Here is a 115343-nt window from a genome sequence, read left to right on the forward strand (position 1 = left end):
CGTACCGGCACGCGTGGCTCCGCCCTCGCCGGTGTCCGCTGCCGTACCGGCACGCGTGGCTCCGCCCTCGCCGGTGTCCGCTGCCGTACCGGCACGCGTGGCTCCGCCCCCGCCGGTGTCCGCTGCCGTACCGGCACGCGTGGCTCCGCCCTCGCCGGTGTCCGCTGCCGTACCGGCACGCGTGGCTCCGCCCTCGCCGGTGTCCGCTGCCGTACCGGCACGTATGGCTCCGCCCTCGCCGGTGTCCGCTGCCGTACCGGTGGCGGACTCGGCGTCCGCTCCGGCCGGTCCGGCGGCGCAGGGGCCGGTGCAGCAGCCCGGGCCGGCGCCCGAGGCCCTGACCTCTGCTGCGCCGGAGCCGGGTTCCGCCGTTCCGCAGGGATCGGCCGCCGGCCCCTGGCAGCGCTACGACCCCTGGGCCGCTCCCGCCGCCGGGCAGCAGCCCCTCGTCCCCGGGCCGCTGCAGCAGAACGGTGCCGCGGTGCCCACGGAGCAGCAGCGGCGCAGGCGGGGCAGGCGGATGCTCCTGGTCTGGACTCTGCTGGTCGCCGTCGTCGCCGGCGGCATCGGCGGGCTCGCCGGTGCCTACGTCGAGCGCGAGGGCGTCGGGGACGTACAGCTGCCACAGGCCGGTAGCGGGCCCGCCGGACGGGCGCCGGACAGTGTCGCCGGGATCGCGGCCCGGGCGCTGCCCAGCGTCGTCACGCTGCACGTACGCGGGGCCGACGAGGCGGGTACCGGCACCGGCTTCGTGCTCGACGCCCGCGGGCACATCCTCACCAACAACCACGTCGTCCAGCCCGCCTCGTCCGGCGGCGAGATATCCGTGACGTTCAGCAGCGGCGACACCGCCAAGGCGAAGGTCGTCGGCCGCGACAGCGGGTACGACCTGGCTGTCATCCAGGTGAGCGGCGTCCACGGGCTCACCCCGCTGCCCCTCGGCAACTCCGACGACGTCCAGGTCGGTGACCCCGTCGTCGCCATCGGCGCCCCGTTCGACCTGGCCAACACCGTCACCGCCGGCATCATCAGCGCCAAGGAACGGCCCATCACGGCGGGCGGGGAGAAGGGCGACGGGAGCGATGTGTCGTACGTCGACGCATTGCAGACCGACGCCCCCATCAACCCCGGCAACTCCGGCGGCCCCCTCCTCGACTCCCGGGCCCGGGTCATCGGCATCAACTCCGCCATCCGCTCGGCCGACAGCGGCTCCGACGCCGAGAGCGGACAGGCCGGCTCCATCGGCCTCGGCTTCGCCATCCCCGTCAACCAGGCCAGGCGGGTCGCCGAGGAACTGATCAACAAGGGGCACGCCACCCACCCCGTCATCGGCGTCACCCTCGACATGGGCTACACCGGCGACGGCGCCCGCATCGACAGCAGGGCCCGGGACGGCGGTCCGGCCGTCACCAAGGGCGGACCCGGCGACCGGGCCGGCCTCAGGGCGGGCGACGTCATCACCGGGGTCGACGGACAGCGTGTCCACTCGGGCGAGGAACTCATCGTCAGGATCCGCGCCCACGAGCCGGGCGACCGGCTGCGTCTGACGGTCGAACACGGCGGCGAGCGGGAGGTCTCACTCGTGCTGGGCGCTTCGGAGCAGAACTGACGGAAGTCTCACCACGGGACGGTACCGGTCCGCCAGACGGGCCGGGTACCGTTGAGCGACCGAGGACACACAAGGAGCGTCAGGTGTTCAATGACATAGGGCCACTGGAGCTGGTGACGATCATCGTGCTCGCCGTGCTCGTCTTCGGTCCGGACAAGCTCCCGAAGGTCATCCAGGACGCGATGCGCACGATCCGGAAGATCCGTGAGTTCTCGGAGAGCGCCAAGCAGGACATCCGCAGCGAGCTCGGGCCCGAGTTCAAGGACTTCGAGTTCGAGGACCTCAACCCCAAGACGTTCATCCGCAAGCAGCTGGACAACGACGACCTGGGGCTGAAGGAGATCCGCAACGGCTTCGACCTGAAGAAGGAGATGGCCGAGGTCACGGACGCGGTCAACAGCCGCGACAGCGACGCCTCGTCGTCTTCGTCCTCGTCCCCCTCGTCCGTCGGGCGCCTCGACATGACCAAGAAGCCGGAGGACACCGGCAAGGACGACCGCCCGCCCTTCGACGCGGACGCCACCTGACCGGCTCCGACACGCGGGGTCGGCGGCGTACGTGACGCGTTTCATAGCGCGCACCCGCCGCACCCCGCCGAACCCGCCGCACACGGCGCGAACAGGCCGCCTGCGCGACCCACGCGCCCGGCGGTTTCCCTGCTGCTCTCAGCGGTGTGGATATGCTGCCGAGTTGTTGTGCGGACCGGAGGAGTACGCCCGAAGGGGGGCGGGCCGCCCCGGTCCGACGAGAGCGAGGAGGCGTCCGGGCAGATGGAGACGACGAGTCGGGTGGGCGCACAGGCGCCGGCCGCGGAGGGCGAACAGCAGTTCCCCTCCGGCCGGCGTACGGTCGACGGCTACCTGCAGGCGCCCTTCCCGTGGTACGGCCTCGACGAGGCCTTCACCGGACCGCGCTGGCTGATGCAGGTCGGCACGGCGGCCGACGGTACCGTCGAGCACGGGTCGATCGGGCACGGTGACGAGCCCTCCGTGCGCAACGAGCACGTGGCCGCGTCCGCGGCGGACGAGCCCAGGGAGAAGTTCGCGGTCGTGGTCACGGTGGCCGCGAATCCGTCCCGCAGCAGCGCCGACGGTACGGGGCTGCTGGAGGCGACGTCGGTCTCCTCGGCGGCGTGGCTGGCCGGTGTGGGGCTGCTGTCCTTCACCTGGCCCGGCCAGATGGACCACAGCCTCCGCGACGACTGGCTGGAGCAGCAGACGGAGACGGCGTGGGCCTTGGCCGACGACCTCGAGGGCCCGGAGTGGTCCAGACTCTCCCTCCCGGTGGACGGCGTGACCGCCCCGTTCCATTACCGCGAGTCGGAGTTCGGCTGGGTGCTGGCCGGCACCACCGGGGCGGGAGTCCACGTGGGGGCTTACGGACGGGGGATGAGCGCGTACGGCCTCGGATTCGCAGTGATCAAGGACATCGCTGCCTACGCATGAGAAAAGGGGCGCCGGTGGTTCTGGCGCCCCTTTGCCCTGGAGTTCGCGGCCGCGGGCGACCGCAGGTGTTCCCAGCTGCCCTGTGCTGAAAAGCCCTCAGAACTTGTTCCTCGGGGTGATCCCCAGCGACAGCCCCGAAAGGCCCCGCTGGCGGCCGCCCAGCTTGCCCGCGATCGCCCTCAGCGCTGAGCCCGCCGGAGAGTCGGGGTCCGTCAGGACGACCGGCTTGCCCTCGTCGCCGCCCTCGCGCAGGCGGACGTCGATGGGGATGCTGCCGAGGACCGGGACCGTCGTGCCCGTGGTGCGGGTGAGGCCGTCGGCGACCATCTGGCCGCCGCCCGTGCCGAAGACGTCGACCATCTCGCCGCAGTGCGGGCAGGGCAGGCCGGACATGTTCTCGACCACGCCGACGATCTTCTGGTGGGTCTGGACGGCGATGGAGCCGGCCCGCTCGGCCACCTCGGCGGCGGCCTGCTGAGGCGTGGTCACGACCAGGATCTCGGCGTTCGGGACGAGCTGGGCGACGGAGATCGCGATGTCGCCGGTGCCGGGCGGGAGGTCCAGCAGGAGGACGTCGAGGTCGCCCCAGTAGACGTCCGCGAGGAACTGCTGCAGCGCGCGGTGGAGCATCGGGCCGCGCCAGACGACGGGAGCGTTGCCCGGGGTGAACATGCCGATCGAGATGACCTTCACACCGTTCGCGGACGGCGGCATGATCATGTTCTCGACCTGGGTCGGACGGCCGTCCGCGCCCAGCATGCGCGGCACCGAGTGGCCGTAGATGTCGGCGTCGACGACACCGACCTTCAGACCGTCGGCCGCCATCGCCGCCGCCAGGTTCACCGTCACCGAGGACTTGCCGACGCCGCCCTTGCCGGAGGCGACCGCGTAGACCCGGGTGAGGTTGCCCGGCTTGGCGAAGGGGACCTCGCGCTCGGCCTGGCCGCCGCGCAGGGCGTTGGCCAGCTCCTTGCGCTGCTCGTCGCTCATCACGTCGAGGGTGACGTCGACCCGGGTGACGCCTTCGACCCGGGAGACCGCCTCGGTCACCCGCTGGGTGATCGTCTCGCGCATGGGGCAGCCGGAGACGGTCAGGTACACGGTCACCGCGACCGTTCCGTCCGCGCCGATCTCCACCGATTTGACCATCCCCAGTTCGGTGATGGGTCGGTTGATCTCGGGGTCGTTCACCGTCGCCAGTGCCTCGCGCACCGCGTCTTCCGTAGCCATAAGGACGATGGTACGGCGCGCCGAGGGGCCTGCGGGTAGCCCCTCAGCGGTCGTCTGCGTCACGTCCGTGGGACCGTTCCGCCCGCTCTGCCGGGAATACGACATGCCCGTCGTGACGCCTTCGCTCCTCCAGCTCCTTGACCAGGTCCTGCAGCTCGGAGCGGATCCAGTCGCGGGTGGCCACCTCGCCCAGGCCCGTGCGCAGCGCGGCGACCTCCCGGGTCAGGTACTCGGTGTCGGCGATGGACCGTTCGTTCTGCTTGCGGTCCTGCTCGAGGTTGACCCGGTCGCGGTCGTCCTGCCTGTTCTGCGCGAGCAGGATCAGCGGGGCCGCGTAGGAGGCCTGCAGGGACAGCATCAGGGTCAGGAAGATGAACGGGTACTGGTCGAAGCGCAGGGCCACGGGGGCGGCGACGTTCCAGACCACCCAGAGGATGATGACGACCGTCATCCAGACGATGAAGCGTCCCGTGCCCAGGAAGCGCGCGATCCGCTCCGACAGCCGGCCGAAGGCCTCCGGGTCCCACTCGGGCACGATCCGCCGCCGGGGCGGCCGTGGCTGGTCCAGGCGGGGCGCACGGGGCCGGGGGGCGGCCGTGGCGCCGGCCAGGGTGCGCTCGCGGGTGCTGTCGCGCTCAGGAGCCATGGGTACTCGCCCCCTTGTCCGCCCCGTTCTCCTCCTCGAGGTGGAACTCCGTCTCCCGCCAGTCGTCGGGCAGCATGTGGTCGAGTACGTCGTCCACGGTGACCGCGCCGAGCAGCGACCCGGACTCGTCCACCACGGGCGCGGCGACCATGTCGTACGTGGCGAAGAACCCGGCGATGACGGGCAGCGTGGCGTCGGGCTCCAGGGGCTGCAGGTCGTCGTCGACCAGTGAGCTGACCAGGGTGTACGGGGGGTCGCGCAGCAGGCGCTGGAAGTGGACGGTGCCCAGGTACTTGCCGGTCGGGGTCTCGTCGGGCGGCCGGCAGACGTAGACCTGGGCGGCCAGGGCGGGGGAGAGGTCCTGGTTGCGGACCCGGGCGAGCGCGTCGGCGACGGTGGCGTCCGGGCGCAGCACGATCGGCTCTGTGGTCATCAGACCGCCCGCGGTGTGCTCCTCGTACGACATCAGGCGCCGCATCTCGGCCGCGTCGGCGGGCTGCATCAGGCTCAGCAGCCGCTCCTTGTCCGCCTCCGGCAGCTCGGCCAGCAGGTCGGCCGCGTCGTCGGGGTCCATGGCCTCCAGGACGTCGGCCGCGCGCTCCTCCTTCAGCTTGCCGAGGATCTCGATCTGGTCGTCCTCCGGCAGCTCCTCCAGGACGTCGGCGAGGCGGTTGTCGTCCAGGGCGGCGGCGACCTCGGCGCGGCGTTTGGCGGAGAGGTGGTGCAGGACGTTGGCGAGGTCGGCGGGGCGCAGCTGCTCGAAGGTGGCGAGCAGGCTCTCGGCGCCCTGTCCGTGCTCCTCCAGGGAGAAGCCGGTGACGGCGGACCACTCCACGGTCAGCGTCTCGCCCTTGGCCCGCCGGAAGGCGCCGCCCTTCCTGCCCTTGCGGACGAAGACCCGGTCGACCTCCCAGTCCCGGCGGGCCGGCAACTGCTGCACGGACACGTCGAGGACGGTGACCTCCTCGCCGGTCTCCACCAGTTTCACCCGTCGGTCCAGCAGCTCCCCGAAGACCAGCCGCTCGGTGGGCCGCTGCTCGAAGCGGCGCACGTTGACCACACCGGTGGTGATGACCTGCCCGGACTCGATGCCGGTCACCCGGGTCATGGGCAGGAAGATGCGGCGCCGGGTGGAGAGTTCGACGACCAGCCCGAGGACGCGCGGTGGGCGTCGCCCGACGCGCAGCATGACGACCAGATCGCGTACGCGACCCACCTGGTCGCCGGTCGGATCGAAGACGGGGACCCCGGCGAGGTGCGAGACGAAGATCCGGGGGGCGCCGGCTGCCATGGCTGTGCTTCCTTTGCTCGCATTGCGTGGGATTTGCTGTTCTCTGCCCGCTCGCGTGCGCTTCAGGCTAGCCCGTACCGATCGGATACGCCCTGGTGGGCGGTCCGGACGGACTGGCTCCGCGGGGCGGGCGGGGCCCCGGTACGCTGCCGTACGCCGCTCAGGACCCGTCAGAAAGGCAGCCCCACCTGTGACTGCGATTCCCCAGGGCCGTACCCGCCGGGCCGCGTTGGTCACCGCTGCATGCGCGCTGGCCGTCACGGGAGCGATGGTGCTGTCGGGGTGCGGCGGTGAGGATCCGGACGCGGGGACCAACGGGGTCGGCAAGCTGCCCGCCGCCCGGATCCAGGCGAAGACCCGGACCGCGGCGCAGGCGGCGCCCACGGTACGGCTGTCCGGGACCGTGGTCACCAGTGGCCGTACGTACAGGCTGGACATGCGGCTGAAGTCCGACGGCGGCACCGGCACGGTCACGTCCCGGGGCGCGACGTTCGGGCTGCTGAGGGTCGGCAAGCAGCTGTATCTGAAGGCCGACGCGGGCTTCTGGAACCACGCGGACGGCAGTGACGGTGCGGCCGGCAAGCTCGACGGCAAGTACGTCAAGGTGCCGCAGGGGGACCCTTCGTACAGGAAGTTCAGCGGCTTCACGGACAAGGACGTCCTCCTCGACGGTCTGCTCACGCTGCACGGCAAGCTGGCGACGGACGGCCACCACGAGCAGGCGGGTACCCCCACGATCCGCATCACCGGCGACGACGGCTCCGGTGGCACCCTCGACGTCTCCCTTCAGGGCGAGCCGTATCCGCTCCGCCTGGTGCGGGCCGGCTCCGCGGGCACGCTCAGCTTCTCGGACTGGGGCAAGGACTTCGCCGTGACCGAGCCCGCGAAGGGCGAGACGGTGGACTACGGCAGGCAGCTGCCGGCGTCGTAGGGCCCGCAGGACTCTCCGGTCACCCGAGTCCGCTGCGACGGCGCTTTGCCACCGCGCTGCCGACAGCGGTGCCGGATCCCGCTCGGCCTTCGCCCTACTTGCCCTTCCTGCGCCTGGCCAGCAGCCGCGGCAGGCCCGCCGGGATCGGCTGACGCGTGGTCGCCGGGGACGGCAGCGGACGTTCCGCCAGGTCGTCGGAGGGCAACGGTGCGGAAGACCCCGCCGGCACCAGGCGGAGCACTCGGCACTCACGGCCCCAGCGCCGGGGCATCTCCTCACCGTCGGGGGCGTTCAGCCGCTTCCCCTTCAGCTCGGCCACCGCCGCCTCCCACTCCGGTGAGCCGGGGGCCAGCTCGGACACGGTCGCCGGCCAGGCCACCAGCCGGCCTCCCTTGTCCTTGCTGCGGACGGTCACCTCGGCAAAGCCGCCGTCGGTCAGCCCGGGCAGCGGCTGCTCCCCGGGCCCGTCGCCGACCAGGCACACCGCACCCTCGTGCCACACGTGCCACAGCGCACGCGCCGCCGGGGCCCCGGCACCCCTGACCCAGATGAGGCCGGACTTCTTGGTGGCCTCCTCGATCAGGGCCTGGTCGAGCAGCTCGCTTGTCATGCGCCCAGCCTATCCGGGGCCGCTCACAGCCAGCCGTTGCGCTTCAGCGTGCGGTGGATGCCGAGACACAGCGCGACCGTGATGCCCATGATCACCGGGTAGCCGTACTTCCAGTGCAGTTCGGGCATGTACCTGAAGTTCATGCCGTACACCCCGCACACCATCGTCGGTACGGCGATGATCGCCGCCCAGGCGGTGATCTTGCGCATGTCCTCGTTCTGCGCGACGGACGCCTGCGCGAGGTTGGCCTGGAGGATGGAGTTCAGCAGTTCGTCGAAGCCGAGGACCTGCTCCTGGACGCGGGCGAGATGGTCGGCCACGTCCCGGAAGTACTTCTGGATGTCCGGGTCGACCAGCCGCATGGGCCGCTCGCTCAGCAGCTGCATGGGCCGCAGCAGCGGAGCCACCGCACGCTTGAACTCCAGCACCTCACGCTTGAGTTGGTAGATCCGCGCCGAGTCCACACCGCGGGAGACCCCGCCTCTGCGGCCCGGCGAGAAGACCTCGGTCTCCACCTCGTCGATGTCGTCCTGCACCGCGTCGGCGACCGCGATGTAGCCGTCCACGACGTGGTCCGCGATCGCGTGCAGCACGGCCGAGGGACCCTTGGCGAGCAGCTCGGGGTCGTCCTGCAGCCGGTGCCGCAGCGCCCGCAGCGACCCCTGCCCGCCGTGCCGGACGGTGATGAAGAAGTCCCGTCCGGTGAAGCACATGACCTCGCCGGTCTCGACCACCTCGCTGTTGGCGGTGAGCCGGTCGTGCTCGACGTAGTGGATGGTCTTGAAGACGGTGAAGAGCGAGTCGTCGTACCGCTCCAGCTTGGGCCGCTGGTGGGCCTGGACCGCGTCCTCGACGGCCAGCGGGTGCAGCCCGAACTCGCTCGCGATACCGGCGAATTCCGACTCGGTCGGCTCGTGCAGCCCGATCCACACGAACCCGCCGTCGCGGCGCACCAGCCGCATCGCCTCCTGCGGGGTCAGTGGCCGCGGGCTCTGCACGCGGGCGCCGTCCCGGTAGACGGCGCAGTCGACGACGGCCGAGGGCGTCGCGGGGTCGCGCGTGGTGTCGTACGAGGCGCTCGTCTCCTTGCGCAGCGGGACACGGGACGACGGGCGGACCACAGCGCGCAGGTCGCGGATCATCGACATGGGCAGGCTCCTTCGCAGGCGGGCAGCGAATGCGCGCGGCGCGACGGGTGGAACTACCCGGAATGGGGACGTCCTGGGGAGGCTCCCGCCCTTCGGGCAGGGGAAGGATGTTTGGCACGTCCACAAAGCGGGGAGCACCGCACCGTCGCGGTGGCGACTTCGCTACCGATGCAGAACTGATTCAGGTCAGACAGATCAGGCAAAGCGAGACGAAGTGCTCTTCCGAACGACGAAGCGAGCGGGAAGGCGGCAGCCGGCCAGGAACTACATCAGCAGCCGGAAGAGCGAGTGGTACTACCAGGTCGACTTCGATCCATGACAGCCCCACCTCCTCCGGCCGGTCCCTCGTAAGGGAGTCTCATCGGCGTCGGGACTCGATAGCGACGCTTCTGCGTGCTGCCCCGAACCACCGGCTCAGCGTAGCAGCAGCCCACAGTGTCAAGGCGCAGCTTTGCCCGCTACTGACGAGTTCTATGCTCACCGCATGGTTGATGTTCTTCCTCTGGTCGAGGCACGGTTGCACACCGCGCTGGGCGAACCGGACGCGCGCGCCGCGGTCACCTTCCTCGGTACGGACCGCATCGAGGTGCTCCGTTTCCAGGAGGGGGACGTGGTCCGTTACGCCACCCTCGGCATGTCCGCCCACCCCATGGCGGACCCCACGGCGATGCTCGCCGACCCCGTCAAGGGCCCCCGCGCCGAACTGGTGCTGTCGGTCCGCGCGGGCCTCGTGGGGACCGACAGGGTGCTGCGGCCGCTCGCCGTACTCGCCGCGTCCCCGCAGGTGGAGGGCGTCGTGGTGGCCCCTGGGGCCTCGCTGGACGTGGGCGAGCCGCTGTGGCCCGGTGCCCCCTTCACCTCGGTCCTGGTGGGCGAACCCGGCGGCCTCGTCGAGGATCTGGAGCTGGACGATCCGCTGGATCCCGTACGGTTCCTGCCGCTGCTGCCGATGACCCCGAACGAGGCGGCGTGGAAGCGGGTGCACGGTGCCCAGGCCCTCCAGGAGCGCTGGCTCGCGAACGGGACGGACCTGCGGGATCCCGCCCGCAGGTCCGTCCCGCTGGATGTCGAGCCCGGGTGAGCAAGCTCACCAAAGCCCGTTCGGCAAGGGTCAGTTGGCGAAGACGGTGACGGCGTCCTCGGTGGCGTGCCGCGGTTTCATCTCCTCGGCTTCGTGCGTGAGTGCCTTGCGCCGTACGGCGACCACCAGCGCGCCCAGCACCGCCGTGACCGCCGCGACCACGAACGGGATGTGGAGGTCGGTCCACTCCTCGATCTTGGGCGCGAAGTACGGTGCCGCGGCGGCCGCGAACCAGCGGACGAAGTTGTAGCCCGCGCTCGCGACCGGGCGCTGGGGGTACCCCCGGACGGAGTCTGGGGGAGCGTCCGACACGCCAAGGGCCAGCTCGGTGTAGACGGTGTTGTTCACGCCGATGAAGGCGCCGGACAGGATCGTGCAGACGACGGCCGCGGTGTGGTCGCCGTAGCCGAGCACGAGCACGTCGAGGGCGAGCAGCACCAGCGAGCCGCCGAGCACCCTCAGCGAGCCGAACCGCTCCTGCATGCGGGGGGCCACGATCACCGAGAAGACGGCGAGCAGCACACCCCAGGCGAAGAACACCGCGCCCGAGCGGTAGGGGGTCATGTTCAGCACGAACGGCGTGAAGGCCAGCACGGTGAAGAACGTGTAGTTGTAGAAGAACGCCGAGACCGCCGCCGAGGCCAGGCCGCCGTGACCGAGTGCCTTGATCGGGTCCAGGACCGAGGTCTTCCGGGCGGGCTTCGGCTGCTCCTTCAGGAACGCCGTGATGCCCAGGAAGCCGATCGCCATCAGCGTGGCGGTGCCGAAGAAGGGGTAGCGCCAGCTCATGTTGCCGAGGACGGCGCCGAGCAGCGGGCCGCAGGCCATGCCGAGGCCGAGCGCGGACTCGTAGAGAAGGATCGCCGCCGCGCTGCCGCCGGCCGCCGCGCCCACGATGACCGCGAGGGCGGTCGAGACGAACAGCGCGTTGCCGAGACCCCAGCCGGCCCGGAAGCCGACGAGCTGGCCGACCGAGTCCGAGGTGCCCGCGAGACCCGCGAAGACCACCACGAACGCGAGGCCGAGGAGCAGCGTCCTGCGGCCGCCGATGCGGCTGGAGACGAAGCCGGTCAGCAGCATCGCCACAGCGGTGATCAGGAAGTACGAGGTGAAGAGCAGAGACACCTGGCCGCGGGTGGCGTCGAGGCCCCGCGCGATGGACGGCAGGATCGGGTCGACGAGGCCGATGCCCATGAAGGCGACCACGGAGGCGCCGGCCGTGGCCCAGACCGCCTTGGGCTGTCGCAGGATGCCTCCGGCTCCCGCGTCGAAGGGGTCCATGCACTTCTCCCATCCCGACAAGAAGATAGTTGGTTTATGCATATAGTAAGTTAGCGAAGCTAACTAATGCAAGATGCACCCACTTTCTCGTGGTGGGCGGGCCACGCCCGTTCCGTCCGGACGGGTGATCGTCCTTGACGTCGGCGTGCAGGGGTAGGACCGTGGAGCCCTATGAGGGGCGAACCCAGTTGCCCGAAGTGTGGTGGCCGGGTCCGGGCTCCCGGCCTCTTCGCCGACTCCTGGCAGTGCGATGAGCACGGGGCGGTGTATCCGCTGCAGCCCGTGATCCCGCCCAGTGTCGAGGCGCTCACGGTCGTGGTGCGCCGCACGCAGGTCCCGGTGTGGATGCCGTGGCCCTTGCCGGTGGGGTGGCTTTTCACGGGTGTGGGCTACGCGGGGGACGACCGCAGTGGCGGCCGCGCCACCGCCGTGGTCTGCTCCGGCCCCGGCCCGCTCGGCGGCATGGGGGAGCTGATCCTGGTCGCCGAGGAACTCGGTGTCGGGCTCGGGGCGCGGTACGCCGGCATCGACAGCCCCGACCCGGGCCCGTACATGAACGTCGAGAAGCCGCCCCAGGCCAAGGTCCTGGCCGCCGGCCGCCCGACCCCGCTCTGGCACGTCTCCGGCGCCCCCGACGACCGCGCCGTCTTCGCCGGCGAGGCCCTGGGTCTGTGGCTGTGGGCGGTGGTGTGGCCCGAGCAGTCCGGCCTGCTCATGTACGACGAGCTGGTGCTGACGGATCTGCGGGACGCGGGCGCCGAGATAGACCTGGTGCCCTGCGGGGCGCTGTCGCCGCGGCTGCTGCATCCCTGAAACGGCGACTGTAGGGGGTGCCGAGCGGGTGCGGGTGTGACAGGGCATGCCGTTTCTGCGGCTATCCTTAGGTGTCCCCTTCCGTCCCGTCGTCCCGCCTGGAGTCGCTGTGCGCATCGACCTGCACTGTCACTCCACGGCCTCCGACGGCACGGACACCCCGGCCGAGCTGGTGCTGGGCGCCGCCGCGGCCGGTCTGGACGTCGTCGCGCTGACCGACCACGACACCACCCGCGGGTACGCCGAGGCGATCGCCGCGCTGCCCGAGGGGCTCACCCTGGTCACCGGCGCCGAGCTGTCCTGCCGCATCGACGGCACCTCCCTGCACCTGCTGGCCTACCTCTTCGACCCCGAGGAGCCCGCCCTGCTCGCCGAGCGCGAGCTGGTCCGGGACGACCGGGTGCCGCGGGCCCAGGGCATGGTCGCCAAGCTGAACGCGTTGGGCGTGCCGGTCACCTGGGAGCAGGTCGAGCGGATCGCCGCCGGCGGTTCCGTGGGGCGTCCGCATGTGGCCACCGCGCTCGTCGAACTGGGCGTGGTGCCCTCGGTGAGCGACGCGTTCACCGAGGAGTGGCTGGCCGACGGCGGCCGGGCCTTCGTGGAGAAGCACGAGACCGACCCCTTCGAGGCGATCCGGCTGGTCAAGGGCGCGGGTGGCGTGGCCGTCTTCGCTCACCCGGCCGCCGCCAAGCGCGGTCGCACGGTGCCGGAGTCCGCGATCGCCGAGATGGCCGCGGCCGGCCTGGACGGCCTCGAGGTCGACCACATGGACCACGACGCCGACTCCCGGGCCCGCCTGCGGGGCCTCGCGAAGGAGCTGGGGCTGCTGGTCACGGGGTCCTCGGACTACCACGGCAGCCGCAAGACCGTGTCGCTGGGCGAGTACACGACGGACCCCGAGGTGTACGGGGAGATCACCCGACGGGCGACCGGGGCGTTCCCGGTGCCCGGCACCGGCGGAGCCTGAAGTCCGGTCCCGGACCCGCCGACACCCGCCCGTACTCACTCCTCCCGCAAGGCCTGTACTTCCCGCATGTTCGACATCGCCGTCTTCGGCTCTCTGTTCCTGACCCTTTTTGTCATCATGGATCCCCCCGGGATCACCCCGATCTTCCTCGCCCTGACCGCAGGGCGGCCGGCCAAGACGCAGAAGCGGATGGCCTTCCAGGCCGTCTGCGTGGCGGGCGGGGTCATCGCCGTCTTCGGCGTCCTGGGCCACCAGATCCTGAACTACCTGCACGTCTCCGTCCCCGCGCTGATGATCGCGGGCGGTCTGCTGCTCCTGCTGATCGCGCTCGACCTGCTCACCGGCAAGACCGACGAGCCGAAGCAGACCAAGGACGTCAACGTCGCCCTCGTGCCGCTGGGCATGCCACTGCTGGCGGGGCCCGGTGCCATCGTGTCCGTGATCCTGGCCGTGCAGAAGGCCGACAGTGTGGCCACGCAGGTCTCGGTGTGGTCCGCGATCCTCGCGATCCATGTCGTGCTGTGGCTGGTGATGCGTTACTCGCTGCTGATCATCCGGGTCATCAAGGACGGCGGCGTGGTCCTCGTGACCCGGCTCGCGGGCATGATGCTCTCCGCGATCGCGGTGCAGCAGATCATCAACGGGGTCACTCAGGTGATCCGGGGGAGCTGAGAGGTGGGCTCGGCTCCCCCGGAAAGCTTGAGTGGCGGTCCCTGTTACGAGGCCGCGGTCTCGGCCGGGCGGATCCACAGGCGCTGTCCGATGGCGGCGGCCTGCTGAACGATCCGGTTGACGGAGGCGGCGTCCACGACGGTGCTGTCCACGGTGGTGCCGTTGACCTCGTCGAGTCGCATGATTTCGAAGCGCATGGCTTCTCCCTTCGTCTGGTCATCCTCCTGCGGAGAACTACTGGTGTGACGCGTTGTCGTAGTAAGTCAACGGGCTGCGTGTTACAAACATTCCCTACGCTAAAGAAATTTTTCGAACGACTAATTACTGAGCGGTAAGCGGAGTCCGTGGGACGGCCCGGGATCGGTTGTGTTCGCAGCGTGACCGCCGGGCCGGGGATCGGTTGTGTTCGCAGCGTGACCGCCGGGACAATGGAAGCGATGAACGACGACCTGGCGGTCCTCAGCGCCCGCATCGACCACACGAACGAGCTGCTGCAGCGCATGCTCGCCGAGGTGGCGAAGACGCCCTCGACGCACGCGATCTTCGTCGATGCGGGCTACCTCTACGCGGCCGCGGGCCGGCTGGTCGCCGGGACGGAGGACCGGCGGGCCTTCGATCTCGACGCCGAGGGCCTGATCGACGCGCTCATCGACAAGACCCGCACCATCTTCGCGGACAGCCGGCTGCTGCGCGTGTACTGGTACGACGGTGCCCGGCGCCGGATCCACACCGCCGAGCAGCAGTCCATCGCCGAACTGCCCGACGTCAAGGTCCGTCTGGGCAACCTCAACGCCAACAACCAGCAGAAGGGCGTCGATTCACTCATCCGCTCCGACCTGGAGTCCCTCGCCCGCCACCGCGCGATCAGCGACGCGGCCCTGCTCGGCGGCGACGAGGACCTGGTGTCGGCGGTGGAGGCGGCCCAGGGCTACGGCGCCCGCGTCCACCTGTGGGGCATCGAGGCGCCCGAGGGCCGCAACCAGGCCGAGCCGCTGCTCTGGGAGGTCGACAGCCAGCGCACCTTCGACCTGGAGTTCTTCAAGCCGTACGTCTCGCGCCGCACGGCCGCCGCCTACGAGGCCACCAACGGGACCCGGCCCACCCGTGACGACGTCCGCTTCGTCGGCGCCCAGATCGCCGCCAAGTGGCTGTCCGCACGGGGCCGCGAGGCCCTGGTCGAACTGCTGCCCGGCCACCCCTACCTGCCCGGCTCCGTCGACCAGGATCTGCTGGTCGAGGCCGAGGGCCTGCTCCAGTACTCCCTGCGCGGCCAGGCTGACCTGCGCCGCGCCCTCAGGGACGGCTTCTGGGAGCACCTGCAGACGCTGTACTAGGGCTGGTGCGAAGGTCCGTCGTCCGTCCGAAGGGCGGGCCCTGCGGCGTCCGGTGCGGCGAGAGGGCGTGCCGGGCGTCGCGGGGCAGGCGGGACTTTCGCAGCAGGCCCTAACCCCGGCCCGGGTGTGTCTGCCAGAAGTCGGCGATCGCGCGGGCCGTGGCGAGCGGCTGATCGGTGTTGGGCGAGTGCTCGGCACCCTCGATGACCGTCCGCCGCGCCTTCAGCCGCGCCGCCATGTCGTCGAGCAGCGCCAGCGGCCAGGTGTCGTCCAGCGCGCCCGACAGCACGTGGAACGGCAGCGGCACGGCGGCCAGTTCGGCGACGCGGTCCGGTTCGGTGCACAACTGGCGGCCGGTGGCGAGCAGTTGGGCCGGCTTGTTGGCCAGCCAGCGGCGTCGCAGGTCGTCCCGGTCGTTCAGGCCGCCGTCCAGCTTGCCCGTGTCGGTCTCCTCGGGCGCCTCCATCGCCTGCATGGCGTCCCACACCTGCGCCATCGTCATCACGGAGAGCGCGTCCCGCAGCAGCTTCACACGCTGCTGCTGGGAGACCGAGATCTGCGCCGGACCCGACGCCATCAGGGTGAGCGAGAGGAACGGGGAGTGGTCGATCAGCACGGCCGCACGCGAGATCTGGCCGCCGAGCGAGTGACCCAGCAGATGCACGGGCGTTCCGATCGCCTCCACCTGCGCCAGCACGTCCCGTGCCAACTCCTCCCGGGCGTAGGCGGATTGGTCCTCCTCGGGCCCGTCCGACTCGTACTGCCCGCGCCCGTCCACGGCCACGGTCCGGTACCCCCGCTCGGCCAGCGGCACATGCAGCGGATTGAAGTCCTCCTTGCTCCCGGTGAACCCCGGCAGCAGCAGTGCGACGCCCCTGGGCTCGACCCCGTCGGCCACGGGCGCGTCGACGACGGCGAACTCACCGCGCGCGGTCCGCAGGGAGTACGCCCGGGCGCCGGGGGGCGGGACGAAGGTGGCAGGCATGCTCATGGGGAGAGGTTATCGGGCACGGGAAGGGAGCGCGGAGGAAAGGGGGACCGGTGTGCGGTGCGGGCCGGGGGAGTGCCGGAAACGCCGACGGCCCGGCCCACAGACAGTGGACCGGGCCATCGTTGACGGGGTGCCGGATCAGCCGTCGGCCTCCACGGACGCCGTGGCCTTGCGGGTACGGCGACGCGGCTTGACCTCCGGCTCCTCGGTGGCCTGCGCCGGAATCTCCGGAGCGGCTGCCTCGGCGACGGCCTTGCGGGTCCGCCGTGCCTTGGGCGCGGGCGCCTCGGCGGCACCGTCAACTTCGGTGGTGACAGCGGTCTTCCGGACGCGGCGCGGCTTGGCCTCGGTGGCCGTCTCGACGGTCTCCGGGGCGGTGGCGGCGGTCTTGCGGGTGCGGCGCGGCTTGGCCTCGGTGCCTTCGGCCGTGTCGGCGGCGGCTTCGGCGGCGGCAGCGGCCTTGCGGGTCCGGCGCGGCTTGGCCTCGGTGGCCGTCTCGACGGTCTCCGGGGCGGTGGCGGCCGTCTTGCGGGTGCGGCGCGGCTTGGCCTCGGTGCCTTCGGCCGTGTCGGCGGCAGCGGCCTTGCGGGTCCGGCGCGGCTTGGCCTCGGTGGCCGTCTCGACGGTCTCCGGGGCGGTGGCGGCGGTCTTGCGAGTGCGGCGCGGCTTGGCCTCGGTCACCGTCTCCGCGCCCTCGGTCACCGTCTCCACCGCTGCGGGGGCGGTGGCTGCGGCCTTGCGGGTGCGGCGCGGCTTGGTCGCGGGGGCGGCCTCGTCCGTGCTCTCGGCCGTCGTGACGGCTGCCTCGGCGGCCGGTTCGGCCGTCTTGCGGGTGCGGCGGCGCGGCTTGGCCTCGGCGGCCTCGGCCGTGTCGACGGCAGCCTCGGCGGCGGCAGCGGTCTTGCGCGTACGGCGGCGCGGCTTGGCTTCCGCGGCCTCGGCCGTGTCGACGGCAGCCTCGGCGGCGGCCTCCGGCGCGGCAGGCGCGGGCGCGGCCTCGGTCACCGGCGTCTCGGTCACCTGGGTCTCGGCTGCCTCCGCCGACTTCCGGGTGCGGCGGCGACGCGGCTTCTCCGGGGTCTCCAGCGTGGCGGGCCCCTCCACGGTGTCCACAGCGGCCTCGGCGACCTCAGTGGTCGCGGCAGCGGCCGTCACGGGCTCCGCCATGGCGCCGCCGCGGGTGCGGCGACGGCGGCGCGGGGTGCGGGACGCCGTCGGCTCCTCCACGGTCCCGGCCTCGGCGGCCGGCGCCGCGGCGGACGCGTCCAGCGGAGTCCCGCCGCGCGTGCGGTGGCGAGGACGCGGGGTGCGCGCCGGGCGCTCACGCTCGGTCGAGGCGGACTCGGCACGAACACTCCGGCCACCATGGCCACCGCGCGCACCACGGCCACCGGTCTCGCCCAGGTCCTCCAGCTCCTCCGCGGCGAGCCCGGCGCGGGTGCGCTCCGAGCGCGGCAGGGTGCCCTTGGTGCCCTTGGGGATGCCGAGGTCCGAGAACAGGTGCGGAGAGCTCGAGTACGTCTCCACCGGGTCGTTGAAGTCCAGCTCCAGCGCCTTGTTGATCAGCTGCCAGCGCGGGATGTCGTCCCAGTCGACGAACGTGATGGCCGTGCCCTTGGCGCCCGCGCGGCCGGTGCGGCCGACGCGGTGCAGGTACGTCTTCTCGTCCTCGGGGGACTGGTAGTTGATGACGTGGGTCACGCCCTCGACGTCGATGCCGCGCGCGGCGACGTCGGTGCAGACGAGGACGTCGACCTTGCCGTTGCGGAAGGCCCGCAGGGCCTGCTCGCGGGCGCCCTGGCCGAGGTCGCCGTGGACCGCGCCGGAGGCGAAGCCGCGGTGCTGGAGCTGCTCGGCGATGTCGGCGGCCGTCCGCTTGGTGCGGCAGAAGATCATCGCCAGACCGCGGCCGTCGGCCTGCAGGATGCGGGCGATCATCTCCGGCTTGTCCATGGAGTGCGCGCGGTAGACGAACTGCTTGATGTTCGCGACCGTCACGCCCGCGTCGTCCGGCGCGGTGGCGCGGATGTGCGTGGGCTGCGACATGTAGCGGCGCGCGAGGCCGATGACCGCACCCGGCATGGTCGCGGAGAACAGCATGGTCTGGCGCCGGGGCGGCAGCAGGTTGATGATCTTCTCGACATCGGGCAGGAAGCCCAGGTCGAGCATCTCGTCGGCCTCGTCGAGGACCAGGCTCTTGATGTGGCTCAGGTTCAGCTTCTTCTGGCCCGCGAGGTCGAGCAGCCGGCCCGGGGTGCCGACGATCACGTCGACGCCCTTCTTCAGGGCCTCGACCTGGGGCTCGTAGGCCCGGCCGCCGTAAATGGCCAGCACGCGCACGTTGCGCACCTTGCCCGCGGTCAGCAGGTCGTTCGTCACCTGGGTGCACAGCTCGCGCGTGGGGACGACGACGAGTGCCTGCGGGGCGTCGGTGAGGGCCTCGGGGGCGGCGCGTCCGGCCTCCACGTCAGCGGGGACGGTGACGCGCTCGAGGAGCGGGAGGCCGAAGCCCAGCGTCTTGCCGGTGCCGGTCTTGGCCTGGCCGATGACATCCGTGCCGGAAAGGGCGACGGGGAGCGTCATCTCCTGGATGGGGAAGGGGGTGATGATGCCGATGGCCTCCAGGGCCTCGGCGGTCTCAGGAAGGATTCCGAGTTCACGAAACGTCGTAGTCAGGGTGCTGCCTCTTCTGTGTGGTGCGGTGCGAGGCGAGCGCGGGGGTCATGACGGACCGTGCCGGGGACGTCGGCTGCCATACGGAAAGCCGCTCGGGCAAGCCGTAAGACACGGGACCACTGCCAACGCTCTAGCGCTCGTACCGCTGAGGGTGTCCCTCCGGTCGTCGTACGTACTGAGCCGTACGGCCAGGGAGGGCTGTCGGGTCGGAGCCGATCGGGCCACCGACCGGGCATCCTCATGCGTGCGGCCTGTCGGGACACGTCACATAGCGTCGACGCACTCAGCAGGCGCATTACCACCATACCTCGGATTCGCGCACATGCGATGGCCGATTTGGTCACGTAGTCGTGGTCACAGGGGATGACCAAGGACTTGAGAGGTGCGCCAAGCGGGCTATTGTGCGCCTCATGACTAGCTCTGACAAGCCTGAGAACGCGTCCGCCGCACCCGCCGGACCCACCGGTGTCGCCGCCCAGGACTGGGCGCAGGCCTCTGCGGACCCGCACTACCGTGCCGCGGTCGTGGACCTGCTCGGCGCGCTCGCGTACGGGGAGCTTGCGGCGTTCGAGCGGCTCGCGGAGGACGCCAAGCTGGCGCCGACGCTCGCGGACAAGGCGGAGCTGGCGAAGATGGCCTCGGCCGAGTTCCACCACTTCGAGCGGCTGCGGGACCGGCTGACCGAGATCGGCGAGGAGCCGACCGCGGCGATGGAGCCCTTCGTGGCGGCCCTGGACGGCTTCCACAAGCAGACGGCGCCCTCGGACTGGCTGGAGGGCCTGGTCAAGGCATACGTCGGCGACTCGATCGCGAGCGACTTCTACCGGGAGGTCGCGGCCCGCCTCGACTCCGACACGCGGGAGCTGGTCCTCGCCGTTCTCGACGACACCGGGCACGCAGGTTTCGCGGTGGAGAAGGTGCGTGCGGCGATCGACGCCGATCCGCGCGTGGGCGGCCGGCTGGCGCTGTGGGCGCGGCGGCTGATGGGCGAGGCGCTGTCGCAGTCGCAGCGGGTCGTCGCCGACCGGGACGCGCTGTCCACGATGCTGGTGGGCGGGGTCGCCGACGGGTTCGACCTCGCCGAGGTCGGCAGGATGTTCTCGCGGATCACCGAAGCGCACACCAAGCGGATGGCCGCGCTGGGCCTGGCCGCGTAACGCCTCGCCGGGGGGCTTTCGGCCAGTCGCGCGGCCGCGGGTGCGTGCCGGCCGCACGCGCCCGCGGCTGAGCCGCACATCAGACCCGGGCGCTGAGCCGCACAGCAAACCCCGTGCGGCGGAGCCGCTCACCCACGCAGCCCCTGCGTGCGCCCCTGACGCCCGCGTCGGCCGAGGCTACGCCGTCGCTGATCGTCGGCGCAGGCGCCCCGCCGGGCGCAGCAGCAGCGACAGGGACGCGGCCGAGACGATCGCGGCACCCAGGAGACTGAGCAGGACGCTGCCCGGCTCCAGGGCGCTGTGGGTGACGAAGTCGCCGAACAGGGCTCCGGCAACGCCCGTCGAGAACACCAGTGGGCGGGCAGGCAGGCGGTGCGAGAGCCGGTGGGTCGCCGCCCAGGCGAGGAGTAGACCGAGCAAGGCGGATCCGAGTGCTTCCAGGATCATGTCGGGGGTCCCTCCCACGGCCGGCCTGTGCTTGACGGTCGTAGCCCGTCATACCCGTGACCTGCGGATTGCAATCCTCCGCTGTGGACGACTTGTGCGCCGTCCGTGCGCGCGCCACAAGGAGAGGGGCCCGGCGGCACAGTGCCGCCGGGCCCCTTCCCGATCTGTCTGCAAGGCTGTGACCTACAGTGCGCCGAAGCCCACCTTGCGGATGGTCGGCTCGCCTATCTCCACGTACGCCAGGCGGTCCGTCGGGACCAGGACCTTGCGGCCCTTCTCGTCCTCGAGGCTCAGCAGCTGCGTCTTTCCGGCCAGCGCATCCGACACCACGCACTCGACCTCCTCGACGCTCAGACCGCTCTCCAGAACGATCTCGCGGGGCGCGTGCTGCACGCCGATCTTGACCTCCACGGCTATGTCCCTCCGACGGTCAGTGATGTGCGCGACCTTCCGCGCCGTACGCTGCACACATTAGCCCGGTGAGGGGACGTACATGCTGCGGGCCGGAACGCCAGCAGCGAACACCCCACGGGAACAGACGTCCGTCAGTGGTGCTCGCTGCCGTGCAGCGGGAAGCCGGCGATGCCCCGCCAGGCCAGCGAGGTCAGCAGCTGCACCGCCTGATCGCGCGGCACGCTGCGGTCGCTGTGCAGCCAGGAGCGCGCGACCACCTGGGCGAGGCCGCCGAGGCCCGAGGCGAGCAGCATCGACTCCGCGCGGGAGAGGCCCGTGTCCTCGGCGATGACGTCGCAGATCGCCTCGGCGCACTCGTTGGAGACCTTGTCGACCCGTTCGCGCACCGCGGGCTCGTTCGTCAGGTCCGACTCGAAGACCAGGCGGAAGGCGCCGCCGTCGTCCTCGACGTACGCGAAGTAGGCGTCCATGGTCGCCCGCACGCGCTGCTTGTTGTCGGTCGTCGAAGCGAGTGCGCCGCGCACTGCCTGGATCAGCGACTCGCAGTGCTGGTCCAGCAGGGCGAGGTAGAGGTCGAGCTTGCCGGGGAAGTGCTGGTAGAGCACCGGCTTGCTGACGCCGGCCCGCTCGGCGATGTCGTCCATCGCCGCCGCGTGGTAGCCCTGCGCGACGAAGACCTCCTGGGCGGCGCCCAGCAGCTGGTTCCGTCGAGCGCGGCGCGGCAGACGGGTGCCACGCGGGCGGGCCGCCTCAGTTTGCTCGATGGCTGTCACGCCGCCTCCCAAAGTCGTCCACATGCGGTGTGTGCCGCGCGGCCATCGTACTTTTCGGTAACCGTGATGTGCGCGGTGCGAGCGCAGAATTTCACGTACCGGACGGCGATGAAAGCCGCGAAGCCTGCCTTGCGCGGTCGGGCGGCCCCCGCTGGGTCCTGCGAGGTCAGCGGTAGTCGTCCTCGTCGAGTGCGACCACGCGTGCCTGTTCGATGAGATCGGCCTCGCTGCCCGCGTCCGGATTCACGTCCGTCAGGGGGTCGTCGCGGTCCGGCGCGATGTCCGCGTGCTGCTCGGCGGCGTCCGCCTCGGGGGCCTCGACCTCGATCTCGGGGGTGTCGTCGATCTCCAGATCCTCGGTCACGTCGGGCTCGATGGGGTCCTCGACGGAGTCATAGGCCATGATGGGCTCCCTTCCTACGAACGTCCCTGGAAGCACAGCAGGGGCTACATGCGGGTGCCCTGTGTCGAGCCTAGGAGACACCCGTTCCGGACGCCATGCCATCGGTGCCCGTTCGCCGTGCGGTTCCGCGGTCCTGTGTCCGCCACGTCAGGGCCCAACCTGTGATGGCGAACACATGAGCCACAGCGTGATCGTCTCGTAACATTGCCGCATGTCTTCGACCGAGTTGCCGTCCGTACCGGCCGCCAGCGTCCTTCCGAGGGTGGCACCCGTCCGGGTCGGTGAGGGCGAGCGGCTGAGGACGGTGGGGCTGCCGGGCGTCACCCTGTCGGTCCGTTCGCGGCGCCCCGCGCGCGAGGGCCTGCCGCCCGCGCTGTACGTCCACGGGCTCGGCGGTTCCTCGCAGAACTGGTCCGCCTTGATGAAGGAGCTGGACGACGTCGTCGACGGCGAGGCGGTCGACCTGCCCGGCTTCGGCGACTCCCCGCCCCCGGACGACGGCGACTACTCCGTCACCGGGCACGCGCGCGCGGTCATCCGTTATCTCGACGCCACCGGCCGCGGGCCGGTCCACCTGTTCGGCAACTCCCTCGGCGGAGCGGTGGCCACGCGCGTCGCCGCCGTACGTCCCGATCTCGTGCGCACCCTCACGCTGGTCTCGCCCGCCCTGCCGGAGCTGCGCGTGCAGCGCACCGCAGTGCCGACCGGGCTGCTGGCCGTGCCCGGTGTGGCCCTGCTGTTCACCCGGCTCACCAGGCAGTGGACGGCCGAGCAGCGGGTGCGTGGCGTGATGGCCCTGTGCTACGGCGATCCCGGACGGGTGTCGGCCGAGGCGTTCCGGCACGCCGTGGACGAGCTGGAGCGGCGGCTGCTCCTGCCGTACTTCTGGGACGCGATGGCGCGCTCGGCGCGCGGGATCGTCAACGCCTACACCCTGGGCGGTCAGCACGGGCTGTGGCGCCAGGCCGAGCGCGTGCTCGCCCCGACCCTCCTGATCTACGGCGGCCGCGACCAGCTGGTCGGCTTCCGCATGGCCCGCAAGGCCGCCCGCACCTTCCGCGACTCCCGCCTGCTGTCCCTGCCGGAGGCGGGGCACGTGGCGATGATGGAGTACCCGGAGGTGGTGTCGGGAGCGTTCCGGGACCTCCTCGCGGCAGCCGGGGAGCCAGCGAGCGCGCGACAGTCCGGTGACCCCGGTGGGTCCGGGGACGCGGCACAGTCCGGTGAGCCCGGTGGGTCCGGGGGCGCGGCACGGTCCGGCGACCGCAGTGGGTCCGGGGGTTCGGACCAGTGCGGTGAGCCCGGTGGGTCCGGGGACGCGAGAGAGTCCGGTGACCCCGGAGGGTCTGAGGGACAATCCGGTGACCCCAGAGGGTCTGAGGGCGCGCAGACCACGGCGCCGGGCACCGGTGCCGCCACGGGCGCGGGGAGCTGAGGGCAGAAGTGGGACGCCACAGCCGCCGCGGGCCGGCCCCCAAGGACGACTCCGGGGACATAGCCGCACAGCGAGAGGGACGGGGCCCGGCCTCCGGTACTCCCCGAGAAGCCCGACAGCCCGGCCTGCCCGGCCAGCGGCAGGCACCGCAGGGCAGTCCCACCGCCCACGGCGCACCGCCCACCGCGCCGAGCACACCCGGGTTCCCACCGGTGGCGCCCGCGCGGGAGGTGCCGCGTCCACCTGACGGCACGCCGGTTCGTGGAGTGCCCCGCTTTCCCGACGGCACGCCTGCTCACGGGATGCCGCGGCTTCCCGAGGGCACTCCCGCTCGGACTGTTCCCCGCGTCCCGGGTGGGGCGGGGGCGCAAGGTGGCCGGCGTGCGCCCGAGGGCACCGCGGCGGACGCAACTCCGCGACTGCCGGACGGCACGCCCGCCCAAGGGATGGCCGGTTTTCCCGACGGCACGCCCGCCCGTGGCGTGCCCCGGCTGCCGGACGGCACCCCTGCCCACGGTGTGTCGCGTTTCGGAGGCGGTGGTTCGCAGGCGCGGGGCGCGCACCCCGAGCAGCGTGAAGCCGGCGGCGGCTGGGGCGGGTTCGCGGGGGCGGCCGGTGCCGGTGCCGGGGTCGCTCCCGGAGTACGGCAGGGCCCGGCAGGGCCCGGTGTGGCCTTGCCGCGGCAGCGGCAGGGCGGCGCGGGGCGGTCCGGTGGTGGGCCTCGGAAGGAGTACCTCGCCGCCTTCGAGGAGGACGTCGACGTCTTCGGTCCCCGACCCGACGGCGGTGGGTCCGGCCGTGCCGCGTCCGGTCAGGCGCAGGAGTCGTACGGCCCCGGCGAGTCGGCGGCGGCCGGCGCCGGTGACGGGGACGAGGCGCCGCCGGCCGCCGTGCCCGCGCAGCGCGGCGGCAAGGGGCGGGCCTTCACCGGCATCGCGGCCGCAGCCGTGACCACCGTGCTCGCGGTCGTCGTCGCCGGGCAGGTCGCCGACGGCCATGACGGTGGCGGCGTACGCTCGCAGTCCGCCACTGACCAGGGGAGTGGCGCCCGTGCTCCCGGGCAGGGCACCCCGGCTGCCTCGCCGAGCGTGGCGACGCTGACGTACGAGCAGAACATGGGCCGGAAGTACCCGCTCGGCGCCACGCTGAAGGGCTCCGGGAAGTTCGAGGCGGTCCCCGGCTTCGCCAAGGCGCCGGGCAAGGGGCAGAAATACACCTACCGCGTGGACGTCGAGCAGGGACTCGGCCTGGACGGCGCGCTGTTCGCCGAGGCCGTGCAGAAGACGCTGAACGACCAGCGCAGTTGGGCCCACGGCGGTGCCCGCACCTTCGAGCGCATCTCCTCCGGCAAGCCCGACTTCGTCATCACGCTCGCCAGCCCCGGCACCACCGCCAAGTGGTGCGCCAAGTCCGGCCTGGACACCACGGAGGACAATGTCTCCTGTGACTCGGCGGCCACCGAACGCGTGATGATCAACGCCTACCGGTGGGCGCAGGGCAGCAAGACATACGGGGACAAAATCTATGCATACCGGCAGATGCTCATCAATCACGAGGTCGGTCATCGTCTCGGGCACGGCCATGTGACGTGCCAGAAGGACGGCGAACTCGCCCCGGTCATGCAGCAGCAGACCAAGTTCCTCGACCACGACGGGATCCACTGTCTGCCCAACCCGTGGCCTTATCCCGGGAGTTGACGGGCGCCGCTTGCGTCACATCGACATGAGCCGCAGGTGCGTTCATATTTTTGCGCATGTGGTCCCGTCATGCCGTCTCCAGTAGCGCCGCCATCGAGCTGGTGCTGACCGGTGTTCGTGGCCGACGTCCACTGTCGCTGACGCCGCCTCCCTGGCGTTGCCGTCGCGACTTTCTCTCCTTGTCCCGCCGTGACCCCGTCACGGCTTCTTCGACGACCCGGCGCCGGGGCCGACGTCTCCCTGATCGACTCCGCGCGCGGGGCGTGCCCATCGGCTCGTTCGGCGGCCTCGGTGGCGGCCACTGGCTGGGCGTCGAGCCAGTGGGCGTGGAACCTGCTGCTGCCGTGGCTCTCCCTCGCCCTCGTCGAGGCGGCGGCGTTCGCGCGCCTGACCCGGGCGGCCATGCTGGAGACCCTCGCGGAGGACCACATACGGACCTTCCGCGCCTACGGCGTCGCCGAGCGCGCGGTGGTCGGGCGGCACGCCCTGCGGGGGGCACTCGCGCCGGTCATCGCGCTGAACGCCAACGGCTTCGGCGGGGCCGTCGGGGGCGCCGTCCTCACCGAGACGCTCTTCGGACTGCCCGGCGTCGGCCAGGAGCTGGTGCACGCGGTGAAGGTCGTCGACCTGCCGGTGGTCGTCGGCATGGTCCTGGTCATCGGATTCTTCGTGGTCGTGGCGAACGCCGTCGCGGACGTGCTCCACGCGGTGGCCGACCGACGGGTGGTACTCGCATGAGCCTCGTGGAAGTCACGGATCCGACGGTCGAGTTCGGCTCCCTGCGGGCCGTGGACGGGCTCTCCTTCCGGCTGGCGGAGGGCGCCGCCGTCGCCCTCGTCGGCGAGTCCGGGTCCGGGTCCGGGTCCGGCAAGTCCACGGTCGCCGGCGCCCTGCTGGGCCTGCACCGGGGCGCCGGAGCGCGGGTCGGCGGCGCGGTCCACGTCGCCGGCCCTGACGTGCGGCACGCCTCGGACGAGGAACTGCGGCGGCTGCAGGGCGCGAAGGCCGCCATGGTCTTCCAGGACCCGCTGTCCTCGCTCGACCCGTACTACGCGATCGGCGACCAGATCGCCGAGGTCCATCGCGTGCACGCGCGCGTGTCGCGCCGCGCCGCACACGCGGGTGCCGTAGAGGTGCTGGACCGCGTGGGCATTCCGGACGCACGGCGCCGGTCCCGTTCCCGCCCGCACGAGTTCAGCGGCGGCATGCGTCAGCGCGCCCTCGTCGCCATGGCGCTCGCCTGCTCACCCGAGCTGCTGATCGCCGACGAGCCCACGACGGCCCTCGACGTCACCGTCCAGGCCCGGATCCTCGACCTGCTGCCCACGCTGCGCGAGGAGACCGGCATGGGCCTGCTGCTCGTCACCCACGACGTGGGCGTCGCCGCCGAGAGCGTCGACGAGGTCCTGGTCATGCGGCACGGCCGGGCCGTCGAACAGGGTCCGGTGGGCACGGTCCTCGGGGCGCCCGCGCAGGCGTACACCCGCGAACTCCTCGACGCCGTCCCGCGCGTGGACGCGCCGCGTGCCGCCTCCCGGGCATCGGACGAAACGCGACGAGCGGCGCATCCGAGGCCGGGTGATCGAACTGCTGGAGCGCGTGGGGCTCGAAGCGGCGCACTACGACCGCTACCCGCACGAGTTCAGCGGCGGACTGCGCCGGCGCGTGGGCATCGCCCGGGCGCTCGCCGCCGACCCGCGTGTCATCGTCTGCGACGAACCCGTCTCCGCGCTCGACGTGACGACGCAGGCCCAAGTCGTCGAACTGCTCGGCGAGCTGCAGAGGGAACTCGGACTCGCGCTCGTGTTCATCGCGCACGACCTCGCCGTCGTCCGCCAGGTCAGCGACAGGGTCGCGGTGATGCGCCGCGGCCGGGTCGTCGAGTCCGGACCCGTCGACGAGGTGCACGACGCCCCGCGCGAGCCGGTACACCAGGCAGCTCCTGGCCGCCGTACCCGCCCTCGATCCGAACTGGCGGCCCAACGGCGGACGGCCCGGCGGGAGCTGACCGTGGCGTAACGTTTCGTGCCCGAATGATCACCGTCTGAACTCATAGCGCGCCAGAACGCCGCCCGCACGCGAAAGTTACGACCGTTCACCCCTTTTGGTGGCGCGATGGACAACCGTCCGTCGCGCCACCGCCTTGTCCGCATACGTTCGTCCCGCTGCGAGCCGCGACCAGGGCGGCTCCCACCCAGCGGGAGATCGGGGGTGCACACGTGCGCATCGGGCTACTTACGGAGGGTGGCTATCCGTTTGCGAGCGGTGACGCCGGGCTCTGGTGCGACCGGCTCGTGCGCGGGCTCGCACAGCACGAGTTCGACATCTACGCGCTCAGCCGCAGCCGCGGGCAGGAGGACTCGGGCTGGGTTCCGCTTCCCGAACAGGTCGGCCGGGTGCGTACGGCACCGCTGTGGACGGCCGAGGACGACGGGCTCGCCTACGGCAGGCGCGCGCGCCGACGCTTCACCGAGTGCTACGGGGACCTGGTCGGGGCGGTCTGCGCGGGGCCCGACGCGGCGTCCGATGCCGAGTCCGCTCACCTGGCGGACCGTTTCGGCAACGCGCTGTACGGACTCGCCGAACTCGCCCGCGACGAGGGCGGACTGGTCGGCGCGCTCCGCTCCGACACCGCCGTACGCACCCTGGAGCGCGCCTGCCGCGCCCCCGGAGCGCTGCGCACGGCACGACAAGCGCGCGTACCCGACCTGCTCGCCGTCGCCGCACACCTCGAACGCGCCCTGCGCCCCTTCTCCCTCGACTGGTACGGCGACGAAGGCCTCGGCGCGGCCGACCTCTGCCACGCCACCACCGGCGGCCCGGCCGCCCTGCCCGGACTGCTCGCCCGGCACTTCTCCGACGTCCCACTGCTGGTCACCGAGTACGGCGTACAACTGCGTTCGCACTACCTGGCACTCGGCCCCGACGCCGCCGCCCCCGCCGTACGCGCCCTGCTCGCCGCCTTCCACGGCCGGCTGGCCGCCGAGATCTACCGGCGCGCGACGATCCTCACGCCCGGCAACGCACACGCCCGCCGCTGGCAGGAACGGTGCGGCGCCGACCGCACGCGGATCCGCACCGTCCATCCGGGCATGGAGGCCGCACGCTTCGCGGAGGTCGGCGAGGCCCCGGACCGTGCCGACGCGGAGACCCTCGTCTGGGTCGGGCGCGTCGAACCCGCCAAGGACCTCGTCTCCCTGCTGCACGCCTTCGCCGAGGTCCGCAAGGAGCGGCCGAAGGCCCGCCTGCGGATCATCGGCGCGCCCGTGGGCCGCGAGGGCGAGGCCTACCTGGGCCACTGTCAGGTCCTCGCCGCCCAGCTCTTCCCCGACGAGGCGGAGGGCGTGCACGCGGTCGGCGACAACCCGGTCTCCTTCGAGGAGATCGGCGGCCCCGAGGCCCCGACCCTGCCCGACGCGTACGCCGCCGGCGCCGTCGTCGTCCTCTCCAGCGTCGTCGAGGGCTTCCCGATCACCCTGGTCGAAGCCATGTTCTGCGGCCGCGCCACCGTGTCGACCGATGTCGGCGCGGTGGTGGAGGCCATCGGCGGCACGGGCCTCGTCGTACCCCCGCGCAATCCGCGGGCGCTCGCCGAGGCGTGCCTGGCGCTGCTGCGCGACCCGGAGCGCCGTGAGCGCCTAGGCGCCGCCGCACGCGCCCGCGCACTCGAACTGTTCACCGTCGAGCAGAACATCGCGGCATTTCACAGCATTTACCTGGAGATCGTCTCGCGCTGCCCGGTGCGCCGGGTCGTCCTCGACGAGGCGGGCGCCCCGCTGCCCTTCGCCGCACCGGCCGAGACCCACGTTCCCGTCCACTGGACCGGCCGCACGGCCCGCGTACTGCCCCGGGGCCTCCCCGGCCGGGCGGCGGGCGGCCCGGTCCGCGCGACCCCGCTGACGGCTCCGGAGGCGGCATGGTGAGCGGCTTCGGAGGGGCGGACGGCCGGCACGGCGACAGGGACGTGCTGAGTGAGCCGGGTGCACTGGACCGTCCTGCGGAGCCCAGCGGTGCGGACGCGTGGGACGAGCGGTCGGGGGAGTGGCTGGCCGGCGTGGAAAGACGCGACCCGGGGAGCAGCGAGGGACCGACGTGGGGGGAGGCTTCGGCCGGTGCTGCTCGCCCGGCGGCGCCCGGGGCACCCGTGCGACCCGGAGCCGTTCCCGAGTCCGGAAGGAGCCGGAGAAAAGCCCTCCGGCGCGGCGCCGGCGACCCGGTGAAAGCCCTGCTGCACCGTCACAGGGAGCTGTGCGAGCGGGCCGTGGACTCGTTGGAGATCGCCGCCGGGCTGGAGGCGCACGGGGTCACCGACCGTACCGCCGCCCGCTTCCGTCACCGCGACGTCTTCTCGCTCGCCGAGGAGCTGTACGCGCGCGTGCCCCGCGACGGCGCACCGTGCCCCCCGACCGAGCCGGTGCACGTACCGCGTGTCCGGGCCGGCTGGGTCCTGCTCACCCTCCTGCCCGGAGCCCTCGCCGCGGCCGCGGCGACCGGGCTGCGCCTCACCCACGGCCAGACCCGCCCGCTGGTGGTCCTCGGCGGTCTCCTCGCCGTCGCCCTCGCCGTCCGCGCGGCCCTGCGCCGAGGCCCCCTCGCCACCGAGCCCGGCACCTCCCCGGGGCGGACGGCACCCGGCACGCGCGCGTGGACCCTCTGGCTGCTCGGATACGCCCTGCTCGGCGACGGACTCCTGCACGCCGTCGCCACAGGCGGCCCCGACGCCCCGCCCACCGGCGCCCCGGACGGTCCCTGGCCGGTGAGCACCGCCCCCGCCCTGGCGCTCGCCCTGGCCTGCGCCCCGGCCGCCTGGTGCGCCCACCTCCTCACCGCGGGCGCCCGCCGCAGGCTCGCCGGAAGCCGCGGCCTGGAGGATTTCACGGCCGCCGTCCGCCCGCTGCTGCTCGGCACGTTCGCCCTGTTCCTGAGCGCCCTCGCCGCCCTGCTCACCCTGTGCGGCGCCGTCCTGCACGAAAGCGCCGCCTACCCGCAGGCCCTCACCCTGGGCGCTCTCCTCCTGCTCGCCCGCCTCCTCACCGTGCACCAGCACCGGCACGCCCCCGCCCTCGCCCTCGGCGCGGCGGCGGCCATCGAGGTGGCGGCCCCCGCCCTGATCCTGGCCGGCCGGCTACCCGGCTGCGCCTTCCTGGCGACCCCCGTGCAGACCCTCGTCGACGCCTGGGGCCCGGCCGCCGTCCCGGCGCTCGCCTGCGGGGCCGCGGCCCTGACCCTGCTGGCCCACGCCCTGCGCACCCTCACCCAGGCCTCGGCCCACGCGCCCACGGGAGCACCCGAGTGAACCTTCCGCCACCGGCCCGAACCGAGCCCGCCGCCACCCGCCCCGAGTGCGTGGCAGCGCCTGGCCGCGGCCGCGGGCGCCCGGCCCGCCGCCGGAGGCAACCGCATCAGCCCTTCGAAGGAGAAGACCAGATGAGCACCTCCCGACCTGGAGCGCCCGGAGCGTCCGGAGCCTTGGGAGCAGCCGGAGCGCACACCCCGGGAGCCGCCCGATGAGGGTCCTGCTGATCGGAGCCAACGGTTACATCGGCCGCTTCGTCGCCGACCGTCTGCTCGCCGACCCCGCCGTCCAGCTCACCGCGCTCGGCCGTGGCGACGACGCCGACGTCCGCTTCGACCTCGCCACCGGCAGCCCGGGAGCGCTCACCCGCTTCCTGGACGCGGTCCACCCCGGAGTCGTCATCAACTGCGCGGGCGCCACCCGCGGCGGCGCCCGCGAACTCACCCGGCACAACACCGTCGCCGTCGCCACGGTCTGCGAGGCCCTGCGCCGCAGCGGCTGCGGCGCCCGCCTGGTGCAGATCGGGTGCGGCTCGGAGTACGGCCCGAGCCAGCCCGGCTCCTCCACGGCCGAGGACGCCGTGCCCCGTCCCGGCGGGCCGTACGGCGTCAGCAAGCTCGCGGCCACCGAACTGGTCCTCGGCTCCGGCCTCGACGCCGTCGTCCTCCGCGTCTTCTCACCCGCCGGGCCCGCCACCCCGGCCGGCTCCCCGCTGGGCCGGCTCGCCGAGGCGATGCGGCGCGCCATGCAGTCCGGTGACGGCGAACTCAAGCTCGGCGGCCTCGGCGTCCAGCGCGACTTCGTCGACGTCCGCGACGTCGCCCGCGCCGTGCACGCCGCCTCCCTCTCCGCCGCCCAGGGCGTCATCAACATCGGCTCCGGCCGCGCCGTCCGCCTCCGCGACGCCGCCGCCGTCCTCGCCCGGGTCGCCGGATACGGCGGCGCCCTCCACGAACTCGACGCGCCTCCCGGGCCGCTGCGCAGCACCATCGGCCACCCCCGCACCGACCCCGACCACGCGGCCCCGGTCGCCTACCCGTACCCGGACGGCTGCGGAAGCTGGCAGCAGGCCGATGTGCGCACCGCCCGCGACCGGCTCGGCTGGCGGCCCCGTATCAACCTCGAAGAATCCCTCGCCGACATCTGGATGGAGGCGGCATGCCGCATCTGACCAGCACCACAGCAGCGAACACCACCGGCAACGGCGTCCGTACCGCCCTCGGTGTCCCCGGCTACGCGCACCCGCTCGTCGCCCCGGCCCAGTGGGCCGAACTCGCCCGTCCCGGTACCCCGCTGGACTGGGTCGCGCTCAACGTCGCCGCCGGGCCCGGCACCCGGCCCGACCCGCACTGCCTGGAAGCCGCGGGCCGGCTGCGCAATGCGGGCGTCCGCGTCCTCGGCCACCTGGACCTCGCCCACGGGGCCCGTCCCTCGGGCGACCTGCTCTCGGACGCGCACCATCACCTGGACTGGTACCGCGTCGACGGCTTCCTGCTGGACCGCTGCCCAGCGGAGCGCACCGCCTTGCCCGAGGTCCGCCGCACGATCACGCTGCTGCGAGCGATCAGTGACACCGCCCACATCGTCCTCGGCCACGGCAGCCACCCGTACCCGGGGTACGCGGAAAGCGCCGACCAGCTGGTCACCTTCCGCGGCTCCTGGTCCGACTACCGCTTCTCGCAGGTCGCCGAGTGGACCGCCGACTACCCGCCCGACCGGTTCTGCCACTTCGTGCACGGCGTGCCCCGGGGCCACCTGGACGAGGCGCTGCGCATCGCCCGCTGGCAAGGAGCGGCGACGATCTACTTCACCGACCGCACCGACGGGGGCGGCCGCGTGGACCCCTGGGAGACGATGCCCGGCTACTGGGACGACATCGTCTCGCGTATCGGAACGGGTGTCTCGGAATGAAGAAGGCCGTGGCAGTGTTACGGGGAGAACAACTGTAGTGATTGACCGACCAACGGAGTCCCCGTGTCGCTGCCACCCCTGGTCGAGCCAGCTCCTGAGCTCACCGTAGACGAGGTCCGCCGGTACTCCCGCCACCTGATCATCCCCGACGTGGGCATGGACGGGCAGAAGCGGCTGAAGAACGCCAAGGTGCTGTGTGTGGGCGCCGGCGGCCTGGGCTCGCCGGCGCTGATGTACCTGGCCGCCGCGGGCGTGGGCACGCTCGGCATCGTGGAGTTCGACGAGGTCGACGAGTCGAATTTGCAGCGCCAGATCATCCACAGCCAGTCCGACATCGGCCGCTCCAAGGCCGAGTCCGCGCGGGACAGCGTCAAGGGCATCAACCCGTACGTGAACGTGATCCTTCACGAGGAGCGGCTGGAAGCCGACAACGTGATGGACATCTTCAGCCAGTACGACCTGATCGTCGACGGCACGGACAACTTCGCGACCCGCTACCTGGTCAACGACGCGTGCGTGCTGCTGAACAAGCCGTACGTGTGGGGCTCGATCTACCGCTTCGACGGCCAGGCCTCGGTCTTCTGGTCCGAGCACGGCCCCTGCTACCGCTGCCTCTACCCGGAGCCCCCGCCCCCCGGCATGGTCCCCTCCTGCGCCGAGGGCGGCGTCCTGGGCGTGCTGTGCGCGTCCATCGGCTCCATCCAGGTCAACGAGGCCATCAAGCTCCTCGCGGGTATCGGCGAGCCGCTGGTCGGCCGCCTGATGATCTACGACGCCCTGGAGATGCAGTACCGCCAGGTCAAGGTCCGCAAGGACCCGGACTGCGCGGTCTGCGGTGAGAACCCGACCGTCACCGAGCTCATCGACTACGAGGCCTTCTGCGGCGTCGTGTCCGAGGAGGCCCAGGCGGCGGCCGCCGACTCCACGATCACTCCCAAGCAGCTCAAGGAGTGGATCGACGACGGCGAGAGCATCGAGATCATCGACGTCCGTGAGCCGAACGAGTACGAGATCGTCTCCATCCCGGGCGCCAAGCTGATCCCGAAGAACGAGTTCCTCATGGGCACCGCCCTCGAGGGCCTCCCGCAGGACAAGAAGATCGTCCTGCACTGCAAGACGGGTGTCCGCAGTGCGGAAGTCCTCGCCGTCCTGAAGTCGGCGGGCTTCGCGGACGCGGTCCACGTCGGCGGCGGCGTCATCGGCTGGGTCAACCAGATCGAACCGCAGAAGCCGGTGTACTGATCGGCGGCCCGGCTGACCACCAAGCCTGAAGAGCCCACGGTTCTGACGTGTTCGGATGCCGTGGGCTTCTGGCGTTGGTGGTCGCCTGTTGCCCTGGTCGCCTGTTGCCCGGGGCGGGTTTACGCGCCGGGGGCGCGGAAGGTGACCTGTCGGCGAGCGGCCTCGTCGATCTCGTCGAGGGTGAGGAGGGGGGTCGCCCGGGTGTGGAGGGCGCCGCTGGCCTTGACGGTGAGGCTGACGGCGGCCATGGAGACCGGGTCGGGGAAGTCGACGAGGATCACGAGGTCGTCCTCCCCGAAGGCGAAGTACATGGCCTCGACCGTTCCGCCGAGGCCGGTGACGACCTGGTCGACGGCGGCGCGGCGGCCGCTCGCGCCTTCCCTGAGCAGACCCTTCGTGCCCTCCGGCGTGTACGTGGCCTGAATGAGGAACTTCGGCATGGGCGTGCTCCCTGACCATCGCTTGTCCGGTATGCAGAACGGCCTTCCCGCCATCGCGTCGCCAGCCACTCACCGAAGGGCTGGATTCACTCGTTGGAAGCCGCGTCCGATGGGCCGCCCGGTAGGTGCTGTGAGCCACGCGGCGGTGGTGGGCATGTGGGCAAGGGGAGAGCGGTACTCGGCTGAGGATCCCGCGGCTTTTCCGTGAGGTACCTCACCACCGACGTTCTTCCCGCGGCCAGGGCCTCCTGCCGACAGGCGGATGCGCGGGCGCGCGGACACACCCCCCTTCACACCGGACAGACCCATCGGCGGCGTCGCCGTCGACGGCAGTGGACCCGCTCCCCGCGGCGACGGACCGACGCCGGTACTCGGCCGCCGCTCAGCGCGGAGTCGGCGGCCGAGTGCCGCGCAGGGCTCAGAACTGGGGTCTCGGCGGCCGAGCGGGGCCTCGCAGGGCTCAGAACTGGGCTTGCGCGGCGAAGCCGGGCCGCGCAAGGGTCACGGCCCTCGTCACGAGCACACCGTGCCGTCCTTCGGCGCCCTCCCGTCGAGCAGATAGGTGTTCACCGCCGAGTCGACGCAGTCGCTGCCGTTGCCGTACGCCCCGTGGCCCTCTCCCTTCCAGGTGAGTTCGATCCCGACGCCCTTGCCCAGTTCGTCGGCCATCCTCCGGGCGCCCTCGTACGGTGTCGCCGGGTCCCCGGTGTTGCCGACCAGCAGGATGGGTGCCGCACCCGGCGCGCCGACCTCTGAGGTGTCGTACTGGCCGGGCACCGGCCAGTCGTGGCACCAGCCGGCCGTGTCCCAGCCGAGGAAGTCCCCGAAGACCGGTGAGATCCGCTCGAACTCGGGCAGCAGCTTCTTCGTCTGCGTGAGCGTGGGCCGTTGCCTGTCGTCCAGGCACGATATGGCCCGTTGGGAGTGGCTCGTCGTGCCGTAGTGCCCCGAGGAGTCCCGCTCGTCGTACTGGTCGGCGAGCGCCAGCAGCTGTGAACCATCGCCCTTTTCCGCCGAGTTGAGCGCACTGGTCAGCCGTGGCCAGCCGGCCTCGCTGTACAGCGGCAGGACGATGCCGGTGACCGCGAGCGTCTGGGTCAGCTTGCGCCCGGACGACGTGGGCAGCGGCTTCGCGTCGATCCGCCTGAGCAGTTCCACGATTTTCCGTGAGCCCTGCTGGGGGTCCTGTCCGGTGGACTTCAGGTAGTCGTCCAGGGCCCGCTGGAAGCCGCGGGCCTGGTTCTGGGCGTGGCCCACCGCGTCGGCGGTCGGGTCGACCACCGCGTCGAGGATCAGCCGGCCGACCCGCTGGGGGAAGAGGTGGGCGTACACACCGCCGAGTTGGGTGCCGTAGGAGATGCCGAAGTAGTGCATCGTCCGATCGCCGAGGACCTGGCGCATCAGGTCCATGTCGCGCGCGGTGTCGGTCGTGGAGACGTGCGCCAGCAGCTTGCCGGCGGCCTTCTGGCATCCCTTGCCGAAGTCGGCGGCGTCCTGCAGGTAGGTCTTCTCCTCGGCAGGGGTGTCCGGAGTGGCGTCGACCTGCTCGGACCTGTCGAGGTCCCGGTCGCTGCGGCAGCGCACGCCCTCGCTGGCGCCGACCCCGCGAGGGTCCCAGCTCACCAGGTCGTAGCGCTCCCGCAGCTTGGAGGCGGTGGCCGCGTAGTACGGCATCATCGACACGCCCGAGCCGCCGGGGCCGCCGAAGTTGAACAGCAGCGAGCCGATCCGGTTGCGTCCGGTCGTCCGTGCGCGGATGAGGGCGAGCCCGATCGTCGTACCGTCCGGCTTCGACCAGTCCAGCGGCACCTTGAGCGTGGTACACCGCCACTCGTCGCCGGGTGCGGCGGAGTCTGCGGTGGCCTTGCAGCGGTGCCAGTCGAGCCGCTGCGAGGTGAGTGAGGAGGGGAGGTCCACCGCGGACGGTGATGCCGATGCGGAACTCGGGCCGTTTTCTCTGGCCGAGCCCGGCCCCTTGCCCTCGTCGTGGTCTCCGCCGGACGAGCCGCCGCCGCATCCGGCCACCAGCAGCGCTGCGGCCGCGGCGGCCGTCCACCGCAGGATTCGCGCCATGTGCACCCCCCTCGCAGGCCCTCCGCGTCGTGCCGCGGCGGGCGCTCACGCCATGGTAGGCGGAGCCGGCACACGCCGTGACGGCCTGTGGATAACCCTCTGACCTGCAATTTTTCAGGGGCGGTGGGGTGTTCTAGGAGCAGACCGTGCCGGTCTTCGGCACCTTCCCGTCCAGCAGATAGCCGTTCACCGCGCTCTGCACGCACTTGTTCTTGCTGTCGTACGCCCCGTGCCCCTGGCCCTTGTACGTCACCTCGACGGCGACGCCCTTGCCGAGCGCGTCCACCATCTTCTTCGCGCCCTCGTACGGGGTGGCGGGGTCGCCGGTGTTGCCGACGACGAGGATGGGCGCCGATCCCGGGGCGCCGACGTCGGGGTGGTCGGCGGCGCCGGGCACGGCCCAGTCGGTGCAGCCGACCATGCCCCAGGCCAGGTAGTCCCCGAACACCGGGGAGGCGGACCGGAAGGCGGGCAGTTTCTGCTGGACGTAGTCCGCGGTGTACCGCGGTTTCTCGTCGGAGCAGTTGATGGCGATGTTGGCCGCGGTGATGTTGCTGTACTCGCCGTTCTCGCTGCGCCCGTTCATCGAGTCGGACAACAGCATGAGGATCTTGCCGTCGCCCTCGTACGCCTGCTGGAGCCCTTCGGTCAGATACTCCCAGAAGTCCTTGGAGTACAGGGACTGCGCGATGCCGTTGGTCGCCGCGGTCTGGGTCAGCTGGCGGGGGAAGACGCCGGGGATCGGCTTCTTCTCCAGGTCCTGGAGCAGTTTGGCGATGCGGTCCTTGACGTCCTGCGCGGTGTTGCCGATCGGGCATTCCGTCTTCTTCGAGGTGCAGTCCTCGGCGAAGTTGTCGAGCGCGAGCTGGAAGCCCTTGGCCTGTCCGAGCGCGCTCTGCTCGGGGTCCTCGCTGGGGTCGACGACGGCGTCGAAGACGGCCCGGCCGACGTTCCTGGGGAACAGGTGGGCGTAGACACCGCCGAGTTCGGTGCCGTAGGAGATGCCGAAGTAGTGCAGCTTGTCGTCGCCGAGGACCTGGCGCATCAGGTCCATGTCACGGGCCGCGTCGGTGGTGCGCACATGCGGCAGGACCTTCTTCGAGTGCTTCTCGCAGGCGTCGTTGAACGTCTTCGTCCGGTCGAGCAGTTGAGTCCGCTCGGTGCTGTTGTCGGGCGTCGCGTCCTGCTGGAAGTACGCGTCGAGCTGGGCGTCGCTCTCGCACTCCACCGGCGCGCTGCGGCCGACCCCGCGCGGGTCGAAGCTCACCAGGTCGTAGCGGGTGTTCAGGGCGGCGTAGTCCGCGCCGAAAGCCGGCAGCGTGGTGACACCGCTGCCGCCGGGGCCGCCGAAGTTGAACACGAGCGAACCGATCCGCTCGCCGGCATTCCCGGTGGCCTTGGCGCGGATCAGGGCGAGACCGATGGTGTCGCCCTTGGGCTTGCTCCAGTCCAGGGGTGCCTTCATGGTGGCGCACTGCCACTTGGCGCCGTCCGGCAGCGGGGACGGGGAGCTGCCGCCGCCCTCCGCCTGGGACGGTGTCGGGCAGTCCTTCCAGTCCAGCTTCTGTGCCGTCAGGTCCCCACCGTCCTTGGCGCCGCCGCTGCATCCGGCCAGCAGGGCGGCCAGCAGCACGGTGCTGGTGGTGAGGGCGGCGGCACACAGCCGGAAGGGGTTGGCCATGTTTCCATCCTGGCGCCGCCCACGCCGGGGCGCGCGGGACGCGGGCCGTCCGAGGTACGACCCTCCGCCCCCGCTACGGAGGCCCGGCTACAGGGCGCCCTTGCGGGTGAGCTGGTTGAAGGTGAGCCAGCCCGGCAGCACCGGCAGCCACAGCGTCAGCAGCCGGAACAGCAGGACGGCCGGTGCGGCCACCTCCTTGGGGAGGCCGACGGCGATCAGACCCAGCGTGAGGCTCGCTTCGACCGCGCCCACGCCACCCGGGGTGGGCGCCGCCGAACCGAGCGCGTTTCCGGCGAGGAAGACCACGGCGACGCTGGCGATGCTCAGCGAGGTCGAGCCGTCACCGAAGGCCCGGATGGAGGCGTCCAGGCACATCACGAAGCAGAAGGTCAGCAGCAGCATGCCGCCGATGCCCGTGACGAGCTTCTGCGGCCGCTGGAGCACGTCGAGCATGCGCGGCACGACACCGGCGAACAGCGACCTCACGCGCGTGACGACGAATTTCCGCAGGAACGGCACCGAGGTCACCACGAGCACCAGCACCGCCACGGTCAGCAGACCCGCGATGACCGTCCGGGACGGCGACAGCGACGGCGTCTTCTCGGTGCCCGTCAGGTAGCCGAAGGACAGCAGCATCAGGATGTGGCAGCCGAGCCCGAACAGCTGTGAGGCGCCGACACTCGCCACCGCGAGGCCCGGGCGCACGCCCTGGCGCTGGAGGAAGCGCGTGTTCAGGGCGACACCGCCGACCGCGGCCGGCGCCACGATCTTCACGAAGGACCCGGCGACCTGGGCCCCCACCGTCCGCAGGAACGGCACCCGCTCCGGCACGAACCCGAGCAGCGCCATCGCCGCGGCCACGTAACTCAGCGCGGAGAACAGCACAGCGGCGATCACCCAGCCCCACTGGGCCTGTGAGAAGAGCGTGCCGAACTCGATGTGGGTGAGCTGCGTCAGCAGGTAGTACGCGCCGATCGCGCCGGCGATGAAGCTCATCAGCGTGCGCGGACGCACCCGCTCCAGGCGGACCGGCTCCACGGGGGCCTGGGGCCTGATCCGCAGCACCTCGTGCCGGATCTGGGTGAGCAGATCCTCTTCGCGGGCCTCATCGAGAGCTTCGTCGATGGCCCGCTTCTCGGCCCGCTGCTCGGCACGGACCGTCTTCTTGTCGGGTTTTTCAAGCACGGGCCCGGTCTCGGAGGCCTCCTCCAGCCGGGCCTGCTTCGCCTGCCGGGACGCCTCCAGCACCGCCTCGCGCTCGCGCTGGGCCCGCTCCCGGCCCAGCCGGCGCAGCGTCGCGCGCGTGGAGCGCGTCAGCGCGATGGGCTGCAGCATCGGCAGGCAGTTGGCGACCGCGTCCGGGCCGAGCACACCGACGGCCGAGGCCACGGCCCGCTCGGCGCCCACCCGCAGGCCGAGCGTGGTGACCAGCTGGGCGACGTCCATGCGCAGCAGCAGGTCGCCGGCCGCGATCTCGCCGCCGCGCAGCTCGGTGAGGATCACCCTGCCGGAACGATCCACCAGAATCGCGTCACCGGCCAGCCTGCGGTGCGCGATGCGCCGGGACTGCAACGCCCGCACCTGGTGCCAGGCGTTGCGCAGCAGGTCGTCGGTGATCTCCTCGTCCGCCAGCGAGTCCAGCGTGCGCCCGCCGGTGTGCTCGTAGACGAGTATCACCGCGTCGGGGCCGAGCTCGGAGGTGGCGATCAGCTTGGGCGCGTTGGCGCCCGCCGCGATCGCCGCGTACGCCAGCAGCGCCTCCTGCTCCAGCGCCTGGCGCAGCGACTGGAGGCTCGAGCGGGTGGCGAAGCCGCGCAGGGTCAGGTTGCGCCAGGCGCGGTAGAAGAAGCCCTGCGCCTGCTGCTCCCGGTCGACGACCGTGACGTCCAGCGGGGGGCCGTCCTCCAGGGTGACGAAATAGCGCCGTCCGCGGTCGCCGTTCTCCGTCTCCACGGCCTCTTCGCGGGCCGCGGCGACGGGGTGGAAGCCGACGTGCCTGAGGCCCGCCATCAGGGTCTGCCCGGTGGGGCGGACGTTGGGCGAGCCGACCGCGTACAGGGTGCCGTAGGCGATGGTCCAGCCGATCAGCACCGTCAGGATGATCGAGAACGGAGTCGTGTAGCCGGTGACCAGCATCGAGAACGCGTCGAGCAGCAGCACGATCCACAGCACCGCGCGCCAGCGGGGTCTGCGGGACATGCCGACGGCCGTCATGTAGGCGATGACGGGCGCGAGATAACCGTGCACGGGGTCGGTCAGGGCGTGGACGTCGCCCGGTGACGGCTGGGTGAGCGCCTCCTGGATGGAGCCCGGGGCGGCTCGGGCGACCCACAGGTCGATGGCGAGGGTCACCCCGTGCGCGAGGACGGCCGCGAGGACGCCGTCGGCGATCCGCAGCCCGTCCCGCTTGATCAGCCGTTCGATCGCGAAGGCGACCGGGACCAGGAGGATCGCGATGCTGGACGCCAGTCCCGCGAACCTGATCAGCAGGTCGGGGGCCTGCCCGGTGCCCTTGTTGATGTCCTGTTCGAGGCCTGAGGTGGTGCCGTGCGCGAACGCGGCGATCGCGAGCAGCACGACGATGGCGAGTACGCCCACGAGCAGTCGCATGAGGTCGGAGGGACGGTGCACGCGCGCGGGGAGCAGCGGCTCGTCGCCCTCGACCTCGTCCGGGTGCGGTTCGCCGTCATGGGCCTCGGAGCCCTCGCCGGGACGCGGGCCCCGGGGGACGTGCGCTCCCCCGGCGGCGTCGGCTTCCTCCCCACGCGCGCGCGTGCCGTCCTCCTGCGCACCGTCGCCCTTGCGCGTGGCACCGGTGTCGTCACGGTCCGTCCCGCCGACGTGGTTCTCGCCTGGCGCCCGGGTGTGGTCCGCACGGGTGTCGTCTTGGCCGGAGCGGGCGGCGTCGGGACGTGCGGAAGCGTCAGGGGTGCCCTCCGCGCCTTCGGGGTGCACGCCCTGCTGCTTCATGGTCTCTTCTTGGTCTCGTATCACCAGTCACCGCCCGCACGATGGTGGCATGCTCCACCGACACACGCGGGCATCAGGGTGCGGATGCGCGGGCGGACAGTCTGCCGGAAGCGCCCGCCCGAGGGCGAGAGTCCCTGTCCGGACTTCGGTGCCGCGTTGTCGGTGGGGTGCGGCAGGATGGGGTGAATGAGCGAGCAGAGCCCTGCCGAGGACACCCGAGAGGGGTACGCCGACACGTTGCCGGAGTACGCCGAGCGGGTCCTGGAGGTCGCCGAGCGGATTCCGCCCGGGCACGTCATGACATACGGCGATGTCGCCGAGTGGCTCGAGGGCGAGAGCGCCGAGCGCCCAGCGCTCCCCGGCGGGAGCGGTGGTGGGCGACGGGTGGGACCGCGCCAGGTCGGCCGGGTGATGGCCCTCTACGGCAGTGCCGTCGCATGGTGGCGCGTGGTGCGCGCCGACGGGGTGCTGCTGCCCGGCCACGAGCTGCGCGCGCTCGCCCACTACCGCGCGGAGGGCACACCGCTGAAGGAGGCGGCCAGGACCACCGAGGGCCATCTGCCGCGGCTCGACATGAGACGGGCTCGATGGGACGGCGGAGCGGGTGCGGAGGGTCACACCTGACAGCTTCCGCCATCGGATGCCGTCGAGGGGACCCTGTGGCCCGTAAGAGGGACATGAGGGACGTCCGTGGCATGACGTACGTTCGTGAGGTGAGGGACCCACGTGACACGAGCGCCGCGAGGGCCGCGAGAGAAGGAGCGGAAGCCATGCTTCCGTCCCATGCGGCGGCGTAGCGTCGGCTGAACGTGTCCCCCTCACCCCGCGGCCACCGCCTCGCACGCGTGACCGCCTGCCCACCAGCACAACCACCAGGACCGGCGAACCACGTGAGCTCCTCTTCCTCCACCAGGCGCCTGCCGCACCCCCCGGTGCGGCAGGGGAACCGTGGCGCTTACCGACTGGTCCGTACCCCGCCGCCCGAGGTGGATCCCCCTCGTCTGGACGCCGCACAGCGCCCCGTGGTTGACCACCGGGGCGGACCGCTGCTCGTTCTCGCGGGTCCCGGCACCGGCAAGACCACCACGCTGGTGGAGTCCGTCGCCACGCGTATCGCCCGGGGCGGCGACCCGGAACGGATCCTGGTGCTGACGTTCAGCCGCAAGGCCGCCGTCGACCTGCGTGACCGCATGGCCCTGCGCATCGGTGCGGCCCGCGCGCCCCGGGCGACCACCTTCCACTCGTACTGCTACGCCCTGGTCCGCGCCCACCAGGACAGCGGCCTGTTCGCGGAGCCGCTGCGCCTGCTCTCCGGCCCCGAGCAGGACGTCACCGTCCGTGGGCTGCTCGCCGGGCAGCCCGAGCTGGAGCGGCTCGGCCTCGCCCACGTGCGCTGGCCGGACGACCTGCGCGCCTGCCTGACCACGCGCGGCTTCGCCGACGAGGTCCGCGCCGTCCTCGCCCGCAGCCGCGAGCTGGGCCTCGGACCGGACGCCCTGGACACCTTCGCGCACCGCATCGGCCGCCCCGACTGGCGCGCGGCCGCGGCCTTCCTCGCCGAATACCTCGACGTCCTCGATCTGCAGGGCGTCATCGACTACGCCGAACTGGTCCACCGCGCGGTGCTGCTCGCCCAGCGTCCCGAGGTCGCAGCGCGGCTCGCCACCCAGTACGACGCCGTGTACGTCGACGAGTACCAGGACACCGACCCCGCCCAGGTGCGGCTCCTGCACGCCCTGGCCGGCGGCGGGCGCACCCTGGTCGCCTTCGGCGACCCCGACCAGTCGATCTACACGTTCCGGGGCGCCGACGTGAACGGCATCCTCGAGTTCCCGGGGGCCTTCCCGCGCGCGGACGGCCGCCCGGCCCCCGTCCAGGTGCTGCGTACCTCCCGCCGCTCCGGGGCCGCACTGCTGGCCGCGACCCGCCTGATCACCCAGCGCATGCCGCTGTCCCGGCTGCCCACCGAGAAGGTCCGCGCCCACCGTGAGCCGACGGCCGTACGGGACGGCGGCCGCGTCGAGGTCTACACGTACCCGACGCCCGGCACGGAGCTGGACAACATCGCCGACATCCTGCGCCGCGCTCACCTGGAGGACGGCGTCGCCTGGAGCGACATGGCCGTCCTCGTGCGCGCCGGCACCCGCACCATTCCGACGCTCCGTCGCGTCCTCACCGCGGCCGGTGTCCCCCTGGACATCGACGGCGACGACCTGCCCCTGCGCCACGAGCCGGCGGTGGCGCCCCTGCTGACGGCACTCAGGGCGGTGGCCAGGGCGGAGTCCGTCCAGCGGCCGGGGCAGGCGGCACCCGGCGGCGCTGAGGAGTCATCGGCAAAGTCCGCCCAGCGGCCGGGTGAGACGGCGCCCGGCGACGAAGAGGGATCACCCGTGGAGGCCGCCAGGCGTCCCGGCGAGTCCGGCGTGTCCGACGAGTCCGAGCAGCCGGCGGCTGCCGAAGCCGACCCTGCGACAGCCGCCGACGAGCCGTCCGCACCGCCGCGGTGGCTCGACGCCGAGACGGCCCTCACCCTGCTCGCCTCCCCCCTCGCCGGCATGGACACCGCCGACCTGCGCCGGCTCGGGCGTGCCCTGCGCGAGGAGGAGCGGGCCGCCGGGAACCCGCTCCCGCCGCCCTCCGACGAACTGCTCGCCCGGGCGCTCGCCGAACCCGAGCGCCTGGTGGCGCACGACCCGGCGTACGCGCGCGGAGCGCAGCGCCTCGGCGCGCTGCTCCGCAAGGCACGCGAGCGCCTGGCCGGCGGCGGTACGGCGGAGGAGGCGCTGTGGGACCTGTGGGAGGGCACGCCGTGGCCCGCGCGTCTGGAGCGGGCCGCCCGGCGCGGCGGAGCGGCCGGCCGCAATGCGGACCGGGACCTGGACGCGGTGTGCGCGCTGTTCGCCACGGCCGCGCGCGCGGAGGAGCGCACCGGAGGCCGCGGCGCCCTGAACTTCCTGGAGGAGATCGAGGCCGAGGACATCGCCGCCGACACCCTCACCCGCCGCGCCGTACGCCCCGACGCCGTCCGTCTGATGACCGCGCACCGTGCCAAAGGCCTGGAGTGGCGGCTGGTGGTCGTCGCCGGCGTCCAGGAGGGTCTGTGGCCCGACCTGCGCCGCCGCGGCTCCCTGCTGGAGGCGGACCGCATCGGCCGTGACGGACTCGCCGAACCGCTCACCCCGGGCGCGCTGCTCGCCGAGGAGCGCCGCCTGTTCTACGTGGCCGCCACGCGCGCGCGTGACCGTCTCGTCGTCACCGCCGTGAAGGCACCGGCCGACGACGGCGACCAGCCCTCCCGTTTCCTGACCGAACTGGGCGTCGAGCCCCGGGACGTCACCGGCCGTCCCCGCCGCCCGCTGTCGGTGGCCGCGCTCGTCGCCGAGCTGCGTGCCACCACCGTCGACCCGCGCGCCTCGGCTCCCCTGCGCCAGGCCGCCGCCCGCCGCCTGGCGAGGCTCGCCGCGCTCGCCGACGAGGACGGCCGCCCCCTGGTGCCGTCCGCGCACCCCTACCGCTGGTGGGGCATGTTCGAGCCGACCGAGAGCAAGGTGCCGCTGCGCCACCGCGACCAGCCCGTCGTGCTCTCCGGCAGCGCCCTCGACCAGCTCGCCAACACGTGCTCCCTGCAGTGGTTCCTGGGCCGCGAGGTGAAGGCCGACGCGCCCGCCACCACCGCCCAGGGCTTCGGCAACGTCGTCCATGTCCTCGCCGACGAGGTCGCCTCCGGCCGCACGCCCGCCGACCTCGACGTACTGATGGAACGCCTGGAGTCGGTGTGGAACGCGCTCGCCTTCGACGCGCCCTGGAAGTCGGCGCAGGAGAAGGAGAACGCGCGCGTGGCGCTCGAACGCTTCCTGAACTGGCACGTCCTGGACCGCACCGGCCGCACCCCGGTGGCGAGCGAACAGGACTTCGACATCACCCTCGAAGCCGGCGACTACCAGGTCCGCATCCGCGGCCAGATGGACCGCGTCGAGACGGACGCCGAGGGCCGCGCCTATGTCGTGGACTTCAAGACCGGCAAGCAGGCGCCCAGCGCAGCCGACGTGGCCCGCCATCCCCAGCTCGCCGTCTACCAGCTCGCCGTACGTGAAGGCGCCGTCGACACCGCCTTCGACGGCGTACGACCCGAGCCCGGCGGCGCCGAACTGGTGCACCTCAGGCAGGGCGCGACCAAGCGGGACGGCGGCGAGGACCTGCCCAAGGTGCAGGCCCAGGAGCCACTGGCCGGGCAGTGGGTCGGCGAGCTGCTGGCCACCGCAGCCGGAAAGGTCCTCGACGAGCAGTTCACCCCCACCACCGGCCAGCACTGCACCCACTGCGCGTTCCGCGCCTCCTGCGGCGCACGACCCGAGGGCCGGCAGGTGGTCGAGTGACCCGGCCAGGGTGACGTACCGCACCCCACCCGCTGACCTGCGTTTCTGCCGCCCCGGGCGGTTGATCCGGACTCGACTGTCAGTGCCCGCCGCTAGCCTCTGACGACATGCCCGCCCGTATCAGCGACCCCGAGCAGCTCAAGGAGCTCCTCGGCATCCCGTTCACCCCGGAGCAGACGGCCTGCATCACCGCGCCGCCCGCGCCGCAGGTGATCGTGGCCGGAGCCGGGTCGGGCAAGACCACCGTGATGGCGGCCCGCGTGGTCTGGCTGGTCGGCACCGGCCAGGTCGCCCCCGAACAAGTCCTCGGCCTGACCTTCACCAACAAGGCCGCGGGCGAACTCGCCGAACGCGTCCGCAAGGCACTGATCAAGGCCGGCGTGACCGACCCCGAGGCCCTCCCGACACCCGGCCACCACCCCTCAGCGACAGCGCTTGGCACCGGCCCCTCCTGGCCGGACCCGGACAATCCGCCCGGCGAGCCGGTCATCTCGACGTACCACGCCTTCGCCGGCCGCCTGCTGACCGACCACGGCCTGCGCATCGGCCTGGAGCCCACCTCCCGGTTGCTGGCCGACGCCACCCGCTACCAGCTCGCCGCGCGCGTCCTGCGCGAGGCCCCCGGCCCCTACCCGGCGCTGACCCGCTCCTTTGCCGACCTCGTCAGCGACCTGCTGGCCCTCGACTCCGAACTCGCCGAACACCTCGTGGCCCCCGCGGAGCTGCGCGCCTGGGACGCGGGCCTGCTGCGCACCCTGGAGGGCGCCAAGCTCACCAACGCCGATCTGCGCAAGGTTCCCGACACCGCCGCCGCCCGCCGCGAGCTCGCCGACCTCGTCGTGCGCTACCGGGCCGCCAAACGCGAACGGGACCTGCTCGACTTCGGCGACCAGATCGCCCTGTCCGCCCGTCTCGCCGGCGTCCCCGACGTGGGGCGGCTGATGCGCGAGGAGTTCCGCGTGGTGCTCCTGGACGAGTACCAGGACACCTCCGTCGCCCAGCGCGTCCTGCTGTCGGGCCTGTTCGGCGGCGCCACGGGCCACCCGGTGACCGCCGTCGGCGACCCCTGCCAGGCCATCTACGGCTGGCGCGGCGCCTCCGTCGCCAACCTGGACGACTTCCCCGAGCACTTCGCCCACGCCGACGGCCGCCCCGCCACCCGCCAGGCCCTCAGCGAGAACCGCCGCAGCGGGGGCCGCCTCCTCGACCTCGCCAACGGCCTCGCCGAGCCGCTGCGCGCCATGCACGCCGGCGTGGAGGCCCTGCGCCCGGCAGCCGGCGCCGAACGCGACGGCACGGTCCGCTGCGCCCTGCTGCGCACCCACGCCGAGGAGATCGACTGGATCGCCGACTCCATCGCCCACCTCGTGCGCACCGGCAAGGCCCCCGGCGAGATCGCCGTACTGTGCCGCACGGCGACCGATTTCGCCGAGATCCAGGGCGCGCTCGTCACCCGCGACATCCCCGTGGAGGTCGTCGGCCTCTCCGGGCTGCTGCACCTGCCCGAGATCGCCGACCTCGTCGCCGTCTGCGAAGTCCTCCAGGACCCCGGCGCCAACGCCTCCCTGGTCCGCCTGCTGACCGGCCCGCGCTGGCGCATCGGCCCCCGCGACCTCGCCCTCCTCGGCCGCCGCGCCCGCCTGCTGGTCGCCCACGCGCGCGTGGACGACACCGACGACCCCGACCGCCGGCTCGCCGAGGCCGTCGAAGGAGTCGACCCGTCCGAGGTGATATCGCTCGCGGACGCCCTGGACACCTTCCTGGAATCGCCCCTGAACGACGGCGACGGCGACGACGACGGGCTGCCGTTCTCCCCGGACGCGCGCGTGCGCTTCGCCCGCCTGGCCGCCGAACTGCGCGAGCTGCGCCGCTCCCTGTCCGACCCGCTCATGGACGTCCTGCACCGCGTCCTCGCGGTCACCGGCCTGGAAGTCGAGCTGTCGGCGTCCCCGCACGCGCTCGCCGCGCGCCGCCGCGAGACCCTGTCCAACTTCCTCGACATCGCCGCCTCCTTCGCGGCCGGCGACGGCGAGGCCACGCTGCTGGCCTTCCTCGGCTTCCTGCGCACCGCCGCCCAGTACGAGAAGGGCCTCGACAACGCCCTGCCCGGCGGCGAGAACACCGTCAAGGTCCTCACCGCGCACAAGTCCAAGGGCCTGGAATGGGACGTCGTCGCCGTCCCCGGGCTCGTCACCGGCACCTTCCCCAGCGCCCAGGGCCGCGAGAAGTGGACCGCGCAGGCCAAGGTGCTGCCGCACGCCCTGCGCGGAGACACCGACACCCTGCCCGACATCGACTCCTGGGACTCCCGGGGCATGAAGGCCTTCCACGAGGCCATGAAGGAGCACCAGCACACCGAGGAACTCCGCCTCGGCTACGTCACCTTCACCCGCCCGCGCTCCCTCCTCCTCGGCTCCGGCCACTGGTGGGGACCCAGCCAGAAGAAGCCACGCGGCCCCTCCGACTTCCTCCAGGCCCTCCACGACCACTGCGCCGCCGGGTACGGCGAGATCGAGGCGTGGGCCGACGAGCCCGCCCAGGACGAGGAGAACCCGGCCCTGCACACGGCCACCGCCGACCAGGTGTGGCCCCTGCCCCTGGACGACGCGGCCCTCGCCCGCCGCCGCGCGGCCGCCGAGACCGTCCTCACCCACCTGGACGCCCTGGCCGCCCGGCAGGACGGCCGCCCGCCCGCCACCCACGACCCCGCCGCCTTCGACGACCCGGACTGGCCCGCGCCGCCGGACGAAGACGACCCCGACCGGCCCGCCCCGACGGACAGCGACGACCCGTACGGCGAAGAGCTGCCGTACGACGAGGAGCCCCCCTACGGCGATCCGTGCGGCGATGACCCCTCCGACAAGGACCCGCACGAGGAGGAGTTCCCGTACGACGCCGGCGCCGCGTACCCGGACGAGCCCGCCGACTGGGACTCCTGGACCGACGAGCGGCCCACCGTCCCGCACCAGGCGCCCTCCCCGGCCGAGCCCGCCCACCGCGGTCGGCCCACCCACCGCCGAGAACCGCAGCCCGCCTCGCCCCTCACGCCCGAGGAGGCCCGCACCATCGCCTCCTGGGACCGCGACCTCGACGCACTCACCGGCGAGCTGCTGCGCACCCGGCAGAGCGTCACCGACGTCCCCCTGCCGGCCACGCTGACCGCGTCCCAGCTGCTGCGTCTCGCCGAGGACCCGGACGGGCTCGCACAGGAACTCGCACGCCCCATGCCGAGCCCCCCGCAACCCGCCGCACGCCGAGGCACCCGCTTCCACGCCTGGGTCGAGACACGCTTCGAGGAACTGACGCTGCCCATGCTGGAACCGGACGAGCTGCCCGGCAGCGACGCCGAGATCGCCGACGAACGCGACCTCGAAGCCCTCAAGGAGGCCTTCGAACGCACCGAGTACGCCCACCGCACCCCGTACCGGATCGAATCCCCCTTCCAGCTCACCCTCGCCGGCCGGGTCGTACGCGGCCGTATCGACGCCGTCTACAAGAACGGCGACGGCGACACGGCGACCTACGAGATCCTCGACTGGAAGACCAGCCGCACCCGCACCGCCGACCCGCTCCAGCTCGCCGTATACCGGCTGGCCTGGGCCGAGCAGCAGGGCGTGCCGCCCGAGTCGGTCACGGCCGCCTTCCTGTACGTGCGCAGCGGTGAGGTCGTACGCCCCCCGGGCCTGCCGGACCGGGCCGCCCTGGAACGGCTGCTCACAGGTGACCTCCCGGGGGACGCCGAAACGGCGCGTGGGGGAGCCCACGTGTGACGAACCGCCCGCCGAGGATGCCGGTGCGGGCCGATAGGCTCGTGAGCATGAGCCAGACCCCGGACAGCGCCGTCCGCGCGTACATCGAGCAGCACCGCGCCGCCTTCCTCGACGACCTCGCCGCATGGCTGCGCATCCCCTCCGTGTCGGCCCAGCCCGACCACGCGCCCGACGTACGGCACAGCGCCGACTGGCTCGCCACCAAGCTGAAGGAGACCGGCTTCCCGACCGCCGAGGTCTGGCCGACCCCGGGCGCCCCGGCCGTCTTCGCCGAATGGCCCTCCGGCGACCCGGACGCGCCCACCGTCCTCGTCTACGGCCACCACGACGTGCAGCCAGCCGCCCTCGAGGACGGCTGGGACAGCGACCCCTTCGAGCCCGTGGTCCGGGACAACCGCCTCTACGCGCGCGGGGCCGCCGACGACAAGGGCCAGGTGTTCTTCCACACTCTCGGCGTCCGCGCCCACCTCGCCGCCACCGGCTTGACCGCCCCCGCGGTCAACCTGAAACTGCTGATCGAGGGCGAGGAGGAGTCCGGCTCCCCGCACTTCCGGGCCCTCGTCGAGGAGCGCGCCGACCGGCTCGCCGCCGACGCCGTGATCGTCTCCGACACCGGCATGTGGTCCGAGGACACCCCGACCGTCTGCACCGGCATGCGCGGCCTCGCCGAGTGCGAGATCCGGCTCCACGGCCCCGACCAGGACATCCACTCCGGTTCCTTCGGCGGCGCCGTCCCCAACCCGGCCACCGCCGCCGCCCGTCTGGTCACCGCCCTGCACGACGAGCACGCGCGGGTGGCCGTTCCCGGCTTCTACGACGGCATCGTGGAGCTGACCGACCGCGAACGCGCACTGCTCGCCGAGCTCCCGTTCGACGAAGACCGGTGGCTGCGCACCGCCAAGTCGTACGCCACCCACGGCGAAGCCGGGCACACCACCCTGGAGCGCATCTGGGCCCGCCCGACCGCCGAGGTCAACGGCATCGGCGGCGGCTACCAGGGCCCCGGCAGCAAGACGATCATCCCCTCCTCGGCCATGGTGAAGCTGTCCTTCCGGCTGGTCGCGGGCCAGGACCCCGACCACATCGAGAAGGCCGTCCGCGCCTGGGCCGCCGAGCAACTGCCCGCCGGGATCACGCACGAGATCAGCTTCGGCTCCGCCACCCGCCCGTGCCTGACCCCGCTCGACCACCCCGCGCTGCAGTCCGTGGTCCGCGCCATGGGCCGTGCCTTCCAGAGCCAGGTCCGCTTCACCCGCGAGGGCGGCTCCGGCCCCGCCGCCGACCTCCAGGAGGTCCTCGGCGCCCCCGTCCTCTTCCTCGGCATCTCCGTCCCTTCCGACGGCTGGCACGCCCCGAACGAGAAGGTCGAACTCGACCTGCTCCTCAAAGGCGTCGAAACCAGCGCCTACCTGTGGGGTGACCTCGCCGAGAACTGGCGTCACGCCCCCTGACCGGACGGCACCGTACGGGACGGCACCGCGCGCGGGGCACACTGGAGGAACCGCCCGCACGCCCCGGCCCGCTGCCCGCCCGCCCCACGTCCCGCCGAACCGCCCGCTGAACGAACCGTTCCACTGGGGGAGTTGGAAGCACCCGTGACCACCTGGACCGACCACACCGCCGACCGACCCATCTCGCTGACCGCCCCGAGCGGCATCGACCGCGCCGCCCACCACCGGCTCGACGAGGCCTGGCTCGCGGCGGCGTGGAGCCACCCCACGACCCGCTGCTTCGTGGTCTCCGGCGGCCAGGTACTCATCGACGAGACGCCCGACGGCCGGACCGAACTCGTCATGACCCCCTCCTTCGAGGCACCACTCACCGAGGCCCACCGCTACTTCCTCGGCATCGACGACGACGGCGTCAGCTACTTCGCGCTCCAGAAGGACTCGCTGCCCGGCCGCATCGACCAGTCCGCACGCCCCGCAGGCCTGCGCGAGGCCGGACTGCTGCTCTCACCGCGCGACGCGGGCCTCATGGTGCACGCCGTCGGCCTGGAGAACTGGCAGCGCACCCACCGCTTCTGCTCCCGCTGCGGCGAGCGCACCGGCATCGCCGCCGCCGGCCACATCCGCCGCTGCCCCGCCTGCGGCGCCGAGCACTACCCGCGCACCGACCCCGCCGTGATCATGGCCGTCACCGACGAGGACGACCGCATCCTGCTCGGCCGCCAGGTCCACTGGCCCGAGGGCCGCTTCTCCACCCTCGCCGGCTTCGTCGAACCCGGCGAGTCCATCGAGCAGTCGGTACGCCGCGAGGTCTTCGAGGAGGCCGGCATCACCGTCGGCCCGGTCGAGTACGTGGCCAGCCAGCCCTGGCCCTTCCCCTCCAGCCTCATGCTGGGCTTCATGGCCCGCGCCACCTCCACCGACATCAACGTCGACGGCGACGAGATCCACGAGGCCCGCTGGTTCTCCCGCGAGGACCTGCACGCGGCCTTCGAGTCCGGCGAGGTGCTGCCCCCGTACGGAATCTCCATCGCCGCCCGGCTGATCGAGATGTGGTACGGCAAACCGCTGCCGACGAGGAGCTTCGTCTGAGGCGCCACGGGTGACCCCCGACCCGTACTGGAACCACAACGTCCACTACCACCGGGCCGTGCTCGCCGCCGTACCCGACCACTGCCGCACAGCCCTGGACGTCGGGTGCGGCGACGGCCTGCTCGCCCGCAAGCTCGCCACCAGGGCGCGGACGGTGACGGGCGTCGACCGCTCCCCGGAAATGATCCGGCTGGCCCGCGAGCAGCAGCCCCCGAACGTCACCTTCCTGGAGGCGGACTATCTCCAGGAGCCCTCGCTCCCCGCGGGAACGTACGACTTCGTCAGCGCCGTCGCCGTCGTCCACCACACCCGCTTCGAGGACGCGGTGGACCGTCTCACCCGGCTGGTCGCCCCCGGCGGCCGCCTCATGATCGTCGGCCTGGCGTCCAACCACACCCTCATCGACTGGGTCGTCAGCGGCTGCGGGCTGCCCGCGAGCAGGTTCCACGCACTCCTACGCGGCGGCAAACGCGCCCCCGCCGACATGCCGACCCAGGACTCGGGCATGCACTGGGGCGAGGTCCGCGCGGCCGCCCGCCGACTCCTGCCCGGCTGCCGCTTCAGGCGCCGCCTGCTGTGGCGCTACACACTGGTGTGGGACAACACACAAGAAAGCGGCCCCTGAGGCATCCACAGCCTCAGAAGCCGCCTTTCCCGCAAGCTCCGACCGACCTGCTACGCGGCAAGCTTCTGCTTCACCTGGGCCAGCGACGGGTTCGTCAGCGTGGAACCGTCAGCGAAGAGCACGGTCGGGACCGTCTGGTTTCCGCCATTCGCCTTCTCCACGAAAGCGGCGGAATCCGGGTCCTGCTCGATGTTGATCTCGGTGTAGGCGATGCCCTCGCGGTCCATCTGGCTCTTCAGCCGACGGCAGTACCCACACCAAGTCGTGCTGTACATCGTCACAGTGCCCTGCATGTCTCTCGCGCTCCTCAGGCAGCTCGGGGAAGGTCGTCCAGCAGCAGAACACAAGAAGGGCCGCCCCGCATTCCCGCCCGGGGTATCCGGCCCCGGACCTGTGACGCCCGCCGTACCCGCCCGGCTGGGACGCCCGACCCCCCCTGACGCCTGCCGCATTAATACGACCGCGCGTGCCCGCCTGTGGACAACCGACACAGCAGCCCCGGGCGACCTGGCAGCATGGCCATGTGACAGCAGCAACGCACTCCACCCTCTTCCCGCAGGTACCCGGCTCGGCCGACGCGGTGCTCGAAGGGCTCGACCCCGAGCAGCGCGAGGTGGCCACCGCCCTGCACGGCCCGGTGTGCGTCCTGGCCGGAGCCGGCACCGGAAAGACCCGGGCGATCACCCACCGCATCGCCTACGGAGTGCGCGCCGGCATCCTCCAGCCCTCCAGCGTGCTCGCCGTCACCTTCACCAACCGCGCCGCCGGCGAGATGCGCGGCCGCTTGCGCCAGCTCGGCGCCCACGGCGTACAGGCCCGCACCTTCCACTCCGCCGCACTCCGCCAGCTCCAGTACTTCTGGCCGAAAGCAGTCGGTGGCTCCATGCCCCGACTCATCGACCGCAAGATCCAGCTCGTCGCCGACGCCGCCGCCACCTGCAACCTCCGCCTCGACCGCAGCGAGCTACGCGACGCCACCGCCGAGATCGAATGGTCCAAGGTCACCCAGACCGTCCCCGCCGACTACCCGTACGCGGCTGCGAAGGCCGGCCGCGAGGCCCCACGCCACCCCGCCGAGATCGCCCACCTCTACGCCGCCTACGAAGACCTCAAGCGCGACCGCGCCGTCATCGACTTCGAGGACGTCCTCCTGCTGACCGTCGCCGTCCTCCAGGACCGGCACGACATCGCCGAACAGGTCCGCGCCCAATACCAGCACTTCGTCGTGGACGAATACCAGGACGTCAGCCCCCTCCAGCAGCGCCTCCTCGAACTCTGGCTCGGCGACCGGGACAGCCTCTGCGTCGTCGGCGACGCCAGCCAGACCATCTACTCGTTCACCGGAGCAACGCCCGACCACCTCCTCGACTTCCGCGTCCGCCACCCCGGCGCCACCGTCGTCAAACTCGTCCGCGACTACCGCTCCACCCCCCAGGTCGTCCACCTCGCCAACGGCCTGCTCGCCCAAGCCAGCGGCCGCGCCGCCGACCACAGGCTGGAACTCGTCTCCCAACGCCCCCCGGGTCCCGCGCCCGTCTACACCGAATACACCGACGAGCCCGCCGAGGCCGAAGGCGCCGGCCGCCGCATCCGCGAACTCATCGACGCCGGCACCCCCGCCGCCGAGATCGCCATCCTCTTCCGCACCAACTCCCAGTCCGAAACCTACGAACAGGCACTCGCCGACGCCGGAGTCCCCTACCAGCTGCGCGGCGCCGAACGCTTCTTCGACCGCCCCGAAGTCCGCAAAGCAGGCATCGCCCTGCGCGGCGCGGCCCGCTTCGGCGGCAACGACTCCCTCCTCGACGACGCCGTCGACCTGCCCTCACAAGTACGCGCCGTGCTCTCCGGAGAGGGCTGGACCAGCGAGCCCCCCGCCGGCTCCGGCGCCGCCAGAGAACGCTGGGAATCACTCGCCGCCCTGGTCAACCTCGCCCACGACTTCACCACCGCCCACCCCAGGGCCACCCTCGGCGACTTCGTCGCAGAACTCGACGAACGAGCAAACGCCCAGCACGCCCCGACCGTCCAGGGCGTCACCCTCGCCTCCCTGCACGCGGCCAAAGGCCTCGAGTGGGACGTCGTCTTCCTGGTCGGCATCGCCGAGGGAATGGTGCCCATCACCTACGCCAAGACCGACGAACAAATCGAGGAAGAACGCCGCCTCCTCTACGTCGGCGTGACCCGCGCCAGAGAACGGCTCCACCTCTCCTGGTCCCTGTCACGCGCACCCGGAGGCCGCCCAAGCCGCAGGCCCAGCCACTTCCTCGACGGCCTGCGCCCCGGCTCGACCGCCACCGTCGGCCGCACCGGCCCCGCGTCCGCCGGCGGCATCGAGCGCGGCACCCTCGCAGGCACTCCCGCCACTCCCCGGCGCACCCAACGCACCCCCGCCCGCTGCCGCGTCTGCGGCCGCACCCTCACCGACGCCGGCGCGATGAAACTGATGCGCTGCGAGGACTGCCCCTCCGACATGGACGAAGGCCTCTACGAACGGTTGCGCGCATGGCGCGCCATCCAGGCGGAGCGCAGCGGGCAACCCGACTTCTGCGTCTTCACCGACCGGACCCTGATGGCCATCGCCGAAGCCCGGCCCGGCACCCCGGCCGAACTCTCCCGCATCCCCGGCGTCCTGAGCCGCAAGCTGCAACGCCACGGAGCCGACATTCTGGCCATCTGCGCAGGCCATGAGGCCGACCAAGACGACGAGGACGACTGACACGAACTCGTCGAAAAAATAGTTTGCGCATGCCCCAGCAATCCCCATAGGTTCTAGGCACGGAAACAGCGCCTTCTCGGAGGCCCTGATTCCGTGTTGTACTTGCATATCCGAACGGACTGGATCACCCCAGTCCCCCAGACGCCGAGAGGAGGCGAGTCCAGTGATCAGCATCAACACCAGCACCATCAACACGGCCAAACTGACCGATCGCTCGGCCGTCTCCACGTGCATGCTCGGCGCCTCCACCCAGGGCACCGGTCTGTCCGGCATTCGTGCCGACCGTCCGGCGTCCTCCCTGTCTCCTGCGGGCCTTCCCGTCCGCGAGCGCAATGAGCGACCGAGCAAGGCACTGGAAGCGGTAGCGGCACAGGCACATGCCTATGCCTTTGCGGCGGCCGGTGCCGGATTCCGGAAGCAGACGACGCAGCACCACCTGATGTGGGCCTTCCGTGGGCCAGAACCCTGGAGTGATCCAGCCTGATCGCCGATCAGGCCGGCGCCTTCAGGGCCGCGGAACCCCATCCGGGATCCGCGGCCCTTCTGTTTGCCCCGAACGGGGACGACAGAGCGAAGGGGCCTCGGGACAAGAAAAGAACCCGGTACCAAGCCGACACCGGTCAACCGGCCGGACCGACCAGACGAGGAAGACCACCCGTGCAACTCGAAGCGCACGCCCCGTCCGTACCGCCTTCGCAAACGATCCCCCCGCCCGGCCTCACGGAGGACTCCACCTTGACCCCCCTCACCGCGCTCACCGCGCTCGACGACGCCATCGAGAACCTCGGCGTACCCGTCCCCTGCCGTTCCTACGACCCCGAGGTCTTCTTCGCCGAGTCGCCGGCCGACGTCGAGTACGCCAAGTCGCTCTGCCGCACCTGCCCGCTGATGGAGGCCTGCCTCGCCGGCGCCAAGGAGCGGCGTGAGCCCTGGGGCGTCTGGGGTGGCGAGCTGTTCATCCAGGGTGTCGTCGTCGCCCGGAAGCGGCCCCGTGGCCGCCCGCGCAAGAACCCGGTCACAGCATGAACACCGCAGGAACGATCGACCGCCCCCTCACGCACGACCCCAAGAAGCAGGCCCCGATGAAGCCGTCCACCCGCGAGCCCGAAGGCTCCGCAACCCAAGACTTCACCACCAGCGGCGCGACCGACTCGCGTCAGAACAGGACCCGAGAGATGCAACTCATCCCAGAAGCCCTGGCACGTGCGCATATGCAGGAGCGCCTGCATGAGGCCGAGCAGGAGCGCCGGGCCGTGCGCCTGGTGACCGCCCGGCGCATGCAGCGCCGGGCGGAGCGCGCCTCGATGCGCGCCCGCCGCGCGCTGGCCATGGCCGTCATGCAGTAACGATCACACCTGAGAAGCGGTGGCCTCCCGGCCCAGGGAGGCGAAGCCTCCCCGCGGGGGCCGGTCCGACCGAACGGACCGGCCCCCGCGGTGCGTTGTGCACGGCGATCCACCGGCCGGGGAGTTATCGTCGGCGGGTGACGAGTCTTCCCGCAGGAAGTGATCAGGGCGGCTCCACCACGGAGGCCCGCCCCCATGTGTGCGCCCGCTGTGGCACCCCCGCCGGCGGCTCCCAGCCGGCCACCTGGACCTGCTCCGTGGAGAACGGCGTCCGCCAGTACTTCTGTGACGTCTGCTCCCGGGACAACCTGCGAGCCATCGAGGGGCGGCTGGACTCGGCCTGGTGGTGAGAACGCTTCTCGAGGCCCCTCCCCATCCCCTCCCCCCACCCCTCACAGCCTCACGGCCGTGCCTGTCGCAACCTCACGGCCCGTGCCTCTCACAACGTCATGGCAGCCCGGATCACGCCTCCGCCGCCGGTTCCTCCTCGGTCGGCTCGTCCTCGGGCGCGAAGCTCAGGTCGTCATCGGCCACGAACCCGGGCAGCCATTCCTCCAGTTCCTCGCGCAGCCGCACCGTGGCACCCAGCTGGCACAGCACGCCGATCGTGCTGAGTGTCACCCGGTGTATCAGCAGATAGGCCGGCGGCAGGTTGAGCTGCTTGCCCAGCTGGTAGGCGGGGGAGCGCGGGTCGGCGATGCGGGCTGCCTGGCTGCGCATCCACGAGCGGGTGAAGGTGAACGCCTCGACGCGGGCCGGCTCGATGATCGGCAGCAGATAGTCGAGGACGGCGTCGGGGTCCAGCTCTATGGACTCCTTGACGAATCCCTCCGCGCACAGCAGCTCGTAGACCGTCTCCGCCTCGCCGTCCAGGGTCATCCGCAGCGAGGTCCCGATCGGTGTGGGCAGGCCGCCCGGGAGCCGGTCGACCGTGCCGAAGTCCAGGACGCCCAGCCGCCAGTCGTCGTCGCCCTCCGGGCCGCCGGGCAGTAGACGGAAGTTGCCCGGGTGCGGATCGGCGTGCAGCAGGCCGGTGCGAGCAGGTCCCGAGAAGAGGAAGCGGGCCAGGAGCTGTCCGGCGCGGTCGCGCTGCTCCTGGGTGCCGTCGGTGATGATCTCGGACAGCGGGATGCCGTCGATCCACTCCGTGACCAGGACCTGATCGCACTGGTGCACCACTACCGGGACCACCACGTCCGGGTCGTCCGTGAACTCCTCCGCGTGTGCCGCCTGGGCCTGGGCCTCCAGCGCGTAGTCCAGCTCCTCGGAGACGCGGTCCCGCATCTCGGCGATCAGCGGCTTGATGTCCATGCCGGGAATGAGCGGCCCCAACAGCCTTGCGAAGCGACTGAGTTGGGTCAGGTCGGACAGCAGCGCCTCGCCCGCACCCGGGTACTGGACCTTGACCGCGACCTCGCGGCCGTCTTGCCACACCGCCCGGTGGACCTGGCCGATGGAGGCCGCGGCCGCCGGCTTGTCCTCGAACTCCAGGAACAGGTCCCGCCAGTCCGCTCCCAGCCGCTCCTCGAGCACCGCGTGGACCGTGCGGGTCGGCATCGGCGGGGCCGCGTCCTGGAGCTTGGTCAGCGCCGCGCGGTAGGGGCCGGCGACCTCCTCCGGCAGGGCGGACTCGAAGACGGACAGGGCCTGCCCGAACTTCATGGCGCCGCCCTTCAGCTCCCCGAGGACCTTGAACAGTTGTTCCGCCGTGCGCTGCTGCAGTTCCCGGCCGACGATCTCCGCGGACTCGCCCACGATCCGCTTGCCCAGCCCCCAGGTCGCCCGGCCGGCGAAGCCGAGCGGGAGCGCGGCGAGCTTGGCGGTCCGGGTGACCGCCTTCCGGGGAAGATCAGACATGCGCCCTCCAAGTCCCAGTCGGCCGCTCCGCGCCTGCCTGGTGTCGTCGCTCGGTGTGCGGCCGTTGCACCGCCATTGTCTCCCGCGGCTCCCCATCCGTTGAGGAGTGCTCCTCATTACCTCTCTCCGCAGCCCCGCACGCGCATGCCGGGTGTGGCCACACGGGCCGGGAATGCCAGGTCAGACCTGGTAGGGAGGCCTCCCAGCGGGCGCCCGCGCTGGACGGTGACTCACCGTCGAGGAAGGCGAGGACGTGTGCTGCGGCCAGTCCCGCGACCGCCGTGGCGAGGGCGAGGTCGCAGGCCCCCACCCGACGGGCCTGACCGGAGCGCCACTGGGCGACCAGGCGGGGCCAGGCCGGGTCCCGGTCCGTGCGGTCCTGGTGCAGGCAGCCGGCGCAACTGGTCTCGCCGGGCAGGACGAGGGGCCCGACGACGCCGGTTGCCTCGACGACACCCGCGTACAGGTGAGGGGTTCCCGAGGCCATGAGCGGTTCGGCGGCCAGCGGGTCCGGTGTGTGCACGGCGACATCGTCCCGGGGGGCGAGGATCACCAGGGAGAGCCCGGGATTCTCCGTCGGGACACTGGTGGGGCCAGTGGGTCCGGTGGGTTCGGTGGGCCCGGTGGGCCCGGTGGGCCCGGTGGGCCCGGTGGGGCGACTGCGGCGGCGTGGGCGGCCGGGGGCTGCGCGGCGGACGGCTGCCCGTGCCGCCTCGTCCCGGCGCTCGCGGAGCGACTCGGCGGGCAGCCCGCCCGGGGCCACGTCCCACGGCTCGACGCGCCCCACGTCGCGCACGTCGACCTCGCCGACGCCCGCGCCGGACAGGACCGAGGCCAGCAGGGCTCCGACCCGTCCCGCACCTCGTACCTGGACCCGCAGTGCACGACGGGCCGCGAGCCGGGCGAGGGCGCCGCCGGGCCCGGGTGTGGTCAGGGACAGCGAGGCGAGGTCGGGGCGCAGCCGCTCCAGGACGTCTGTTTTCTCCCGCAGCGCGTCCGCGGCCGGTCCGCCTCCGCGCGTGTCGTCGAGCAGGCCCGCGTGGGCCAGCCGCTCCACCAGGGTGTCGACGTGGTGGTCCGGCAGGTCCATGCGCCGGCCCTCCTCACGTAGCAGCGGCAGTCCGCGGGTGCCGTTGAGCAGTTCCAGGAAGCTGCCCGTGGCCGTGTCCATCGGCCCCAGTGTCATCGCGTGTGCCGGAGTCATTCCGAACTGCACGGTGTTGAGGTCGCGCCAGCCGCGCCGTAGCGCGGGCTTCACCATCGGATGCATGTCAGGTCCCCGTATGCGTCGAATTCCCATGAAACGCCCGTTGAGTCACGGGATGCCCCGTCGTCGAGAGCTGGTCATGCTCCGCCGACGGATTCCAGAATGCCGGGCTGCGGTGGAGGGTGCCGGAAGTTGTCCACAGGCGGGGGGTGATCGTCGTATAAGTCAGTCAGGCCAGTCGGGCATATCGGTCGTACAAATCAGACGCACGGTGGGCATCGGCATCGAACCGTCCCGGAGCCGGGACTTCGGCCCTGTCCAGCGGGTAACGTCGGGGCGTGCCCGCCGACCCACTGCACCGCGCCGGAAAGCCACAGCGCAGCATGACGAGCCAGCCGCCGAGCAGCTCGGGGGCGAGCGCGATCGAGGTCCGCAGGAGTACCCGGCGCCGCCGTACCGTCTCCGCGTACCGCGAGGGCGATCGCACTGTCGTGCTCATCCCCGCCCGGATGTCCGAGGCGGAGGAGCAGCGCTGGGTGAGCGTCATGCTCGACAAACTCGCCGCCCAGGAGAGCAAGCGGATGCTGGGCGACGCCGAGCTGACCGAGCGCGCCGGGCGGCTGTCGGCCCAGTACTTCGGCGGCCGGGCACGCCCCGCCTCGGTGCGCTGGGTCACCAACCAGAACACCCGCTGGGGTTCGTGCACCCCGGCCGAGGGCAGCATCCGTCTCTCGCACCGGCTGCAGGGGATGCCGGAGTATGTCGTCGACTACGTCCTCTGCCACGAGCTGGCGCATCTGCTGGTGCCCGGTCACGGGCCGGACTTCTGGCGGCTGCTGGAGTCCTACCCGCGCACCGAGCGGGCCCGCGGCTACCTGGAAGGCGTGGTGGCCGCCGACCGGCTGCCGCATGTGCCCGGTGCCCGCGGAGAGTGAGCCGGACGCCGTACATCCGCCCCCGGGCGCGGTTGTGTACCGGCTCTGTACCGGCTGCGTCCGATGCCGGGGTTTGCCGTTAGCCTGGCGCGACGCACTCACATTCGGGATGGGGGACGGTCGTAACGCATGGCCAGGGAATTCCAACGCGGCCACAAGGCCAGGATCAGTGACCTCACGGCGGGCACGGATCTGTACGTAGGTGTGCAGATCTCCGCCCCCGGACTGACCTTCGACATCAGCTGCTTCGGTCTGGACGCCGACGAGCGCCTCTCGGACGACCGGTACTTCGTCTTCTTCAACCAGCCGAAGTCCCCGGAGGAGTCCATCCAGCTGCTGGGCACCCATGCGGGCGACACGGAGTCGTTCCGGGTGACCCTGGACCGGATCCCGTCCCACATCCGCAAGCTGTCCTTCACGGCGACCATCGACGGCGCCGGGCAGATGTCGCAGGTGAACCCCGGATACCTGCGCATCGTGGCCGGTGGCGAGGAGGTCGCGCGGTACTCCTTCAACGGATCGGAGTTCTCCACCGAGCGGGCCGTGATGCTCGGTGACCTCTACTTCAAGGACGTGTGGCGGTTCGCCGCGGTCGGGCAGGGCTTCGACGGCGGTCTGGAGGCGCTGCTGAAGAACTTCGGCGGCCAGGTGCTGGAGGAGGAGGCGCCCGCGGCCCCGCAGCAGCCACAGTCCGGCGCCGCGCCCGGCTTCGCCCCGCCCGCCCAGGCCGGGCAGCCGCCCGCGTTCGGCGCCCCGGCAGGCCCTCCCGCGCCGCCTCCCGCGCCTGCCCCGGCACCCGCTCCGCAGGGCTTCGCCCTGCCCGGCACCACCCCGCCCCCGGCTCCGGCACCCGCACCGAACGTGCACGCGGCACCGACGGTCATCGCCCCCCTGACCCCGCCCGCCGGCGGCATGGTTCCGCCGCCGGCTCCGGCGCCCGCGCCCTACGGTCAGCCGCCGCAGCAGCCGTCCCACGGCGGTCAGCCGAGTGCGCCGATGCCTCCGGGCTACGGCCAGCAGCCCTCCCACGGCGGTCAGCCGAGTGCGCCCATGCCTCCGGGCTACGGCCAGCAGCCCCCCTACGGGCAGGTCCCCGGCCAGCAGACCGCCCCCTACGGAGTGCCGCAGGGCGCGCCCCAGGGCGGTGCCGGGGTCTCCGCCGCGCTCCAGAAGTTCAGGGAGACGCCCACCGGGCAGCGCTGGACGTCGCAGAACAGCAAGCTGATCCGCGTCGACCTCGGCATCGGCGGGCAGCCCGTGCTGGCCCGGCAGGGCAGCATGGTGCTCTACCAGGGCAAGGTCGACTTCAGCTACAAGGGCGCCGGATTCGCCGGGCGGCTCGTGGGCAGCGCGACCGGCCAGGAGATGCAGCTGATGCGCTGCACCGGCCAGGGCCAGGTGTTCCTCGCCGAGAACTCCACCCACCTGCACCCCGTGGAGCTGCAGGGCGACGCGATCTGCGTCTCCGCCGAGAACGTCCTCGCCTTCGACGAGAGCCTCCAGTACGAGGTCCGCCGCATCGAGGGGCACGGCATCCCCGGTGGCGCGCTGTTCACCATGCAGTTCCAGGGCACCGGCACCATCGTCGTCAAGACGCACGGAACGCCCGTCGTGCTGCCCGTGACGCCCACGACCTTCGCCGACTGCAACGCGGTCGTCGCCTGGTCGGCCGCCTCCCAGGTGATCGTCTCCAGCCAGGTCCGGATGCGCCGCAACGCCTACCCGGGCGACACGGGGGAGAGTGTCAACCTCCAGTTCCGGGGCGCACCCGGCAACTTCATCGTCGTCCAGCCCTACGAGGTCTGAGGGAGCCCGTCATGAACCAGCCACTCGCGGGCTACGCCCCCGCACCCGTCACCGCCCGCATGGAGAACCACGGCAACCACATGCTGAAGGTCGCCATGCAGACCGGAAACGACCTCCTCGCGCGCGTGGGGTCGATGGTCGCCTACGAAGGCTTCATCCAGTACGAGCCCAACCCGCCGGCCGTCCGGCAGATCGCCCGCGACTGGATCACCGGCGAGGGCGCCCCGCTGATGAAATGCACCGGCGACGGACTGCTCTACCTCGCCGACTACGGCGCCGACGTCGTGGTGATCAACCTCAACGGCGACGGCATCTCCGTCAACGCCACCAATCTGCTCGCCTTCGACGCCCACCTCACCTGGGGCGTGGAGCGCGTCAAGGGGCTCGCCAAGTTCGCCGGACAGGGCCTGTGGAACACGAAGATCTCCGGGCAGGGCTGGGTGGCGCTGACCTCCCGGGGCAAGCCGATCGTCGTCGACTGCGGCGGCGGCGAGGACGAGACGTACGTCGACCCGGACGCGCTCGTCGCCTGGTCCCCGAACCTGAAGGTGAAGGGCAAGCGCAGCTTCAAGGCGCAGTCGCTGATCGGCCGGGGCAGCGGTGAGGCCTACCAGATGGCCTTCTCCGGCCAGGGCATCGTCGTCGTCCAGCCCAGCGAGGACAGCACCGACCGCCTTCGGTTCCGGGGCTGAGGGGGAGCCAGAACATCATGCAGAGCCCGCTTTTCGCGCACAACGACTCGCAGACACAGGAGCGTTGGAGCCTGCAGAACAAGCAGATGCTCCGCGTCACCCTGGAGGGTCACGACGACATCCTCGCCCGCAAGGGCACCATGGTCGCCTACCAGGGACTCGTCGAGTTCGACGCCGAGTACCGCAGCAACGGCCAGGCACGCGCGCGTGCGTACACCGGTGAGGGCCTGGACCTGATGCGCTGTCACGGGCAGGGCACGGTCTACCTCGCCAACCTCGCCCAGCACGTGCACGTCATGGACGTCGAGCAGGACGGGCTGACGGTGGACAGCAGCTACGTCCTCGCCATGGACTCGTCGCTGCACCACGAGGTCATCGCCGTCGACAGCCTCTACGGCATCTCCGGGTCCGGGAAGTACCAGCTGAACATCACGGGACGCGGCAAGGTCGCCCTGATGACCTCGGGCGCGCCGCTGCTGATGCAGGTCACGCCCGACAGGTACGTCAACTGCGACGCCGACGCGATCATCGCCTGGTCCACCGGGCTGCGCGTGCAGATGCAGGCCCAGACGCACTCCTCCGGCGTGTGGCGGCGGCGGGGCAACACCGGTGAGGGCTGGGAACTGAGCTTCATGGGCTCCGGGTTCGCGCTGGTGCAGCCCAGCGAGCTGCTGCCGCCGCAGAACGCCCAGATCGGCCAGGGGCTCGCCGCCCAGTTCGGCATGGGACAGCAGGGGGCGCGGGCGCAGAACCAGGGCAACGTCTGGAGCTGACCGGTCAGTAAGCAAACGTAAGGGACGACCGCCCGGGCGGTCGCCCCTTACGCATTCACAGTCTGGCGCGGGTCGCTTCGAGCAGGCGTACGACCGACTCGTCCGCCACGTCCGGCACCCGGTCGTAGGCGAACCAGCGCACGTCCAGTGACTCGTCGCTGATCACGTGCTCGGCATCGAGCGGGGCCAGGGCCGCGTACTGCACGTCGAAGTGCCAGTGGCACGGGGCCGGGATCGGATGCCGGTCCAGGCGCACCGGGCCCCCGGGGAGCAGAGTCAGCCCGGGGATTCCGGACTCCTCGGTCGCCTCGCGCAGCGCCGCCGCTTCCAGGGTGGTGTCGCCCCGCTCGCAGTGGCCGCCCATCTGCAGCCACATCCGCAGCTTCTTGTGGAGCGTGAGCAGTACCCTGCCGCGCTCGGGGTCGATCACCAGGGCGCTCGCCGTCACATGGCCGGCGCGGCAGGCCTTCCACATGCCGTCCGGGTGGGCCGACAGATGGTCGAGGTAGGCCTGACGCAGCTCTTCCTGGCCCTCGTACGCCTTCAGTACGAGGACCGCGTCGTCGTACAGACTCACTCGGTGTCGTCGCCCTCGGTCTCGCCCTCGTCCTTCTTCCTGAGGTCGGGCCTGCCCGTGGAGCCGTCCGCCGCCTCGCCCAGCATCTTGTCCAGCTCGGAGAAGTCCAGCTGCTCGCGGTGCACGAAGCCGTCCGGGTCGTCCAGGTCGGTGGCCGTCGGCAGCATGTCCGGGTGGTGCCACAGGGCGTCCCGGCCGTCGACCCCGCGCGCGTCCGTGAGCGAGGCCCACAGACGGGAGGCGTCGCGGAGCCGGCGCGGGCGCAGCTCCAGGCCGATCAGCGTGGCGAACGTCTGCTCCGCCGGACCGCCGGTGGCACGGCGACGGCGCAGCGTCTCGCGCAGCGCGTCGGCGGACGACAGACGCGGCTTCGCGGCCGCGTGCACCACCGCGTCCACCCAGCCCTCGACGAGCGCCAGAGCCGTCTCCAGACGGGCCAGGGCCGCCTTCTGCTCGGGCGTGTCCTCCGGCTGGAACATGCCCTGCTGCAGGGCGTCCTGCAGCTGCTCCGGGTTCTGCGGGTCGAACTGGCCGACCACGTCCTCCAGCTTGGCCGTGTCGACCTTGATCCCGCGCGCGTACCCGTCGACCGCGCCGAACAGGTGCGAGCGCAGCCACGGCACGTGCGCGAACAGGCGCTGGTGGGCGGCCTCACGCAGGGCCAGATAGAGCCGCACCTCCTCCTGCGCTACGCCGAGGTCCTTGCCGAAGGCCTCCACGTTGGCCGGGAGCAGCGCGGCCTTGCCGACCGGACCCAGCGGCAGGCCGATGTCGGTCGAGCCGACGACCTCGCCCGCGAGCACGCCGACGGCCTGCCCGATCTGGGTGCCGAACATGGCGCCGCCCATCGAGCGCATCATGCCGATCAGCGGGCCCGCCATGGCCTGCATCTCCTCCGGCAGGACATCACCCATGGCCGCGCCGACCCGCTCGGCGACCGGATCGACCAGCTCCTGCCAGGCGGGCAGGGTCGCCTCGACCCACTCCGCGCGGGACCAGGCCACCGCCGAGCCGGCGCCCGACGGCAGGGACGTCACATCGTCCAGCCACAGGTCGGCCAGACGGACGGCCTCCTGCACCGCGGACCGCTCGGCGGCACCGACACTCGCGTCCTTCACGCCGTCCGGGGTGCCCTGGGAGACCGTCTGGCGGGCGATCTGCTTGGCCATGTCCCAGTTCACCGGGCCGCCCTCGTAGGAGAGCATCTGGCCCAGCTGCTGGAACGCGGCGCCCAGGTCGGTGGGGTTCAAGGAACCGAACATCGCTGCGAGCGGATTGTCGGCGCCGGGACCGCCAAAGCCTCCGGCTCCCGGCAGACCGCCGAAACCGAACGGGTTGGCCGGTCCCTGCCCACCACCGCTCTCCTGGTCCTTCTTCTTGCCCTCGTCGCCGTCTTCCGGCTCCTCCGGCGGAAGGCCGAATTCGAATGGGGTGTCACTCACGGGGTTCCTCGGCTGGTAAGGCCACCGGTCTCAATCCGGCGGCGCGGCTGCCCGACGTCACCACCCAGCGTAGACACCCGGACCCGATCGGGCCTCGGTGCTTCGTCCTCCGAAGGCCTGCGGCAGGATGGATGCACCTGGTACGTACGCGTCCCTCGCGCTCGTACTGAAGACAACCGCTGGAGACGCCCGGTGAGTTCCCCAGATCCACAGGTTCGCGCAGCGCGAAACCCGTCAACCTCTCCCGCCGTCCGCGGACCCGTCGTCGCGGTCACCGGCGCCGCCCACGGGGTGGGCGCCCTGCTCACCGAGCGGCTCGCCGCCTCCGAGGAGATCAAGCAGGTCATCGCCATCGACGAGCGGCGCGGGGAGTGCGCGGCCGCACAGTGGCACATCCTCGACGTCCGCGACCCGGCGATCGCTGACAAACTACGGGGCGCGGACGTGGTGGTGCACCTGGCGCTCGACCTGGACCTCGGCAGCGACACGGCCGCGCGTACCGCTTACAACGTCCGGGGGACCCAGACCGTGCTGACCGCCGCCGCGGCCGCCGGGGTGCACCGGGTCGTGCTGTGCACGTCCGCGATGGTGTACGGGGCGCTGCCGGACAACGAGCTGCCGCTGTCGGAGGACGCGGAGCTGCGGGCCACGGCCGAGGCAACCGGGGTGGGGGACCTGCTGGAGGTCGAGCGGCTGGCGCGGCGTGCTCCGCGGGCGCATCCGGGGCTGAACGTCACCGTGGTGCGGCCCGCCGTGCTGGTGGGGGGCACGGACACCGCGCTGACCCGGTACTTCGAGTCGCCCCGGCTGCTCGTGGTGGCCGGGTCGAGGCCGGCCTGGCAGTTCTGCCATGTCGAGGACCTGTGCAGTGCTCTGGAGTACGCCGTTCTGGAGAAGGTCGACGGGGAACTGGCCGTCGGCTGTGACGGGTGGCTGGAGCAGGAGGAGGTCGAGGAGCTGACCGGGATCCGCCGGATGGAGTTGCCGTCGGCGGTCGCGCTCGGCGCCGCCGCTCGGCTGCACCGGATCGGGCTCACTCCCTCTCCGGCGGGGGATCTGGCGTACACGATGTATCCCTGGGTGGTGAGCGGGAGCCGGCTGCATGACGCCGGGTGGCGGCCGCGGTGGACCAATGAGGAGGTGCTCGCGGAACTGCTGGAGGAGGTTTCCGGGCGGCACACGGTCGCTGGACGCCGGCTGGGGCGCAAGGACGCGACGGCGGCGGGTGCCGCGGGCGCCACGGTGGCTCTGCTGGGCGCCGCCGCGGTGGTGCGCCGGGCCCGGAAGGCCCGGCGCCGGATCTGAGCGGACCAGAGGATCCGCCTCGGGTCTGAGCAGCCCAGAGACTCCGCCCCCGCGTCCCCGCCAGAGGCTCTCGGGCCGGACGCAAGGGCCGGCCGCACCGCGATCCCTCAGGGCTCTGCCTCTATGGCCCCGCCGCAGGCTCCGCTCCCGCGATCCCACCAGGGGCTCCGCTCCCGCGTCCCGCCAGGGGCGCCGCCCCCGCGCCCCCGTCAGGGGCTCCCAAGTCGGGCCCCGGGCGCACCCCACCCGACTCGATGGCGGAGAAGAGGCCCCGGCCCCTTTCGAGCGGTCGTTCGGGTGCTTGCGAGTGGTCCCTGTAGGAGGCTCCAAACGCCCCGTGCGCGTGCGTGCTGAAAGTCGTATTCCGGGTTGTCGGAGGCATGCGGCACGATGGGGGCATGGCACCCACGAACGATCACCCCGGTGAGCAGGCCGCTCAGGATCCCATCAAGCTGATCGGCATCCGGGAGACCGCGCTGTCCGTGGACGAGGTGTTTCAGGCCGTCGGGGACGACGCCGCCGGCGGCATCGCGCTGTTCGTGGGGACGGTGCGCAACCACGACGGGGGAACCGACGTCGACGCGCTCGGGTACTCCTGCCATCCCAGTGCCGAGGCCGAGATGCGGCGGATCGCCGAGAAGATCGTCGCCGAGTACCCCGTGCGGGCGCTGGCCGCGGTCCACCGGGTGGGGGACCTGAGCGTCGGGGACCTCGCCGTCGTCGTGGGCGTGTCCTGCCCCCACCGGGGCGAGGCCTTCGAGGCCTGCCGCAGGCTGATCGACGACCTCAAGCACGAAGTGCCCATCTGGAAGCACCAGAAGTTCTCCGACGGGACCGAGGAGTGGGTCGGTGCCTGCTGACCTCGACCGACGCCCGCTGACCTCGACCGCACCTTTGTTCACGTTCGACCCACAGCCCCCTCCGGTTGCGTAACCACCCCCCTCGCGTGAGCGTTGTCAGTGCGGATGGGTAATCTGTTGATCACTCAGTTGCGGACGCTCATGGGGTAGGGAGGGCGGCATGGCGGCACTTGCCTGGTTGCTGATTCCGCTGGTGGCCGCGGTCTGCGCCGGTCTGTGGGGCAGTTGGGCCAACCGGACCCGCAAGGCACGCAGCGACGGGCCCGAACTGGACGGGTACGCGCGGTTCCGCGAGGCCATGGAGAAGTCCCACACGGGTGCGCGCGGCGCCTGACGAGGGTGCCCTGACGGTGCGCTGACAGAGGCGTCCCGTACTGTCGTGACATGCCACGCCGCACCGCGACGATGCTCGCCTCCACCCTGATGCTGATCGCGCTCCTGTGCGCGGGAGTGCTCATTCCCGTGCCGTACTCGGAGATGTCCCCGGGGCCGACCGTGAACACGCTCGGGGACCACGCGGGCGAGCCGGTGCTGCAGATCGCGGGGCACAGGACCTACCCGACGGACGGCAACCTGAACATGACCACCGTCCGGGTCACCAGCGCCGACTTCCGGATGAACCTGGTGGAGGCCGTCTACGGCTGGCTGGCGCACGACAGCAAGGTCGTGCCCCACGACACCCTCTACCCGGACGGCAAGACGGAGGAGCAGTCCACCCAGGAGAACGCCGAGGAGTTCAGCCAGTCCCAGGAGAGCGCCAAGGTCGCCGCACTGAAGGAGCTGGGCGTCCCGGTGAAGTCCTGGGTGATCGTCTCCACCGTCGTCAAGAACTCTCCGGCCGAGGGCAGGCTGCACGCCGGTGACGTGCTCAGGGCCGTGGACGGGACGGCCGTCAAGCAGCCGTCCGACGTCGCCAAGCTCGTCACCCAGCACAAGCCCGGGCAGAACGTCGTCTTCACCGTTGTCCCCGCCAAGGAGCAGGCCGCCGCCGCGAAGGAGAACAGAACGGCGGCGAAGACCCGGAACGTCACGATCACCACGACGACCTCCGACGACACCGGCGCCAAGCGGGCCATCGTCGGGATCTCCGCCGGAACCGACCACACCTTCCCGTTCAGCATCGACATCAAGCTCGCCGACGTCGGCGGCCCCAGCGCCGGACTGATGTTCGCGCTCGGCATCTACGACAAGCTCACCCCCGGCAGCCTCACCGGCGGCAAGTTCGTCGCGGGCACCGGAACCATCGACGACAACGGCACCGTCGGGCCGATCGGCGGCATCGAGATGAAGACCGTCGGAGCGCGCGACAAGGGCGCCCAGTACTTCCTGACGCCGGCCGACAACTGCGCGGCCGCCGCCAAGGAAACCCCGAGCGGACTCACCCTGGTCAAGGTCAAGACCATCGACGACGCCCTCGGCGCCCTGAAGGACGTCCGCAGCGGAGACACCGACGCGCTGCCGAAGTGCACCGCCAAGGGCTGACAGACGGGCCCCGGTACACAGCCGGGGGCGCCCCCTGTCACGAGGGGCGCCCCCAGTGCCGTACGGACGGAGAAGATCAGTCCTCGAACGTGGCGGACAAGGCCTCCGCCAGACCCGGCACCAGGTCCGGGCCCGTGAGGACCTCCGTCGAGGAGTCCTTCTCGCGCAGGCGCAGCGCCGACTCGCGGTTGCCGTCGCGCAGCACCGCGACCGTCATGCGGACCTCCTGGCGCTCGGGGTGGTCGGCCACCCACTTGGCCAGCTCGGCCTCGCTCAGGCCGTCCGGGACCTGCGCCTCGGCCGACGGAGGCAGCATCAGGCGCTCGACCGTGAGCGCGCAGCCGACCACCGCGTCCGGCCAGGCGATGGTGCCGAGGAACTCGTCGAGCGGGTTGTCCGTTGGAACCTCGTCCTGCTCGATCGGGGTGAGACCGGTGATCTCGGGCTCGTCCTCCAGGCCGAGCTGGGCCGCGAGGGCAGGTTCCTGAGCCCGCAGCCGTGCGGTGTCTACGAGGGCGAAGAGGCGAGCGGGCTGGTCCCAGCCGAGGCCGGAGGCGTACTCGTCGATCTCGAGTACGGCCCGGGTGAGCGGGTTCGCTGCCATGGGAGTGTTGGACATGGTCACAATCCTGCCTCGTTCCCGGCCGGAATCGGGAACCGAGTAAACCGTGAGTAAGTTGCATAGGTGTGGGCCCGCGATCACGGGGGGCCACGGGGGGCCCGCGAACACGAGGGCCTGACGGATCGACAGCGAACTTCGAGGTGCGCACCTTGGCTTTCCAGATGCCGGACCGCGGCGGAGGCCCGACGGGGCCGCGGATCAGAGCGGGCCGCCCGTCCCGGCGCGCCCGGACCCTGCTCATGACCCTGGGCGTCCTCGCCGTCCTCGGCATGGCGTTCACCATGTTCGCGGGCTTCTGGACGGACTGGCTGTGGTACCGGTCGGTGCACTACTCGTCCGTGTTCACCACCACCCTGTGGACGAAGATCGGGCTGTTCTTCGTCTTCGGCCTGCTGATGGCCCTCGCGGTGGGCTTCAACATGTGGCTCGCGCACCGGCTGCGGCCCCCGCTGAGCGCCATGTCCATGGAGCAGCAGAGCCTGGACCGCTACCGGATGGGCATCGCGCCCTACAAGACATGGCTGCTGCTCGCCGTCACCGCCCTCGTCGGACTGATCGCAGGGGCCTCGGCGGCCGGTCAGTGGCGCACCTGGCTGCTGTGGGTCAACGGCGTGCCCTTCCACCAGAAGGACCCGCAGTTCCATCTCGACGTCGCCTTCTACGCGTTCGACCTGCCCTGGTACCGGTTCCTGCTGGGCTTCGGCTTCGCCGCCGCGATCCTCTGCCTGATCGCCGCCGCGCTCACCCACTACCTGTACGGCGGGCTGCGCGTCACCAGCCCCGGCGCGCGTGCCACGGCCGCCGCGACCGGGCACCTGTCGGTGCTCCTCGGCATCTTCGTGGCGCTGAAGGCGGTCGCCTACTGGCTCGACCGCTACGGCCTCGCCGTCAAGTCCAGCGACTTCAAGGCCACCGACAACTGGACCGGCCTGCGCTACGTCGACGCCAACGCCTATCTGCCCGCCAAGACGATCCTGTTCTGCATCGCCGTCATCTGCGCGCTGCTGTTCTTCGCCACGCTGTGGCGGCGCACCTGGCAGCTGCCGGTCATCGGCTTCGGCCTGATGGTCCTCTCGGCGATCCTGATCGGCGGCCTGTACCCGGCCATCGTGCAGAAGTTCCAGGTCCAGCCCAACGAGCAGGCCAAGGAAGCCCCGTACGTCCAGAAGAACCTCAAGGCGACGCGCGAGGCCTACGGCATCGACGACACCAAGGTCACCGAGTACGCGGGCAAGTCCACCACCCCGGACAAGACCAAGCTGCGCGACCAGGTCGTCGACACGGCCAGCCTGCGCATCCTGGACCCGAACATCGTCTCGCCGACGTTCCAGCAACTGCAGCAGATCCGTAACTACTACGGCTTCCCGACCAACCTCGACGTCGACCGGTACCCCAAGGACGGCAAGGACCAGGACACCGTCATCGGTCTGCGCGAGCTGAACCTGAACGGCGTCCCGAAGAACAACTGGATCAACGACCACTTCCGCTACACCCACGGCTACGGCGTGGTCGCCGCCAAGGGCACCGAGGCCGACGCCGAGGGCCGGCCGGTCTTCACCGAGAAGAACCTGCCGTCCACGGGCGACCTCGGCTCCTACAAGCAGCAGATCTACTACGGCGAGAAGACCACCGCGTACTCGATCGTCGGCGGCCCCCAGAAGGAGGTCGACTACTCCGACGACCAGGGTGAGAAGACCACCAGCTACACCGGCAGGAGCGGAGTCAACCTCGACAACCCGATCAACCGGGCCGCGTACGCGGTGGCGTTCAACGAACCGCAGATCCTCTACTCCGGCGCGATCGGCAAGGGCTCGCGGATCCTGTACAACCGCACGCCCAAGGACCGCGTCGAGGCGGTCGCCCCCTGGCTGACCATCGACGGCGACGCCTACCCGGCGGTCGTGAACCACCGCATCCAGTGGATCGTCGACGCGTACACGACCACCAATGGATACCCGTACGCCTCCCGTACGACCCTCGGTGACACCACGGCCGACTCGCTGACCGCCACCAACAACTCACGTGCGGTGGTGGCCCAGCAGAACCAGGTCAACTACATCCGCAACTCGGTCAAGGCGACCGTCGACGCGTACACCGGCGACGTCAGGCTCTACCAGTGGGACGCCAAGGACCCGGTGCTGAAGACCTGGATGAAGGCCTTCCCCGGCACGGTGAAGCCCCGCGCGGACATCTCCGCCGACCTGATGGCCCATCTGCGCTATCCGCAGGACCTGTTCAAGGTCCAGCGCGAGCTGCTCACCCGCTACCACGTGACCGACGCGCAGACCTTCCTCAGCGGCAGCGAGGTGTGGGAGGTGCCCGACGACCCGACCAACGACTCCGGCAGCGCGGTACCGCCGTACTACCTGAGCATGAAGATGCCCGACCAGAGCGCCCAGGCGTTCTCGCTGACGACGACGTTCACGCCGAACGGACGGGACAACCTCAGCGCGTTCATGGCCGTCGACTCCGATCCGCGCACCGACGACTACGGCAAGATCAGAGTCCTGAAACTGCCGACGAGTACGACGGTCGACGGACCCAAGCAGGTGCAGAGCCAGTTCAACTCCGAATCGGCCATCGCCGAGACCATCAGCCTGCTCAGCCGCGGGCATTCGAAGGTCGAGTACGGCAATCTGCTGACCGTGCCGCTCGACGGAGGACTGCTGTACGCGGAGCCCGTCTACGTCCGCGGTGGCTCGCTCAAGTACCCGTTGCTGCGGAAGGTCCTGGTGACCTACGAGGGCAAGACCGCCTTCAAGGACACCCTGGACGAGGCCCTCAACGAGGTGTTCGGCGTGCAGAGTTCGACCACGCCACCGGACACCGGCACCAACCCGCCCAACTCCAGCAATCCGACGGTCCGCCAGGCACTGCAGGACGCCCAGAAGGCCATCGACGCCGGGAAGGAAGCCCTGAAGCAGCCACAGGGCCCGGACTGGGACGCCTGGGCCAAGGCTCAGAAGGACCTGGAGGCCGCGCTGAAGCGGGCCGAGGAGGCGCAGACCAAGGCCGAAAAGACCAGCGGCGGCACCAAGGGTTGATCAACACCACCCCGCGCCGTGATACGGTTGCTGAGCAACGGCGCGGGGTGGAGCAGCTCGGTAGCTCGCTGGGCTCATAACCCAGAGGTCGCAGGTTCAAATCCTGTCCCCGCTACTGAAGTCGAAGGCCCGGATCCTTACAGGGATCCGGGCCTTCGTGGTGTGCGAACTCATGTGCAGAGGGGGGCAGACGGTCGCGCCGCCGTGGGGAGTTGGGCGCATTGTGTTTGACTTATCTCTCTGTGGGCATGTCGACAAAACGCTGAAGTGACCTCACGGGCTGCGGTATACCGGGTGTACCCAGGTTGCAGGTGGTGCGACGATGGACGTTATGGGGGACAAGGCAACTCTGTTCGAGACAGGGCGATTTGTGCAGTCTTCGGGTGAGGAGCCGGCCCGGGACGAGATGGGCGACATGGGGGAGGCCGCCGAGGAGGTCCGCCTGCGGTTCGCCGCGGAGACCGGCGACACCGAGGCGGCGAGCGTCCTCGGGGCCATGCTGCTGCGCCGTGGCGACCTCGACGGAGCCGAGCCCTACCTGCGTGCCGCCACCGCGGCCGGGGACCGGGCCGCCGCCAACAACCTGGGTGTCCTCCTGCACCAGCGCGGCTACGCCGACGAAGCCGCCGGCTGGTGGCGCATCGCCGCCGTAGCGGGCTCGGCCGCCGCCGCGCATGCGCTCGGCCGGCACCACCGTGAGCGCGGGGACGAGCCCGCCGCCGAGTACTGGCTGCGCCAGTCCGCCGAGCAGGGTCACGCGCTGGGCGCCTACGCGCTCGCCGACCTGCTGGAGCACCGCGGGGACGCCGATGCCGAGCACTGGATGCGGGCCGCCGCCGAACGCGGACACCGGGAGGCCGCCTACCGGCTGGCCCGCGCGCTCGACCGCAAGGCCGCCCACGAGGACGAGGCCGCGGCCGACAACGCTGTCGAGGAGGTCGAACAGTGGTACCGGCAGGCCGCCGCGCGCGGCCACCGGCGGGCCGCGCTGCACCTCGGGGCGATCCTGGAGAAGCGTGGGGAACTGAAGGAGGCCGGGCGCTGGTACCTGACCTCCGCCAAGGACGGGGAACCGCAGGCCGCCTGCGCGCTCGGCTTCCTGCTGCGGGACGCCGGGGACACCGAGAGCGCGGCCGTGTGGTGGCTCAGGGCGGCCCAGGACGGCGACGGCAACGCGGCCAACGCGCTGGGCGCGCTGCACGCCGAGCGCGGGGAGACGCAGACCGCCGAGCGCTGGTACCGGGCCGCGCTGGACGCCGGGGACGACAACGGGGCCTACAACCTCGGGCTGCTCTGCGCCGAGCAGGGGCGGACCGCACAGGCCGAACAGTGGTACCGGCGGGCCGCCTACGCCGGACACCGGGAGGCCGCGAACGCGCTGGCCATCCTGCTGCTCCAGGGCGGCGACACCACCGGGGCGGAGCCGTGGTTCTCCAAGGCGGCCGAGGCCGGGAGCGTGGACGCCGCGTTCAATCTCGGCATCCTGCACGCCGGGCGGGGTGAGGAGCCGGTCGCGCTGCGGTGGTACGAGCGGGCGGCCGCCGCCGGGCACACCGAGGCCGCGCTGCAGGTCGGGATCGCCCGGCTGCGCGAGGGGGACGAGCAGGAGGCCGAACGGCATCTGCGGTGCGCGGCCGGCGGGGGGAGCGCGGAGGCGGCGTACCGGCTGGCCACCGTGCTCGACGCGCGGCGGCCGCCGGAGCCCGCGCACGAGCTGGGCGAGATCGTGCACGAGAAGACCGAGTGCGAGGAGTGGTACGAGCGGGCGGCCTCCCAGGGGCACCGGCGGGCGCAGGTGCGGGTCGGCATGCTCGCGGCGGCCCGGGGTGATGTGGTCGAGGCGGCGCGGTGGTACCGGTCGGCGGCCGAGGCCGGCTCGCGCAACGGTGCGTTCAATCTCGGGCTGCTGCTGGCCCGCGAGGGGAGCGAGCCGGAGGCGGCGGGGTGGTGGGCGCGGGCCGCTGACGCGGGGCACGGGCGGGCGGCTCTCCGGCTGGCCCTGGTCTACGCGCGTCAGGGGGAGCTGGCGGAGGGGCAGAAGTGGGCCGACAGGGCCGTGGCGCTCGGGCCCGCCGAGGTCGCGAAGCGGGCGGGGCGGCTGCGGGACGCTCTGCGGGAAGAGCTGTCGGCGTGACGGGACGTGACCCCGGCCACTCGCCGCCCACCGATTTGCTTCCCTGCACCTCCCTCACGTAATGTCGTGTTCACCGACGCGGGGTGGAGCAGCTCGGTAGCTCGCTGGGCTCATAACCCAGAGGTCGCAGGTTCAAATCCTGTCCCCGCTACTGAAGGCCGAGGGCCGGAATCCAGAGATGGGTTCCGGCCCTCGGTGCGTTTGCCGTGCGTGTGCGGTGGGTCGGCGATTGCGGCTGCGGCGGGTCCGTGTTTGCGGCGGATCCGCGATGACGGCGGATCCGCGATGACGGCGGATCCGCGATGACGGCGGATCCGCGATGACGGCGGATCCGCGATGACGGCGGTCCACGTTCGCGGCAGGCCCGCGTTTGCGGCGGGTATGCGAAAGGGGGGCTTGCGCCCCCCTTTTTTCGATGTCGGGCGGTTACATACCCGCGCAGTTCGGGCACAGCCCGCGGTACGTCACCTCGACGTCCGAGACCGTGAAGCCGAAGCGCTCCGTGTCGGGAAGGTCGGCGAGCGGGTTGCCGTTCGGGTGCACGTCACGGATCGCGCCGCACTGGGCGCACACCAGGTGGTGGTGCGGCCGGTGCGCGTTCGGGTCGTACCGCTTGGCGCGCTTGTCCGTGCTGACCTCGAGCACCTCACCGAGGGAGACCAGCTCACCCAGCGTGTTGTAGACGGTCGCCCGGGAGATCTCCGGCAGCTTGGCGACGGCCCGCGCGTGCACCTCGTCGGCCGTCAGATGGACGTGCTCGCCGTCGAGAACCTCGGCCACGACGCGCCGCTGTGCGGTCATCCGCCATCCGCGTCCGCGCAGCCGTTCCAGAAGGTCGCTCATGCAGACCAGCGTAACAGCAAGAGGACCAGATTCCGAATAGGTGTGACTTTGGAATCTTGTTTAAATTGGACAAAGTCTAATGTAGGATCGAGCCTGAGTTTGGTCGTAGGGCAGGATTGGTCGGTAATGACGCAGGAGGCGCACGTGACGCAGGGACCGCTCACCACGGAGGCCGGTGCTCCGGTGGCCGACAACCAGAACAGCGAGATCGCAGGCGTCGGCGGCCCGGTGCTCGTGCAGGACCAGCTGCTCCTGGAGAAGCTGGCCCACTTCAACCGCGAGCGCATCCCGGAGCGTGTGGTGCACGCGCGCGGCGCCGGCGCCTACGGCACCTTCACGGTGACCGCCGACGTCACGCGGTACACACGCGTCGCGTTCCTCTCCGAGGTCGGCAAGGAGACGGAGGTCTTCCTGCGCTTCTCCACGGTGGCCGGCAACCTGGGCGCCGCGGACGCCGTCCGTGACCCGCGGGGCTTCGCGGTGAAGTTCTACACCGAGGAGGGCAACTACGACCTCGTGGGCAACAACACCCCGGTGTTCTTCATCCGGGACGCGATCAAGTTCCCCGACTTCATTCACACCCAGAAGCGCGACCCCTGCACGGGCTCGCAGGAGGCGGACAACGTCTGGGACTTCTGGGGGCTCAGCCCGGAGAGCACCCACCAGGTGACCTGGCTCTTCGGCGACCGCGGCATCCCGGCGTCGTACCGGCACATGGACGGCTTCGGCTCGCACACCTTCCAGTGGAACAACTCTGCTGGACCGCAGGGCGAGGCCTTCTGGGTCAAGTACCACTTCAAGACCGACCAGGGGATCAGGAACCTGACCGCCGAGGAGGCCGAGCTGCTCGCGGGCAAGGACCCCGACTCCCACCAGCGCGACCTGCGCGAGGCGATCGAGCGTGGCGAGTTCCCGAGCTGGACCGTGGGTGTGCAGATCATGCCGGTGGCGGACGCGGCGACGTACCGCTTCAACCCGTTCGACCTGACCCAGGTGTGGCCGCACGCGGACTACCCGGTCATCGAGATCGGCAGGCTGGAGCTGAACCGCAACCCGCGCAACGTCTTCGCCGAGGTCGAGCAGTCGATCTTCAGTCCCGCGCACTTCGTGCCCGGCATCGGCCCGTCTCCCGACAAGATGCTCCAGGGGCGGCTCTTCGCCTACGGCGACGCGCACCGCTACCGCGTCGGCATCAACGCCGACCGTCTGCCGGTGAATCGCCCGCACGCCACCGAGGCACGCACCCACTCCCGTGACGGCTTCCTCTACGACGGCCGGCACGGTGGTGCGAAGAACTACGAGCCGAACAGCTTCGGCGGCCCCGCCCAGACGGACCGCCCGCTGTGGCGGTCCACCGCCGTCACCGGTGCCACGGGCAACCACCCGACCCCGGTGCATGCCGAGGACGACGACTTCGTGCAGGCGGGCAACCTGTACCGGCTGATGGGCGAGGTCGAGAAGGAGCGCCTGATCGCCAACCTGGCGGGCTCGATCGCGGGCGTCTCCCGCGACGACATCGCCGAGCGCGCGATCGGGAACTTCCGGCGGGCGGACGCCGACTTCGGCAAGCGGCTCGAGGTGGCGGTGCGGGAGCTGCGCGGCTGAGACGGTGCCATCGGGCGGGCCGGACCCTGCGGGGTCCGGCCCGTTCCGCGTGCTCGGAGCGGCGGTGCTCGGCGCGCGTGTACTCAGAGTGCGGGCGCCGGCTCCCGGGCCGGGACCCAGCAGCGGATGATGTCGCGGACCGAGACGATGCCGGCCACCTCGCCGCGGTCGAGGACGACCAGGTGCCGGAAGCCGCCGTGGGCCATGGCGCGGGCCGCCTCCTCCAGGGTCCAGGTCGGACTGGCGAAGACGACGTCGGTGGTGGTGTGGGCGTGGGTGCGTTCCGTGTCCGGGCTCTGGCCGAGACCCACGGAGTTGAGGATGTCGCGTTCGGTGAGGATGCCGATGCCTCCGGCGTCGGGGTCGAGGACCACGGCGGCGCCGACACGGCGGGCGGACATCAGGGCTGCTGCCTGGCGAAGGGTGTGGGCGGGGCCGACGGTGAGGATCACCGTACTCATGGCGTCACGGACGAGCATGGAAAGGGCCACCTCCTAGGAACCTCCGAGGAAGTTCAGAGATTCACAAATTCACAAATGGGGGTGGCTTCAGAGTGACAGGTAAAGGGCGAGTCAACAAGAGGGCGCGCGTGGTCCGTTGAGGGCGTGTGCGGGTTTCTCCCGGTGCTCACTGGCGCCGGTGTGAACAGTGCCCTCACTGCGGTGCGGCTACGCCAGGTCCACTCCCAGCTCGGTGTCCGGCCGGCAGAACGTGCACGGCTCGATGTTCGGGTCGGTGAGCGCGGCCCGCGCCTCGTCGGCCCTGATGTGGTGTGGAGTGCCGTCGATCATGGTGCAGTCGGCCAGGTGGATGAAAGCCGGCTCGGGCCCGTGGGGGGTGCGCTTCTGCTGGACGACGTAACCGGTCTGCGCGGGAGGCGGGCTGAAGCCGGGCAGCGGACCGCCGCCTTTCGCTGTGCGTCTCGACCGCTGCTGCTGCGGCGGGCGCCCGGCGTCGGTGAGCGCGGCGAGCACGGCGTCCCGCTGGAGCCGGAGGTAGAGGGCGACGGTCTCGCTCTCGGCGATCTGCTCCTCGAGGTACGCAAGGATCGCCCGGAGCCGGCGGACATCAGGTGGCAGCAGGGACATGGCGCGCACCATCCCCGCACGGGATGAGGCCGCTCATCGTCAGCTCCTTCCTCCTCGCCGGGCCGCGAAGAGTGCCGCCCGGGCCGTCGTCGCGTGTCCCTGCCAGTACGGGTGGAACAGCGCTTGCGACGAGAGGCGGATCAGTCGCCGCCGCAGCGCGGTGCGCTGCCGTGCGGCGAGCTGCCGGTACGTCGCATGCCACTCCTCCTGGACGTGGGCAAGGTCGTGGGGAATCGCTCGCATGACGAGATTCAATCACGTGTTCGATTTTTGGGGCGAGCGGAACCCGGCTCCGCTGCCGGTGACGGATCGCCACGCGGTCGGACCGCCTGAGCTGGCGGCGCCGGCCGTGCTGCGCACGATGTAGGGGGGTGACCAACCCAGAAAGGGACCGTCATGGATCTCCACCTCAAGGACAAGGTCGCCGTCGTCACCGGAGCTAGCAAGGGCATCGGCCTCGCCATCGCCGAGGCCTTCGCCCGTGAAGGCGCGCACGTCATCGCCGGCAGCCGGAGCATCACCCCGGAGCTCGCGGCGCTCCAGGAGAAGTACCGTGTCACGGCGGTCCCGGTCGACCTGTCCACCGCAGACGGACCGGGGACACTCGTCCGGCGCGGGGTGGACCAGTACGGCGGGGTCGACATCCTGGTCAACAACCTGGGTGCCGCGACGCCCCGTCCGAGCTTCCTGGACATCGACGACGCCGAGTGGCAACGGATCTTCGACATGACGCTGTTCAGCGCGGTCCGGACCAGTCGCGCGGCGCTTCCCTATCTGCTGGACGCGGACGGGGGCGCCATCATCAACATCAGCTCCATCAACGCGCGCCTGCCGTTCCCCGCGGTCGTGGACTACTCCGCGGCCAAGGCCGGGCTGACCAGCCTGACCAAGTCACTGTCCGAGGAGTTCGCGCCGAGGGGCGTCCGGGTCAACGCGATCGCCCCGGGACCGGTCCGCACCCCTTTCTGGACCGCTCCGGGTGGCTTCGCCGATGCCACGGCGGCCCAGGCCGGCACCACCGCGCAGGAAGCCATCGACGTCGTCGTGCCCCAGAGCATGGGCATCTCCACGGGGCGGGTCACCGAAGCTCACGAAGTCGCCGATCTGGCCCTCTTCCTCGCCTCGCCACTCGCGGGCAACATCACGGGAGCCGAGTTCACCATCGACGGCGGCCAGGTCAAGACGTTGTGAACTCCTGCCGCTGCCCACGCCTCGGCGAGGGGAGCGCCGGCCGGGCCGCGAGCCGTGTCAGTAGCGCTGGTTGAGGTAGCCCAGCAACTCGTCGTGCAGCAGACCGTTGGACGCGGCCGCGTTGCCGCTGTGCGGGCCCGGGCGGCCGTCGAGGCCGGTGAAGGTGCCGCCGGCCTCGGTGACGACGATCGCGGTGGCGGCCATGTCCCACAGCGACAGCTCGGGCTCGGCGCACAGGTCGACCGAGCCCTCGGCGACCATCATGTACGGCCAGAAGTCGCCGTACGCGCGCGTGCGCCACACCTCGCGGGTGAGGTCGAGGAAGCCGTTCAGACGGCCCTGCTCCTCCCAGCCGGAGAGCGAGGAGTACGCGAAGGAGGCGTCCGACAGCTTGCCGACGCGGGAGACGTGGATGCGGCTCGCGGAGGACAGGCTGCGGCCGGTGAAGGCGCCGTGGTCCTTGGCGGCCCACCAGCGGCGGCCGAGGGCGGGGGCGGAGACGACGCCGACGACGGGCTGGTAGCCTCCCCCACTCCCGGCTGCGCTCGAGCGGACGGTACCCCCACCACCCGCTTCCATCAGGGCGATGAGGGTGGCCCACACCGGGACGCCGCGGACGTAGTTCTTGGTGCCGTCGATCGGGTCGACCACCCAGCGGCGGGGCCCGGTGCCCTCGATGCCGTACTCCTCGCCGAGGATCGCGTCCCGGGGTCGGGCGCGCTGGAGCTGACCGCGGATGAGTTCCTCCGCCGCCTTGTCCGCCTCGCTCACCGGGGTCATGTCCGGCTTCGTCTCCACCTTCAGGTCGAGGGCCTTGAAGCGGGCCATGGTGGCGGCGTCGGCCGCGTCGGCGAGGACGTGGGCGAGGCGAAGGTCGTCGAGGTAGTCCGGCATGTAACGAACCGTATCCGTCGAGGGAGTAGGGGGCTACAGGGGGCCGGGGCGACGGGTCCGCCGGCCGCGCAGGTCTGTGGCGGTTCGGGGGCCGCGGCCGCGCAGGTCCGTGGCGGTTCGGCGGCCGCGGCCGCACCGATTCGTGGCGGTTCGGCGGCCGCAGCGGGCCCCGGCCCGGTGGGTGTGCCGCGGCCGAAGCGCGCCCCCCTCATGCCCCCGCGAACCCTTGACAGTGCATGTACGCGCGTCAAATCTGGGCGCAGAGCCGCTCGCCCCAGGGAGGCGATGATGCCCGCAGCCCGGGAATCGCTACTGGACGCCGCCTATACGGCACTCGCCCGTCGACCGTGGTCCGCGGTGCGGATGGTCGACGTGGCCGCGGCGGCTGGGGTGTCCCGGCAGACGCTGTACAACGAGTTCGGGAGCAAGGAGGGGCTGGCGAGAGCGCTGATGCGACGGGAGGCCGACGGGTATCTCGCCGGAGTGGAGCGGGCCCTGACCACGCACTGCGACCCGCGCGACCGGCTCACCGCCACCGCCGAGTGGATGGCGTCGGCCGCCCGGGACAACGCGCTGGTGCGGGCCATGCTCACCGGCAGCTGGAGCGAGCGTCTGCCCGCGCCGCCGCTCGCCGCCGTGCCGTCCTCCTCCGCCGTGCCCGCGCAGCGCAGGGCGGACGGGCCGCTGCCCTCGCCCGGCGACTTCGTGCGGCTCGTGCGGGACCGGGCGGTGACGGTACTGGGCGGCACCGACACCGGGCAGGCCGACGGTTCCGAGCTCACGCGGTCCTGCGAACTGGTCGTGCGCCTCGCGCTGTCCTGCGTGGCCGCGCCGCCGGGGGAGGGCGGGATCGCCGAGCTGGTGCGCGGCGCGCTCCCCAGGCAGCTGATCTGACGGCCCACGTCGTCAGCCGGCCCGCGTGATCAGCCGACCCACGTGATCAGCCGGCCCACTTCCGCGTAGTCGAGCACGTCGGCGCCGATGCGCCAAGTGAGAGCACTGGAAGCCGACTTGGACGGCAGCGAGGCCGTACCAGGGAGTGAACCCGCCGCCCGGGAAAGGGGAAGTCCTCGCTCCGGTTCCGGGAGCAGGGCAGGGGCCTTCAGTGGGCCGAGCCCGACAGCTGCAGGCCGATCACACCGGTGATCACGAGCGAGATCGACACGATCTTCAGAGTGGACACCAGGTCACCGAGGAAGACCATGCCGTAGATCGCGGTGCCCGCCGCGCCGATCCCGGTCCACACGGCGTACGCGGGACCGACGTCGAGCTTCCTCAGGGAGAGCGTCAGCAGGCCGAAGCTGCCCAGCGCGAAGGAGGCGAAGGCGATCGTCGGCCACAGTCGGGTGAACCCGTGCGAGAGCTTGAGGCACACGGCGAAACCGGTCTCCAGAATGCCGGCGACGATGACCAGCAGCCACGCCATGTGCGGTCCTCCCGTAGGTCCCGATCTCCGGCTCGGTGCGATTATGCACTTACCTGGCTCGGACCCCGGCAAACAACGCGGTGCTCAGTCGCCCTCCGTGCGCTCCCGCGTGGCCAGCAGCCGGCGCAGGGAGAAAAGGCGCGCCGGGTCGGCATGGCCTTCCTCGACCCACGCGTCCAGCGCGCAGTCCGGCTCGTCGTGGCTGCACGCGCGCGGGCAGCCCGCCGTGCCCGGCTGCAGGTCCGGGAAGGCGTTGATCACCCGGGACGGGTCGATGTGCGCGAGGCCGAAGGAGCGCACGCCCGGGGTGTCGACGACCCAGCCGCCCGCCTCGGAGAGCGGCAGTGCGAGGGCGGACGTCGTGGTGTGGCGGCCGCGACCGGTCACCGCGTTCACGTGGCCCGTCGTACGCCGGCGCTCCTCCGGGACCAGCGCGTTGACCAGGGTCGTCTTGCCCACGCCCGAGTGCCCCACGAACGCGGTGATCTTGCCGTCCAGGTGCTCGTGCACCCAGGTCGCGGCGTCGCCGTTCTCCAGCCCCTCGCGGCTGGTCACGACGTAGGGGATGTCGAGGGCGCCGTACAGCTCCAGCAGCTTGTCCGGCGGGGCCAGGTCCGACTTGGTCATCACCAGCAGCGGGTCCAGGCCGCCGTCGTAGGCCGCGACCAGACAGCGGTCGATCAGGCGGGGGCGCGGCTCCGGGTCGGCGAGTGCGGTGACGATCGCCAGCTGGTCGGCGTTGGCGACGACCACCCGCTCGTAGGGATCGTCGTCATCGGCCGTGCGGCGCAGCAGCGAGGTGCGCTCCTCGATGCGCACGATCCGCGCGAGTGTGTCCTTCTTGCCGGACAGATCGCCGACCAGGGCCACCCGGTCGCCCACCACGGCCGCCTTCCGGCCCAGCTCGCGGGCCTTCATCGCCAGGACCGTACGGTCCTCGACCAGGCAGGTCAGCCGCCCCCGGTCGACGGTGAGGACCATGCCCTCGGCCGCGTCCTCGTGCTTGGGCCGGATGGTGGTACGCGGCCGGTTGCCCTTGCGGTTGGGGCGGCTGCGGATGTCGTCCTCGTCGGTGTGCTTGCCGTAGCGGCGCATGGTCCCAGTCCGCCCGTCAGTTCCCCAGCATCCCGGTCCACAGGGCGGGGAAGTCGGGCAGCGTCTTCGCGGTCGTCGCCACGTTCTCGATCTGCACACCATCGACCGCCAGGCCGATGATCGCACCGGCGGTCGCCATGCGGTGGTCGTCGTAGGTGTGGAAGATCCCGCCGTGCAGCGCGCGCGGGCGGATGTGCAGGCCGTCGGCCGTCTCGGTGACGTCACCGCCCAGCTCGTTGATCTCCTTGGTGAGCGCGGCCAGCCGGTCCGTCTCGTGCAACCGCAGATGGGCCACGCCCCGCAGGGTCGAAGGGGAGTCGGCCAGCGCGGCGACCGCCGCGATGCCCGGGGTCAGCTCGCCGACGTCACCCAGGTCGACATCGATGCCGTGGACGGCGCCCGAGCCGGTGAACGCCAGCCCGTACTCGGTCAGTTCGCAGGAACCGCCCATCTCGGTGAAGATCTCCCGCAGCCGGTCGCCCGGCTGGGTGGTGCGCTCCGGCCAGTCCGGGATCAGCACCTTGCCCCCGGTGACGAGGGCCGCCGCCAGGAACGGCTGGGCGTTCGACAGGTCCGGCTCGATGGTCAGGTCCCGGCCGAGCAGCGCGCCCGGCGTCACCCGCCACACGTTCGGCTCGCCGCCCGACTCCGGGGTGTCCACCTGGGCGCCGACCGCGCGCAGCATGTCCACGGTCATCCGGATGTGCGGCATGGAGGGCAGGGTCGCGCCGGTGTGCCGGACCTCGACGCCCTGGTTGAAGCGGGGGCCCGACAGCAGCAGCGCCGAGACGAACTGGGAGGACGAGGAGGCGTCGATCGACACCGGGCCGCCGTCCAGCGCGCCGCCGCCGTGCACGGTCAGCGGCAGCGCGCCCCGGCCGTCGTCGTCGATCCGGGCGCCGAGCACGCGCAGCGCGTCGATCACACCGTTCAGCGGACGCTCGTACGACCGCGGGTCCCCGTCGAACCGGATGGGACCGTCGGCCAGCGCGGCCACGGGCGGCAGGAAGCGCATCACGGTGCCGGCATTGCCGACGTCGACCGTGGCCGGACCGTGCAGGCCCGTGGGCAGCACCCGCCAGGCCTCCCCGGAGCCGTCCGGGCCCACCCCCTCCTCGATCTCCACACCCATGGCCCGCAGGGCACCGGCCATCAGCAGCGTGTCGCGGGAGCGCAGCGGGCGGCGCAGCCAGCCGGGCTCGGAGGCGAGGGCGGCCAGCACGAGGGCGCGGTTGGTGACCGACTTGGACCCCGGCACGTGGACCGTCGCGTCGACGGCTCCGCTCGCGTGCGGGGCGGGCCAGAGGGCGGGGTGGGCGGTGTTCGGGGCCATGGGCCCACTGTATAAGCAGGGCCCGGTATCAACCTTCCAGCAGCCAGCGGCCCCCGCCGATCAAGGAGCACAGCGACACCGCGTGGAACAGGAACAACCACAACCCCGCCGGTACGTGCGTCAGACGGGACAGCTGGTCCGCGTCCGAGTCCCCGGCACCTCCCCGCGACCGCTTGGCCTGCAGCTCGAACGGCGGCCGCACGCCACCGAACAGGAGGAACCACACCACCGCGTACGCGAACGCCGCCTGCACCTGGGGACCCGCCAGCCACGACACCAGCAGGAAGGCGCCCCCGGCCAGAACCACGGTCAGCACTCCGTACGCGTTGCGGACCATCACCAGCATCGCCACCAGCAGCGCGGTCGCCGCCCACAGCAGCAGCGTGATGCGGCCGGTGGCCAGGAGAGCGGCTCCGCCCAGGCCCAGCAGCGAGGGAGCCGTGTAGCCCGCGGCCGCCGTGAGGATCATGCCCAGCCCGTACGGCTTGCCCCGGCTGACGGTGAGGCCGCTGGTGTCGGAGTGCAGGCGTATGCCCGTGAGCTGCCGGCCGGTGACCAGGGCCACCAGGCCGTGGCCGCCCTCGTGCGCGATGGTGACGGCGTTGCGCGCGAGCCGCCACACGGAGTGCGGGACGACCACGGCGAGCGCGGCGACCAGCGTGGCGAGCACCACCCACAGGTCGGGATCGGGCTGGGTGCCGGTGAGTCGGTCCCACAGGTCGGGCAGCGCGGTGGCGGCGAGGCTGTCCATGTTCTCCGGTGGCTCCCTCTCGTCGGGATCAATGGGGGTCGGCGCGAAGCGCCGTCGTCGAGCGGTGGTGGTCGGGTGACGGGTGGGCCTGGCAGTGTGGCACGTATGTGCGGACGGTATGCATCCAGTCGTAGGCCTGAGGATCTCGCGGGAATCTTTGAGATCGAGAGGTGGGAGCCCGAGGAGATCCTGGAACCGGACTACAACGTGGCTCCGACCAAGGAGGTCTACGCCGTTGTGGAGCGTCCGGTGAAAGACGCGGACACGCCGCGTCCGGTTCGGCAGCTGCGCAGGCTCAAGTGGGGCCTGGTGCCCTCCTGGGCCAAGACGCCCGAGGGCGGCGCCCGGATGATCAACGCGCGCGCGGAGACCGTGCACGACAAGCCCGCCTACCGCCGGGCCTTCGCCGCCCGGCGCTGCATCCTGCCCGCCGACGGCTACTACGAGTGGGTCACCGGCAAGCAGGAGCGGGAGCTGGAGGAGGAGGGCAGGAAGAAGCGGCCCCGCAAGCAGCCCTACTTCGTGCTGCCCGCCGACGGCTCGGTGTTCGCCATGGCCGGACTGTACGAGTTCTGGCGGGACGGGACCCTGCCCGACGACCACCCGCAGGCCTGGTGGGTCACCTGCTCGGTGATCACCACCGAGGCGGAGAAGACCCCGCTGGCCGTCGCCCCCGCCGAGGGCCCGCACTCGCTCGCCGAGATCCACCCCCGGATGCCGCTGATGCTCACCCCGGACCGCTGGGACACCTGGCTCGATCCCTCCCGCACCGACCCGGACGACCTGCGCGACCTGCTGGCCCCGCCCCCGCCCGGCCTGATGCGCGCCTACCCGGTCACCACGGCCGTCAGCAACGTCCGCAACAACGGCCCCGAGCTGCTGAAGGAGCTGGAAGCGCCGGAAGAGGGCACACTCTTCTAGCGTGATCGAGACTGTCGAGACCGATGCCGGGACCGCACGCGTCACCTGGCACGAGGCGAACAAGGCGCGGCTGGTGCTGGCCGTCGGCCATGGGGCCGGCGGTGGCATCGAGGCGCGGGATCTGCGGGCGCTCGCCCAGGAGCTGCCCGGGCACGGTGTGAGCGTGGCCCTCGTCGAACAGCCCTGGCGGGTGGCCGGTAAGAAGGTCGCGCCCGCCCCGAAGACCCTGGACACCGGCTGGCGCGGGATCTGGCCCGCGCTCGCGAAGCCGGGGCTGCCGGTGATCTCCGGCGGGCGCAGCGCCGGGGCCCGGGTCGCCTGCCGTACCGCCGGCGAGCTGGGCGCGCACGCCGTGCTCGCGCTGAGCTTCCCGCTGCACCCGCCGGGCAGCCCGGAGAGGTCCCGCGCGGACGAGCTGCTCGGCGCCGGAGTGCCCACGCTGGTCGTGCAGGGCGGGAACGACCCCTTCGGGCAGCCGCAGGAGTTCCCCGACGGCGACTACCAGCTGGTCGAGGTGCCGTACGGCGACCACGGTTTCGCCGTGCCCAAGCGCGCCGAGATCACCCAGGAGCGGGCGCTGGAGGTCATCACCGGCGGTGTCGTGGAGTGGGTCGCGTCACTCGGGTGACCCGGGAATGCTGCGCGACGGGCGACTGTTGTGGCGGACAGAAGTGCTGAAGCACCGGCACCGACGTCGTAGGAGAGGAAGTCCGCCGCATGGGTTCGACCATCTGCCCTCCTGTCACCCGCCACGACCCCGTGGACGGGCTGCGCCCGGCAGAGTTTGATTCGAGCCGCAGCAGCCGCGCTGACCTGGACTGGACGGTGCTGCATGCGGCCAGGACCGCTCCTATTCGAGGGGCGGTGGGCACGGGTGGTGTTCTATCCTCCAAAACGAGTGGGACCGGTTTCGGTCCCGCCCGGGATCTTGAGGAGGTGGGTCCGGTCACTGGGACCGACGCAGGGACCGACAACGGCCAGGCGGAGCTGCCCGAGGGCCGGGGCGACAGCGCGGAGTCGACGGAGTCGAACACGGAGCGCAGTGCGCGCTTCGAGCGGGACGCGCTCGAATTCCTCGACCAGATGTACTCGGCCGCGCTGCGCATGACGCGCAACCCGGCCGACGCCGAGGACCTGGTGCAGGAGACGTACGCCAAGGCGTACGCGTCCTTCCACCAGTTCCGCGAGGGCACCAACCTCAAGGCGTGGCTGTACCGGATCCTCACCAACACCTTCATCAACTCGTACCGCAAGAAGCAGCGCGAGCCCCAGCGCAGCGCGGCCGAGGAGATCGAGGACTGGCAGCTGGCCCGTGCCGAGTCGCACATGTCGACGGGTCTGCGCTCCGCCGAGTCGCAGGCGCTCGACCACCTGCCCGACTCGGACGTGAAGGAAGCGCTGCAGGCGATCCCCGAGGAGTTCCGCATCGCCGTCTATCTCGCGGACGTAGAAGGCTTTGCGTACAAGGAGATCGCGGACATCATGGGGACACCCATCGGTACGGTGATGTCCCGGCTGCACCGGGGCCGTCGTCAACTGCGCGGCATGCTCGAGGACTACGCCCGTGAGCGCGGGCTGGTCCCGGCCGGCGCCGGAGAGTCGAACGAAGCGAAAGGCTCGGGCTCATGAGCTGCGGAGAGCCGCACGAGACGGACTGCAGTGAGGTCCTCGACCACCTCTACGAGTTCCTCGACAGTGAGATGCCGGACGTCGACCGCGACAAGTTCCAGCACCACTTCGAGGAATGCTCGCCCTGCCTGGAGAAGTACGGCCTGGAGCAGGCCGTGAAGAAGCTGGTCAAGCGGTGCTGCGGACATGACGACGTACCCGCCGACCTGCGCGCCAAGGTCATGGGGCGGATCGACCTGATCCGTTCCGGGCAGACCGTGCCCGAGCACGACGTGACCGCCACGCCTCAGGAGAGCTGACCACGGGGCGTCACCCGAACGTGCTAATCCTCGGGTCATAAGCCCCCGGATCCCCCGATTCCCGCCCTAGGCTCCGAGCCTGGACAGGCATGGTCGGGGAGGGGCGTCATGGAGGCGGTTCCGGCGAGGGCACGGGCCTGGGTGGCATGCGCCGCCGTGCTGGCCGTCGCCTGCATCCTGCGGCTGCCGGCCATCCACACGCCCTGGTGGCCGCTCGCCCTGCTCGCCGGGCTGTACGCGGCCTGCGAGCACGTCGTACGGCGCCGCCTGGGCGGCACCTTCTACCCCGTCCTGCTCGCCGGCGCGTTCCTGCTGCCCCCGCCCGCCGCCGCGCTCGTGCCGCTGCCGGCCGCCCTGCTCGCCCGCGTCGAGGAACGGCCCGTGTGGCTCCGCCGCGTGTGGCGGGCCGCGCAGCCCTCGCTCGCGGTGTGGGGCGCGGCCCGGGTCCACTGGGCGCTCGGCGGCCGGGACGCCGTCGTGGCCTGCGACTTCCCCTACGCCCTCGTGCCCGCCGGGGCGGCCGTCCTCGCCTTCTGCCTGGTGCTCGCCGCCCTCGACGGCGGGATCCTGGCGGCAGCCGAGCGGGTGCCCCTGCGCCGGGCCTGGCGGGGGCTGCTGTCCCGCTCCCTCGCGCCGGTCGCGGTGCACGGACTCGCCGGGCTGATGATGGCCGTGCTGTGGCGCAGCCGGTACGGGCCCGTCGCCGCGCTGCTCGTGCTGCTGCCGATGTGCGTCTCCTGCTGGGTGTTCGCCCAGTACCACCGGGAACGGGCCGCCCACCAGGCCACCATCCGCGCGCTGGTGCAGGCCGTCGACATCAAGGACGGCTACACCCGCGGCCACAGCGAGCGGGTCGGCCAGGCCTCCGTGATGATCGCCCGCGAACTCGGCATGCCCGACGAACGCGTCGAGGTGCTGCGCTTCGCCGGCATCCTGCACGACGTCGGCAAACTCGGTGTGCCCACCCGGCTGCTGCGCAAGGACGGCCCGCTGACCCCCGAGGAGCGGCGGATCATCGAGCTGCATCCCGAGTACGGCCATGAGATGGTCCGCGGGATCTCCTTCCTCGGCGAGGCGCGCGCGGCGATCCTGCACCACCACGAACGGCTCGACGGCAGCGGCTACCCCTACGGTCTGGTGGGCGGCCAGATCCCGGAGTGCGCCCGCGTGGTGGCCGTGGCGGACGCCTTCGACGCGATGACCTCCACCCGCTCCTACAGCAGGGCCCGCCCCGTCGAGGCGGCGGTCACGGAGCTGGAGCGGTGCGCCGGGACCCAGTTCGACCCGCGCATGGTCACGGCGCTCGCCCGGGCCCTCGGACGCCACGGCTGGCACCCGGCCGTCACCGCCGACGAGGCGTCGCGCGCGGTCCCGGCCCAGCAGCCGGTGGCCGGCAGCCGCAGCGGGACACCCTGATGTCCGTCCTCCGGCTCATCCACGCCTGCGCCGCGCTGACCGCCGGCGCCTGTCTCGCCGTCAGTCTGTGGAGCGGCATCCACGACCGGGGCGTGGGCCTCGCCTTCGGAGTACTCATAGCCGTCGGTGAACTGACCCGGTGGAGCGGAGCCCAGGTACGGCAGGCCGCCCCGCTGGGCACCGCCGGATCGCTGTCCTACGCCCTGCTGGGAGCCGACGCCGGACAGCCCATCCAGCACGACGCGCCGCAGGTCGTGACCATCGTCCTCGCAGCCTCCCTGCTCGGCGGCGTCCCGCACATCTGGTGCGGCCGCACCCCGACCCTCGACCACCTGGCCCGCCGCGTCCTGAGCGTCGCCTTCGCCGCCGTCTGCTTCCAACCTCTCTACAGCAAGGGGGCGTTCGAGGGCTGGAACGGCCCCGGCTACGCACTGCTGCTCATCGCCCTGCTCGTCCTCACCGCCCTGTGCGACGCCGTCCTGGCCGCCGCCCTCGTCCACTCCCGCACCGGCTGGCCCTTCACCCCGCTGTTGCGGGACGAACTGCGCGGACTGCTCGGCATCGGATCCGCCGTGTGCGCGACGGGCTCGGTGATGGCGCTCGCGGTGGCCGTCACCGGACTGTGGGCGCTGCCGGTGTTCTGCCTGCCCCTGCTGCTCACCCAGCTCTCCGTCCGCCGCTACGCCGCCGTGCGCGCCACCTACCGGCAGACCATCGCCTCCCTCGCCCGGGCCACCGAGATAGCCGGATACACCCCCACCGGGCACGCCCGCCGCGTCGCCGCGCTCAGCCTGGCCGTCGGCCGGGACCTGGGCCTGTCCGGCCCCTCACTGACCGTCCTGGAGTCCGCGGCCCTCATGCACGACATCGGCCAGCTCAGCCTGGTCGACCCCGTCCCGGCGGGCGCCACCGCCGCGCTGCCCCGCGAGGAGCAGCGGCGCATCGCGCTGCTCGGCGGGGCCGTCGTACGGCAGACCGGGGTGGACGCGGCGGTCGCCGTGGTCGTGGAGCGGCAGGCCGACCCCTTCCGGGAGCAGCCGCTCGCCGCGCGGATCATCCGTGCCGTGAACGCGTACGAGGAGAAGGCCCGGGACGCCGGGCCCGACGGACCGCTCCGCGCTCTGGAGGAGCTGCGCCTGGCGACCGCCGGGGACTACGCTCCCGAGGTCGTGGAGTCCCTCGCCCGGGTGCTGTCCCAGGTCGGGGGGTGGCGCGGCGACACCGTGGCCGACAGCGGTGGGGGGAGACGGGCGGGACTGTCTGACCCTGCCCCTGGCGGGGTAACCCATGGGTAATGAGCGCCCTTCCCGCCGTACGTGGTTGGATGCGAGGGAGAGGGTGTCCGGGGGCACAAGCCAGCCCACGTGCGGAACTGGAACTGGCAGGCGGGAATCGTGAGGATCTTCGGCAAGGGACGGCACCGGCCCTCCGCCTCCTGGCGGCAGGCCACCGACCGGGCGTTCACGCTCATCGGCGACGGCCGGTACGAGGACGCGGGCGAGCTGCTGACACGCGCCGCCGATCTGGAGCCCTGGCTGGCGGAGTCCTGGTTCAACCTCGCGCTGCTGCACAAGTTCCGGCACGACTGGGAGCAGGCCCGCGCCGCAGGACTGCGCGCCGTGGCCCTCCTGGACCGCGAGACCGGCGCCCCCGACTGGTGGAACGTGGGCATCGCCGCGACCGCCCTGCAGGACTGGCCGCTGGCCCGCCGCGCCTGGCAGGCGTACGGGCTGCGCGTACCGGGCGGCGCCGCCGCCTCGGGCGAGCCGCTCGGCATGGAGCTGGGCAGCGCGGCCGTACGGCTCTCCCCGGAGGGCGAGGCCGAGGTGGTGTGGGGCCGCAGGCTGGACCCGGCGCGGATCGAGGTGCTGTCCATCCCGCTCCCCTCGTCCGGGCGGCGCTGGGGCGAGGTCGTGCTGCACGACGGCGTCCCGCACGGCGAGCGCACGACGTCCGCCGGGCACTCCTACCCGGTCTTCGACGAGATCGAGCTGTGGGCGCCCTCGCCCGTCCCGACCTGGGTGGTCCTGCTGGAGGCGGCCACCGAGGCCGACCGGGACGCCCTGGAGCAGCTGGCCGCCGACGCCGGGTTCGCGGCGGAGGACTGGTCCTCCTCGGTGCGGCTGCTGTGCCGCATGTGCTCGGAGTCGCGGATGCCCTCGGACGAGGGCGACGGCGTGCATCTGGATCCGCACGACCACAGCGAACCAGGCCATCCCGGGCCGCTCGGACATCGCACGGACGGGCAGCTGTGGGTGCCGGAGCGGGAGTGCGGCGTGGCTGCGCCGGCTTCGCTGGTACGGGGGCTGCTGGACGGCTGGGTGGCGGACAGTCCCGATTCCCGGGACTGGCGGGACCTGGAAGAGGTCTGCTAGCAGTCCGTGGGAGGCTGCGGTCCGTTGTGGCTGGTCGCGCCCACGCGGCGGAGCCATATCGGGACAGTCCCGCGCCCCTGAAGGGGCGCTGCACGTACCCTGTATCAGCATTCACTCCCAGTTTTTGTGCAGGAAGGCGTACGTCGGTCATGGCGCAGCAGGACACCGATCAGCAGCACGCGGGCGTGCTCCCCGTCGACGACGAGGGCTACGTCGTCGACACGGAGGACTGCGAGGAGCGCGAGAACGCCTGGCGCGAGCGCGGCACCTCGCGGCCGATCACCGTCGTCGGCAACCCCGTCCTGCACAAGGAGTGCAAGGACGTCACCGCGTTCGGCGAGGAGCTGGACCAGCTGGTCGCGGACATGTTCGCCAGTCAGCGCACCGCCGAGGGCGTGGGCCTGGCCGCCAACCAGATCGGTGTCGACCTGAAGGTCTTCGTCTACGACTGCCAGGACGACGAGGGCGTCCGGCACGTCGGCGTGGTGTGCAACCCGAAGCTGGTCGACCTGCCCGCCGACCAGCGCCGGCTGGACGACAGCAACGAGGGCTGCCTGTCCGTGCCCACGGCGTACGCGCCGCTCGCGCGCCCGGACTACGCCGAGGTGACCGGCCAGGACGAGAAGGGCAACCCGATCAAGGTCCGCGGCACCGGCTACTTCGCACGGTGTTTGCAGCACGAGACCGACCACCTGTACGGCTACCTGTACATCGACCGTCTGTCCAAGCGCGACCGCAAGGACGCCCTGCGGCAGATGGCCGAGAACGAGCCACGCTACCCCGTGGTCGCCAACGACTGAGACGCACGGCCGAGACGTACGGCGACCGTACGGGAGCAGCCACGACGTCCCCTGCGACGTCCGGTCGGGATCCGTCCCGACCGGGCGTCGTTCGTTTGTTCGCCGCATGATTCCCGGCATCTTGGGGTGGTGAGTGAAGCAAATCCGTTCCCATAACGGTCAGTTGTGGTGCTGAATGGAAGTGCGGGGATACGCAACGGCGCACGCCCGGCACGGCACGGAAGGGCGTTGCGCTCCTGGCGGCTGAGAGGGGACTGTTCGTGCACGCTTTCTCACACGGCACCACATCGTCGACAGCGGTCGCAGTACCACCGTCTCTCGCCCTCCCGGTGATCGAGGACGTCTTTCCCCGGCAACTCCACCCGTATTGGCCAAAACTCCAGGAGAAGACCCGGTTGTGGCTGCTCGAAAAGCGGCTCATGCCGGCGGACAAGGTGCGGGAATATGCCGATGGCCTTTGCTACACGGACCTCATGGCGGGGTACTACATAGGCGCCCCCGACGACGTCCTGCAGGCCATAGCCGACTACAGCGCCTGGTTCTTCGTCTGGGACGACCGCCACGACCGTGACATCGTGCACGGCCGGACGGCCGGCTGGCGGCGCCTCAGGTACCGCCTGCACACGGCCCTCGACGCACCACGGCACCACCTGCACCACCCGGACCCCCTGGTGGCGGGGTTCGCGGACAGCGTGCTGCGGCTGTACTCGTTCCTGCCGCGCACCTGGAACCGGCGGTTCGCCCGGCACTTCCACGCGGTGATCGAGGCCTACGACCGCGAGTTCCGCAACCGGACCGAGGGGCACGTCCCGAAGGTCGAGGAGTACCTCGCCCTGCGCCGGCTCACCTTCGCACACTGGATCTGGACGGATCTGCTGGAGCCGAGCGCCGGATGTGAACTCCCGGACGCCGTAAGGAACTATGCCGCCTATCGCCGTCCGGCACTGCTGAGCCAGGAATTCGCCGCCTGGTACAACGACCTCTGCTCGCTGCCGAAGGAAATAGCGGGCGACGAGGTGCACAATCTCGGAATCAGTCTCATCACCCATGAGGGGCTGACGCTCGAGGAAACGGTGGCAGAAATCAGGTGGCGCCTCGAGGAATGCATAGATGAATTCCTCGAAGCCGAGCGGGAAGCTCTGCGGTTCGCCGACGGACTCGCCGACGGCACGGCGCGGGGAAGGGAATTGAGCGCCGCCGTGCGTGCCTGCGTCGGCAATATGCGGAACTGGTTCAGCGCCGTCTACTGGTTCCACCACGAGTCCGGCCGGTACATGGTCGACAGTTGGGACGACCGGTCCACGCCCCCGTACGTCAACAACGAAACGGCAGGTGAGTAATGACCGTCGAGTCTGTGAAGCCCGTGACCCCGAAGACATCCGAACTGCGCGAACCGCCCCTCGCCGGCGGCGCCGTCCCGGGCCTCGGCCACGGCCTGAAACTGGTCCGCGACCCGCTGGCCTTCATGTCCGGGCTGCGCGAGCACGGCGACGTCGTGCGCCTGAGGCTCGGCCCCAAGACGGTGTACGCCGTCACCACTCCGGCACTCACCGGCGCACTCGCGCTCAGCCCCGACTACAAGATCGACGGACCGCTGTGGGAGTCCCTGGAGGGCCTGCTCGGCAGGGAGGGCGTGGCCACCGCCAACGGCCCCCGGCACCGCCGCCAGCGGCGCACCATCCAGCCCGCGTTCCGGCTCGACGCGATCCCCGCGTACGGCTCGGTGATGGAGGAGGAGGCGCACGGGCTGACCGAGCGCTGGAAGCCCGGCGAGACCATCGACTGCACCTCGGAGTCGTTCCGGGTCGCCGTGCGCATCGCGGCCCGCTGCTTGCTGCGCGGCGAGTACATGGACGAGCGCGCGGAGCGGCTGAGTATGGATCTCGCGACCGTCTTCCGTGGTATGTACCGCAGGATGGTCATCCCGCTCGGACCGCTGTACCGGCTGCCGTTCCCGGCGAACCGTGAATTCAACCGGGCCTTGGCCGATTTGCATCTCCTCGTCGACGAGATCGTCGCCGAGCGGAGGGCATCTGGTCAAAAGCCGGACGATTTGCTGACGGCATTGCTGGAGGCGAAGGACGACAATGGCGACCCCATCGGGGAACAGGAGATCCACGACCAGGTGGTCGCGATAGTCACCCCCGGCAGCGAAACAGTCGCGTCCACGATCATGTGGCTGCTTCAGGTTCTCGCGGAACATCCGGAACACGCCGAGAAGGTGCGCGCCGAGGTCGAATCCGTGACCGGCGGTCGGCCCGTTGGATTCGCCGACGTCCGTGGGCTCAGGCACACCAACAATGTCGTCGTCGAGGCCATGCGGCTCAGGCCCGCCGTATGGATATTGACGCGGCGCGCGGTGACCGACACCGCGCTCGGTGGCTATCGCATTCCGGCCGGGGCGGACATCGTCTACAGCCCCTATGCCATTCAGCGTGACGCCCGCTCCTACGACCGCCACCTCGACTTCGACCCCGACCGCTGGCTGCCCGAGCGGGCCAAGGAGGTGCCGAAGTACGCCATGAGCCCCTTCAGCGTCGGCAACCGCAAGTGCCCCAGCGACCACTTCTCCATGGCCCAGCTGAGCCTGATCACCGCGGCGATCTCGGCGAAGTACCGCTTCGAGCAGGTCAGCGGGTCGAACGACGCGACCCGGGTGGGCATCACGCTCCGGCCCCACCGGCTGCTGCTGAAGGCGGTGCCCTGGTAGACGGGGTGCCGGCGCGCGTTCAGGCGGCCTGCGGGCCCCGGAACGCGCGCCGGTAGGACTGCGGGGTCGTGCCCAGGGCACGGACGAACTGGTGGCGCAGCGCGGCCGCCGTACCGAACCCCGTACGCGCGGCGATCGCGTCCATGGTCTCGTCCGTGCCCTCCAGCAACTCCTGTGCGAGCAGCACCCGTTGCCGCAGGATCCAGCGGTACGGGGTGGTCCCCGTCTCCTGCTGGAAGCGGCGGGCGAACGTGCGCGGGGCCATGTGGGCGCGGGCGGCGAGCTGCTCGACGCTCACCTCCTGCTCGAGGTGCTCCTCCATCCACACCAGCACCTCCCCGACGGTGTCGCACGGGGCCTTGGGCAGTGGCCGCTCGATGTACTGCGCCTGCCCGCCGTCCCGGTGCGGCGGCACCACCATCCGCCGGGCGATCTTGTTGGCGACCTCCGGGCCCTGCTCCTTGCGCACGAGGTGCAGACAGGCGTCGATGCCGGCCGCGGTGCCGGCCGAGGTGATCACCGGGTCCTCGTCGACGTAGAGCACGTCCGGCTCGACGGTCAGCCGCGGATACTGGCGGGCCAGCTCGTCCGCGTGGTGCCAGTGCACAGCGCACCGCCGGCCGTCCAGCAGCCCGGCCGCCGCGAGCACGAAGACACCCGAGCAGACGCTGAGCACCCGGGCACCGCGGTCGACGCCACGGCGCAGGGCGTCCAGCAGTTCGGGCGGGAACTCCCGGGAGTCGTAGCAGGACCCGGCCGGCACGGCGATCAGATCGGCCGACTCCAGGCGCTCAAGACCGTGCTCGACCTGCAGCGAGAAGCCCGCGTGCGAGCGCAGCGTCGGCCCCTCGGCCGAGGCGACCGCGAAGTCGTACACCGGCAGGCCCTCGTCGCTGCGGTCGGTGCCGAAGACCTCGCAGACGACCGCCAGCTCGAAGGGATTCACGCCGTCCAGGAGGACGGCGACCACGTTCTGCAGCATGCTGTCAGTGTGCCGCACCCCTGGCAGTAAATCGAGGGTGTACGGCAGTCCTGCCACTCCCGGTAAGGAGCATCCGGCGTGACAGTGGTGTCTATGACTACGACACAGACAGAAGGACTGCTCGGAATGATCGCTGTGATCGGGATCCTGGGCCTCCTGGTCCTCCCGGCGGTGATCGGCATCGTGCGAGACAGGAGCATCGACCGTCAGATCAGGAGGGCCCAGGAGGCCCGAGAGGGAAGGAGGGGTCAGAAGTCCTCGTCCAGGTCGACCGTGCCCTCCACCGCGACCTGGTACGCCGAGGGGCGGCGCTCGAAGAAGTTCGTCAGCTCCTGAACACCCTGCAGCTCCATGAAGGAGAACGGGTTCTCCGAGCCGTACACCGGGGCGAAGCCGAGGCGCGTCAGGCGCTGGTCGGCGACGCACTCGAGGTACTGCCGCATGGAGTCGGTGTTCATGCCCGGGAGGCCGTCACCGCACAGGTCGCGCGCGAACTGCAGCTCGGCCTCGACGGCCTCCCGCAGCATGTCGGTGACCTGCTGCTGCAGCGCGTCGTCGAAGAGGTCCGGCTCCTCCTTGCGGACGGTGTCGACCACGTCGAAAGCGAAGGACATGTGCATCGTCTCGTCCCGGAACACCCAGTTGGTGCCGGTGGCCAGCCCGTGCAGCAGACCCCGGCTGCGGAACCAGTAGACGTACGCGAAGGCGCCGTAGAAGAACAGGCCCTCGATGCACGCGGCGAAGCAGATGAGGTTGAGCACGAAGCGGCGGCGGTCGGCCTGGGACTCCAGGCGCTCCAGCTTCTCGACCTCGTTGATCCACCTGAAGCAGAACTCGGCCTTCTCGCGGATGGAGGGGATGTTCTCCACGGCCGCGAAGGCCGCCGTCCGGTCGTCCGGGTCGGGCAGGTAGGTGTCCAGGAGCGTCAGATAGAACTGGACGTGCACGGCCTCCTCGAAGAGCTGACGGCTCAGGTAGAGCCGCGCCTCGGGGGAGTTGATGTGCTTGTACAGCGTCAGCACCAGGTTGTTCGCGACGATCGAGTCGCCCGTCGCGAAGAACGCGACCAGGCGGCCGATCAGATGCTGCTCGGCCGGGGTCAGCTTCGCGAGGTCGGCGACGTCCGAGTGGAGGTCGACCTCCTCCACGGTCCAGGTGTTCTTGATGGCGTCCCGGTAGCGCTCGTAGAAGTCGGGGTAGCGCATCGGGCGGAGAGTCAGCTCGAAGCCCGGGTCGAGGAGGTTGGTGTTACGGGTGGTCATCACTGGCAGGCCTCGCAGGACTCGGGGTTCTCAAGGGAGCAGGCGACCGCGTCGGGGTCGGCGGCCTGCTGGACGGGGATGGGGGCCTGCGCCTGTGCCGCGCGGGCGATGCGGGTCGCCGGGCGGGAGCGCAGGTAGTACGTCGTCTTCAGGCCCGACTTCCAGGCGTACGCGTACATCGAGGAGAGCTTGCCGATGGTCGGGGTCTCCAGGAACAGGTTCAGGGACTGCGCCTGGTCCAGGAACGGGGTGCGGGCCGCGGCCATGTCGATCAGGCCGCGCTGCGGGATCTCCCACGCCGTGCGGTACAGCGCCCGCACCTCGGCCGGGATCCACGCGAAGTCCTGCACGGAGCCATTGGAGTCGCGCAGCGCCTCCCGGGTCCGGGCGTCCCAGACCCCCAGCTCCTTCAGGTCCTTCACCAAGTACGAGTTGACCTGCAGGAACTCACCGGAGAGCGTCTCGCGCTTGAACAGGTTGGACACCTGCGGCTCGATGCACTCGTACACGCCCGCGATGGAGGCGATGGTCGCGGTGGGCGCGATCGCGAGGAGCAGCGAGTTGCGCATGCCGACCGAGGCGATCCGCTCGCGCAGGGCCGCCCAGCGCTCCGGCCAGGTCAGGCGAACGCCCGGGAAGTGGTCAGGGTGCAGGACACCCTTGGCCGTGCGGGTCTTCTCCCAGGCCGGCAGCGGGCCGTTGCGCTCGGCCAGGTCGGCGGAGGCCTCGTACGCGGCGAGCATGATGCGTTCGGCGATCCGCGTGGACAGGGCCCTGGCCTCGGGGGAGTCGAAGGGCAGGCGCAGCTTGAAGAAGACGTCCTGCAGGCCCATCGCGCCGAGGCCCACCGGACGCCACTTGGCGTTGGAACGGCCCGCCTGCTCGGTCGGGTAGAAGTTGATGTCGACCACGCGGTCGAGGAAGGTCACGGCCGTGCGGACCGTCCTGTCGAGGCGCTCCCAGTCGAGATCGCCGTTCGCCACGAAGGCACCGAGGTTGACCGAACCCAGGTTGCAGACCGCCGTCTCCCCGTCGTCCGTGACCTCCAGGATCTCCGTGCAGAGGTTGGAGGAGTGGATGACGTGGCCCGCGGTCGCCGTCTGGTTGGCCGTCCGGTTGGCGGCGTCCTTGAAGGTCATCCAGCCGTTGCCGGTCTGCGCGAGGGTGCGCATCATGCGGCCGTACAGGTCGCGGGCCGGGATCGTCTTCCTGGCGAGACCGTTCGCCTCCGCCTCGCGGTAGGCCGCGTCGAACTCCTCGCCCCACAGGTCCACCAGCTCCGGGACGTCCGCCGGGGAGAACAGCGACCACTGCTCGTCGGCGTTGACCCGGCGCATGAACTCGTCCGGGACCCAGTGGGCGAGGTTCAGGTTGTGGGTACGGCGGGCGTCCTCACCGGTGTTGTCGCGCAGCTCCAGGAACTCCTCGATGTCGGAGTGCCAGGTCTCCAGGTACACCGCGGCGGCACCCTTGCGCCGGCCGCCCTGGTTCACCGCGGCCACCGAGGCGTCCAGGGTCTTCAGGAACGGCACGATGCCGTTGGAGTGCCCGTTGGTGCCTCGGATCAGCGAACCGCGCGAGCGGATACGGGAGTACGACAGACCGATGCCGCCGGCGTGCTTCGACAGGCGGGCGACCTGGTGGTAGCGGTCGTAGATGGAGTCCAGCTCGTCCAGCGGGGAGTCGAGGAGGTAGCAGGACGACATCTGCGGGTGCCGCGTGCCGGAGTTGAAGAGCGTGGGGGAGGAGGGCAGGTAGTCGAGGCGGCTCATGAGCCCGTAGAGCGCCGCCACTTCGTCCACGGAGCGGACGGTGTCGTCCTCGGCCAGGCCCGCGGCGACGCGCAGCATGAAGTGCTGGGGCGTCTCGATCACCTTGCGGGTGATGGGGTGCCGGAGCAGATAGCGGCTGTGCAGGGTGCGCAGGCCGAAGTAACCGAAGCGGTCGTCGGCCGCCGCGTCGATCAGCGAGTCCAGACGCTCGGCGTGCAGCCGCACGAACTCCGCCGTGCGGTCGGCGACCAGGCCCTCGCGGTGGCCCACGGCGACGGACCCGGTGAAGGACACGACGCCCTGCGAGGCGGCCTCGGCCCTGATGGAGAGGGTCAGCAGCCGGGCGGCCACCCGAGAGTAGGCGGGGTCGTCGGAGATCAGTCCGGCGGCCGCCTCCGTGGCCAGCTCGCGCAACTCCGCCTCGTCGGCCCGTGCGGACCGGCCGCGCAGCGCGGCCGCGGCGACGCGGCCGGGGTCGGCGTCGGGGAGGTCGGCGGTCAGCTCGGTCAGGGTCCGCAGCAGCGCGGCACCGGGACCGTCGGCCTTCAGGTCGCTGACTGAAGCCGGATCGGCTGGCGCGATGGTCACGTGGGGCTCTCCCTCGCTCGGCACGGGGCCTTGCGGAGGGCAGGGGCAGCACGAGCGCGCACGGCGTCGCGTCCACCGGCCCACTCCACGAGGCCCGGACGTCTCAAGGCACCCGGACCGGACGGCCGGGCGCGCGCTGACGGCAGGTCCTCGGACTGGACAGGCGTGCGGATGCACGCAAGTACACCGTTGCGGGACAGTTCCGGATTCGCACCGGATTCCCCTGCGGCGACAGCGAGGATGAGCATACATCTAGTGCCGGGCTGTGGTGTCACCCCCAGATGTTGTGTCTGTTGCGTGTTGCGGTGGCTTCAGAGGGTCAACTCGGGGTGGGCGCGGCGCTGTCGTCCAGCCGGACACGGGGTTCCGGTTCCGCTCGGGTGCGCGAACGGAAGCGGGCCGCCGTCGGTCTAGCCGTTCGGCGGCCCGCTGGGGGTGGTGTGTTGGTGCTCGAGCGGTTCTGCGCGCCCCTACAGGGGCGTGATTCAGTGGCTGGCGCCCGCCGTGGCCGGCGGCAGTTCCACCTCGACTCCCGGGTCGCCCGCGTCCGCCGTGTAGTCGCCCGGCCTGGTCTCGTCGAGGCCCTCGGCGGCCTTCACGGCCTTGAGGACGAACGTGAGGACCACGGTGACCGCGACGTTGAGGACGAACGCCGTCAGGCCGATGTAGCCGATCTCCCCGATGCCCGGGATCTCCTTCGCGGAGCCACCGAAGTGCTTCTGGGTCGGCGAGGCCACCCCGTAGGCGGCGAGCGTGCCGTAGACCATGCCGACCGCCCAGCCGGCGAGCAGTGCCCAGCGGTGGAACCATCGGGTGAACAGGCCGCCGACCAGGGCCGGGAAGGTCTGCAGGATCCAGATCCCGCCCAGCAGCTGGAAGTTGATCGCCACCGTCTTGTCCATCGTCAGGACGAAGACCAGCGCGCCCACCTTCACCAGCAGCGACACGATCTTGGAGACGCGGGTCTCCTGCTGGGGCGTCGCGTCCGGCTTGATGAAGTCCTTGTAGATGTTGCGTGTGAAGAGGTTCGCCGCCGCGATGGACATGATGGCCGCGGGCACCAGGGCGCCGATGCCGATCGCCGCGAAGGCCACACCGGCGAACCAGTCCGGGAACATGTTCTCGAACAGCTGCGGAATCGCCAACTGCCCGTTGGTGACCTTCACTCCGGCCGCGATCGCCATGAAGCCGAGCAGCGCCAGCAGGCCCAGCATCAGGGAGTACAGCGGCAGGATCGTGGTGTTGCGCCGGATCACCTCACGGCTCCGGGACGACAGCGTCGCGGTGATCGAGTGCGGGTACATGAACAGGGCCAGGGCGGAGCCGAGCGCCAGGGTGGCGTAGGTCCACTGGCCCGCCTCCGGTGGGGCCAGCGCGCCGCGCGGCTTGCCGGTGGCCGGGTTGACCTGGCTGAACGCGTCGGCCGCCTTGGCGAAGATGTCGTCGAACCCGCCCAGCTTGATCGGGATGTAGATGATCGCCACCGCGATGACGAGGTAGATCAGCGTGTCCTTCACGAACGCGATCAGGGCGGGGGCGCGCAGACCCGACGAGTACGTGTACGCGGCCAGCACGCCGAAGGCGATCAGCAGCGGCAGGTCCTTCACGAACCAGTTGGTGTTCTCGCCGCCGCCGACGCCCATCACGTCCAGCACCGCCTGGATGCCGACGAGCTGGAGCGCGATGTACGGCATCGTCGCGAGGATGCCGGTGAGCGCCACGGCCAGCGACAGCCCCTTCGAGCCGAAGCGGCCGCGCACGAAGTCCGAGGTCGTGACGTAGCCGTGGCGGTGCGAGACCGACCACAGGCGGGGCAGGAACGTGAAGATCAGCGGGTAGACCAGGATCGTGTAGGGCACCGCGAAGAAGCCGGCCGCGCCCGCCGCGTAGATCGCCGCCGGTACGGCGACGAAGGTGTACGCCGTGTACAGGTCGCCGCCGAGCAGGAACCAGGTGATCCAGGTGCCGAACGACCGTCCGCCCAGGCCCCATTCGTCCAGGGAGTGCTCGTTGTCGGCCCTGCGCCAGCGCGCGGCCAGGAAGCCCACGACCGTGACGGCCAGGAAGAAGAAGATGAAGACGCCGAGCGCGACGCCGTTGACGCCGTTCTTCACTTCGCCGCACCCCCGTCCCCGTTCCGGCGGCCGCGCTGATCGCGCTGCCACAGCTGGTACGCGAGCATGGTGAGCGCGGTGGAGATCAGCACCCACAGCATCTGGTACCAGTAGAAGAACGGGATCCCGATGAACGCGGGGTCCGTCTTGGCGTACGAGCCGACCCACAGCAGCGCCGCGAAGGGCGCGACGAGACACAGGCCGATGATCACGCGGACCGGCGTTACGACCGGTCTCACTTCAGGCGTTTCGGACATGCCACGGCTCCGTCCCCTCACTGATCACCTGTAATGTGCAGGCAATCTAGGTGACGCTGTCGTGGCAGCGGAAGACCTCGTCGCCATATCGGCATGTCGATTTCGGGGTCGAGGTGTGAAGACACCGACCCGGTCAGGCCGGGGGCCGCTTCACTCCACGGGCCGCTTCAGACGTGCCACGAACTTGTACCGGTCACCGCGGTACACGGACCGCACCCACTCCACCGGCTTGCCCTCACGGTCCAGGGAGTGCCGGGAGAGCATCAGCATCGGCAGACCCACGTCGGTGCCGAGCAGACCCGCCTCGCGCGGGGTGGCCAGCGAGGTCTCGATGGTCTCCTCCGCCTCGGCGAGATGGACGTCGTAGACCTCGGCGAGGGCCGTGTACAGGGACGTGTACTTCACCAGCGAGCGTCGAAGCGCCGGGAAGCGCTTGGCCGACAGGTGGGTGGTCTCGATGGCCATCGGCTCGGCGTTGGCCATGCGCAGCCGCTCGATGCGCAGCACACGCCCGCCCGCCGTGATGTCGAGCAGCTCGGCGAGCCGGTCGTCGGCCGTGACGTACCCGATGTCCAGCAGCTGGGAGGTGGGCTCAAGCCCCTGCGCGCGCATGTCCTCGGTGTACGAGGTGAGCTGCAGCGCCTGCGAGACCTTCGGCTTGGCGACGAAGGTGCCCTTGCCCTGGATGCGCTCGAGCCGGCCCTCGACGACGAGCTCCTGCAGGGCCTGGCGGACGGTGGTGCGGGAGGTGTCGAACTCGGCCGCCAGCGTGCGCTCGGGCGGCACCGGCGTGCCCGGCGCCTGCGTCTCCGTCATGTCGAGCAGGTGCTTCTTCAAGCGGTAGTACTTGGGCACGCGCGCGGTACGGACGGTCGTCCCGGCCTCGTTCTCCGCACTGCCGACGTCGGTGCTCATGCTCTGCCTTCCCGGCTCCTGATGCCGAAAGCGACCGACATCCCATCGGCCACGGCTCACATCGTGGCACGGCTTCGTGTGTCAGGGCTCCATCCGCACGGTCCGTGATCTCCTCTATATACCCGCGGACCCGTTGTTGGTCTAGTCCACAGGGTGCTCGGGCTGTGCGGCGGCGGCACCCGGCTGCCGCCGCCCCTTGCCGGAGCCGGCCCCCACCCGGACTAGATGCCCTGCCACTCCGGCTTGTTGGCGTAGGTGTGCCGGAAGTAGTCGGCCAGCTTGAGCTTGGACGCGGCGGCCTCGTCCACGACCACCGTGGCGTGCGGGTGCAGCTGGAGCGCGGAGGCCGGGCAGACGGCCGCGACCGGTCCCTCGACGGTCGCGGCGACCGCGTCCGCCTTGCCCTCGCCCGTCGCGAGCAGCACCAGGTGCCGGGCCTCCAGGATGGTGCCGATGCCCTGGGTGATCACGTGGTGCGGCACCCGCTCGATGTCGCCCTCGAAGAAGCGCGCGTTGTCGATCCGGGTCTGCTCGGTCAGCGTCTTGATCCGGGTGCGCGAGGCGAGCGAGGAGCACGGCTCGTTGAAACCGATGTGCCCGTCGGTCCCGATCCCCAGCAGCTGCAGGTCCACCCCGCCGGCCTCGGCGAGCGCCCTGTCGTACGCCTCGCACGCCGCCTGGACGTCCTCGGCCGTGCCGTCCGGACCCATGAACGCGTCCATCCCGATCCCGAGCGGCTCCAGCACCTCCCGGCGCAGCACCGAGCGGTAGGACTCGGGATGCTCGGCCGGCAGTCCCACGTACTCGTCGAGCTGGGCTATGCGCGCCCGCGAGGTGTCCACGGCGCCGGAGCCCACCTTGACGGTCAGCGCCTGGTAGATGGGCAGCGGAGTGGAGCCGGTGGCCACACCGAGCAGGGCACCGGGCTTGCGCCGCAGGAGCTGGGCCATGGCCTCGGCGATCAGCTCGCCACCCGCCGCGGCGTCCGGAACGATGACAACTTCCACGCTGGGCCTGCCGTTCTGAAGAGGGCTGGAGGTCGGGGAGAGGTCTGCAGAAGGGGAGTATGTGGTTTAGACCAATCTAGCAGAATTGGGGTCGGCGGGCGCGCTCGAGGTCGCCCCGCAATCCGCCCGCTCCCGCCCTGTGCCCACCCCTCAGGGCATGGAACCTCCGGTCGCGTCCAGCCAGTGCCCCGCCACCCGCGTCCGGCGTCCGAGGCGAGGAAGGCCACCGCGTCGGCCACGTCCGCCGGCGTCCCACGCGGCCCAGCGCCGCTGCCGCGGCGGCCCTGCTCAAGCCGTCCTCCGTCCCGTGCGGGAAGCCGACGGTGCTGTCGGTGTCGATGATGCCCGGCGCCGGCGAGTTCACCGTGATGCCGCGACGGCCCAGCACCTTGGACAGGTCGCGGGAGACGGCGTTGAGGGCGGCCTTCGTCATCTGTAGGCCACCTGGTCCGGCATCACCGCCGTACGGCCGAGTCCGGAAGAGACGTTGATGATCCGCCCGCCGTCCCGCAGGCGTCCCGGCCGTGCCGGACGACGAAGGACGGCGCCTTCGCGTTCACGGCGAAGACCCGGTGGTACTCCTCCTCGCCGATCTCCTCGTTCGGTGCGGCCCTGCCGGTTCCCGCGCTGTTCACCAGGATGTCCAGGCCGTCCGCGTGCCGGTCGAACTCCTCCCAGCCGCCGGGCGCGCCCCGGCACCCCCGGCTCCACCCCGATCGCGAACGCCGAGCCGCCGGCCGCCTCGATCGCCGCCACCGTCTCCTCGGCGGCTGCCTGTTTGCTGCCGTAGTGCACCGCGACCCGCGCCCCGTCACGTCCGAGCCGCTCGGCGACGCCCCGCCCGATGCGCCGGCTCGCACCCGTGACCAGTGCCGTCCGCCCCGCGAGCACGCTCATGCCGCCATCCCTCCGCATTTTCCTAGTGGTCGCTACAAAAAAACCGTACACCGCCCCGCATCCATTTCTCTAGGGGCCGCTATAAAATGCACTCCATGGTGAACGCGCAGGAGGCGGACCGGCAGACGGTGGAGGCAAAGGCGCAGGCCAAGGTGTCCCGATCCCGGGGCCGCCCGCGCTCCTTCGACCGTGCCACCGCGTTGGAGAAGGCGCTCATGGCCTTCTGGGAGCACGGCTACGAGGCGACCTCGGTCTCCGATCTCACCCGGATCATGGGCATCGGCACCCCGAGCCTGTACGCGGCCTTCGGCGACAAGCGGACCCTGTTCGAGGAGGTCGTCCGGGTCTACCTCGACACGCACGGGGCCTTAGGCGACCGCGCTCTCGCCGAGGAGCCGACCGCCCGCGCCGCCGTGGAGCGGATGCTGCGCGAGGCCGCCGCCGAGTACACCGATCCCGCCCACCCCTACGGCTGCCTGGTGGCCCACGCGGCCACCAACTCCACCAGCCCCGAGGTGGAACAACTGCTGCGGGAGCGGCGCAACGCGAACATCGCCGCCCTCGAGTCCCGGATCCGGGCCGACGTGGCCGCCGGGCGGCTGCCCGCCGGCACCGACGCCGCGGCCCTCGCCCGGCACACCGGAGCGATGATTCAGGGCATGTCCCAGCAGGCCCGCGACGGCGCGAGCCGGGCCGAACTGGAGTCGCTGGCGGAAATTGCCATGGCCATCTGGCCCCGCGGCTGACCCGGGCGGGCTAGGCTGCGTGGCATCGCATGCCAGTGCCCCAACGCATTCCCTCACGCGCGTGGACACGCCATCGTGGTCTAGTCCACAATGCGCAGGGGAACGTTGTCGGGAAAACTGAAAAGCTTCCGTCTTCCCCGCACAGGAAGACGGACCGAGGAACCGGAGCTCTCTGCCCTGACTGCCCCGGCTCCTCGACCTTCGGCCGACCGGGACCGCACACCCCACGGCCGATGATGCTCCGGGCTGCGGTGCCGGGAGGGTTGAGGGTCCCTCCCAGGCGCCGCGGCCCGCGGGTGTTTTTCGGCCACTCGTGAGGCCCCGGGTACGCTCACACCGTGCCCTCCATGAACGAACTCGTACGCCAGCACACGGCCCTCGACGACTCCGACCTCGAGTGGCTCCACCTGCTGGTCTCGGAGTGGCAGCTGCTCTCCGACCTCTCCTTCGCCGACCTGGTCCTGTGGGTCCCGACCCGCGACGGCACCCGGTACGTCTCGGTCGCCCAGATGCGCCCCAACACCGGCCCGACCTCGTACCAGGACGACATGGTCGGGCACCTGGTCCCGCGCGGCCGGCGGCCCATGCTGGACGCGGCGCTGGACGAGGGCCGGATCGTGCGCGAGGGGGACCCGGAGTGGCGCGAAGAGGTCCCCGTACGGGTCGAGTCGATCCCCGTGCGGCGTGAGGGCCGCGTCCTCGGTGTCATCGCCCGCAACACCAACCTGCTGACGGTCCGCACCCCGAGCCGCCTCGAGCTGACCTATCTCCAGAGCGCCTCGGACCTCGCGCAGATGATCGCGGCCGGCTCCTTCCCCTTCCCCGACCAGCAGGTCGACATGGACGCCTCGCCGCGCGTCGGCGACGGCCTGATCCGGCTGGACGCGGACGGCATCGTCCAGTACGCCTCCCCGAACGCCCTCTCCAGCTACCACCGCCTCGGCCTCGCCGCCGACCTGGTCGGCCACCACCTGGGGCAGACCACGGCCGAACTCGCCCCGACCCGGGGCCCGGTGGACGAGGCGCTCGCCAAGGTGGCCAGCGGCTGGGCGCCGCGCGAGTTCGAGATCGAGGCCAACGACGGGGTCATCCAGTTCCGGGCCATTCCGCTCAAACCGAAGGGCACCCGCATCGGCTCCCTGGTGCTGTGCCGGGACGTCACCGAACTCCGCCGCCGCGAACGCGAGTTGATCACCAAGGACGCGACCATCCGGGAGATCCACCACCGGGTGAAGAACAACCTGCAGACGGTCGCCGCGCTGCTGCGGCTGCAGGCCCGGCGCATCGACTCCGAACGCGGCCGGGAAGCCCTGGAGGAGGCCGTACGGCGCGTCGGCTCGATCGCGATCGTGCACGAGACGCTCTCTCAGAACCTGGACGAGCGCGTGGAGTTCGACGACATCGCCGACCGGGTGCTCGCGATGGTCGCCGAGATCTCGCCGGGCAAGGTGACCGGCCGGCGCAGCGGACGCTTCGGGATACTCGACGCCGAGGTCGCCACCCCGCTGTCCATGGTGCTCACCGAGGTCCTGCAGAACGCCCTGGAACACGGCTTCCGCGAGGGGGACACCGGCACGGTCGAGGTCTCCGCGGTCCGTGGTGGCACCGCCAAGGAGGCCCGCCTCCTCGTGACCGTCCAGGACGACGGCGTGGGCCTGCCCGAGGGCTTCGACCCGCACCGCTCGGGCAACCTCGGCCTGCAGATCGTACGGACGCTCGTGGAGGGCGAGTTGGGCGGCACCTTCGACATGGTCCCGGCGCCGGGGCGCGGGACGAGGGTCATCCTCGACATTCCGGTGCGGGCGCAGAAGTAACGGCCGGAGGGGAACCGGGACCGAACCCCACTGGATCCGGGCAAGCAAAAAGCCCCGGACCACCAGTGGTCCGAGGCTCGTGCTCGTTGCTGCTCTGCTCTCGCTAAGCGCATCGGGGGTACTGCGCGCTGCGGCTCGGGGGCGGGAGATGCGTACTCGCTGTACGCGCCGCCAAGCTCAGGCTGTCAGCAGGGTGGGAGTGTCAGGCGGAGGCCTGACGAGCCCGGTTGCGGGCGGCGCGGCGCTTCATGGCACGACGCTCGTCCTCGCTGAGACCACCCCAGACGCCGGAGTCCTGGCCGGACTCGAGCGCCCACTGCAGACACTGCTCGATCACCGGGCAGCGACGGCAGACGGCCTTGGCTTCCTCGATCTGCAGCAGCGCAGGACCGGTGTTGCCGATGGGGAAGAAGAGCTCGGGGTCTTCCTCGCGGCAAACGGCGTTGTGACGCCAGTCCATGGCTGCTACCTCTCCTTGGTATTACATGCACGTTGCTTGTGAATGTGAACGCTTTCACGAATCCCTCAACAAGTGAAGGGCCGAGCGCCGAGTCTTCCCCGGCGTGGTCCTGGGGTTTGAAGAGGGGTTCCGGTGATCAGTGGAGGCCGGTGTTGCGGGCCGTCCCGATCGCCACGTAGAGACTTGCAAACCTCAACGGCGGATACAACCCCTTCCGGAAAGTTTTTTTTGATTCCTCGGTGTCGACTGGGTCACAGCCGTACTTCCATGGGGTGGATCCTGGCCTAAACGTTCGAGTGAAAGGACTTCCGCCCGTTCCGCTCACACAATCACACGCAGTGCGCGGCGTACGCCTGTGAACGTCACGCTCGTACGCAGTCCGAGGTGGTCGCCGTCCATCTGAAGGGGCAGGGGGGCCTTCGAATGCAAGGTGAACTGGTCCAGGTCGTGCAGGGAGACGGCATGCTTGCCATGGGGTCCACGCTCGGGGGACGAAGTGAGCAACTGGGTGCCATACCGGGCAACCGCGGCCGTCGACAGACGGCTGAGACCGAGCACGTCGATGCCTGTATCGAACGACGCCTTAGGTGACGTGTACATCGGGCGATTGCCGAGATATGTCCACGGGGACGTGTTCGAGACTATGGCGACGACGAGATCCGTGACCGGGTCCCCGCCGGACCGCTCGAGGGTGATCGTGCCGTGCCGGCGGTGCGGCTCGCCAAGGAACTGCCGGACCACCTGACGCACGTACAGGGCGTGTGTCGACTTCTTGCCCCGCTCGCGCTGCTGTTCGACCCGGCCGACCACGCCCGCGTCGAAGCCCAGCCCGGCGTTGAAGGTGAACCAGCGGTCCGGCACCGCCTCGTCCTCGGTGCCCGGCGTGCCCGCGGTCAGGCCCAGGCCGACGACCCGCTCGCTGCCCTGGCGCAGGGCGTCCAGCAGGGCGCCGGTGGCCTCGACGGGGTCGTTGGGCAGGCCCAGCGCGCGGGCGAAGACGTTGGTGGAGCCGCCGGGGACCACGGCGAGGCCGGGCAGACGGTCCGGGTCGGGGCCGGCGTGCAGGAGGCCGTTGACGACCTCGTTGACGGTGCCGTCGCCGCCGAGGGCCACGACCAGGTCGATGTCCTCGCTCTCCGCGGCCTGCCGGCCGAGGTCGCGCGCATGGCCGCGGTACTCGGTGGTGACCGCCTCCAGCTTCATCTCGCTCGCCAGCGCGTGGATCAGCACGTCACGCCTGCGTGCGCTTGTGGTGGTTGCCGCCGGATTGACCACGAGAAGTGCACGCATGGATGGCAGCGTACCTACTGGGGGGTACCCGGCCCACACCGAGGTAGGGATCGGGTAAGAGAAGGGGGCCTGAGCCTGCCCGCGCACGACTTCTCGGAGTGTGGGGCGAGGGGTTCACGCGCGCGGGCCGGGCATAGCCGCCGCGGGACCCGGGGCTACCCTTCTGGGGTGAGCAGTGAGCAGAACCCCGCCCCGGTCACCGCCGAAGCAGCCCCGGACGCCGGGCCGCGCCCGCGCCGGCTGACGTACGCGGCGGCGCTGGCCGCGCTGGAGGGGGCCGCCCTGGTGGCTGGGGGCGTGTGGATCCTCGTCCTCGGGCTCACCGGCGACCCGGACGACCGGCAGCAGGCCGTGACCGGAGGGATCACGCTGGTGGTGCTCGCGCTGCTGCCGCTGCTGGCCGCGCGCGGGCTGCTGCTCAGGCGCGGCTGGAGCCGCGGCCCCGCCGTCATCACGCAGATCATGGCGCTGCCGGTGGCCTACAACCTGCTCAAGGCCGACAGCATGGCCATTCCGGGCGGCATCGCCCTCGCCGTCGTGGCCGTCGCCGCGCTGGTGCTGCTGGTGAGCCCGGCGACGACCCGGGCCCTCGGGATCAAGGGGCCGGGCCGGGCGGAGTAGGCGGGCGCCTACTCCTCCACCAGGAGCTTCTCGCGCAGCTGGGCCAGGGTCCGGGCGAGCAGCCGGGAGACGTGCATCTGGGAGATGCCGACCTCCTGCGCGATCTGCGACTGGGTCATGTTCCCGAAGAAGCGCAGCAGCAGGATCCGCTTCTCCCGCGGCGGCAGGTCCTCCAGCAGCGGCTTGAGGGACTCGCGGTACTCCACGCCCTCCAGCGCCTCGTCCTCGGCGCCGAGGGTGTCGGCGACCGCCGGGGACTCGTCGTCGGTGTCGGGGACGTCCAGGGACAGCGTCGAGTACGCGTTCGCGGACTCCAGGCCTTCCAGGACCTCCTCCTCGGAGATGGCGAGCTTCTCGGCGAGCTCGTGGACCGTGGGGGAGCGGCCGTGCAGCTGGGACAGCTCGGCCGTCGCCGTGGTCAGCGACAGACGCAGTTCCTGCAGCCGCCGCGGCACGCGGACCGCCCAGCCCTTGTCGCGGAAGTGCCGCTTGATCTCGCCGACGACGGTCGGGGTGGCGTACGTGGAGAACTCCACGCCGCGCTCCGGGTCGAAGCGGTCGACCGACTTGATCAGGCCGATCGTGGCGACCTGGGTGAGATCGTCCAGCGGCTCGCCGCGGTTGCGGAAGCGGCGTGCCAGGTGCTCGACGAGCGGCAGGTGCATACGGACCAGCTGGTTGCGCAGCTCCGCGTACTCCGCGCTGCCCGCGTTCAGCTTGCGCAGCTCGACGAACTTCGCACGCGCCCCGCTGCGGTCCTGGGGGGCGTGCTGGGGGGCCTGCACGGCCTCCTTGCCCAGCGCGTCGTCCTCGGCGTGTCGCTCGTGCTCGCTCATCGTCCCGCCCGTAGCCCTTCCCCGAGCCCTCGCCTCCGCGAGGGGGCCGGAGCCGACCCCCTCCCGTCCCTCCGAAGGCGTGCTCTGCACGGCACCGTCGCCGGCGACCGCAGCGGAGTCCTCCTCCGGGTGCGGCCTGGCCTGCTCGGGGATGCCGTCGATGCCGTCCGCCATGCGTCGGGATGCGTTCATGGGCTCTCGGTCCCCCGTCGGCAGCTCCCGTGTGCCGCGCTCTTCGTCCCGCACCGGCCCGTCCCCGTTCCTCACGCCGGCCCGGGGCCCGCGCCGCGCTGTTTGTAGAGGCTGATCGACACGGTCCTGTCCTCGTCGACGGCGGACGAGACCTTGCCCGCGAGGGCGGAGAGCACCGTCCAGGCGAAGGTGTCCCGCGAGGGGGCGTGGCCGTCGGTGGTCGGCGCCGACACCGTGACCTCCAGCGAGTCGTCGACGAGCCGGAAGACGCAGCTGAGCACGGAGCCTGGCACGGCCTGCTGCAGCAGGATCGCGCAGGCCTCGTCCACGGCGATGCGCAGGTCCTCGATCTCGTCCAGGGTGAAGTCCAAGCGGGCCGCCAGACCGGCCGTGGCCGTACGCAGCACCGACAGGTAGGCACCCGCAGCCGGCAGCCGGACTTCCACGAAGTCCTGGGTCGCGGGCTCGCCTGCGATCTGGGACACCCTCACCTCCATGGTGGTACAAGCTCTACGGGGCGCCGAGGGTCGCCCCCCGGGGTAACGCATACGTGGTTCCGCGGTGACGCTATCGCGCTCCGAACGTTTCTGTCCTGGGACCCCAACCCCCTGGCGTCACTCACAGTAAAGCTGTGGATACGCTCCGTGTCTAGAGGTTTTGCGGGCCCAAAAGGGAAGAGCGCGCGCCGGGTTGACGTACCCCGGCGTCAGGCGCCCGAACCGTCGGTGGTCACGGCCGCATGCCGTCATGTGAAGTGTCACACGAGAACGTGGTCGACGAAGCACCACCGCCAGTCCTCGCCCGGTTCGAAGGTCCGCATCACGGGGTGACCGGACTTCGTGTGGTGCTCCGTGGCGTGCCTTCCCGGTGAGGAGTCGCAGCAGCCGATGTGGCCGCAGGTGAGGCACAGGCGCAGTTGCACCGGGTGCGTACCGTCCCGCAGGCACTCCGGGCAGGTCGCGTGGAGCGGCTCGGGTTCGGGGTGCGGCAGCGCGTCGGAGTGCGTGCACTGTTTCATGATTGCAGATTACGACGGACGGGCGGGTGGCCGCGCGGAAAACGAGGGTGGGCGAGGACCATGGACGTGATGCCGCTGCTGTTGCTGGTGGCGGGCAGTGCCGCGGTCGCCGCGGCGGCCCGGCGCGGACCGGTCCCGGCGCCGCTGCTGCTGGTCGCGGTCGGCCTCGCGGTCTCCTATGTGCCCGGGGTGCCGGACTACACCCTCGATCCCGAGGTCGTCCTCCCGCTGCTGCTGCCCCCGCTGCTGTACACCTCGGCCACCGACAGCTCCTACCTCGACCTGCGCGCCCAGCTCAGGCCGGTGGCACTGCTGTCGGTGGGGTACGTGCTCTTCGCGACCTTCGCCGTCGGCTGGGCCGCCTACCTGATCATCCCCGGGATGCCGCTGACCGCCGCGATGGTGCTGGGCGCGGTGGTGGCCCCGCCCGACGCGGTGGCCGCCACGGCGGTCGCGCGCCGGGTCGGCCTGCCGTCCCGGATCACGACGATCCTCCAGGGCGAGTCGCTGCTGAACGACGCCACCGCGATCACCGCCTACAAGGTGGCCGTCGCCGCGGCCGTGGGCGAGAGCGCCAGCTGGGCGGGCGGGATCCGCGAGTTCCTGCTCGCGGCGGTCGGCGGCGTCGGTGTCGGCCTCGTCCTCATGGCGCCCCTGCACTGGCTGCGCACGCACCTGAAGGAACCGCTCATACAGAACACCCTCTCCCTGCTGATCCCGTTCGTCGCCTACGGGGTCGCCGAGCAACTGCACGCCTCCGGGGTGCTCGCGGTCGTGGTCGTCGCCCTCTACCTCGGCCATCGCGCGTGGGAGGTCGACTTCGCCACCCGGCTCCAGGAGGAGGCGGTGTGGAAGATGGTCGCCTTCATCCTGGAGTCGGCGGTCTTCGCCCTGATCGGTCTGCAGCTGCCGGTCGTCCTCAAGGGCCTCGGGCAGTACGAGGGCGTCAAGGCGACCTGGTACGCGTTCGCCCTCTTCCTCGTCGTCGTGCTCGCCCGGTTCGTCTGGGTGTACCCGGCGACCTTCCTGCCCCGCCTGCTGTCCGCGCGCATCACGGAGCGCGAGGAGAACCCCACCTGGCGGGGTGCGATGGTCACCTCGTGGGCCGGGATGCGCGGGGTGGTCTCCCTGGCCATCGCCTTCTCCATCCCGGCCGTCGTGCACGGCGGCCATCCCTTCCCCCAGCGCAACCTGATCCTCTTCCTGACCTTCACCACCGTCATCGGCACCCTGGTCGTGCAGGGACTGACCCTGCCCCCGCTGATCCACCTGCTGAGGTTCCCCAGCCGGGACCGGCAGGCCGAGACGCTCGCCGAGGCCAACGCCCAGGCGCAGGCCTCCCGGGCCGCCGAGAGCCGCCTGGACGAACTCCTCTCCGACGAACGCAACTCCCTGCCCCCACCGCTCGCCGACCGCCTGCGCACCGTCCTGGAGCGCCGCCGCAACGCCGTCTGGGAGCGACTCGGCCAGGTGCACCCCGTCACCGGCGAGTCCGTGGACGACACCTACCGCCGGCTCTCCCGCGAAATGATCAGCGCCGAACGCGAGGTCTTCGTCAAGCTCCGCGACCACCGCTACATCGACGACGAGATGCTGCGCGCGCTGCTGCGCAGACTCGACCTGGAGGAAGCGGCCGCCTATCGGGAGGCCGGTTAGGGCGCCGGGAAGGGCCGGCCGGTGACGACCGCCGCGATCGTCGTCCCGCGCGCGAAGGCGCCCTCCTCGGCCAGGGTGACGAGTCCGTAGAGCAACTTGGCGACATAGAGACGTTCCACGGGCAGTCCGTGCCGGTGCCGGAAGTCATCGGCGAAGGCGTCGAGTTCGGGGCTCGTACGGGCGTAGCCGCCGAAGTGGAAGCGGTCGTCGAGCGACCAGGCGCCGGTGCGGGCGCCGAAGGCACGTTCCTGCAGGGCCTGTACGTCGGCGGCCAGGAAACCGCCCTTGAGGACCGGTACGCCGAGCGCGCGCTGGCCGGGGGCCAGCCCGGCGGCGAGTCCGGCGAGCGTGCCGCCGGTGCCGCAGGCCACCGCGACGACGTCGGCGCGGCCGCGCAGCTCCTCGCCGAGGGCCCGGCAGCCGCGTACGGCCTCGGCGTTGCTGCCGCCCTCGGGGACGACGTACGCCTCCTCGGCGCCGGCCGCGCGCAGGATCGCTGCCAGGGCCTCCGGCTCGCTCTTGCGCCGGTACGTCGACCTGTCGACGAAGTGCAGCCGCATACCGTCGGCCGCGCACCGGGACAGCGACGGGTTGAGCGGGCGGCCCGCCAGCTCGTGGCCGCGGACCACGCCTGTGGTCGGCAGCCCGAGCAGCCGGCCCGCGGCGGCGGTCGCCCGCAGATGGTTGGAGTAGGCGCCGCCGAAGGTGACCAGCGCCCGGCCGCGCGCCGCCTCGAGGTTCGGCACCAGCTTGCGCCACTTGTTGCCGATCAGCTCCGGGTGGATCAAGTCGTCCCGCTTGAGGAGCAGACGCAGGCCGTGCCGGTCGAGCCGGTCGTCCCGTATCTCCTCCAGGGGCGACGGCAGGCGCGGGGCGAGCGGGCCGGGGCTGGTCACGCCCCCCATTGTCGCCCGACCCCCGTCGCCGCTGTCCGCCGTCGTCCGGTGCCGCCGCCCGCCGCCGCTATGACTTCAGCCGCTCCCCGACCCGTTCGCGCAGCCACGCCATCGAGAAGCCGTGCGGGTCCACCTTGCCCGGCTGCCACTCCAGGTGGCCGATGACCGACCGTTCCGTCCAGCCGTGGTGGCGGCACACGGCCGCGGCGGCCCGCTCGATCGCGTCCAGCTGCGCCTCGGGCCAGGGGTCCTGGCCGTCGCCCAGGTTCTCGCACTCGAAGCCGTAGAAGTGCCGGTTCCCGTCGGTGTTCGCCTCGTTGTCCGGCGGCAGCCTCTTCTCGGCGATCACGGCGCGCAGCACGTCGTCGTCGCCGAGGCCGGCGTGGTTGGCGCGGCCGTAGCCGACCAGGTGGACCGTGCCGTCCTTGGTGATCACTCCGTGGCACAGCGGGCCCGGCAGCGCCGCGTGGCCGTCCCGGCAGATCTCCACGGTGCGCGCGCTGCCGCGGGTCACCGTGTGGTGGATCATCACCCCGTGGACGGGACCCCAGGGCCCCTTGTGGTTGCGGTTGTGGTGCCGCCAGTCGCCTACCTCGACGACGGTGACGCCTTCCGCGCGAAGCGCGTCCAGAAATCCGCTCGCGGACATGGGTGGGGCCATGGCCGGCTCCTTCGTGCTGTACCCGGTGGCCGCCGGTCGCGGCCTCGTCGTACTGCTGCTTGTACCGAAACCGGACGTCCCGGACTACATCGTTCGCACACTGTGCGAGCCGATCCGGACAGGTCAGGCATCGGGGGCGATATTGGACAAGATCCCTCTTTCTGCCCAGTAGTGCGATGATCCATTCCCGCTCTTTCGGGTAATGGC

Annotated in this window: 101 protein-coding genes, 2 tRNA genes, 3 pseudogenes and 1 riboswitch; of the genes and pseudogenes, 59 read left to right on the forward strand and 47 right to left on the reverse strand. The window is 71.4% G+C overall.

The window, feature by feature from the left end; all coding sequences use genetic code 11:
* Positions 1–13 precede the first annotated feature (13 nt).
* From ACFZDC_RS12575 to ACFZDC_RS12585, 3 genes are all read left to right on the forward strand, one after another.
* Complete coding sequence (locus ACFZDC_RS12575) at positions 14–1609, forward strand: trypsin-like peptidase domain-containing protein (RefSeq protein WP_391323446.1); 1596 nt, start codon at positions 14–16, stop codon at positions 1607–1609.
* A gap of 83 nt (positions 1610–1692) precedes the next feature.
* The gene (locus ACFZDC_RS12580) at positions 1693–2136 is read left to right on the forward strand and encodes a sec-independent translocase (protein WP_391322953.1); all 444 of its coding nucleotides are present in this window, start codon (positions 1693–1695) and stop codon (positions 2134–2136) included.
* A gap of 243 nt (positions 2137–2379) precedes the next feature.
* A complete protein-coding gene (locus ACFZDC_RS12585) occupies positions 2380–3054 on the forward strand; it encodes a hypothetical protein (RefSeq protein ID WP_391322955.1) in 675 nt (224 codons plus the stop codon).
* A 96-nt stretch (positions 3055–3150) separates the two neighbouring features.
* Here the strand turns inward: ACFZDC_RS12585 and ACFZDC_RS12590 are convergent, their stop codons facing one another.
* The 3 genes from ACFZDC_RS12590 to ACFZDC_RS12600 are packed head-to-tail and all read right to left on the reverse strand — an operon-like array spanning position 3151 to position 6221.
* The gene (locus ACFZDC_RS12590; RefSeq protein ID WP_391322957.1) at positions 3151–4284 is read right to left on the reverse strand and encodes a P-loop NTPase; all 1134 of its coding nucleotides are present in this window, start codon (positions 4282–4284) and stop codon (positions 3151–3153) included.
* 43 nt (positions 4285–4327) lie between these two features.
* Positions 4328–4930, reverse strand: a complete 603-nt coding sequence (locus tag ACFZDC_RS12595) for a DUF1003 domain-containing protein (protein ID WP_391322959.1) — start codon at positions 4928–4930, stop codon at positions 4328–4330.
* Positions 4920–6221 (reverse strand): magnesium transporter MgtE N-terminal domain-containing protein, encoded by a 1302-nt coding sequence (locus tag ACFZDC_RS12600; RefSeq protein ID WP_391322961.1) that lies wholly within the window; start codon positions 6219–6221, stop codon positions 4920–4922. The genes ACFZDC_RS12595 and ACFZDC_RS12600 overlap by 11 nt, the downstream gene beginning before the upstream one ends.
* A 190-nt stretch (positions 6222–6411) precedes the next feature.
* Here ACFZDC_RS12600 and ACFZDC_RS12605 point away from each other — a divergent pair, with 190 nt between their 5' ends.
* Positions 6412–7152 (forward strand): hypothetical protein, encoded by a 741-nt coding sequence (locus ACFZDC_RS12605; protein ID WP_391322963.1) that lies wholly within the window; start codon positions 6412–6414, stop codon positions 7150–7152.
* A 94-nt stretch (positions 7153–7246) separates the two neighbouring features.
* Here the strand turns inward: ACFZDC_RS12605 and ACFZDC_RS12610 are convergent, their stop codons facing one another.
* Complete coding sequence (locus ACFZDC_RS12610; RefSeq protein ID WP_391322965.1) at positions 7247–7762, reverse strand: hypothetical protein; 516 nt, start codon at positions 7760–7762, stop codon at positions 7247–7249.
* A 23-nt stretch (positions 7763–7785) separates the two neighbouring features.
* Positions 7786–8910, reverse strand: coding sequence for a CorA family divalent cation transporter (locus ACFZDC_RS12615; protein WP_391322967.1), 1125 nt, complete (start codon positions 8908–8910; stop codon positions 7786–7788).
* 484 nt (positions 8911–9394) lie between these two features.
* On the opposite strand from ACFZDC_RS12615, the gene ACFZDC_RS12620 reads away from it, so the two are divergent.
* Positions 9395–9991, forward strand: a complete 597-nt coding sequence (locus ACFZDC_RS12620) for a suppressor of fused domain protein (protein WP_391322969.1) — start codon at positions 9395–9397, stop codon at positions 9989–9991.
* Positions 9992–10021: 30 nt separating this feature from the next.
* Here the strand turns inward: ACFZDC_RS12620 and ACFZDC_RS12625 are convergent, their stop codons facing one another.
* Positions 10022–11272, reverse strand: coding sequence for an MFS transporter (locus ACFZDC_RS12625; protein ID WP_391322971.1), 1251 nt, complete (start codon positions 11270–11272; stop codon positions 10022–10024).
* Positions 11273–11443: 171 nt separating this feature from the next.
* Between ACFZDC_RS12625 and ACFZDC_RS12630 the strand changes: the two genes are divergently transcribed.
* The 3 genes from ACFZDC_RS12630 to ACFZDC_RS12640 all read left to right on the forward strand — a co-directional run bounded on the left by ACFZDC_RS12630 (position 11444) and on the right by ACFZDC_RS12640 (position 13724).
* Positions 11444–12085 carry a DUF6758 family protein gene (locus ACFZDC_RS12630; protein WP_391322973.1) on the forward strand — a complete coding sequence of 214 codons (642 nt, stop codon included), beginning with the start codon at positions 11444–11446 and terminating at the stop codon, positions 12083–12085.
* A 109-nt stretch (positions 12086–12194) separates the two neighbouring features.
* Complete coding sequence (locus ACFZDC_RS12635; protein WP_391322975.1) at positions 12195–13052, forward strand: PHP domain-containing protein; 858 nt, start codon at positions 12195–12197, stop codon at positions 13050–13052.
* Positions 13053–13118: 66 nt separating this feature from the next.
* On the forward strand, positions 13119–13724 hold the full coding sequence (locus tag ACFZDC_RS12640) for a MarC family protein (RefSeq protein WP_391322977.1): 606 nt from the start codon (positions 13119–13121) through the stop codon (positions 13722–13724).
* Between the two features lie 44 nt (positions 13725–13768).
* On the opposite strand, the gene ACFZDC_RS12645 is transcribed toward ACFZDC_RS12640, so the two are convergent.
* Positions 13769–13921, reverse strand: a complete 153-nt coding sequence (locus ACFZDC_RS12645; protein WP_391322979.1) for a hypothetical protein — start codon at positions 13919–13921, stop codon at positions 13769–13771.
* 240 nt (positions 13922–14161) lie between these two features.
* On the opposite strand from ACFZDC_RS12645, the gene ACFZDC_RS12650 reads away from it, so the two are divergent.
* Positions 14162–15058 (forward strand): NYN domain-containing protein, encoded by an 897-nt coding sequence (locus tag ACFZDC_RS12650; RefSeq protein ID WP_391322981.1) that lies wholly within the window; start codon positions 14162–14164, stop codon positions 15056–15058.
* Between the two features lie 109 nt (positions 15059–15167).
* On the opposite strand, the gene ACFZDC_RS12655 is transcribed toward ACFZDC_RS12650, so the two are convergent.
* On the reverse strand, positions 15168–16049 hold the full coding sequence (locus ACFZDC_RS12655; RefSeq protein ID WP_391322983.1) for an alpha/beta fold hydrolase: 882 nt from the start codon (positions 16047–16049) through the stop codon (positions 15168–15170).
* Between the two features lie 138 nt (positions 16050–16187).
* Positions 16188–18632: a DEAD/DEAH box helicase gene (locus tag ACFZDC_RS12660; protein ID WP_391322985.1), complete on the reverse strand. Its 2445-nt coding sequence runs from the start codon at positions 18630–18632 to the stop codon at positions 16188–16190.
* 503 nt (positions 18633–19135) lie between these two features.
* Between ACFZDC_RS12660 and ACFZDC_RS12665 the strand changes: the two genes are divergently transcribed.
* Positions 19136–19882: a ferritin-like fold-containing protein gene (locus ACFZDC_RS12665; protein WP_391322987.1), complete on the forward strand. Its 747-nt coding sequence runs from the start codon at positions 19136–19138 to the stop codon at positions 19880–19882.
* A gap of 177 nt (positions 19883–20059) precedes the next feature.
* On the opposite strand, the gene ACFZDC_RS12670 is transcribed toward ACFZDC_RS12665, so the two are convergent.
* The 4 genes from ACFZDC_RS12670 to ACFZDC_RS12685 form a co-directional block, all read right to left on the reverse strand.
* Entirely contained in the window at positions 20060–20329 is a 270-nt protein-coding gene (locus tag ACFZDC_RS12670; RefSeq protein ID WP_391322988.1) for a hypothetical protein, read from the reverse strand.
* A gap of 183 nt (positions 20330–20512) precedes the next feature.
* Entirely contained in the window at positions 20513–20740 is a 228-nt protein-coding gene (locus ACFZDC_RS12675) for a DUF3107 family protein (protein ID WP_391322990.1), read from the reverse strand.
* 134 nt (positions 20741–20874) lie between these two features.
* Positions 20875–21516 (reverse strand): TetR family transcriptional regulator, encoded by a 642-nt coding sequence (locus ACFZDC_RS12680; protein ID WP_391322992.1) that lies wholly within the window; start codon positions 21514–21516, stop codon positions 20875–20877.
* 166 nt (positions 21517–21682) lie between these two features.
* Positions 21683–21919 (reverse strand): hypothetical protein, encoded by a 237-nt coding sequence (locus ACFZDC_RS12685; protein ID WP_391322994.1) that lies wholly within the window; start codon positions 21917–21919, stop codon positions 21683–21685.
* A gap of 211 nt (positions 21920–22130) precedes the next feature.
* Between ACFZDC_RS12685 and ACFZDC_RS12690 the strand changes: the two genes are divergently transcribed.
* From ACFZDC_RS12690 to moeZ, 9 genes and pseudogenes are all read left to right on the forward strand, one after another.
* Complete coding sequence (locus ACFZDC_RS12690) at positions 22131–23354, forward strand: alpha/beta fold hydrolase (RefSeq protein WP_391322996.1); 1224 nt, start codon at positions 22131–22133, stop codon at positions 23352–23354.
* Positions 23355–23362: 8 nt separating this feature from the next.
* A complete protein-coding gene (locus tag ACFZDC_RS12695; protein WP_391322998.1) occupies positions 23363–25051 on the forward strand; it encodes a DUF3152 domain-containing protein in 1689 nt (562 codons plus the stop codon).
* Positions 25052–25369: 318 nt separating this feature from the next.
* A pseudogene (locus ACFZDC_RS12700) lies at positions 25370–25789 on the forward strand (ABC transporter permease subunit); the annotation flags it as partial.
* A pseudogene (locus ACFZDC_RS12705) lies at positions 25786–27070 on the forward strand (ATP-binding cassette domain-containing protein). The pseudogenes ACFZDC_RS12700 and ACFZDC_RS12705, both read left to right, overlap by 4 nt.
* A 200-nt stretch (positions 27071–27270) precedes the next feature.
* Complete coding sequence (locus tag ACFZDC_RS12710) at positions 27271–28974, forward strand: DUF3492 domain-containing protein (protein WP_391323000.1); 1704 nt, start codon at positions 27271–27273, stop codon at positions 28972–28974.
* A gap of 44 nt (positions 28975–29018) precedes the next feature.
* Positions 29019–30347: a hypothetical protein gene (locus ACFZDC_RS12715; RefSeq protein ID WP_391323448.1), complete on the forward strand. Its 1329-nt coding sequence runs from the start codon at positions 29019–29021 to the stop codon at positions 30345–30347.
* Between the two features lie 211 nt (positions 30348–30558).
* Positions 30559–31518, forward strand: coding sequence for an NAD-dependent epimerase/dehydratase family protein (locus ACFZDC_RS12720; protein ID WP_391323002.1), 960 nt, complete (start codon positions 30559–30561; stop codon positions 31516–31518).
* Entirely contained in the window at positions 31506–32258 is a 753-nt protein-coding gene (locus tag ACFZDC_RS12725) for a spherulation-specific family 4 protein (RefSeq protein ID WP_391323004.1), read from the forward strand. Before ACFZDC_RS12720 ends, ACFZDC_RS12725 begins: the two co-directional genes overlap by 13 nt.
* A gap of 63 nt (positions 32259–32321) precedes the next feature.
* Positions 32322–33500 (forward strand): adenylyltransferase/sulfurtransferase MoeZ, encoded by a 1179-nt coding sequence (gene moeZ / locus ACFZDC_RS12730; RefSeq protein WP_391323006.1) that lies wholly within the window; start codon positions 32322–32324, stop codon positions 33498–33500.
* A gap of 119 nt (positions 33501–33619) precedes the next feature.
* On the opposite strand, the gene ACFZDC_RS12735 is transcribed toward moeZ, so the two are convergent.
* The 4 genes from ACFZDC_RS12735 to ACFZDC_RS12750 form a co-directional block, all read right to left on the reverse strand.
* Positions 33620–33940 carry a GYD domain-containing protein gene (locus ACFZDC_RS12735; RefSeq protein WP_391323008.1) on the reverse strand — a complete coding sequence of 107 codons (321 nt, stop codon included), beginning with the start codon at positions 33938–33940 and terminating at the stop codon, positions 33620–33622.
* 513 nt (positions 33941–34453) lie between these two features.
* Positions 34454–36013 (reverse strand): alpha/beta fold hydrolase, encoded by a 1560-nt coding sequence (locus ACFZDC_RS12740; RefSeq protein WP_391323009.1) that lies wholly within the window; start codon positions 36011–36013, stop codon positions 34454–34456.
* 133 nt (positions 36014–36146) lie between these two features.
* Positions 36147–37694, reverse strand: coding sequence for an alpha/beta fold hydrolase (locus ACFZDC_RS12745; RefSeq protein WP_391323011.1), 1548 nt, complete (start codon positions 37692–37694; stop codon positions 36147–36149).
* An 87-nt stretch (positions 37695–37781) separates the two neighbouring features.
* A complete protein-coding gene (locus tag ACFZDC_RS12750) occupies positions 37782–40664 on the reverse strand; it encodes a lysylphosphatidylglycerol synthase domain-containing protein (protein ID WP_391323013.1) in 2883 nt (960 codons plus the stop codon).
* A 186-nt stretch (positions 40665–40850) separates the two neighbouring features.
* Between ACFZDC_RS12750 and ACFZDC_RS12755 the strand changes: the two genes are divergently transcribed.
* The 6 genes from ACFZDC_RS12755 to ACFZDC_RS12780 all read left to right on the forward strand — a co-directional run bounded on the left by ACFZDC_RS12755 (position 40851) and on the right by ACFZDC_RS12780 (position 51975).
* Positions 40851–41288, forward strand: coding sequence for an MGMT family protein (locus tag ACFZDC_RS12755; RefSeq protein WP_391323016.1), 438 nt, complete (start codon positions 40851–40853; stop codon positions 41286–41288).
* A 266-nt stretch (positions 41289–41554) separates the two neighbouring features.
* Positions 41555–45040, forward strand: a complete 3486-nt coding sequence (locus tag ACFZDC_RS12760; protein ID WP_391323018.1) for a UvrD-helicase domain-containing protein — start codon at positions 41555–41557, stop codon at positions 45038–45040.
* 107 nt (positions 45041–45147) lie between these two features.
* Complete coding sequence (locus ACFZDC_RS12765; protein WP_391323020.1) at positions 45148–48810, forward strand: UvrD-helicase domain-containing protein; 3663 nt, start codon at positions 45148–45150, stop codon at positions 48808–48810.
* Positions 48811–48857: 47 nt separating this feature from the next.
* Positions 48858–50261 (forward strand): dipeptidase, encoded by a 1404-nt coding sequence (locus ACFZDC_RS12770; RefSeq protein ID WP_391323022.1) that lies wholly within the window; start codon positions 48858–48860, stop codon positions 50259–50261.
* A 144-nt stretch (positions 50262–50405) separates the two neighbouring features.
* Positions 50406–51350 (forward strand): NAD(+) diphosphatase, encoded by a 945-nt coding sequence (gene nudC / locus ACFZDC_RS12775; protein WP_391323024.1) that lies wholly within the window; start codon positions 50406–50408, stop codon positions 51348–51350.
* A gap of 10 nt (positions 51351–51360) precedes the next feature.
* Complete coding sequence (locus ACFZDC_RS12780) at positions 51361–51975, forward strand: methyltransferase domain-containing protein (protein ID WP_391323026.1); 615 nt, start codon at positions 51361–51363, stop codon at positions 51973–51975.
* A 50-nt stretch (positions 51976–52025) separates the two neighbouring features.
* On the opposite strand, the gene ACFZDC_RS12785 is transcribed toward ACFZDC_RS12780, so the two are convergent.
* Positions 52026–52268 (reverse strand): mycoredoxin, encoded by a 243-nt coding sequence (locus ACFZDC_RS12785; RefSeq protein WP_189818175.1) that lies wholly within the window; start codon positions 52266–52268, stop codon positions 52026–52028.
* 173 nt (positions 52269–52441) lie between these two features.
* On the opposite strand from ACFZDC_RS12785, the gene ACFZDC_RS12790 reads away from it, so the two are divergent.
* The 5 genes from ACFZDC_RS12790 to ACFZDC_RS12810 all read left to right on the forward strand — a co-directional run bounded on the left by ACFZDC_RS12790 (position 52442) and on the right by ACFZDC_RS12810 (position 56390).
* A complete protein-coding gene (locus ACFZDC_RS12790; RefSeq protein ID WP_391323028.1) occupies positions 52442–54694 on the forward strand; it encodes a UvrD-helicase domain-containing protein in 2253 nt (750 codons plus the stop codon).
* Between the two features lie 163 nt (positions 54695–54857).
* Complete coding sequence (locus ACFZDC_RS12795; protein ID WP_391323030.1) at positions 54858–55178, forward strand: hypothetical protein; 321 nt, start codon at positions 54858–54860, stop codon at positions 55176–55178.
* Between the two features lie 173 nt (positions 55179–55351).
* Positions 55352–55720 carry a WhiB family transcriptional regulator gene (locus ACFZDC_RS12800; RefSeq protein WP_391323032.1) on the forward strand — a complete coding sequence of 123 codons (369 nt, stop codon included), beginning with the start codon at positions 55352–55354 and terminating at the stop codon, positions 55718–55720.
* A complete protein-coding gene (locus tag ACFZDC_RS12805) occupies positions 55717–56040 on the forward strand; it encodes a hypothetical protein (protein ID WP_391323034.1) in 324 nt (107 codons plus the stop codon). The genes ACFZDC_RS12800 and ACFZDC_RS12805 overlap by 4 nt, the downstream gene beginning before the upstream one ends.
* Positions 56041–56177: 137 nt before the next feature.
* A complete protein-coding gene (locus ACFZDC_RS12810; protein WP_391323036.1) occupies positions 56178–56390 on the forward strand; it encodes a hypothetical protein in 213 nt (70 codons plus the stop codon).
* 112 nt (positions 56391–56502) lie between these two features.
* Here ACFZDC_RS12810 and ACFZDC_RS12815 read toward each other — a convergent pair whose 3' ends face one another.
* On the reverse strand, positions 56503–57897 hold the full coding sequence (locus tag ACFZDC_RS12815) for an AarF/UbiB family protein (RefSeq protein WP_391323038.1): 1395 nt from the start codon (positions 57895–57897) through the stop codon (positions 56503–56505).
* On the reverse strand, positions 57890–59167 hold the full coding sequence (locus tag ACFZDC_RS12820; RefSeq protein ID WP_391323040.1) for a TOMM precursor leader peptide-binding protein: 1278 nt from the start codon (positions 59165–59167) through the stop codon (positions 57890–57892). Before ACFZDC_RS12820 ends, ACFZDC_RS12815 begins: the two co-directional genes overlap by 8 nt.
* Positions 59168–59442: 275 nt before the next feature.
* On the opposite strand from ACFZDC_RS12820, the gene ACFZDC_RS12825 reads away from it, so the two are divergent.
* The 4 genes from ACFZDC_RS12825 (at position 59443) to ACFZDC_RS12840 (ending at position 63310) form a co-directional block, all read left to right on the forward strand.
* Complete coding sequence (locus tag ACFZDC_RS12825) at positions 59443–60039, forward strand: SprT-like domain-containing protein (protein ID WP_391323042.1); 597 nt, start codon at positions 59443–59445, stop codon at positions 60037–60039.
* A gap of 129 nt (positions 60040–60168) precedes the next feature.
* Positions 60169–61845, forward strand: a complete 1677-nt coding sequence (locus ACFZDC_RS12830; protein ID WP_391323044.1) for a TerD family protein — start codon at positions 60169–60171, stop codon at positions 61843–61845.
* Positions 61846–61856: 11 nt separating this feature from the next.
* On the forward strand, positions 61857–62537 hold the full coding sequence (locus tag ACFZDC_RS12835) for an AIM24 family protein (protein WP_391323047.1): 681 nt from the start codon (positions 61857–61859) through the stop codon (positions 62535–62537).
* Positions 62538–62554: 17 nt separating this feature from the next.
* Positions 62555–63310, forward strand: a complete 756-nt coding sequence (locus ACFZDC_RS12840) for an AIM24 family protein (RefSeq protein ID WP_391323049.1) — start codon at positions 62555–62557, stop codon at positions 63308–63310.
* Positions 63311–63365: 55 nt separating this feature from the next.
* Here ACFZDC_RS12840 and ACFZDC_RS12845 read toward each other — a convergent pair whose 3' ends face one another.
* The gene (locus ACFZDC_RS12845; protein ID WP_391323051.1) at positions 63366–63887 is read right to left on the reverse strand and encodes an NUDIX domain-containing protein; all 522 of its coding nucleotides are present in this window, start codon (positions 63885–63887) and stop codon (positions 63366–63368) included.
* Positions 63884–65329: a zinc-dependent metalloprotease gene (locus tag ACFZDC_RS12850; RefSeq protein ID WP_391323053.1), complete on the reverse strand. Its 1446-nt coding sequence runs from the start codon at positions 65327–65329 to the stop codon at positions 63884–63886. Before ACFZDC_RS12850 ends, ACFZDC_RS12845 begins: the two co-directional genes overlap by 4 nt.
* Positions 65330–65521: 192 nt before the next feature.
* On the opposite strand from ACFZDC_RS12850, the gene ACFZDC_RS12855 reads away from it, so the two are divergent.
* The 4 genes from ACFZDC_RS12855 to ACFZDC_RS12870 all read left to right on the forward strand — a co-directional run bounded on the left by ACFZDC_RS12855 (position 65522) and on the right by ACFZDC_RS12870 (position 68976).
* Complete coding sequence (locus ACFZDC_RS12855) at positions 65522–66634, forward strand: NAD-dependent epimerase/dehydratase family protein (protein ID WP_391323055.1); 1113 nt, start codon at positions 65522–65524, stop codon at positions 66632–66634.
* 398 nt (positions 66635–67032) lie between these two features.
* Complete coding sequence (locus ACFZDC_RS12860; protein ID WP_391323057.1) at positions 67033–67494, forward strand: molybdenum cofactor biosynthesis protein MoaE; 462 nt, start codon at positions 67033–67035, stop codon at positions 67492–67494.
* A gap of 160 nt (positions 67495–67654) precedes the next feature.
* Positions 67655–67828, forward strand: a complete 174-nt coding sequence (locus ACFZDC_RS12865; protein WP_319150919.1) for a hypothetical protein — start codon at positions 67655–67657, stop codon at positions 67826–67828.
* A 50-nt stretch (positions 67829–67878) separates the two neighbouring features.
* Positions 67879–68976: a PDZ domain-containing protein gene (locus ACFZDC_RS12870; protein WP_391323059.1), complete on the forward strand. Its 1098-nt coding sequence runs from the start codon at positions 67879–67881 to the stop codon at positions 68974–68976.
* A 76-nt stretch (positions 68977–69052) separates the two neighbouring features.
* Here ACFZDC_RS12870 and ACFZDC_RS12875 read toward each other — a convergent pair whose 3' ends face one another.
* Positions 69053–69595: a PPA1309 family protein gene (locus tag ACFZDC_RS12875; protein WP_391323061.1), complete on the reverse strand. Its 543-nt coding sequence runs from the start codon at positions 69593–69595 to the stop codon at positions 69053–69055.
* Between the two features lie 164 nt (positions 69596–69759).
* On the opposite strand from ACFZDC_RS12875, the gene ACFZDC_RS12880 reads away from it, so the two are divergent.
* From ACFZDC_RS12880 to ACFZDC_RS12895, 4 genes are all read left to right on the forward strand, one after another.
* Entirely contained in the window at positions 69760–72642 is a 2883-nt protein-coding gene (locus tag ACFZDC_RS12880) for a UPF0182 family protein (RefSeq protein ID WP_391323450.1), read from the forward strand.
* Positions 72643–72683: 41 nt separating this feature from the next.
* A tRNA-Met gene (locus ACFZDC_RS12885) sits at positions 72684–72757 on the forward strand.
* A gap of 207 nt (positions 72758–72964) precedes the next feature.
* Positions 72965–74776 carry a tetratricopeptide repeat protein gene (locus ACFZDC_RS12890; protein WP_391323063.1) on the forward strand — a complete coding sequence of 604 codons (1812 nt, stop codon included), beginning with the start codon at positions 72965–72967 and terminating at the stop codon, positions 74774–74776.
* 77 nt (positions 74777–74853) lie between these two features.
* Positions 74854–74927 (forward strand) — tRNA-Met (locus ACFZDC_RS12895).
* Between the two features lie 275 nt (positions 74928–75202).
* On the opposite strand, the gene ACFZDC_RS12900 is transcribed toward ACFZDC_RS12895, so the two are convergent.
* A complete protein-coding gene (locus ACFZDC_RS12900; protein WP_391323065.1) occupies positions 75203–75619 on the reverse strand; it encodes a transcriptional repressor in 417 nt (138 codons plus the stop codon).
* A 144-nt stretch (positions 75620–75763) separates the two neighbouring features.
* Between ACFZDC_RS12900 and ACFZDC_RS12905 the strand changes: the two genes are divergently transcribed.
* Positions 75764–77224 (forward strand): catalase, encoded by a 1461-nt coding sequence (locus tag ACFZDC_RS12905; RefSeq protein WP_391323067.1) that lies wholly within the window; start codon positions 75764–75766, stop codon positions 77222–77224.
* An 83-nt stretch (positions 77225–77307) separates the two neighbouring features.
* On the opposite strand, the gene ACFZDC_RS12910 is transcribed toward ACFZDC_RS12905, so the two are convergent.
* The 3 genes from ACFZDC_RS12910 to ACFZDC_RS12920 form a co-directional block, all read right to left on the reverse strand.
* A complete protein-coding gene (locus ACFZDC_RS12910) occupies positions 77308–77703 on the reverse strand; it encodes a CBS domain-containing protein (RefSeq protein ID WP_391323068.1) in 396 nt (131 codons plus the stop codon).
* A 189-nt stretch (positions 77704–77892) separates the two neighbouring features.
* A complete protein-coding gene (locus tag ACFZDC_RS12915; RefSeq protein WP_391323070.1) occupies positions 77893–78312 on the reverse strand; it encodes a DUF6233 domain-containing protein in 420 nt (139 codons plus the stop codon).
* Between the two features lie 39 nt (positions 78313–78351).
* Positions 78352–78555 (reverse strand): hypothetical protein, encoded by a 204-nt coding sequence (locus tag ACFZDC_RS12920; protein ID WP_391323072.1) that lies wholly within the window; start codon positions 78553–78555, stop codon positions 78352–78354.
* A 153-nt stretch (positions 78556–78708) separates the two neighbouring features.
* On the opposite strand from ACFZDC_RS12920, the gene ACFZDC_RS12925 reads away from it, so the two are divergent.
* Entirely contained in the window at positions 78709–79503 is a 795-nt protein-coding gene (locus ACFZDC_RS12925; protein ID WP_391323074.1) for an oxidoreductase, read from the forward strand.
* Between the two features lie 57 nt (positions 79504–79560).
* On the opposite strand, the gene hisN is transcribed toward ACFZDC_RS12925, so the two are convergent.
* Positions 79561–80397, reverse strand: a complete 837-nt coding sequence (gene hisN, locus ACFZDC_RS12930; RefSeq protein ID WP_391323076.1) for a histidinol-phosphatase — start codon at positions 80395–80397, stop codon at positions 79561–79563.
* A gap of 288 nt (positions 80398–80685) precedes the next feature.
* Between hisN and ACFZDC_RS12935 the strand changes: the two genes are divergently transcribed.
* Entirely contained in the window at positions 80686–81291 is a 606-nt protein-coding gene (locus ACFZDC_RS12935; protein WP_391323078.1) for a TetR family transcriptional regulator, read from the forward strand.
* Positions 81292–81499: 208 nt separating this feature from the next.
* Here ACFZDC_RS12935 and ACFZDC_RS12940 read toward each other — a convergent pair whose 3' ends face one another.
* The 4 genes from ACFZDC_RS12940 to ACFZDC_RS12955 all read right to left on the reverse strand — a co-directional run bounded on the left by ACFZDC_RS12940 (position 81500) and on the right by ACFZDC_RS12955 (position 85002).
* A complete protein-coding gene (locus tag ACFZDC_RS12940) occupies positions 81500–81823 on the reverse strand; it encodes an SMR family transporter (protein ID WP_391323079.1) in 324 nt (107 codons plus the stop codon).
* Between the two features lie 84 nt (positions 81824–81907).
* A complete protein-coding gene (gene rsgA, locus ACFZDC_RS12945; RefSeq protein ID WP_391323081.1) occupies positions 81908–82918 on the reverse strand; it encodes a ribosome small subunit-dependent GTPase A in 1011 nt (336 codons plus the stop codon).
* 16 nt (positions 82919–82934) lie between these two features.
* Positions 82935–84251, reverse strand: coding sequence for a 3-phosphoshikimate 1-carboxyvinyltransferase (aroA, locus tag ACFZDC_RS12950; RefSeq protein ID WP_391323083.1), 1317 nt, complete (start codon positions 84249–84251; stop codon positions 82935–82937).
* A gap of 28 nt (positions 84252–84279) precedes the next feature.
* Positions 84280–85002: a M50 family metallopeptidase gene (locus tag ACFZDC_RS12955; protein ID WP_391323085.1), complete on the reverse strand. Its 723-nt coding sequence runs from the start codon at positions 85000–85002 to the stop codon at positions 84280–84282.
* Positions 85003–85107: 105 nt separating this feature from the next.
* On the opposite strand from ACFZDC_RS12955, the gene ACFZDC_RS12960 reads away from it, so the two are divergent.
* The 10 genes from ACFZDC_RS12960 to ACFZDC_RS13005 all read left to right on the forward strand — a co-directional run bounded on the left by ACFZDC_RS12960 (position 85108) and on the right by ACFZDC_RS13005 (position 95152).
* Entirely contained in the window at positions 85108–85923 is an 816-nt protein-coding gene (locus ACFZDC_RS12960; RefSeq protein WP_391323087.1) for an SOS response-associated peptidase family protein, read from the forward strand.
* A gap of 1 nt (position 85924) precedes the next feature.
* Positions 85925–86551, forward strand: coding sequence for an alpha/beta family hydrolase (locus ACFZDC_RS12965; protein ID WP_391323089.1), 627 nt, complete (start codon positions 85925–85927; stop codon positions 86549–86551).
* Positions 86552–86859: 308 nt separating this feature from the next.
* Positions 86860–87552, forward strand: coding sequence for an RNA polymerase sigma factor SigR (sigR, locus tag ACFZDC_RS12970; RefSeq protein WP_391323091.1), 693 nt, complete (start codon positions 86860–86862; stop codon positions 87550–87552).
* Complete coding sequence (gene rsrA, locus ACFZDC_RS12975) at positions 87549–87851, forward strand: mycothiol system anti-sigma-R factor (RefSeq protein ID WP_351799508.1); 303 nt, start codon at positions 87549–87551, stop codon at positions 87849–87851. Before sigR ends, rsrA begins: the two co-directional genes overlap by 4 nt.
* Before the next feature lie 108 nt (positions 87852–87959).
* A complete protein-coding gene (locus tag ACFZDC_RS12980) occupies positions 87960–89267 on the forward strand; it encodes an HD domain-containing phosphohydrolase (protein WP_391323093.1) in 1308 nt (435 codons plus the stop codon).
* Positions 89267–90562, forward strand: a complete 1296-nt coding sequence (locus ACFZDC_RS12985; protein WP_391323095.1) for an HD-GYP domain-containing protein — start codon at positions 89267–89269, stop codon at positions 90560–90562. Before ACFZDC_RS12980 ends, ACFZDC_RS12985 begins: the two co-directional genes overlap by 1 nt.
* A gap of 99 nt (positions 90563–90661) precedes the next feature.
* Positions 90662–91642: a tetratricopeptide repeat protein gene (locus ACFZDC_RS12990; RefSeq protein WP_391323452.1), complete on the forward strand. Its 981-nt coding sequence runs from the start codon at positions 90662–90664 to the stop codon at positions 91640–91642.
* 149 nt (positions 91643–91791) lie between these two features.
* Entirely contained in the window at positions 91792–92442 is a 651-nt protein-coding gene (gene def, locus ACFZDC_RS12995) for a peptide deformylase (protein WP_391323097.1), read from the forward strand.
* 260 nt (positions 92443–92702) lie between these two features.
* Positions 92703–93782 carry an epi-isozizaene synthase gene (gene cyc1, locus ACFZDC_RS13000; RefSeq protein WP_391323098.1) on the forward strand — a complete coding sequence of 360 codons (1080 nt, stop codon included), beginning with the start codon at positions 92703–92705 and terminating at the stop codon, positions 93780–93782.
* Entirely contained in the window at positions 93782–95152 is a 1371-nt protein-coding gene (locus tag ACFZDC_RS13005) for a cytochrome P450 (protein ID WP_391323105.1), read from the forward strand. The genes cyc1 and ACFZDC_RS13005 overlap by 1 nt, the downstream gene beginning before the upstream one ends.
* A gap of 19 nt (positions 95153–95171) precedes the next feature.
* Here ACFZDC_RS13005 and ACFZDC_RS13010 read toward each other — a convergent pair whose 3' ends face one another.
* The 8 genes and pseudogenes from ACFZDC_RS13010 to ACFZDC_RS13045 all read right to left on the reverse strand — a co-directional run bounded on the left by ACFZDC_RS13010 (position 95172) and on the right by ACFZDC_RS13045 (position 104946).
* Positions 95172–96134: a helix-turn-helix domain-containing protein gene (locus ACFZDC_RS13010; protein ID WP_391323106.1), complete on the reverse strand. Its 963-nt coding sequence runs from the start codon at positions 96132–96134 to the stop codon at positions 95172–95174.
* A gap of 248 nt (positions 96135–96382) precedes the next feature.
* A complete protein-coding gene (locus ACFZDC_RS13015) occupies positions 96383–97396 on the reverse strand; it encodes a ribonucleotide-diphosphate reductase subunit beta (RefSeq protein WP_391323109.1) in 1014 nt (337 codons plus the stop codon).
* The gene (locus tag ACFZDC_RS13020) at positions 97396–99756 is read right to left on the reverse strand and encodes a ribonucleoside-diphosphate reductase subunit alpha (protein ID WP_391323111.1); all 2361 of its coding nucleotides are present in this window, start codon (positions 99754–99756) and stop codon (positions 97396–97398) included. Before ACFZDC_RS13020 ends, ACFZDC_RS13015 begins: the two co-directional genes overlap by 1 nt.
* A gap of 123 nt (positions 99757–99879) precedes the next feature.
* Positions 99880–100024, reverse strand: a riboswitch (cobalamin riboswitch).
* Positions 100025–100241: 217 nt separating this feature from the next.
* Positions 100242–101870 (reverse strand): monocarboxylate uptake permease MctP, encoded by a 1629-nt coding sequence (gene mctP, locus ACFZDC_RS13025; protein ID WP_391323113.1) that lies wholly within the window; start codon positions 101868–101870, stop codon positions 100242–100244.
* Entirely contained in the window at positions 101867–102127 is a 261-nt protein-coding gene (locus ACFZDC_RS13030; protein WP_391323115.1) for a DUF3311 domain-containing protein, read from the reverse strand. The genes mctP and ACFZDC_RS13030 overlap by 4 nt, the downstream gene beginning before the upstream one ends.
* A gap of 150 nt (positions 102128–102277) precedes the next feature.
* Positions 102278–103042 (reverse strand): UTRA domain-containing protein, encoded by a 765-nt coding sequence (locus tag ACFZDC_RS13035; RefSeq protein ID WP_391323117.1) that lies wholly within the window; start codon positions 103040–103042, stop codon positions 102278–102280.
* 221 nt (positions 103043–103263) lie between these two features.
* Positions 103264–104049, reverse strand: coding sequence for a glucosamine-6-phosphate deaminase (gene nagB / locus ACFZDC_RS13040; RefSeq protein ID WP_391323119.1), 786 nt, complete (start codon positions 104047–104049; stop codon positions 103264–103266).
* Positions 104050–104199: 150 nt separating this feature from the next.
* A pseudogene (locus ACFZDC_RS13045) lies at positions 104200–104946 on the reverse strand (SDR family oxidoreductase).
* Between the two features lie 95 nt (positions 104947–105041).
* On the opposite strand from ACFZDC_RS13045, the gene ACFZDC_RS13050 reads away from it, so the two are divergent.
* A complete protein-coding gene (locus ACFZDC_RS13050) occupies positions 105042–105692 on the forward strand; it encodes a TetR family transcriptional regulator (RefSeq protein WP_391323121.1) in 651 nt (216 codons plus the stop codon).
* 338 nt (positions 105693–106030) lie between these two features.
* On the forward strand, positions 106031–107506 hold the full coding sequence (locus tag ACFZDC_RS13055; protein ID WP_391323123.1) for a histidine kinase N-terminal domain-containing protein: 1476 nt from the start codon (positions 106031–106033) through the stop codon (positions 107504–107506).
* A 202-nt stretch (positions 107507–107708) separates the two neighbouring features.
* On the opposite strand, the gene ACFZDC_RS13060 is transcribed toward ACFZDC_RS13055, so the two are convergent.
* Together ACFZDC_RS13060 and ACFZDC_RS13065 are read right to left on the reverse strand one after the other, a co-directional pair.
* On the reverse strand, positions 107709–107966 hold the full coding sequence (locus tag ACFZDC_RS13060; RefSeq protein ID WP_003992873.1) for a WhiB family transcriptional regulator: 258 nt from the start codon (positions 107964–107966) through the stop codon (positions 107709–107711).
* 321 nt (positions 107967–108287) lie between these two features.
* Positions 108288–109256 carry a diacylglycerol kinase family protein gene (locus ACFZDC_RS13065; RefSeq protein WP_391323125.1) on the reverse strand — a complete coding sequence of 323 codons (969 nt, stop codon included), beginning with the start codon at positions 109254–109256 and terminating at the stop codon, positions 108288–108290.
* 168 nt (positions 109257–109424) lie between these two features.
* On the opposite strand from ACFZDC_RS13065, the gene ACFZDC_RS13070 reads away from it, so the two are divergent.
* Positions 109425–109877: a hypothetical protein gene (locus tag ACFZDC_RS13070; RefSeq protein ID WP_391323127.1), complete on the forward strand. Its 453-nt coding sequence runs from the start codon at positions 109425–109427 to the stop codon at positions 109875–109877.
* Positions 109878–109885: 8 nt separating this feature from the next.
* Here the strand turns inward: ACFZDC_RS13070 and ACFZDC_RS13075 are convergent, their stop codons facing one another.
* The 3 genes from ACFZDC_RS13075 to ACFZDC_RS13085 all read right to left on the reverse strand — a co-directional run bounded on the left by ACFZDC_RS13075 (position 109886) and on the right by ACFZDC_RS13085 (position 111923).
* Entirely contained in the window at positions 109886–110980 is a 1095-nt protein-coding gene (locus ACFZDC_RS13075; protein ID WP_391323129.1) for a SigB/SigF/SigG family RNA polymerase sigma factor, read from the reverse strand.
* A complete protein-coding gene (locus ACFZDC_RS13080; protein ID WP_006136266.1) occupies positions 110977–111390 on the reverse strand; it encodes an anti-sigma factor in 414 nt (137 codons plus the stop codon). Before ACFZDC_RS13080 ends, ACFZDC_RS13075 begins: the two co-directional genes overlap by 4 nt.
* Before the next feature lie 272 nt (positions 111391–111662).
* Positions 111663–111923, reverse strand: a complete 261-nt coding sequence (locus tag ACFZDC_RS13085; protein ID WP_391323131.1) for a UBP-type zinc finger domain-containing protein — start codon at positions 111921–111923, stop codon at positions 111663–111665.
* A 60-nt stretch (positions 111924–111983) separates the two neighbouring features.
* Here ACFZDC_RS13085 and ACFZDC_RS13090 point away from each other — a divergent pair, with 60 nt between their 5' ends.
* Complete coding sequence (locus ACFZDC_RS13090; protein WP_391323134.1) at positions 111984–113579, forward strand: Na+/H+ antiporter; 1596 nt, start codon at positions 111984–111986, stop codon at positions 113577–113579.
* Here the strand turns inward: ACFZDC_RS13090 and ACFZDC_RS13095 are convergent.
* Complete coding sequence (locus ACFZDC_RS13095) at positions 113576–114484, reverse strand: pyridoxal-phosphate dependent enzyme (protein ID WP_391323136.1); 909 nt, start codon at positions 114482–114484, stop codon at positions 113576–113578. The genes ACFZDC_RS13090 and ACFZDC_RS13095 overlap by 4 nt on opposite strands.
* A gap of 58 nt (positions 114485–114542) precedes the next feature.
* Complete coding sequence (locus ACFZDC_RS13100) at positions 114543–115136, reverse strand: N-acetylmuramoyl-L-alanine amidase (protein ID WP_391323138.1); 594 nt, start codon at positions 115134–115136, stop codon at positions 114543–114545.
* Positions 115137–115343 lie beyond the last annotated feature (207 nt).

The organism is Streptomyces sp. NPDC007905, assembly GCF_042959345.1.
Lineage (GTDB): Bacteria > Actinomycetota > Actinomycetes > Streptomycetales > Streptomycetaceae > Streptomyces.

Coding starts and splice junctions, on each gene's coding strand:
- ACFZDC_RS12585 (WP_391322955.1), top strand. CDS start 2,380: ATGGAGACGACGAGTCGGGTGGGCGCACAGGCGCCGGCCGCGGAGGGC.
- ACFZDC_RS12590 (WP_391322957.1), bottom strand. CDS start 4,284: ATGGCTACGGAAGACGCGGTGCGCGAGGCACTGGCGACGGTGAACGAC.
- ACFZDC_RS12595 (WP_391322959.1), bottom strand. CDS start 4,930: ATGGCTCCTGAGCGCGACAGCACCCGCGAGCGCACCCTGGCCGGCGCC.
- ACFZDC_RS12600 (WP_391322961.1), bottom strand. CDS start 6,221: ATGGCAGCCGGCGCCCCCCGGATCTTCGTCTCGCACCTCGCCGGGGTC.
- ACFZDC_RS12610 (WP_391322965.1), bottom strand. CDS start 7,762: ATGACAAGCGAGCTGCTCGACCAGGCCCTGATCGAGGAGGCCACCAAG.
- ACFZDC_RS12615 (WP_391322967.1), bottom strand. CDS start 8,910: ATGTCGATGATCCGCGACCTGCGCGCTGTGGTCCGCCCGTCGTCCCGT.
- ACFZDC_RS12620 (WP_391322969.1), top strand. CDS start 9,395: ATGGTTGATGTTCTTCCTCTGGTCGAGGCACGGTTGCACACCGCGCTG.
- ACFZDC_RS12625 (WP_391322971.1), bottom strand. CDS start 11,272: ATGGACCCCTTCGACGCGGGAGCCGGAGGCATCCTGCGACAGCCCAAG.
- ACFZDC_RS12630 (WP_391322973.1), top strand. CDS start 11,444: ATGAGGGGCGAACCCAGTTGCCCGAAGTGTGGTGGCCGGGTCCGGGCT.
- ACFZDC_RS12640 (WP_391322977.1), top strand. CDS start 13,119: ATGTTCGACATCGCCGTCTTCGGCTCTCTGTTCCTGACCCTTTTTGTC.
- ACFZDC_RS12645 (WP_391322979.1), bottom strand. CDS start 13,921: ATGCGCTTCGAAATCATGCGACTCGACGAGGTCAACGGCACCACCGTG.
- ACFZDC_RS12650 (WP_391322981.1), top strand. CDS start 14,162: ATGAACGACGACCTGGCGGTCCTCAGCGCCCGCATCGACCACACGAAC.
- ACFZDC_RS12655 (WP_391322983.1), bottom strand. CDS start 16,049: ATGAGCATGCCTGCCACCTTCGTCCCGCCCCCCGGCGCCCGGGCGTAC.
- ACFZDC_RS12660 (WP_391322985.1), bottom strand. CDS start 18,632: ATGACGCTCCCCGTCGCCCTTTCCGGCACGGATGTCATCGGCCAGGCC.
- ACFZDC_RS12665 (WP_391322987.1), top strand. CDS start 19,136: ATGACTAGCTCTGACAAGCCTGAGAACGCGTCCGCCGCACCCGCCGGA.
- ACFZDC_RS12670 (WP_391322988.1), bottom strand. CDS start 20,329: ATGATCCTGGAAGCACTCGGATCCGCCTTGCTCGGTCTACTCCTCGCC.
- ACFZDC_RS12685 (WP_391322994.1), bottom strand. CDS start 21,919: ATGGCCTATGACTCCGTCGAGGACCCCATCGAGCCCGACGTGACCGAG.
- ACFZDC_RS12690 (WP_391322996.1), top strand. CDS start 22,131: ATGTCTTCGACCGAGTTGCCGTCCGTACCGGCCGCCAGCGTCCTTCCG.
- ACFZDC_RS12720 (WP_391323002.1), top strand. CDS start 30,559: ATGAGGGTCCTGCTGATCGGAGCCAACGGTTACATCGGCCGCTTCGTC.
- ACFZDC_RS12725 (WP_391323004.1), top strand. CDS start 31,506: ATGCCGCATCTGACCAGCACCACAGCAGCGAACACCACCGGCAACGGC.
- ACFZDC_RS12735 (WP_391323008.1), bottom strand. CDS start 33,940: ATGCCGAAGTTCCTCATTCAGGCCACGTACACGCCGGAGGGCACGAAG.
- ACFZDC_RS12740 (WP_391323009.1), bottom strand. CDS start 36,013: ATGGCGCGAATCCTGCGGTGGACGGCCGCCGCGGCCGCAGCGCTGCTG.
- ACFZDC_RS12745 (WP_391323011.1), bottom strand. CDS start 37,694: ATGGCCAACCCCTTCCGGCTGTGTGCCGCCGCCCTCACCACCAGCACC.
- ACFZDC_RS12750 (WP_391323013.1), bottom strand. CDS start 40,664: ATGAAGCAGCAGGGCGTGCACCCCGAAGGCGCGGAGGGCACCCCTGAC.
- ACFZDC_RS12755 (WP_391323016.1), top strand. CDS start 40,851: ATGAGCGAGCAGAGCCCTGCCGAGGACACCCGAGAGGGGTACGCCGAC.
- ACFZDC_RS12765 (WP_391323020.1), top strand. CDS start 45,148: ATGCCCGCCCGTATCAGCGACCCCGAGCAGCTCAAGGAGCTCCTCGGC.
- ACFZDC_RS12770 (WP_391323022.1), top strand. CDS start 48,858: ATGAGCCAGACCCCGGACAGCGCCGTCCGCGCGTACATCGAGCAGCAC.
- ACFZDC_RS12785 (WP_189818175.1), bottom strand. CDS start 52,268: ATGCAGGGCACTGTGACGATGTACAGCACGACTTGGTGTGGGTACTGC.
- ACFZDC_RS12805 (WP_391323034.1), top strand. CDS start 55,717: ATGAACACCGCAGGAACGATCGACCGCCCCCTCACGCACGACCCCAAG.
- ACFZDC_RS12815 (WP_391323038.1), bottom strand. CDS start 57,897: ATGTCTGATCTTCCCCGGAAGGCGGTCACCCGGACCGCCAAGCTCGCC.
- ACFZDC_RS12820 (WP_391323040.1), bottom strand. CDS start 59,167: ATGCATCCGATGGTGAAGCCCGCGCTACGGCGCGGCTGGCGCGACCTC.
- ACFZDC_RS12830 (WP_391323044.1), top strand. CDS start 60,169: ATGGCCAGGGAATTCCAACGCGGCCACAAGGCCAGGATCAGTGACCTC.
- ACFZDC_RS12835 (WP_391323047.1), top strand. CDS start 61,857: ATGAACCAGCCACTCGCGGGCTACGCCCCCGCACCCGTCACCGCCCGC.
- ACFZDC_RS12840 (WP_391323049.1), top strand. CDS start 62,555: ATGCAGAGCCCGCTTTTCGCGCACAACGACTCGCAGACACAGGAGCGT.
- ACFZDC_RS12860 (WP_391323057.1), top strand. CDS start 67,033: ATGGCACCCACGAACGATCACCCCGGTGAGCAGGCCGCTCAGGATCCC.
- ACFZDC_RS12865 (WP_319150919.1), top strand. CDS start 67,655: ATGGCGGCACTTGCCTGGTTGCTGATTCCGCTGGTGGCCGCGGTCTGC.
- ACFZDC_RS12870 (WP_391323059.1), top strand. CDS start 67,879: ATGCCACGCCGCACCGCGACGATGCTCGCCTCCACCCTGATGCTGATC.
- ACFZDC_RS12875 (WP_391323061.1), bottom strand. CDS start 69,595: ATGTCCAACACTCCCATGGCAGCGAACCCGCTCACCCGGGCCGTACTC.
- ACFZDC_RS12880 (WP_391323450.1), top strand. CDS start 69,760: ATGCCGGACCGCGGCGGAGGCCCGACGGGGCCGCGGATCAGAGCGGGC.
- ACFZDC_RS12890 (WP_391323063.1), top strand. CDS start 72,965: ATGGACGTTATGGGGGACAAGGCAACTCTGTTCGAGACAGGGCGATTT.
- ACFZDC_RS12900 (WP_391323065.1), bottom strand. CDS start 75,619: ATGAGCGACCTTCTGGAACGGCTGCGCGGACGCGGATGGCGGATGACC.
- ACFZDC_RS12910 (WP_391323068.1), bottom strand. CDS start 77,703: ATGCTCGTCCGTGACGCCATGAGTACGGTGATCCTCACCGTCGGCCCC.
- ACFZDC_RS12915 (WP_391323070.1), bottom strand. CDS start 78,312: ATGTCCCTGCTGCCACCTGATGTCCGCCGGCTCCGGGCGATCCTTGCG.
- ACFZDC_RS12920 (WP_391323072.1), bottom strand. CDS start 78,555: ATGCGAGCGATTCCCCACGACCTTGCCCACGTCCAGGAGGAGTGGCAT.
- ACFZDC_RS12925 (WP_391323074.1), top strand. CDS start 78,709: ATGGATCTCCACCTCAAGGACAAGGTCGCCGTCGTCACCGGAGCTAGC.
- hisN (WP_391323076.1), bottom strand. CDS start 80,397: ATGCCGGACTACCTCGACGACCTTCGCCTCGCCCACGTCCTCGCCGAC.
- ACFZDC_RS12935 (WP_391323078.1), top strand. CDS start 80,686: ATGCCCGCAGCCCGGGAATCGCTACTGGACGCCGCCTATACGGCACTC.
- ACFZDC_RS12940 (WP_391323079.1), bottom strand. CDS start 81,823: ATGGCGTGGCTGCTGGTCATCGTCGCCGGCATTCTGGAGACCGGTTTC.
- rsgA (WP_391323081.1), bottom strand. CDS start 82,918: ATGCGCCGCTACGGCAAGCACACCGACGAGGACGACATCCGCAGCCGC.
- aroA (WP_391323083.1), bottom strand. CDS start 84,251: ATGGCCCCGAACACCGCCCACCCCGCCCTCTGGCCCGCCCCGCACGCG.
- ACFZDC_RS12955 (WP_391323085.1), bottom strand. CDS start 85,002: ATGGACAGCCTCGCCGCCACCGCGCTGCCCGACCTGTGGGACCGACTC.
- ACFZDC_RS12960 (WP_391323087.1), top strand. CDS start 85,108: ATGTGCGGACGGTATGCATCCAGTCGTAGGCCTGAGGATCTCGCGGGA.
- rsrA (WP_351799508.1), top strand. CDS start 87,549: ATGAGCTGCGGAGAGCCGCACGAGACGGACTGCAGTGAGGTCCTCGAC.
- ACFZDC_RS12980 (WP_391323093.1), top strand. CDS start 87,960: ATGGAGGCGGTTCCGGCGAGGGCACGGGCCTGGGTGGCATGCGCCGCC.
- ACFZDC_RS12985 (WP_391323095.1), top strand. CDS start 89,267: ATGTCCGTCCTCCGGCTCATCCACGCCTGCGCCGCGCTGACCGCCGGC.
- def (WP_391323097.1), top strand. CDS start 91,792: ATGGCGCAGCAGGACACCGATCAGCAGCACGCGGGCGTGCTCCCCGTC.
- ACFZDC_RS13005 (WP_391323105.1), top strand. CDS start 93,782: ATGACCGTCGAGTCTGTGAAGCCCGTGACCCCGAAGACATCCGAACTG.
- ACFZDC_RS13010 (WP_391323106.1), bottom strand. CDS start 96,134: ATGCTGCAGAACGTGGTCGCCGTCCTCCTGGACGGCGTGAATCCCTTC.
- ACFZDC_RS13015 (WP_391323109.1), bottom strand. CDS start 97,396: ATGACCACCCGTAACACCAACCTCCTCGACCCGGGCTTCGAGCTGACT.
- ACFZDC_RS13030 (WP_391323115.1), bottom strand. CDS start 102,127: ATGTCCGAAACGCCTGAAGTGAGACCGGTCGTAACGCCGGTCCGCGTG.
- ACFZDC_RS13035 (WP_391323117.1), bottom strand. CDS start 103,042: ATGAGCACCGACGTCGGCAGTGCGGAGAACGAGGCCGGGACGACCGTC.
- ACFZDC_RS13050 (WP_391323121.1), top strand. CDS start 105,042: ATGGTGAACGCGCAGGAGGCGGACCGGCAGACGGTGGAGGCAAAGGCG.
- ACFZDC_RS13060 (WP_003992873.1), bottom strand. CDS start 107,966: ATGGACTGGCGTCACAACGCCGTTTGCCGCGAGGAAGACCCCGAGCTC.
- ACFZDC_RS13065 (WP_391323125.1), bottom strand. CDS start 109,256: ATGCGTGCACTTCTCGTGGTCAATCCGGCGGCAACCACCACAAGCGCA.
- ACFZDC_RS13085 (WP_391323131.1), bottom strand. CDS start 111,923: ATGAAACAGTGCACGCACTCCGACGCGCTGCCGCACCCCGAACCCGAG.
- ACFZDC_RS13090 (WP_391323134.1), top strand. CDS start 111,984: ATGGACGTGATGCCGCTGCTGTTGCTGGTGGCGGGCAGTGCCGCGGTC.
- ACFZDC_RS13095 (WP_391323136.1), bottom strand. CDS start 114,484: ATGGGGGGCGTGACCAGCCCCGGCCCGCTCGCCCCGCGCCTGCCGTCG.
- ACFZDC_RS13100 (WP_391323138.1), bottom strand. CDS start 115,136: ATGGCCCCACCCATGTCCGCGAGCGGATTTCTGGACGCGCTTCGCGCG.